This window comes from Rickettsia finnyi (genome assembly GCF_049668125.1).
GTDB lineage: Bacteria > Pseudomonadota > Alphaproteobacteria > Rickettsiales > Rickettsiaceae > Rickettsia > Rickettsia kotlanii.
The window spans coordinates 807,401-922,743 of the sequence record NZ_CP187160.1; the positions used below are offsets into that span (position 1 = coordinate 807,401).

Here is a 115,343-nt window from a genome sequence, read left to right on the forward strand (position 1 = left end):
TAATACAAACTTTGTCAGAATCAACTATATTATTCTTAATAGCCCAGTTAACACCATCAATTAAATCGGTGTGCATTTTACCGGCATATTCTAAATTACCGGCGTTTAAGAAATCTTTCCCAAAACCAGTAGAACCACGGTAATTTATACTTAAAACTGCGTAACCACGATTTGCAAGCCACTGATGCTCAGGATGATATCCCCAGCTATCACGTACCCACGGACCGCCGTGGACATTTAAAATTAGAGGTACTTTTCTATCGGGTATATTATTTTTATTGAGCTTTACATCATTTGGAAAAGTAATATAGCTAACTAAATCAAGCCCGTCACGTGACTTGATAATTATCGGTATCATCTTAGCAAGATTATATTGTTCAAGTTCTTTGCGATTAGTAAATAAAAACTCAGCTTTTTTATTTGCCCTATCATATTTATAATATTTCACTGGTGCATTATCAGCCATATAAGCAACGATCCAAGTTTTATCGTCTAGTGTCCTACTATTAATAATTAAATCACCGCGATCAATAGATTGCAAATATTTAATATCATCTTCAATATCTTTATCTAATATTTTATATGAGACTCTATCATAATCTATAGATACTGCTTGCGGAGTTTGCTTTGTGGGATGCACTGTAAATAAGCCAATATCGGCTTTTGCATCTTCGGCTAATATTTCTTCACTACCTGTAGCTAGTGTTATAGCTTTAAGTGCGGAGGTATTACGATTACGTCCCTCTAGCATATATAAAGTTTCACCGCTAGCATCAAAACCAAGTATGGAAGTGTTAAAAGAATCTTCCATTGATATCTTAGTAAATAACTTTGGTTCTCCGTCTTTTAATTCATAATATTCAACAGCTCCGTCTTTATCTAGTAAGCTACCGAATCTTAAATTTAAATTTTCATCGGTTACATAATCAGTAAATCTATCATTTTTATAAATCAGTTCTTTTTCTAGAGTATCTAGATTTAATTTGTAAATATCAAAATATTCAGGATTACGCTCATTTAAATATATTAATATCTCATTTGGCTTCTTATGACTTGCTCCGGCTATTTCGGCTTTAACTCCTTTTGCAGGAGTAAGTAATTTTGTCTCTTTTGTCTCTATGTTATAGCTATAAATTCGGTCATTTTCATCACCGTTAAAATCTTGGGTATATAAAATATTTTTATTATTATAAGCTTTAGTATAAGACCAAATACCGCGTCCTTTGTCATGAGTTATAGCTTCTGCTTTACTAATATCATCTGAGGGTGCTAGCCAAATGTTTAATACACCGTCTTTCGGTGCAACATATAGAATATATTTGCCGTCATGGGTTAGAGAAACCCTTGCTTTATCAGGGTTGCCGAATAAAACTTTTCTGGGGATTATTTGATTGTTATCCGTTATCGTTTGCGTTTGAAACATAAAAATACCGACACTTATTATTAATATAGTGCCTATAATATAGAAAATTTTACTCATTACTAATAGTTTGTTATTTAGTTTTGTAGTCTTTTGATGTCATCCCAGCTTCTGCGGAAATGACATTCAGGTCATAAAATATAATTGCTACACTCTCTCAATATTGCTTAAAAACCAATCAACTTCTTTGGTATTAGCATTACGTGTAAATGTCCATTCTTCTTTTAAATCTTCGATTTTGTCAACTACATTTTTACCTTGAAATAGTAATTTAATAAATATGTTATTACCGAACATGTAAATTTCTGAATATTTTGCACTTAAAGCCGATGAGTCAAAAAAATCACCATAGGACGGTGTTATTTTTTCAAATTCTGCCAAGTATCTTTTATCTATCAGCTCAGATAATTCTTTAGCATCTTTTTTATAAGCAGCTTCTATAATCATTTGAAAAGCAGTTTTAGCATTATTTATGAATTTAACCGGATCAAAGTAGTAAAGGCGTTTATGGACTTGTTCCATTCCATCTACGACCGCAGTTATATTATGTTCTACTATTATATCTTTAAAAGCTTTAATATCTTGGGTTGTTGGAATATTTGTTTCTTCTTTATTAGATTTAACTGTACTGTAAGTTACGTCCTTAATAACCGGTTCGCCAAAATAAGATTTTTGCTTTGTCTGTTCCTCTTCTGAAGTAGAACCGAGAGTCGTAATTAATTTGTTAATAATGTAAAAGGCAATAATGGCAAAAATTAATAACTCTATTATTTGAGGAGACATTTTCTATTTATTTTTATTAAAAGATTATTCTTATATTTTAATATAAAAAAATAATCTTTTAAAGTTTTTTAATAAAAATAAGGGCTTATTTTTATTTGAGTTATACTTAAAGTTTAAAAAATAACTAAAATATCTTGATTATTTTAATTATTATGATATTATTGTTTTATGATGTTTAAACTCCATCATTGCAAAACATTTATAGCCTTTAGTCCATTTATGCTAGGGGGCTGTTGTACTAAAGCTTAATTTTTAAGCGTTTGTAATATAACGGATAATTATTGTTTTCAATGATTGAGTTTATCCCCTCGCACCTATCTATCTATTCACTTTTAATTGACGAATGAATTGGCGAGCTGGTAATTCAATTATATAATGCAAAATAGTAGCTATTGTAACCGAAGTAGCAAATTTAAGCCATAAAGGAGTTGGATAAATCCAGTAATATGCTACAAAAAATTCTGTAGTTAAAGCAGAAAGGTATAAAGCATATGAAATTTGACCTAGAAAATATGTTATTGGATTACCGAAAATAAGTTTACTTATCCTGAATCATTAGATGTTCCAATAATTATTAAGGATGAGCCAACTGCAGGCCACCAAAGTGTTTCTGCATTAATTATAATAAAAATATAAGCAAAAACAGCAATTCCTAGAAATGTAATAATATTATAAATAATATAATTAAGTTTCAAAGATTTTATATATTTTGTAATAAAAAATGTTATACAACCAAAAATAAATACACCTAAAAACATTATTATGCTTTTACCGTAAGCAAATTGTACTCTTTCGTTACTAATATGGGGCTGCAGTCATTGCAAAGCATAAGGAGCAGAAATTATCCAATAAGATATAAATAACAAGATTATCAATAACTTAATTATTGATAATCTGTGCATCAATGATATTAAAAAAGGAAATAATTAATATTAAAATAAAACCGGATAACACAAAAAATATTATACGATCCCAAGACCCGCCAAGTCTTGCTATATTCATTCCAATTGAGTTACCTGGCCAAATTATATGTGGTGTGTAAGAAGAATACCCATAATGCAGCATACCCGCGTAAACCTGTTAATCCTTTTATTTCTTTTAAGTTATCTATTTTGTTATGCCATATTTAAGTTATAATATTACTGATTAAAATATGGCATGATACAATAACCTAAATATTAAAACAATTTATTAATAATAATTTTTTTAATAAATTATTAGATTTTTATATTCAGAGATCTTTTAATAAGTGTGTCACTTTTATAGCATTATCAAATCCGTGATCGTAATGAAATCTTATATCAGGCGAGAATTTCATATTTATTTTATTAGTAATGAAATTTCTGATAGCATTTTTAGAATTATTTAATGCATCCATAATTTCATCTATTGTTAGTTTAGTATTAAAAGGCCAGAAATAACAATTAGCTATTTTGAGATCAGCAGTCACTATAACTTTCGTAATAGTGAGAGGACAATTAAAAAGTCTGCTATCCAGCATTTTGCCACGCCTTAGAATTTCTATTAATACTTCATTTATAATGCTTGCTAATTTTTGTTGTCTATGAGAATTAGTTTTGGTTAATTTTTTCATGAGTTAAAATATATACAATTCTAAGGCATAATAGCATGCTTTTGCCAAACAACCAATACCTAAAAATTTTAGAAATTTTGTTTTAAAAAAACCGGAGAATAAAGAAATAAAGCTTCCCCAAAAAGAAAATGCCATTAAGAAAATTATAAATATCTCATATTTATAATATAGTTTTGTTAAATTTTTATGTCTTAAAATATTTTGTGCATTTTTGGAAGCATAAAAGATATTTAAAACTATTTTTCCAAAAATATAATTGACTGCATTACCGCTAAGAGAAGCACAAATAGCTACTAACAGCATTATTAAACTATTATAGCCTCCGAACATTTTCATAGAATGAAATATTAATTCATTCTGAAAACCTATAACAAGATTTGAGACAAAACTATCAACAAATAATAAACTATATGCTTCAAATTGATTCATGAATGTAATATATTGAATTTTGATTAGGGGCATTAATCGTCATTGCAAGAAAAAACTGTAAGTTTTGACGAAGCAATCTCATGCCAAAATCCTGAGATTGCCGCAACCCTGACTATCTAACACCAAAATAAAGTAACTGGCAATGAAAAAACAAATTATTTATCCTGATTTTATAGCACGAATTTTTTCTACGGCACTTGATTTATCATTATTTGCCTTTATAGCAATCCCAATATCACAATTTTGTTCTTTTAATTTATTATGGTTGTTCTTTAATGATTATTTCCTTAGCAATAACATTAATCTTCATAATCCCAATGAAATGTTTAACTCGGTTATGAGTCAGGAATTTTATGAATATCTTAAAGCAGGAAATTTTAATAAATATATTTTGTTTAATATTTCAATTTTTGTTACTAATATATTAGTAATAGGCTCATATTTCATAACGCTTTGGTATTATAAAGGTGCAACGCTTAGTAAAATGTTTTTACGTATGAAAATCGTAGATGCCGTAACATTAAATCGTCCGACTTTAAAGCAGTTAGTTAAAAGATTTTTAGGGTATATGACTTTTCCTATCGGTATTTTTTTCATACTTTTTTCTTCTAAAAAACAAGCATTACATGATAAAATAGCCGGAACCGTCGTTATTAAGTCTTAAATGTACTCCTAAGTAATAGACGAAGTTTAATTTGGAAAAGAGCAAGGAGTCTATAAGGCGAGGAGCAGAACGTATACTTAATAGGTGAGTACCGCAGTTCTTATAATATGACGTAGCTCATTTTTCAAATTAAACGAGTATATTTATGAATGAGACAAATGATAATGATATAGATCAGCTAATTTATCTTTTTTCAAAATTACCCGGTCTTGGTAGTAGATCGGCAAGGCGTATAGCGCTTTACCTATTGCAAGATAAAGACGTAAGATTAAAAAGCCTGATTAATAATCTTGTAGAGATAGATAGGAAAATAGTAAAATGTGAGATTTGCGGTAATATGGATACGGAAAATATTTGCCGTATTTGTTCTTCTAAATATAGAGATAAATCAATTATTGCTATTGTCGAAACTGTGGCTGAATTATGGGCAATGGAGCGTAGCGGTAATTTTAAAGGTTTATATCATGTACTCGGTCATAATTTATCGGCAGCTAGTAGACAAAACCCTAGCATACTTCGGTTACCTGAACTACTTAAAAGATGTTTTGCAGAAAATATTAAAGAAGTTATTATTGCTACTAATTCTACTTTAGAAGGTCAGACTACTGCTTATTTTATTACAGAATATTTAAAAGAGCATCCTGCTAAAATTTCTCGCCTTGCTAGCGGTATACCTATCGGAGGTGAACTTGATTATTTAGACGAGGGTACCGTATCTGCTGCTATTAACCTACGCCAACCTTTTGAGTAAAAATTGATAATTTTATTAAAGTTATAGTGAATTTTGATGAAATTCTAGACGATGTTCGCCGGCGAATTTTATTACATCATTATGATTTCCTGAATGATCAAAATGTATCAGTAATTCACCTTGTTCGTTTGAATGTAATATATTTGTGAATAAACGCTAGTCACCATCAATTTTAATTTCAGCTACTTTTTTACCAATAAATTTAACGCCGTTATCTCCTGTTGTCTATATATTATATCTTTCTTTAAGGCATTTATAAATTTATCACATTGATTCTTATCTAATTTTTCTTGTAATTTTTGCTAATTCTTCCATAACATTCAAGTCCTTGATATTTGCCTAAAGCAGTAGTGTTATTACTTGTAATTTCTCCTTCTTGATTAACTTTCCAACTGCTGTAACTAGGAATAACCTGCCCGATAGTATGAAGTAAATGTGCATTTTTTTATTGATTGATAATATTCATGAATTTCTATAGGATTTTGATTTTCATATTGCTCTAGCTCTTCTTTAAGTGATAATAAACCAATATATTCCTGTATCTTTTCGTGATCATTAGCTAGTCTTGCAGCTGTGAGTCCATTCTCAATGGCTCCCTGATTTTTATTATCATATTTGTACAATTCCCTAAACTTTCTTTAACGCTAAGTCGTATTTCTTAATTGCGATTAAACAAGTGATAATCTTATTAATTTTTTCTATAGCTTGTGCTTGTGCAAAATTAAGGTTGCTAACAAGAGCTTCGATATGCATTGGGTTAATATATTCTTCAGGATTTAATAAAATTCTATTGTCTGGAAGATATTACAGAGATATGGAGTTATTTTATTTTTAGGTATTTTTTGTATAAATTGTTTAGCTAATTTATATTGTTTGGTATATAAGGCTGTTGTAGATAGTAATATAACACCACCAATAGAGTTGCTAATTTCGATTCACTCATCCTTTAGGTTTTCTTCATTCACAATTTTCTCAGCAGCAGAATATTGATTGTATTTGGCAATATATTGAAAACATCGAAACTGTTTTTTACTATCTTTAGATAAATTGTCTTGGTTAATTAGATTTAATTTAGCTTTAGCCATTTTAACTAAATTAAAACTCATTGCTGTCAAAATTTTGATATCTGTAGGAGCATTTTTGATTAAATTTTTTGTTTCTATTGCCCTTTCGTTAAGTAAATAAATATTAAATAAGCTATAGATTGAATCGCTATTGTTTGGTCGATCCTTTAAAAGGCGTAATAATTGCTCTTTATCTAATGATAATTTTCCTGTATTATTGCTACTGATAGATTATAACGGCAAAAATAGATGAATTTACTTTCCTGTTTTTGCTCATTGTTTACTAGATTCGCTAGTCGTGGTGCAAGTAATGTTATTATTTCATCATATTTTTTGGTAGCAAGCAATATTTCAGAAAAAGAGCTGAGAATAGCAACATCTTCTATATTTGCTAATTATTTAATAATTTTAGGTTGAAATTTAGGTTTTACAAATAATAAAATTTCTGCAATAACATTTAGATATTTTTGATACCATTCTCCTTGAGTTTTAAGTAAATTTAAAACTATAGGTGCTGATTTAAGTATATCTTTAGCTACTTCTGCCATTAATAAAATATTCTTCTCTACTACGGCTAAACGAAAAATATTTTTCTTAGCGATAAATTTATTGATGATCTTAGTGATAGGGTTAGAAGAATTGGAACTAGGTTTGTATTCAAAAAATATTTCTACTTTAGAATTTTTATTAATTAAAGCATTATATCCACTAATCTCATAATCTTTAAATAACTCATGATTTTTAAGTTCTTCGTAACTGTTTTTTTAATACACATTCCAATAACTTTTTTGGGTTTTGACCTCTTTTATCTTCTTAATTGCTAAATTAGCAAATTCTGAAGCTAATTTTGAATTTCTTATTTCTTTAATAGTTCTTAAATAATTATTTTTTATATCGAAATCCTTAACTATTGCTGAGTACAATTCTATAGCTGTATTTAAGGGTAATATTATGAGTTTCAAGTGGTAACCATAAAATATATTTTTAGAAAAGTTAATAGAAGACTTTTTTGATTTCATATATGATGCCTAGTTATTTTTAACAAGGCATCATACATTAGTGTAATTCTTAGTCAAAAAATTATTAATATTTTTTAATAATTACCCACCGAATTGCTCTTTAATAATTCTATCTTCCAGTGTATGGTTTTTATTAAAGAGTAGTTTGATAGGCTTATCCTTAGTAGATTTAACGGTAACATTTGTGATATTATTAAACTCCTGAAAGTCGGCAGTAGCATTTACCGGTCGTTTATTTGTATTAAGTATTTCAAATTTAATCGTAGCAGATGAAAGCAGTAAAGCACCGTGCCATCTACGTGGTCTAAACGAGCAGATAGGGGTTAGGCATAACATGTTTGACTCAAGCGGTAAAATAGGACCGCTGGCAGATAAATTATAAGCACTACTTCCGGCAGGTGTTGCAACTAAAGCTCCGTCTGCTACTAATTCGCTCATTCTCTCTATCCCGTTTACGTCTATTCTAAATTTAGCAACTTGATTAGTTTTGCGAAATATCGATACTTCGTTAATAGCAAGTGCTGTATATATTTGACCGTTCGTATCTTCGGCTTGCATAAGAAGAGGATTTAGGATAGAAACCGTACTTTCGTGTATATTTTGTAATAAATTTTTGGTATCTAAAGGATTCATTAAAAAGCCGAGGCTTCCTAAATTAACTCCGTAAAAAGGTACATTAAGATGCATATAGCGGTGAATATTATGTAGTAATTCTCCATCCCCGCCTATTACGATAATGACCTCCGCTTCCTCTATTTTACAATAATTATAGAGTTTTTTTATTTCCTCTATAATAGCTAAATGTTTGGAATTGTGGTTATAAATCAATGCTATTTTATTTATATTCATTATATGAATTTCCTTTTTAATATATAGACGCTTAACTAATAATAAGTTATAAGAATAAAGTAATAAAATAAATATTAAGTTAAATTATGTCATCATTCAACATCAAAAATCATAAAAATGATCTGCTATTTGTACCGCTAGGGGGAGCTAATGAAATAGGTATGAATCTTAATCTTTACCATTATCAAGGTAAATGGTTAATGATTGATTGTGGTAGCGGTTTTGCCGATGATTATTTACCCGGTGTTGATATGATAATTGCTGATAGCAGCTTTATCGAGAAATATAAAAAAGATATAGTAGGTCTGATTTTAACTCATGCTCACGAGGATCATTTAGGTGGAGTCCAATATTTATGGAATAGCCTTAAATGTCCTATTTATACTACTACTTTTACAGCAAATTTTTTAAAAATTCGTTTAAATGAATATGATTTTACTAAAAATATAAAAATTCATGAAGTAAAACCTGGTAGTAAAATAAATCTAGATCCTTTTTCCTTAGAGATGGTGCCACTGACTCACTCGGCTCCTGAAATGCAAGCAATTATGATCCGTACGGATGCAGGTAATATTTTACATACGGGAGATTGGAAATTTGATAACGATCCAATACTTGGGAAAAAAGCCGATGAGGAGCTTTTAAAATCTTACGGAGATGAAGGGGTTCTTGCACTTGTTTGTGATTCAACTAACGTATTTAATAAAGGAAGTTCAGGTTCTGAGGGGAATATTAGAAAAAGTTTAGTAGATATTATAGCCGGTTGTCCTCAAATGGTAGTAGTTTCAACCTTTGCCTCTAATTTAGCACGGCTTGATACAATAATTCATGCTGCAGGACTTGCAGGTAGAAAAGTAGTCTTAACCGGTAGAAGTTTGCACCGTATGATGCTTGCTGCGCAGGAAAGCGGCTATTTGAAAGATATTGCTCCTCTAATTAGTGAACGTGATGTTAGCAGATTTAGAAGAGAAGAATTATTAGTAATTGCTACCGGTTGTCAAGGTGAGACTATGGCTGCCACCGCAAAACTGGCTAGTAATTCTCACCCGTCTATAAAACTTGTTCCTAAGGATACAATGATTTTTTCTTCAAAAATTATTCCGGGTAATGAAAAGAAAATATTCAGGCTATTTAATATATTTGTTAAAGCCGGTGTAGAAGTTATTACCGAGCGAGACCATTTTGTACATGTTTCAGGACATCCATCGATTGACGAGTTACAAAAAATGTATTCTCTAATTAGACCGAATATTTGTATACCTGTTCATGGCGAGCCTGTACATATTCATGAACATGTTAAGCTTGCTAAGAAAAACGGCATAAAACAGGCAGTAGAGGTTGAAAACGGTAGTGTAGTACTGCTTGCACCTAATAATGCAAAAGTAATTTCAAAGGTTGAAAACGGTTATTTAGCTGTTGACGGTAATTATTTGCTGCCCGTTGAATCTCCGATTTTCAAAGCTAGAAGACATATGCGTGAGTCGGGTATCGTGGTAGCATCAGTAGTCATTAATAAAAAAGGACTGCTTGCTGCAAATCCAATACTGTCTATGCCCGGGCTGCTTGATCCAAAAGAGGATATGGCATTAGTTAACCTCATTAAAAACGACATTAAAGAACTTGTTACCATTCAAAATAAACAGGCTAAAAAAGCATTGTCAGATGAACAAGTAATCGAGGTAATAAAAGGAACAATCCGTAAAACCTTAAAACAAGAAATTAATAAGTCACCCGTTATAATAGTAAATCTTGAGAAAGCTGTGGAGTAATGAAATTGTTATTGTGAGTATGTATTGTTTTATGGTTCGAGAAATTCGCTCGATGTCATTCCCGTCTTAGTGAGAATGACATAAACAAGCCAAGTAATGATACCTACAAACCTGCAAGTGACAAAGAAAAAATAAGCACATGAACAAATTTAAAAATATTGCGGTTTATGGGGGAGGGAGTTTCGGTACTAGCCTTGCTTCTTTAGCAGCACAAAACTGTAATAACGTTACTTTATTTTTACGTGATGAGGCAATAGCAAAGGAAATTTTACATAACAAAACTAATGTAAAATATTTAGGGGATATTAAATTACCTGCTCATTTACAGGCTACTACAAACTTAGATATAATTAAGGATTTTGAACTAATTATTATTGCAGTGCCGTCTTACGCTTTTGATGACTCAATAAAATTATTAAAAACTCACAGCATTTCTAAAGACAATACTCTTCTAATTGCAACAAAAGGCTTTGCCCGTAATCCTACCACATTATTTTCAGATAGGTTAAAAACTCTATTACCGCATAGCCCTACAGCGTTTTTTGCAGGTCCGAATCTAGCAAAAGAACTTGCTAAAAATTTACCTGCTTCGGCAAGTATTGCAAGTTTAGATATAGATATAGCAAATAAAATAGCTTATAACCTAAGTTCAAAAATTTTTACTACTAATGTGTCAAGCGATATTGTAATATTACAGGTAGCAGGAGCTTTAAAAAATATTTTTGCTATTAAAAGCGGGATTGATTTAGCAAGAAAGCAGGGCGAAAATGCAAGAGCAACGCTTATAGTAGCTGCATTAAAAGAAATTGTTATTTTATCAAAAGCTTTAGGTGGTATGCAAAAAAATTCTGATATTTTACTAGAGGGCGTAGTAGGCGATTTAGTACTTACTTGTTATTCGTTAGACTCACGTAATACAAAATTTGGTTATGAACTTGGAATTAGTAGCGATAAAAAGAAATTTTTACAGGAATATAAAGAGTTAGTAGAGGGAAGAGAAGCATTAAAATTAGTTTTGGATTTGATAAAAAAATATAATTTACATATGCCTATAATTTCCGAAGTAGCTTCGTGTGTTATTCCTTATGTCATTCCTGCTTTTGCAGGAATGACATAGGTATCCACGCAACAATGCCTCCACGGGAATGACATATGACTCCACGCAAACAATACCAATCAAGTATTACAGCAATCTCTTCATCTGTTCTTGCTCTAATTTTTCTTCTTTAGCTAGTTTGTTTAAAAATGCTTTATAAAAACCGTTTGTTATATATACAAGTTCCATTTTGGTATTTAATTCAGAAGATTCAAGTATGATTACACATTTACCATCCTTGAAAGTGACCACTTTATCATTTTCTTCTTCTAAACTAATATTTATCTTTTAAAATGTTATAAAACTCTTCAAATTTATTTTGATCTATAGTTAAAATAACGGCTTCTATTACATTAAAATCATTACATATCACTAAAGCTTTAGATATAGTTTTTGTATTTGGTTCTATATAATAATTATATCCTTGCTAATAATTAGGTTCTTTATTGATGATTTTGTATTTGTTTGTTAGATCTATATTGATAGTTTTATTTAATTCAAGCCCAAGTGGCATAGGATTAGAATAGATATTTAAACAAAAAAATATAATGAATAAGGATAATAGATTTGGCATAAATAATATGAAAATTTCATATTAAATTAGATGCCTTAAATAACATAAACTTTTAAAAGTTTCAATTAGAAATTTATTTTGGTCTGATGTAAGTAAAAATCTTTACAAAATTTAGTGAAAAAAAATAAAACCTCATATATTATAAGTAATTATATCTTTAGCTCATTACATGATAATCTTTAGTATAGTTTTTTTTAAAACCGTTTCGGTATTATTAAGTGTAATAATAGGATTTTTAGCAGGTAAATATTCAAATGTTGAAAGAGATAGTATCTCTTCGTTATTATTCTATTTTATATCGCCTATAGTATTTTTTACGATACCCGCTAGTACAACCTTAACACTTGCGGCACTAAGCTTTACAGTCGTAACATTTGTAATTGCAACACTCTTATCACTCTTTTCTTATTATTTTTTTGGTAAATTTTGGCAGGATCATACACGTAATATTATAGCTTTGTCTGCAGGTACGGCAAATGGCGGGTATTTTATGTTGCCCATAGCTGCAGCACTTTTTGATGATTATACATTAAGTATTTATATGATGGCTGTTATAGGAGTGAATATTTATGAATGTTCCGTCGGCTTTTATATTTGTATGAGGAGCTTTGCTAATACCACTGATAGTATATTAAAAGTAGTAAAATTACCGATTTTAAACGCTTTTTTCTTGGGATGTTTATTTAGTTTTTGCGGTTTTACTTTACCGGATTTTTTAGATGATTTTATATATAATATGAAAGGCTCTTTTTCGATACTCGGTATGGTGATGGTGGGTCTTGCTCTTTCGTCTCTACAAAAATTTGAAGTCGATATCAAATTTACTCTTGCTACTTTTGCTGCTAAATTTCTATTCTATCCTTTGGGAGTAGGGTTATTTATCATGTTTGATCATTTTGTAACAAAGTGGTATAACAATGATTACTATAATGCCCTAAAACTACTTTCTACGGCACCACTCGCAGCAAATACTATAGTTATAGCGAATTTACAGAAATGTTACCCTAAAAAAGTTGCAGCTACTGTGTTCTTATCTTTGCTTTTTGTAGTTATATATATGCCGACCATGGTCAGTATATTTTTAAGTGACTTAAATTAATAACATGATGACAATGATTTTTTTTAAATTTATTCTAAATTGGTATTAATAGATTCATATGAAAATTAATTCAATAAAAATTGGTCCCTATATTAATTTGTTACCTCTTCAATATATACCGAAACATAAAATTTCTTATGTGGAATTTGGTGATCCTAAAAATAAAAATATAATAGTGTGTGCTCACGGTTTAACTAGCAATGCTCATGATTTTGATAAAATAGCTAAAGAGTTGAGTACAAATTATAGAGTAATTGCAATAAATTATCCCGGTCGCAGTGATAGCGAAAATTTTAAAAAAGCTAATCATTATAACTATACGACTTATATTAAAGATACGTTATTTTTTTTAAAAAGGCTAAATATCAAAAATCCTATTTGGCTTGGTACTTCAATGGGCGGTATTATAGGTATGGTACTTGCCAGTAAATATAAAAATATTTTTAAAGCCTTAATATTAAATGATATAGGAGCGTTTATTGATGCTACTCCTTTAATTAAAATTGGAGGTTATGCTAAAAAAACGATACTCTTAGATGATTTGGCTAGTGCAAAAGAACATTTAAAACTTATTTATGCACAAAGTGGTATTAAAGATGAAGAAGATTGGGATTATTTAACAAAATATAGTGTAATTTCTACATTCGGCGGAAAATATAAAATGAATTATGATCCTGCTATAACAAAAGGAATGAAAAATGCTAGTAACCAGGAAGATATTAAACTATGGTCTGTATGGAATAAAATAAAATGTAGAATATTAGTAATTCATGGGATGAAATCTCAAATTTTAACAAAATCTACTATTAAAAAGATGAAAGAAACAAAAATTTTTGATCTTTATGAAATAAAATATGCCGGTCACGCTCCTTCTCTAATGAACCCTGAAGAAATTAACTATGTCAAATCTTGGTTAGAAAAGAAGTCTTAGATTGTATGACCTTGTGTTGTACGAACGTTCAGGATGTAATTCCCGTGGAAGCGGGAATCCAGAAAAAATAACCTGAACATATTTAATAAAATAAACATATAAAAACTGTTTTTTCTGCTTTTGCATGAATGACATAGGTATCATTAAATTAATAAATAATAATTATGAAAATTACTACTAAAGTACTAATAATAGGTTCAGGACCTGCGGGCTTAAGTGCTGCTATTTATACAGCTAGAGCTGCTTTAAAACCAATATTAATAAATGGTATGCAGCCAGGCGGGCAGCTTACAATTACCACCGATGTTGAGAACTATCCAGGATTTGCGGAAACGGTGCAAGGACCTTGGCTTATGGAGCAGATGTCTCTGCAGGCTAAAAATGTCGGTACGGAAATTGTTAGTGATTACGTAGAAAAAGTGGATTTATCAAAAAGACCTTTTAAAGTATTTACAGGAGCAGGAAATGAATATGACGCGGAGAGCGTAATAATTTGTACCGGTGCGGAAGCAAAATGGCTTGGTATAGCTTCAGAGCAGAAATTTCGTGGTTTTGGTGTTTCGGCATGCGCTACTTGCGATGGTTTCTTTTTTAAGAATCAAGAAATAGTTGTAGTAGGGGGAGGAAATAGTGCAGTAGAAGAAGCTTTATACTTAACCAATCATGCTAGCAAAGTCACTATAGTGCATAGAAGAGATAGTTTCAGAGCTGAGAAAATATTACAGGATCGATTATTTAAAAATCCTAAAATATCAGTAATTTGGGATCATGTAGTAGATGAGATTGTAGGTAGCAATAAACCAAAATCCGTTACCGGAATTAAAATTCAAAATGTTCACACCAAAGAGATTAGTTTATTGAATTGTAGCGGTGTATTTATAGCGATTGGGCATGCACCGAATACGGGGCTATTTACCGGACAAATTGTAATGGATGACGATAATTATATCATCACGAAGTCAGGCACTACTAGAACTAGTGTAGAAGGTGTTTTTGCTGCTGGTGACGTTCAGGATAAAATTTATAGACAAGCAGTAACTGCTGCAGGAACAGGCTGTATGGCGGCTCTTGAGGCTGAAAAATTTCTAAATAAATAACTTAGATTTTTTAGTTGTAAATTAATATATAAGTTAATAAAAAATTGTTATATTCAGTAAGACACTTATTATAGTCATTGTGTATTAATTTAATTAGGTACAAATATAATGACTTGGAACATAATAAATATACCACCACAAAAACAAAATATTGATACATATCCATTACTTATGAAGTTTTTAGTTGGATGAGGTAGTTTTAACATACAAAATTTAGAAGCATTGAAAAATGCTAATTTAGAAATAGAGCTAGAAGAAGCTGCATTTTCACAAAAATTTTTAATATATTCTGCAATAAAATTTTACTTTTGACTCAATGTTACATCAGAATTGGATTTTTAATGGAGATGACTCAAATGGTTGGCTGTTAGCAAATATAAATCTTAATAAGGGCGGTTATTTAATAACTTAGAAAAAGTATTGCTCTCAGCTGTGATCTCTTGAGAGTCACAATTAATAAATCCTAAGAAAAAATATTACTCTGATATTTCATCTGAGGTTATTGAGTATGCATTGGGAAATATTAAAGGAGTTAAAGGTAATTATTTAGAGCTATTCAAGAATTTAATAGCTTTTGGCAAAGACGCAATAAGTTTCTCTGAGTTATGGGTTAAAATAGCTAAGGCTATAAAAAAGGTAGGTAAAGTATCAAATTTATTGTGAGAAAATATTCTAGAAGACTTAAAACAAGGCAGGTGTATTACTTTATTATAATATAACTGAAAACTCTGCTATATTATCTGACATTGGATATAAATTTCCTCAAGAAATATTGAATCTTATATTAAACGCAATAGCCCCTGAAGATATCATTAATATTATAAAACATGCTAATTTGGAAAATATTTCTTATGATGTATTAGCAAGTCAAATGGGTGGTGAAGATTCGGGTATAAATAATTCATTATAAATATTTCTCTTGCTAGTATTGCCGTATAATTTTAAGATAAGATTGTAACACTTTTCTCGAGCAATGCAACAACGCCAATATTCGCTCGCAATGACGATTTTAGTATCCACGCAGGTAATGAGAAATATATGAACTTACTTAAAAACATTACGGGAAATATATAAACGGTGAATTTATAGAGTTCGGAAAGCAAATATCCGTTATTAATCCTGCGACCTTAAAAGAAATTGCTACAGTTCCGAATTTGGGATTATCTGAGATTAATGCAGCGATTAATAATACGGTGACTAGTTTTTCTTTATGGTCACAAAGCTCATTTGAAGCGAGAATAGCGATTCTTAGAAGATGGTATAATTTAGTAATCGAAAATATTGAGGAGTGAAGTCATATATTAACCCTAGAGCAGGGTAAAGTACTTGCTGAATCACAAAAAGAAATTTTATATGCAGCCTCTTTATATTGATTGATATACATATGCTATACATAATATTTAGTCGACTATCAAACCCGGAAACTCATAAAATTGTTACGCAATATGAGCCTGTAGGACCGTCTGCTGCTATAACGCCTTGGAATTTTCCAAATGCAATGATTACTCGCAAGGTAGTACCTGCAATAGCTGCGGGTTGCAGCGTTATATTAAAACCGTCAAGTCTTACGCCTCTATCAGCTTTAGTACTTACGAAATTTGCAAGCGATGCCGGTGTGCCTGCCGGAGTATTTAATGTAATTACAGGTAGTTCAGATATTATAGGTAAGGCTTTTTGTGAAGATTTGAGGTTTCAGAAATTATCATTTACCGGCTCTACAAATGTCGGTAAAATTCTATATCAAAATGCCGCAAATACTCTAAAACATTTATCTTTGGCACTTGGCGGTAATGCTCCTTTCATTATAACGGCAGATAATAATTTAGAGAAAGTAGTAAGTAATTTAGTAATCGCTAAAACTAGAAATAGTGGACAATCTTGTACTTCACCTAACAGAATATTTATAGAAGAATCTATATATGAAAAATTTATAGAAATTCTAAAGGCTAAAATTCTAAAGGCTAAATTTACTAAGCTTAAAGCCGGTGACGGATTTGATAAGGAATCGGATGTAGGTAGGTCCGTTAATTAATTCTGCTGCCATAGAAAAAATACAAAAGTTACTCGCTGATGCGCAAAGTAAAGGCGCTAAATTAATTTGCGGCGGTAAAGCTGTTGATAATTTTATTGAGCCTACTATTATTATTGACTGTTTGGATAATATGGATATCTTTAGAATAGAAATATTCGGTCCGGTAGTTGCTTGTTATAAATTTAAAGATTTAGATGAAGTAATAGAACGTACAAATAATACCGAATACAGCTTGCAAGGATATGTATATTCAAATAATATATCTGTGGCATAAATGATAGTGTCTAAGCTTGATTTTGGTATGGTATCGATTAACGACCCGTTACCTGCAAATGCAAAAGCACCTTTTGCAGGACGTAAAGCTTCAGGTTTTGGAATTGAAGACTCATTTGAAGAGATATTTGCATATCTAATATTAAACATATTAATTTACAGAATTAAGAATGCCTGCATGGTTCCTTTTATGTTATTCCTGCGAAAGCAGGAATCTAGTAAAGAATATAAAAAATTATTTTATATGCTTATTTTATAAAAAATATAATTCTTTGTAGCAGTATTAAGATTATTTTTTCTGGATTCCCGCTTTCGGGGGAGGATGACATAGAAAATATAATAATCTAAGTAATAAATAATAAAAATTATGCTAGTGTTTGTAGATAATATTGAAGTACAAATTGAGAAAATTTATGAAGTATTTGATTTAATAGATTAATGAAGGAGCTAATCTTTTGTTATGGTCAGTATCTGATTGTCTTGCCGAGCTATTAGATCAATATAAAGAATCGTTAATAATTGAATATGTTGATCCTTTGATGCAACTAATTAAAAAAAGGTTTGAAGAGCACAATACTATAATGCCCAAAATGCTTAATAATGCTTTAAGCAATATATTATTAATCTTTGAAGGATGTAAATCTAAAGAATCAGAACTAATAGAAAATATAATTAATAGTTTAAATACTCTTGATATGTTAGGAGGACATGCATAGTAATCTTCCAAAAATCTCAATAGTTTTACCAGTTTATAATAGAAAGAAGCTATTACCTTTTGCTATTGAGAGCTGCCTTAATCAAAGCTTTAAAGACTTTGAGCTTATTATTATTGATGATTGCTCAAAAGATAATAGCATTATAGTAGCTAGGACATATGCAGAGCAGGATTCACGGATTAAGGTAATAGTAAATGAGACCAATAAAAGATTACCGGCAAGTCTTAATATTGCTTTTAAAGAGGCCAAGGGGGAGTATTTTACTTGGACTTCAGATGATAATCTTTTCCATGAAAATGCTTTAGAAAAAATGGTTAAGATACTTGATAATTCACCTGAGATAGGGCTTGTATATACTGATTATACTTTGATCGATGCCCACGGTAAAGTAGGAATAAGACTTTATCAAGAACCTCCTGAGTTTTTACCGATTAGAGATTGCGTCGGTGCATGTTTCTTATATAGAGCCGATTTAGCAAGGCAAGTAGGTGGATATAATGAAAATATGCAGTTAGTGGATGATTATGAATATTGGCTAAGGTTTGGGCTTGTTACGAAATTTGCTCATATACCGGAATCTTTATATTTCTACCGAGTACATGATCAAAGCTTAACAATAGAGCGTAAAGCAGAAGCAAAACAGGCAAAAAGAGTTTTAAAAGAATTATTTAAAGATCAATATATTATTCCTGCTGAGATTAAACCTATAAATGATTTATATAATTGGTTTATTGAAGATAGAAATTTAAGCTCTTATTTTAGGTTATTTAAAATAATTATTTGTAGTCCGATAATTACTATTTCGTATATTATTAAAAATCTAAGAAGAATAAGGTGATATTTTAATGCTTTAATGTCATTCCCGCTTTTGCGGGAATGACATAGTAGAGCCATAGCACAACATCCTTAAAACAAATGCAAAATCAAGATTTCATACATACATTAAATCCAGAGCAGCAAAAAGCAGTTCTTCACACTGAAGGACCGCTTTTATTGCTTGCAGGTGCGGGGACAGGTAAAACAAAGGTACTTACCTCAAGAATAGCTAATATTATTCACCAAAATTTAGCCTCACCTCAAAATATTCTAGCCGTTACTTTTACTAATAAAGCTGCTAAAGAAATGACTGAAAGAGTTAATAGTCTAATTAATTGCTATGGTCTTAATATAGGTACTTTCCACTCAATGGCAGCTAGGATATTGCGTGACCAGATTGAGCATTTAAATCTTGGTTTAAATAATAGATTTACTATTATTAGTCATGATGATCAATTAAAACTAGTGAAAGATATAGTAAAGCTAAAAGATATTGATACTAAAAAATATGCTCCTAAATTAATACATATCATAATTTCTAGATGGAAAGATCAAGGATTATTACCAACTAAACTATCAGTATCAGATACTAATTTACCGCTGCAGAGGGTTGCAAAACTTGTATACGAAGAATATCAGAAAAATTTACTTATTTCTAATGTTTTAGATTTTGGAGATTTGCTACTTTATAATAATGAGCTTTTTATTAAAAATCCTGAAATACTAAGATATTACCAAGAAAAATATCGATATATTTTAATCGATGAATATCAAGACACTAACGTTGTCCAGTATTTATGGGCAAGAATGCTCGCAAGTTTATATAAAAATATTTGCTGTGTAGGAGATGATGATCAATCTATTTATGGTTGGCGAGGAGCAGAAGTCGGGAATATATTACGTTTTGAAAAAGATTTTGCAGGTGCAACAATTATTAAATTAGAGCAGAATTATAGATCAACTTTACCAATACTTGCTGCTGCTTCCAATGTTATCAATAATAATAAAAACCGTCACGGTAAAACGTTATGGACGGATAGGGCAAGCGGTGAAAAGATAAAAATTATCTCTTGTTGGAGCGATAAAGAAGAAGCAAGATATATAGCCGGTGAAATAAATAAGTTAGTGCGAGAAAACCGTTATAATGCCGGCAATATTGCAATATTAGTACGAGCCGGATTTCAAACAAGAAGTTTTGAGGAAGCGTTTATAAATAGTGCTATGCCTTATAAAATTATAGGCGGTTTGCGGTTCTATGAACGTATGGAAATAAGAGACGTACTTGCTTATATCCGTATATCTTTGAATCAAAATGACAATCTAGCACTTGAGCGTATTATAAATGTGCCGAAAAGGGCAATAGGTGCAGCTAGCTTAAATAAAATTAGAGTCTATGCACTTGAGCGAAATATTTCTAATTTCGCAGCCATTAAAGAAATGTTAGAAATAGGTGAGATTAAAGCAAAATCATATGAAACTCTAAAAGATTTGGTTACTAAAATCGATAATTGGTACGAAAGATTTAGTATAGATGCTCCAATAAACGTAGTGAAAGCAATACTTGATGATTCCGGTTATCTTGAAATGCTTCAAGAAGAAAAAACCGAAGAAGCATTCGGTAGAATCGAAAATATTAACGAAATGCTTAGAGCTATTGCTGAATTTAACGATGTTCATGATTTTATCGAACATTCAAGCTTAGTTATGGAAAATGAAGTGCTTGAAACCAATTACGGTGGCTCTGTTACTATAATGACCCTGCACGCAGCTAAAGGGCTTGAGTTTGACGTGGTATTTTTACCGGGCTGGGAAGAGGGTGTATTCCCGTCTCAAAGATCTCTAGACGAAGACGGCGAAAAAGGCTTAGAAGAAGAACGCCGCATTGCTTATGTCGGCATTACGAGAGCCAAAAAAGACCTCTACATTACTCATGCTGAAAGCAGAAAAATATTTTATGAAATAGTCCGTTCTTACCCTTCAAGGTTTATAACCGAAATCCCTGATGAAATTACGATCAGGACCTCTTCTATGAAAAAATACAATTCTTTTTATAAGTTTTAATTAATTTTCATTCATAAATTTTAAATTGGTTTGCATTCTTTAACTAATTATTATCTAATTTAATTAATAGAGGAAGTGCTATGGCTAAAGATGCTAATAAACCTGAAGGAAATCGTCAGGCTCCATTAAGCACAGAAAAATTATATAATAAATTTTTAGACAATATAATTAGTATTTAAATTTAATACTCAAATTAAATTTTTTAAAGATACTTCTGCTCCTCTTAACTATGTTGCCGCTACTAGACAAAATATTTTTACTGCAATAGAATCGCAGTTTGCTCCTTTTAGTACTAATTATTTACCAAATGGATGTAGTCCAATCTTTAACTGACACTATATATAACACTCATGATGAAGTAACTAAATTAATTTCGTCGGAAGAACTACAAAGAAAAAAATAAGCACCAAATATTGTAAAGCAAAATAAAACAATACCCCAAAGGCCATAAATCTTCTATATCAATCCCTATATCTCATGTTGAAAACCTTAGTAAAAGTAGAGAGAGTGGGCAGCAGTCAGGGCATAGTAAGTAGTGATTTATATGATAATATAGTTGCGAATTTTTAAAAAGTTTGATAATTTAGTTCATTATATCAAATAACTTAATAATGAGTATTATATGGCAGGGATTATAACTAATATAGATGATGCTATTAAAAAAAACGATGAAGTGACTGAGATATTGGCTGCAGTCAAAGATAAAATAGTTGATATAAAAAACGTAGATAGTAGATTAGATACTTTGAATAAAAATATTGTTAATCCCGATCCTATTCAACAATATTTACAATCTGAAGAATATATCACTAGTACGCTTGAAGTACTTGCCAGTAAAATTATTAGTGAAGTTGTAGAAAATAAAGATATACAAAAATTAGTAGATAACTTGCATATCAATTTAGGACAAGATATAAAACTAATACCTAGTTTAGCAGATAAGCTAAAGTTTGATGTCGCAAGGGCCGAAGCAGCACTTAAGGGTTTTGTACTTCCTCTAAATAAAGGAGGACCTTTTGATGAATTATCATTGATGGGTATAGAAGATGAAGAAGAAATCTTTGCCAATCCTATAAGAGCAACTAAAGAAGCATTAATAGCCGTAAGCGGAAAGTCTATACCTAAAGAGCAATATGCACAGGCTGTAAAAGATCAAGCTATAGCAATCTTAAAACAAGATCCTAAAAACACTCCAGACAAACTTGAGAAATATGAAAAATTTATTATTCAAGGAGATAAAAACCAGAAATTTAATAAAGATAGTAAGCAGTTTATCCCAAGAGTAAATCAATTATCTCAAGTGGAATTTAAGGAATTACAAAAGGCCGCCACTTATACGGTGCAGCAGATTAGTAATAGATTAGAAAAAAATAATAAAATTAGTAAGCAATTAGAACAAATTATTATCATTACTAACTCCTCAGGCATAAAGAATCCTAAAATAATAAGGGAATTAAATAAGTTAGATGCTACTTATCTAACTGAGAATAGTACTAAAATAGCCGCTGAATTAAAAGATATTAATGATAGAGGTATTTCTTTATGGAAGAAATTTAAGCAGATATTTACAGGTAGAAACTATTTGGAAGAAAGATTAGGAAAAGTTGTAGATAAATATATTACTCTGAGTGATGGATATATAGCGAAGACAATTAATAATAAAATCTTTTCAAACGCTTTAACAAATCCTGAAATTACTGCAGGTCTAACAAAATTTTTAAATGAAAATAAAGATAAAGTAGCAACTAATCCTGAATTTAAAAATTTAATTCCTGTTACGGGTGAGCCTATTATAGTTCAACCGCAACAAGTTAATAATTTTAATTTAGCAGAACTCAGAAAAATCAATCCAATAGCATTTGATAAAACCATATTTGAAGATTCAATAAAACTAAGAAGTTCTAATATAAAACTGCCGCAAATCACTCCTAATACTTCTACTAAAAATCAGGAAGCAGTAAGAAGCAAGGGGTAAATTTTAATATAACTTCATCATTGTAAGGAGACTTTGTTACATTGCTTCTATGTCATTCCCGCGAAAGCAGGAATCTAGATTTTTTATTGTCACCCCGTGGCGTGACCACGGGGGCTTGTATCACCAGCTGAGTCCTAAGATACCGCGATCAAGTCGCGGGAGGACATTAAAGGTTACTAGATTGCTGCTTTCGCAGAAATCACATCAGAACATAAAGATTTAGGTGAGATGCTTAAATACTCCTCTTTCCATAATGTATTATAAAGAATAGGATCGATATTACCGCCTGAGATTAGTACTAGTAATTTTTGAGGTTTGGATTGTGTTTTTAAAAAATTTACCACTGAAACCATGTTTATACTACTTGACGGTTCGCATATTACTTTAAGTAAATGAGTAAGCCACGCCGTCCAGTAATATATTTCATATTCTTCTGCTAAATAAAAATCATCAAGTTTTTTCAGATATTCAAATGTACGAGCTGATATACTCAAGGTTTTAAGACCGTCCGCAATAGTATTCGGAGCATAGTTAAATCTATATGTTTTATTATCTTTAACAGATAAATAAGCATCATTGGCATTTAAAGGTTCTGAACCTATTAACAAGCTTGTCGGTGATATTAATTCCTTGGCAAGATATGCGCCGGAAATTAAACCGCCGCCGCCGCAAGAGGCAAAAATAGCATCAGGACTAAAACCTAGCTGCTGTAATGCTTCATAGCATAACGTGCCTGCTCCTGCTATTGTAGAATCACTATCGGAAGGATGCATATAGTAAAATCCTTGCTTTTCATCTTCTTTTGCTTTTTCTTCTGCTTCTTGTCGAGAATATGTATATATAACTTCACCGCCGTAATAAAGAGCTGTTTGCTGTTTGACTTTTGAAGTATTTAACGGTAAATAAATCCTTGTTTTAATACCGAATAATTTACTCGCATAGGCAAGACCGATTCCATGGTTACCCGTACTATAACCAACTATTTTATCAGGTAATTTTCCTTGCTCTTTTAATTCTAATAAATGATTTAACACGCCTCTAACTTTAAATGCACCGGTTTTTTGTAATGATTCAACCTTAAAAAAAATCTCATGACCGAGCATCTCATTTAAGCTTTCAGAATGAACGATCGGAGTTAAATGTAGATATTGTTTTATTCTATTATGTGCGGCTGCTACATTTTGAGAAGGTTGTAGTAATAAATTCATAAATATAATTAATAATGGTAGCTTGAAATCAGGTTAATACTATATTATATAGTTAATAATTAGAAATTTTAAAAGGTTTTAATTGATGAATAAAAAATCCCTCCCGTTAATGGCACTGAGAGATATGGTAGTATTCCCGGGAGTAATTGCTCCTATTTTTGTGGGTAGGCAAAAATCGCTGCAAGCACTCTCTCATACTACCATTTCCGAGGAAGATAATAGTAAATATATTTTAGTAACTTTACAGAAAAAATTTGATCAAGAAAACCCTAGTACACACGAACTTTATAACACAGCTATACTTGCCAAGATTATCCAAATAGTGAAGCTGCCTAATAATACGGCAAAAATCTTAATAGAAGCAGTAGCAAGAGTAAAGCTAAGCAATATCAAAGGCGAGGAAGCTTTTGAAGCAAATTACGAAATTATTCCGGATGAAGAAATATTTGACGTTAATAACATGCGTTCACTTGTTGATAATGCAGTACAACTATTTAGTAAATATGCGATTAATAATAAGAAAGTTAATGCAGAAATTATTGAAACTATCAATAAAGAAATAAGTAATAGCACTAATTTCATAGATATTATAAATATATTAGCCTCAAATTTGATAACTTCACTTGAGGCAAAGCAGCATTTATTAGAAGAAACTAGTCCTTTTAAGCGTATCACTACGGTTATTAATACGCTTACTTCCAATATAGTAAATTCAGAAACCGAGCAGGCATTGCAGCAAAGAGTAAGAAAGCAAATCGAAAAAACGCAGCGTGATTATTATCTGCACGAACAAATGAAAGCTATTCAAAAAGAGCTTGATGAAGATAAATCAGAACTTGCCGATATTGAGAAAAAAATTAAAAGTTTAAAATTATCAAAAGAAGCAAAAGAAAAAGCTGAGACTGAACTTAAGAAACTTCGTACCATGAACCAAATGTCAGCGGAGTCGGGAGTAACGCGTAACTATCTTGAGACATTGCTTAGTCTGCCTTGGGGTAAGTATGATAATAGCAAAATAGATATTAACCAAGCAGAGGAAATTTTAAATCGTGACCATTTTGGACTCGAAAAAGTTAAAGAACGAATTATAGAATATTTAGCGGTATTACAGCGTTCAAGTAAAATTAGAGGACCTATATTATGTTTAATAGGTCCACCAGGGGTCGGTAAAACTTCACTTGTAAAATCTATTGCCGAAGGAATGGGCAGAAAATATACTAAAATTGCGCTCGGCGGTGTTAGAGACGAAGCAGAAATCAGAGGGCATAGAAAAACTTACCTTGGATCAATGCCCGGTAAAATTTTAGGTCAACTTAAGAAAGTTAAGACTAGTAATCCTGTAATGCTGCTTGATGAAATCGATAAAATGAGTTCTGATTTTAGAGGCGATCCGGCATCCGCTTTGCTTGAGGTATTAGACCCTGAGCAGAATAGTCACTTTGTTGATCATTATCTAGAAGTAGAATATGATCTATCAAATGTAATATTTATTGCTACTGCTAACTCTCATGATTTACCTAGAGCTTTAAGTGATAGAATGGAAAAAATATATATTTCCGGTTATGTAGAGGAAGCAAAGCTCCAAATTGCCAGAAATTATTTAGTTCCAAAACAATTTAAAATGCATAAAATCAAAAAAGATGAAATTACTATATCCGAGACGGCAATTTTGGATTTAATTAGATATTATACCAAGGAATCAGGTGTAAGAGCTTTAGAGCGTGAAATAGGGTCATTAACTAGAAAAGCATTAAAGCAGATTTTAGCAGATAAAAGTGTTAAGCATATTGCCATAGATAGTAATAATCTTGAAGAATTTTTAGGAGCTAAGAAATATAATTTCGGGCTTGCCGAGAAAGAAGATCAAATAGGAAGTACTACGGGACTTGCTTACACTGAAGTAGGTGGAGAGCTTTTAACTATAGAGGCTTTAGCATTTCCAGGGAAAGGTGAAATAAAGACCACCGGAAAACTTGGTGATGTTATGAAAGAATCGGCGATGGCTGCCTATAGTTGTTTTAGAAGCAGAGCAACAAATTTTGGATTAAAGTACGACAATTATAAAGATTTTGATATTCACATTCACGTACCGGCCGGAGCTATTCCAAAAGATGGACCGTCTGCCGGCTGTGCTTTATTTACGACTATTGTTTCGTTGATGACTAAAAGACCCGTACATCGTACTGTAGCAATGACCGGTGAAATTACTTTAAGAGGCAATGTTTTACCTATAGGTGGTCTTAAAGAGAAGTTACTTGCTGCAAGTAGGGGAGGTATTAAAACCGTATTGATTCCTGAAGAGAATGTCAAAGATTTGAAAGATATACCGCCGAGTATAAAAGAAAGCCTAGAAATTATATCTGTATCAAATATTGATCAAGTACTTAAGCATGCTTTGGTAGGAATACCGATAAATAAATAGAGATTTGTTAATAGTCAAAATATCATATATTAAATTAATGCAAGCTATAGTAAAGTAATTCTTTTTGACTTTTTAATCAAAATGCGATTTTTCTTGCTTAATTCCTGACTATCTTGAACTTGCCTATTATTATAGGCTTTCTTCCTTACGTCTGTCACTAAATTGGGCTGAATCGACTATATTGTTGCGTGGATCAATTTCACCTCTGTCATCCCGTGGTTTGACCACGGGATCCAGTTAAAAATACTAATAATTTTAGTATTTTTTATTGTTTTTTAGACCCCGTGGGGGTGATACAGTAATGCTGCTACTACTGCGGCAGCTACTCAAAGCGACTTATCCGAGGTAGTAAAATCCATGCCTATAATAAAAGATAAAACATCTTAGTTTATCTTTCTGCTTTCCAACTTTCATTGAGAATTTCCTTTAACTTAATTCTAAATACATAATTAAATTTCTACACTACCAAGTAACAATATTTTTTTGGTACAGCGTTGTTCAGAAAGCTTGATACAAATGAATTTTCTGACATTCGCCTTTGCTCACGTGCTTTTTTTATACGTTCCGCAGGCTCAGTGTCGTCAATTCATCTTGTCTAAAGCTTTCTGAATCTAGCTCTGTCTGCTTCTATTTTATTGTTGTAAAAAAGTTGTTACAAATTATTAATTAAATGTATTGGAGTTAATATTAATGAAAGAATCAAAAATATTTAGAAAATTTTTAGCAACGGCATCATTATGCGGAACATTATTCACTAGCTCTAATACTGCAGGAGCAACAATTCCTAATCTCGGTAGCGTAAGCTTGAGTATCGGTGTCGGTCTTGTAGGAGGAGCATTTAATAACAGCAATATTATTCAAATAGCGGTTGGAGGGCTTAGAATTAAAATATCGGCAGATAAAGTAAATGCTGTTATTGACGGAATAAATACATTAATAGTACTACCTGCTTTTGGTGGGGTTGAAGTAAGTCAAAATGTATCAATAGGTGCTCTTAGTGCAACAGTAGGTCTTACTCCTAATTTCGGTCCTCTTAAATTTATTAATAATAATGTTACGTCAATTATTACCGGAGTCAGTAATTAAACATTTAGTAATATAGATTTCGCCGGTAAGAATTCTACTTTGCAAATTAATAACGGTTTAAATATTACAACTTAGATAGATAATACGGTAGCTGGCAATAACGGTACAATAACATTTGCAGGTACAGGTACTATATCAAATCACATAGGTCTAACTAATTCTCTTTCCAGAATAAATGTAGGAAACGGGGAAGCACAGATTTATATGCCCGGAGCAGGTAATATTACAATTAATGCTGCAAATATAAATCTTACTAACAATAACTCTATACTTACTCTTTTTGACGGTAATATAAACAATACTACCGGCGTTGACGGTCAAGGGATACTAAATCTAGCTCATGATCTTGGTAGTAGTAACATAATACAGGTGATATAGGCTCATTAGCCGCAGTAAATGTTTTACTTGGGGCGGCAACACTTAATTCTACAATATTAAAAGCTACTAATATTAATTTACAAATTAATACGTCTGCACTTAATTTAGATGACGACATAACGGTTACGGGTAATATAGACGGTAAACAGTACATTAAATTTTATAGGGAATGCTACACTTAACAAAAATATAAATAATTGCAATATACTTCAGTGTAATGGAGGTAATGGTAAGATTCTTGATTTACAAGGTAATACTACGGTAAATAGTATTGTTTTTGCAGATAGTGTTTTAGCTGCGGGAACTATAAGTGTTAACGGTCTATTAGATGTAGGAGGTATTACTTTTAATAATAGTAATGCTAGCGGCAGTACTTTAATAATAAATACCGAAAATACAATCAATGTTGCATTATTAAACGCTATAAAAGCAAAAATACAAATAAATAATCAATGATCCAAGTGCCGGAGATATAGGTGATATTAGAATAGCGGATAATACGACATATACAATAGATGCAGCAAATGGGAATGTAAATTTGCTAAATAACGGTGCTAAGATAATATTTGAAGGCCCAAATTCAGAATTAGATTTAGTGAATACTAGTAACATAAATGATAGGCAATTTACCTTATATAATAATTAAAACAAATCTGGCAATGATGAATATGGAATAGTGAGAATAGGAGCAATCACAAAATACCTAAGACGGAGTAGGTGATGTCGTAGTTGATAATACGGTATTTACGAAGTTACTTCTTAGCTTTAGCAGATGGGGGGCGCTAACCGGAGCAGTGACAACTACTGCCGGAGACAGAAGTGGTAAGTTAATATTTGCAGGTGATGGAACGGTAACAGGTGGTGTAGGAGCAAATGAAGCAGTACTTAACCGGTGGTGTAGGCGGTACATTGAATTTTATAGGTGACGGTAATGTAACTCAAAATATAGGTACGAATGCTGCAAATAGCCCTGCTAATATAAATAGCTCTAACTTTACTTAATTCAGTAATATCCATTGCGGCAATTAATGTTTGTGCTTCTGCGGTATTTTCTTTCTGTATAGTTCTTATTAATTCTTAATTTGAGGGCTGAAACCATCTAAACGTAATTATATTCTTTAATTTTTTGTTAAAAATGAGCTTATAGATAGAATCATAATAAAAAGTTTTAAGAATTCAATAGAAATTCAACTAAAGTTAGTTTTTTATAATATTTAAAATTCGGAATTTAAAAGAGTTTAATATAACAATTAAAACAAAAGGTGAATAAAAGGAGCATATGAATTTTTTAGAAAACGATGGGAAATCCCGAAACCCTGAAAGGGCTTGGCGAGAGTGACGGGACTCGAACCCGCGACCTTCTGCGTGACAGGCAGATGCTCTAACCAACTGAGCTACACCCCCTTATATACCCTTCTGCTTTTAAGAATTGCTCTTTCATTTGATCAAGGATTGCATCCTCATCTATTAAGTATAGGCTGCGGGTGCTCACCTCTCAAAATAAAATTCAATTCTTGAAATCATTTGAGTATACATAAAAGATAACAATGTATATAACAATTCTTCTATTTCTGCAAGAGTAAAAATCGTATTTTATCAAAAAATATACAGAACCTAACGTTTAGATTTTATAGCTTATTCCTAATATTATAATTACTAGATATCTCTATTAATCCAAATCTGTCACTACTAGTTGAAGCCTTGAAAATTATTATACTTTTTAAGGACTTTGTTAAAAAAGAAAAAATCTATTGGTTACATTTATTTTAACAAAATCTTACTTTATTAATAACAATTAGTTATATGACTAAACCATATGTCATTAAATTAACTACTCCTTTTGAGCGTATTAAACTTTATAATCCTATACCCGATATTGCTCTTAGAAGTGCTATTATTATGCAAGCAATAATAGATGCAACTTAATACTGCTAACAAGAAAGAGGCAACAAAAGCAGAATATAACGCTAAAACATGGCTTTTTGAAAATAATGAAAATTTTAATGCTACCTGCTTAGAAATCGGCATTGAGCCTAATTATGTAAGAAAGACTGCTAAAAAACTAATTAAATCGCAACAAAATAAGGATAAGCGTCCTAAACTCTATGGCTAAAGTTTCAATAAATTAATTTTTAATTTGTAATAAAACTTGAAATTACTCTAAATATAAATTAATTGTATAGGTGTTACTTAGTAACGCCTATATATTAATTATTTCAGATTATAAAGGTTATTTATGATTATTTCAGTTTCAGGTCAACATATTTCTATCGGTAATAATTTACAAGAATATTCAAAAGAGAGGGCTACGCAAGTCGTTAAAAAATATTTTACCGATATAATAAATATAGATATACATTTTTCAAAAGAGGGAATTAACTTTAAATGTGATATTATAGTAAAATATGGCTCAGGTAAACATAATATAGTCAAAAGTAATGATAGTTGCAGCGATATGTATGTAGCTTTTGATAAAGCTATGTCAAAACTAGAAAAACAGCTTAGAAAATATAAATCAAAATTCAAAAATCATCATACGGGTAAAGTAAAAATATCAGAAATTGCTTACGAAGGTACTAAATATATTATTAATCCGCAATCTGATAGTGAAACCTCTAACTCCGAAGATAATGATAATCCGGCAATTATCGCTGAAAAGCCTGTAGAAATATTAAAATTATCAGTAAAAGAAGCGGTAATGAAAATGGATTTAGAAGATTTACCCGCAGTAGTATTTAAAAATATAAATAATGATCGTATCAATATAGTTTATTATCGTAAAGACGGTAATATTTCTTGGGTAGATTATAATTAATGCTCATTATCCCTTACAAAGGAGTAACGCCAAGAATCGATAAAAATAGGAAATAATACTAACTAACGTACAAAACGGTAGTGTAATTCATACTTCAAGATTTAACGGATCGGTAGAAATAGGTGATAATATAACTATCGGTCATTTCTCTCTTATTCATGCCTGTACAATACATAATAATGCCGGTATGAGTGCTACGATAATGGATTATGCAGTAATAGAAAAATATGCTTTTATTGCGGCAGGAAGTCTTATCCCGCCAAAGAAGATAATTAAATCTAAGAATTATGGATGGGATCCCCTGCAAAATTTGTTAGATATTTAACCGATCAAGATTTAGAATATATGCAAGATAATGTAAGAAATTATGTAGAACGTGCGTTTATAAATGAATCCTTAAATGCCTTAACCGTATTTTTAAGTAAAAACGCAATAGTCATCGGTCCGATGCCGCCTGGAACGGGAGTAATATATTTTACTTTAGACTGAACATTTTCAAAATCAACATCACCGATAATTTTATTGCCGCTAATTCTATTAATGCCTACATCAATTACTATAGATCCAGGATTAAAATATTCTGCAGTTAATTTTAAAGGTGAGCCTATTGCAGCAACGACAATATCGGCTTTAGAAGTAATAGAGCTTAAATTTTGTGTCTTAGAATGACAAATAGTAACGCTGCAATTTTCTTTTAACAGTAAAGCACTTAAAGGTTTTCCTACTATATTTGAGCGTCCAATAATTACAACGTTTTTACCAGTTAAATTAGGTTCGTATTTTTTTATAGCTGCAAGACAACCAAGAGCAGTGCAGGGAATAAAGCCTTGACTCATCCTGCTATGTAAGTAACCGACATTTAAAGGGTGAAAACCATCAATATCTTTAGAAGGCGATACTGCCGATAAAATTTTATTTTTATCTATGGAGCTTGGCAAAGGAAGCTGAACTATAATTCCTGAAATCTCGTTATCAAGGTTTAACTCATTGATTTTTGATATTAAATCATTAGTATGAATAGTAGTAGATAGATTTACTAATAAAGTATAAATTCCTATTTTATGTGCATTTTTTATTTTGTTTCTTACATAAATAATGCTTGCCAGATTATCGCCTACTAGAACTATAGCAAGCTTCGGTGAAGCGTTGGTTTGGCTTGTAAGTTCTTGAATTTCTAGCTTTAAGTCTGCTAGTATCTCATTGGCTAATGCTTTACCGTCAATTATATTATTCACTCTTATTTTTGTCTCCATTCAGTTTTAACGTCATTGCGAGGAAATTACGTAAGTAATTGATGAAGCAATCTCAGGAGTTTGTTATTGTTGCATGAGATTATCACGCCCTCTATGGTTGCTCGCAATGACGATCTCTTTACTTAGTAATGCTCTTACTTCTTTTCCCCATATTTGGTAGTAGAATACTCAAAATGTAGAGCTTTGCCGTCAAATACTCTACTATAAGCATGATGAAGACTGCTTGCCGCTTCAGCAAAACCCGTAAGGATCAGCTTAAGCTTACCGACATAATGAGCAATATCGCCAATGGCATAAATACCTTCTATATTAGTTTGATAATAGGAAGGGTCTACTTCAATATGGTGAAGCTTAACATTTAAACCCCAATTTGCTAAGCTACCTAAATCTTGTTTTAAACCAAAAAAAGGTAGTAATATATTGGCATCCAATTTGCGAGTATTATTTTGAAAATCTTTAACTATAACCGATTGAAGTTCACTATTATTGCCATCTAAAGCATTTAATTGATAACCGGTTACTAACTCGATTTTATCGGTTTCTGCAATATGCCTTAATTGCCTTACGCTTTCAGGAGCTGCCGTAAATTTATCCCGCCTATGTACTAAATATATTTTATTTGCGATATCTGAAAGAGAAATAGCCCAATCAACAGCCGAATCCCCGCCGCCTGCTATAACTATATTTTTACCCGCAAATTTGCTTTTATCATTGATGAAATAAAAAACCGACTTACTTTCAAAATCTTCAATATTCGCAAGGGGCGGTTTGTTTGGACCAAATGAACCTGCTCCTGCTGCAATAATAATAACTTTGCTTTTAATAAGAGTGTTTTTTGAGGTTTTAATTTCAAAAAAATCATCTTGTTTATTTAGCTCTATAGCTTGCTGATTTAAATGATATATAGGGTTAAAAGGAGCTGCTTGAAGTTCTAACTGTTTTATTAGCTCTTCTGCTACAATTTTAGGATATGCCGGTATATCGCAAATAGGCTTTTCAGGATATAGGGTAATACACTGACCGCCGACAACTTCTTGTGCATCAATAACATGACATTTCATGCCAAGCATTCCTGCTTGGAAAACTGCAAATAATCCAACCGGACCGGCACCTATTATTACAACATCAGTATTATACATACTTTTTATATTTAAATTTTAAAAAGGATTTTATTGGATATTGAGGAAATAATCAATGGTTATGTGAGTATATTTATAGAAATCCAACACTTTCGCAGGGGGATTTTTAAAAACTGTCGGATATTATACTAGACGAGATATATTTAAAGGTTGTGCTACTTCCTTATCTCTTTTGGTAATTATAATCGATTCTTTATCTGTTTGTAATTTTTCTATTATTGCAAGGTAATGAGATTTAAATTGACTGATTGCTATTTTAATAGTCATTTAATAACCTGCAAAAAATAAAAGTATTATTATACTATAATAGTCAAATAAAGTGGTCAATTATATTTCTATTTATAGCTAATTTGGGTTATATTCATAATATTTTAATGTAAAAAATAAAATTTAAAACCAAAATAAATTCTGTGGGGCAAATATCATCAATTCATATTTAAATATAACCATTTCTTAAACTAGCCTTGTAAAAGCGTTAAACTTTGTAAAAGCTTAATAATTAATTATTTTTATAATAAATTATGCAAATTAAGATTCTACGAAATATTATCGGTTTTATTATCTTAACTATAAGTACGGGCAATAGTTTTGCCTCCTCCACTAATGCTTTTTTCCTTGTTAGTGCGACGATTTTGCCGTCTTGTATAGTTACGGCTACTCCTTTAGCTTTCGGTACATATGTTCCAACTGTCGATGCTCTGCAAACAAATACAATTATAATAAAGTGTACTTTAGGTACTAATTATACTGTTTCATTAAATGCCGGTACTGCACCTGCTGCTACAACTAGTATCCGTAAAATGACTGGTCTTGTTAACACTACTAGTTATTTACCTTATAATCTTTACTCCAATGCAGGGAGAATGCAGAATTGGGGGAATCAATCAAGTGACTGGGTAATGGGCACAGGACTAGATCAAACACTCACAATATACGGCAAAATACCTCAAGGAGCTTCCGATACTTATAATGATACAATTACAGTAACCGTGGCATATTGATATTATGAAAAAATATTTTTTAAGATTTCTACCTATCCTATCTATATTATTGACTTTTAATTCTTTTGCCAGTGTCACGATCGCACCTGTCAATATAAGAGATAAACAAAGCTAATAGAATAGCAACTATGACGGAATAATGATTATGCGCCTAAAAAGTTGCAATTAATTCTTTTAAAGCGTACATATAAAAATGGTATAGAAGAATATAAAGAAACTAAAGATTTAGTGGCCACTCCGGTAACATTTATCTTACATGATGGTAAAATACAATTGATACGGGTAGCTTTAAAAAACACACAGAATTATTCTACTAAAGCAAAAGACTATAGAATTTTTATAAAAGAATTACATCGTAGAGTGAAATTAGAGAATAGTGTTGCCCCCACCATAGATCTTGTTGTCCAGCATAGTATACCTATATATAATGCTAAAGCTCATATGGGGGATTTGATATAACCAATATTCCGGTTATCACCGGTAGAGGTAATTTAATAGTTAAAACGCAAGATATAACCGGTAAAGTCCTTATTACGTATCACCGAGTTTATTACGTCCCGGGCTTTCACATTTCTCTTACGAAGCAGGTTTTCAAAGACAAGATTTTACTATATATAGCAATGCTTATAAATATTTAGTTCTAAATACTGATTATATGTTTGGTATGAATGATTATTTAACAAGCGGCGGACATTTTGAATTTTTAAAAAATAATGGAGCAGTAGGGGGGTAACTAATAATTTAAAAATCGGGAATTTTGGCATTATAGATATTTCAACTGCAAATAATATCAAAAATTTCGGTCGCTCTCAAAGCATTAATCGCGGATATACTTATGAATCGGAATATTTTGATATTAATAGTATAGTAATTATCAGGACGTATATCACTATCCCGATAAAATTTTCTCAAGTTTAAATTATCAGATTTCATAGCTGCGGTAATACCGATTTTGGTAATATAAGTGTTAATTTTTTGTCTTTTGTCGTAAATAACACAATACAAAAAGGTAAACGCTCAAATATATATTATCATCAACTTATCAAAGAAATATTACTAAAAAAGGTTTCTTAAGTTTTACTATAGGTACCGATTGAAACAGTCAACATAAAAATAATTTTGCCTATATACCATTTAACTTAAATTTAGATTCCAATAAAAGCATTTCATTGACCGATTTACAGCAGAATAAATATCATACGAAGTAACTTGGTGTTTCCTTACCAATTACTTCAAATATGGGATGGGGATATAATGCTAACCTGATCAAGGCTAAAGCTACAAATTACAATGTACAAGTTAACCGTAACGGTAAAAATAATGATATTGGAATTTATCTGCAGAAAAATGATACCGAAATAATGAAACAGTTTAATATCAAAGGAGGAATTTTCTCTATTGATAAAAGCTATTATGCGACAAGACCGATTAACGGAGGTCTTGCTTTGATTAAAGTAAATAGTTTAAAGAATATCGGAGTTTATAATAATCTATTAGCGGGTGATACCGATGATAAAGATAAAATGCTTGTACCTAACTTAACACCATATGTTCCTTCCAAAATAAGACTATACGATGAAAATCTACCTCTTAATACAGAGTTTGCAGAAATTGCTTTGAAATTTGCTCCAAAAACAAAATCAGCGATATTATTAGACTTTAATATTAAAATAATCAAAAGCATTGAAATGACAGTATTTGATAGTAATAAACATTTGATTCCATTTGATAGATAGTACGTGAGTATTGAAGGTTTAGATGAAGAAATATTTGTAGGCTATGACGGTAAGATATATATTAATGATATTAAAGATCTTGAAGTATTAAATGGTTCTATTTGTGATGAGAATGAGGAGAATAATAAATGCTGTCATTTTAGTGTACCGGTTAATAGAGATATAAATGACCCTGTAATTGATTTAGGCGAAGCAATATGCAAATGAAGACCTTATTGTTACTCCTGTGTGGAATAAAAAACGCTCCGTTATCATGCCGTGGTCATAGCCACGGTATGACAAATTCTTTTTAAGCAATGTCAAGAAATCAATAATAATATTATTAATCAACATGATTATATCAGGAAATGCTATGGCGTTACTTGCAACATGTAATCCGTCAGTTCTAACCGTAAATTTCGGTAGTTTTAATATAGTGCTTTATTACCCTACTTGTTAGCTATACCGTAACTTTTAGTACGAGAGCTGCTAATATTTATAACCCAAGAAATATGATTAATGTGGTACGTAAGCTGAATTATAATTTGTATAAAGATGCCGGTTTTACTCAAATCCTCGGTAACGATACTAGTAGTACTGTAACATTTACCGATAGCTATACACTAGGTCTTGAACCGGTCACAAAAAACTATACCGTATATGCACACCTGCCGTCACAGCCTCTTGCTACTGCCGGCACGTTTCAAGACACTATTACCGTAATCCAGCCATAGCTATATAATAAAAAATCTTTAAAATCAAAATCTAGTATTAGTAATCACAAGTGATTTGTGTCAAGTCAAAAATCTCAAAAAAAAATAAATATTTATATTGAATAAATTATTATTCTCGTGTCTACTTAGGTGAAGATTCTATACACTGAATATGGTGTCATTTTTTCAAAATAAGCATTATAAATAATGCCTACAACCCCATTAGTACCTATAATGAACACGCTTAAAAAAAATAAATTTCAAATAACTATAAACAACAACCATAACAATTTACTTACTCCTTTCGGTAAAGCTATTCTGCACGATCGATATCTTATGAAAGGTGAGGATTTTCAAGATTTATTCGCAAGAGTTTCTAGTTATTATGCCGAAAATAAACAGCATGCTCAGAAGTTATATGAATATATGAGTAAAATGTGGTTTATGCCAGCAACACCAATCTTAAGTAACGGCGGAACGGATAGAGGGCTTCCTATTTCATGCTTCTTGAATGAAACTGATGATAGCTTAGATGATATAGTAAATTTATGGACAGAAAATGTTTGGCTTGCTGCACGCGGTGGCGGGATTGGCAGTTATTGGGGTAATGTTCGTGCTATTAATGAAGGGATTCGTGATAAAGGTCATTCATCCGGTATTATACCGTTTATTAAAGTAATGGATTCTATGACTCTTGCTATTTCGCAAGGTTCTATTAGACGAGGTTCATCGGCTGTATATTTGCCTATTAATCACCCTGAGATTGAAGAATTTATCGATATAAGACGTCCGACAGGTGGGGATGTTAACCGTAAAGCTCTTAATATTCATCACGGTATAGCTATAACTGATGAATTTATGAAAGCAGTTGAAAACGATACGGATTTTGACCTTGTTAGTCCTGCTACCAAAAAAGTCGTAAATAAAGTTAGAGCAAGAGATTTATGGGTTAAGTTATTAACTACTAGAATAGAAACAGGTGAGCCTTACTTGTTATTTATCGATAGTGTTAATAAATCTATCCCTGAACATCATAAAAAATTAGGGCTTCAAGTTAAAATGTCTAATCTTTGTAGCGAAATTACATTGCCGACGGGAATTGACCATCTAGGAAAGCCAAGAACTGCTGTTTGCTGCCTTTCCTCTTTAAATTTAGAATATTACGAAGAATGGAAAGATGATAAAGAATTTATCCATTCTATTATGTTGTTCCTTGATAATGTTTTAGAAGACTTTATTAATAAAGCACCGGATACTATGGCAAGAGCTAAATATTCGGCTTTACGTGAGCGAAGCGTTGGACTTGGTGTAATGGGTTTCCACTCATTTTTGCAAATGAAAAAAGTACCGATAGAATCGGTTATGGCAAAAGTTTGGAATAAAAAAATATTTGAATATATATCTGCTGAAACTGATAAAGCCTCAATAGAAATCGGTAAAGAAAAAGGAGCATGTCCTGATGCTCTAGATGCAGGAAGTAATGAACGATTTAGCAATAAAACCGCAATAGCACCTACCGCCTCAATTTCGGTAATAGCAGGTAATGCCTCACCCGGAATAGAGCCATTTGCCGCTAATAGCTTCGTACAAAAGACTTTAACCGGTTCTTTTAACGTGCGTAATAAACATTTAGAAAAGTTATTAGAGGAGAAAGGATTTAATAATGATCAAGTTTGGTCTTCGATTGCAACACATGAAGGATCAGTACAACATTTAACATTTTTATCCGAAGAAGAAAAACAGGTTTTCAAAACCGCTTACGAAATTGATCAGAATTGGCTAATTGAACTGGCAAGCGATCGTACTCCTTACATTACGCAAGCACAATCTTTAAACATCTTTTTACGGGGGAATGTTAGTAAGAAATATTTAAATAATATTCATTTTAAAGCCTGGACACAAGGAGTAAAAAGTTTATATTACTGTAGATCGACATCAATACAGCGAGCCGATAAGGTCTCGCATGACGTATTAAAGGCCGATTTTAAAGATTTAGAAGAACAAAACGATAAGTTAGCAGAAGTCGGTAACTACGAAGAATGCTTAGCTTGTCAGTAAGTATAATATAACTATGCAAAGATATTTAGACCCAACAAATGATGTAGCATTTAAAAAATTGACGGATAAAACAAGGTGACTAAGCTTTCTCAATAATATTATGAGGTTACCTAAAGAGTTAAGGATTATCAACCTTGAATATATTCCAAACGCACAAGCGCCGGATTTAGGGCAGAATAAAAGGAGTATAGTAGACGTAAAAGTTAGAGATAACTCCGGCAATATTTATATTGTTGAGATGCAAAACGGCTATGCCGATGCTTTTTGAGCAAGAGTACAATTTTACAGTTGTATAGCATTTTCTTCGCAATTAAAAAGAGGGAAAGAATATGTTGATCTAGCTCCTATAGTAATGGTAGTGATTATTTCTGGATTTCAGGCATTGCCCGAGGAAAAAGAATATATTAGCTATCATCACACTATTAATGTCGGCAACGGTAAGCATCAACTTAAATGCTTGTCTTACGTATTTGTTGAATTAGACAAATTTACCAAAGAAGCAGATGAGTTAGAAAGCTTAGAAGATCATTGGTTATATATGATGGCTAAATTCGATAGAACAAAAGAACCCCCGCAACATATAAAAGATGGAAACAGTATTATCAGTTTATAAAACTATTGAATAATTTAACTGAAGCGAAGCAGAATATGATCATTATATTAAAGCGATGCTTGCTACTCAAACGGAAGAGTTAAATCAAAAAAGTAAATATAATGAGGGGGAAGCTGAGGGTATTGAAATAGTAAAAGAAATGTTAGCGGATAATGAGCCGATAGAGAAAATAATTAAATATACTAAGCTTTCAAAAGAAGAAATAGAAAAATTAAAAGAAGAAAAATTATGTCACTACTTGATGCAAGTCCAATTTATAAACCGTTTTCATATCCATGGGCATATGAAGCTTGGCACACTCAACAAAAAATTCATTGGCTACCGGAAGAAGTACCGCTTGCCGATGATGTTAAAGATTGGAAATATAACTTAACTCCAGGGGAAAAACATCTATTAACGCAAATATTTCGTTTTTTTACACAGGCAGATATTGAAGTGAATAATTGCTATATGAAGCATTATTCACGAGTATTTAAACCGACTGAAATATTAATGATGTTATCGGCATTTTCTAATATGGAAACGATACATATCGCGGCATATTCACATTTACTTGATACTGTAGGTATGCCGGAAGTAGAATATTCAGCATTTCTTAAATATAAGGAAATGAAAGACAAGTATGATTATATGCAGCAATTCGGAGTGGCTGCCAAAGAAGATATAGCAACTACACTCGCAGTATTTGGAGCTTTTACTGAAGGATTACAGCTATTTGCTTCTTTTGCGATCATGCTTAATTTCCCTCGTTTTAATAAAATGAAAGGTATGGGACAGATTATTGCTTGGTCAGTGCGTGATGAAACACTTCATACTAACTCAATTATTACTCTGTTTAAGACTTTTGTAAGAGAAAACCCTGAAGTTTGGACAGAAACTTTACGTAAACGTATTTATGAAGCTTGTACGACTATTGTGCATTTTGAAGATGCCTTTATTGAACTTGCTTTTGAAGTTGGCGGTATTGAGGGATTAACGGCATATGAAGTAAGACAATATATTCGTTATATTGCCGACCGTCGTTTAATGCAGCTAGGACTCAAAGATGTATATTTGGTAAATCATAACCCTCTTCCTTGGCTTGATGAAATGCTAAACGGAGTCGAACATACGAACTTTTTTGAAAATAGAGCAACTGAATATTCAAAAGCCGCGACTACCGGTTCATGGGAAGAAGTATTCACTGAGATGGACGCCAAAAGCAGAGGCTAAATAATATACTCAGATAGCATTTGAAAAATTGGCATCCATGTCTTTGTAAGCCCTCGGATGCTGAACATGAATAACAAAAAATGAAAAATACCTGATCTTTATTTTTAAAAATTTTTTAAATAGATTTAGAATATTTAAAAATTTCGAGTAATTTTATGGCTATAATAAATAATAAAAACTATCAAAAAGTTGTAGAAAAAGTTTTATCTTCTTCTAAAGCTAATAAACTACTAAAGAGTGCAATTAAGGACTTATCATCTTCAAAGAGTATAAGCTTAAGAACGATGTTACTCGGAGCAAGATTTATTTTAACTAATCCTGTAAATACTTATAATCTTATTAAGCTTGCTAAGTCTTCTAAGATATATCTTAATCCGGAATTTCAAAAATCACTTCTTAAAAAATCTCCAATATGGGAATTTTTAAAAAAACATTCGGATGATTTGCCTAAAATAGGTCAAATCTTAGCAAATGCGGGCTTTAGAGAATTTCAAGATAAGAGTGTTTTAGATAAAAAGGGACTCAAAATACTAAAAGAATGTTTTAAAAATGAACAAGTACTTAAAAGACTTCAAGAAATTGCAGTTGAAGTAAAGCAAGAGCAACCGGACTGGAATAAAGTGACTTCTAGAACTTTAGATATGCTGGTTACCGATAAAAACTTCCAAAAATTCTTTAACGAAAAGAGTGAAGATATTACGAAATACATACGTACAGGAGCAACTCAAATACTTCCAAACGATTATATAAAAACTTTTGATGATATATTACAAAAACCCGAAAAGAAAAATTTATTAAAAATATTTAATGAATATCCTGATTTTAAGCAAGAACTGGCTAAAAATATAAACAATCCTAATACTCTAAAAAGATTTAATAAGTTATCTCCTGAAAAACAAATAATTATTGAAAATTTCTTAGAAGAAGCAAAAGAACAAGCTAAACCTTTCTTAAAAGAATATTTTGAAACCTACAAAATTGATCTTAATATTTTAGATATTATTCCTACTTTATTAAATAAAATGCCTGAGATAAAAGAGATTTTTGATACTCTTAACGATCCAAATCAAGGTGTAATGATATCTCTTGAGAAATCCTTAGAAATGGTAGCTGGTGATGATAAATTAAAAAGTTTTTTTGCTAATAATAAAACAATCATACCAAATATTGCTTTAGGTATTATTGAAAATACTCCTAGCGTACAAAGCATAACAAAAGAATATAATTTTGATAAACAAATACTTAGTATTGTAGGCGAAGTTATGTCAAAACCGGACATTGCGCATGAGATTATTGCAGACTTAAATAAAAGCGATTATATGAGTTTAACCAGTAATATAATCTCCGCCCTTAATGATCCTGCATTTAAATTAAAAGATATATTAGTAGAGCAAAGTAAAGAAGGTCTATTTGATAATTTAATTACAGGCGTTTTGGAACAAGATGCAAAAAATAGCCAAACTATAAAACAACAACTTATAAAGTATGGTCTGGATGCGAGTGATATTACAAAGCTAACGAGCATAATGCCTATATTACTTGATAAATCTGAATCATTAAAAAAGGTTTTTCGAGATTTTATTAAAGGTGATTATATGGGGATGGCAAAAGAGTTAATAGCTTTAACTAAAGACAAGCCTGAAATTAAAAAATATTTAAACAATAATAGAGAAATATTTGCAAGTATTTTAGATAAAACTTTAGTGGAAATACCAGGTATAAATAACCTTGATAAAAAAGCATTATATAATGTACTGCCATCAATGTTAAACCATCCTAATGAATTAGTTAAAGTTATAGAAGAGGTTGAAAAAAGTAATTATCGTGGGGCTGCTAGTGCTATATATAATCTAGCTCAAAAAACAAATTATTTGGAAGGGCAATTGCCGAATATTATAAAAGCAGGTTTTAGCTATGCTACTGAAAAAGTAAAAGATGTATTTAGTCCACCACAAGATTTTAAAAATAAAACTATAGATGAAATTACTCTTAGAAATAATTTACATAAAATACAAAATGGAAAATTCAGCTTAGAGGGAGCTATATTAGTAGGTAATTTATCTAATATCGACTTCTCAGGTGTATCATTTAAAAATGCAGATTTAACTAAAGTAACTTCTTTAAAAGATTGTAATTTTAAAAATATTAATTTAGCAGAGGCTAAATTACCTGATAATTTAATGCTACTTACTGATACTTACAATCTTGATAAGGCTATCCCTCCTTTAGGACCTCAATTAATTAAAGAACAACAAACAAAATTAATTGATAAGGCAATTGATAAAGTATTTTTACAAATACAAGCTGAAGGGAAAAGAAATGTACTTAGTAAAAAAAATTTTGTTCAACAAGTAGAAAGATTATATGAAGAAAATCAAACGATTAAAGACTATATTATAGAAAAACTAAATTCACTACCTATGAATATGGTTACTAACCTAGCTACTCCTAAAACAAATCAATATAAACATATTACAAATCATGTAAATTCTCCATTACAAATATTGAACCCTTTATATGAAAATATTGCAAATAAACAAAATATTAAGAGTAATTTATTGGCAAATATTTTAAGCGAGAAAATATCACAAAAACTTTTTGATAAAGGTGATAATAGAGGTGAAGATTTTTACATGATGAATCAGATGCTAAAACTTATCGTTTCTGAATATTCTAAAGAAAATCCTGATAATATAAATAATTTTTTAGAGCCAAAAAATCTAGAAAAGTTAGCAAGTAATATTGCCTCTACTTTAAAGTCTAAATCTAAATATACTGGGATAGGCGCTATTACCGGTGGAATTTATTTACCAAAAGAAATCTTCAATGAACAGTTAAAAGATAACTTTAAAAATGAGTTTGAAAATATTAATAAATTAAATGTTTTAAAAGAAGCAAAAAATATAGTTGCAAATTTAGATAGTAAAGTGCATCTAATAGTAGATAATCACGATCAATCACATACTTACGCATCATTACCTACAAAAAGTAAACAAATACACAGACAACTCCATAAATCTTAGATCAAATTGATTTAATTACCATATTATGTAATATAAATTTGATACTCTGAATGCCAACCAAGGAGTAATGGTGACTTCTTGAGAAATCTTTAGAAATGGTAGCGGGTGACAATAAATTAAAAAGTTTTTTGCTGATAATAAAACAGTCTTACCAGATATTGCCTCAGCTATTATTGAAAATACTCCGAATATACAAAGCATGCCGAAAGAATATAATTTCGATAAACAAATGCTTAGTATAAGTAGGTGAAGTTATGTCAAAACCGAAAATTGCACATGCTATTATTACAGATATAAATAAAGGCGATGATATGATCGTAACAAGCCGTGTAATTCCTGCTTTTACGAACCTTCATTTAAGTTACAATATATTAGTAGAGCAAAGTAAAGAGAGTTTATTCGATAATTTAATTAAAGACATTAAAACAGCAGCTTGAAAATTATAGACTAGAAACAAAAGATACTACAAAACTTACGAATGTAATGTCTATATTACTTGATAATCTTGAATCATTAAAAAAGGTTTTTGATGGATTTGTTAAAGGTGATTATACGGGAATAGCTAAAGAATTGGTAATGTTAACTAAAGATAATCCCGAGATCAAAAAATATTTAAACGATAATAAGGAAATATTTACAGATATTTTAGATAAAACTTTAAAAGATGTACCCGGTATAAATAAGCTTGATACGCAAGATAGTATACCAACACCTATGCTCAACCAACCGGATAAACTGATTTACATCTTAGAAAATATTGAAAATAAAAAATATATTAATGTTGCTACTAGTATAGGTAGTTTAGTTTGGAAAGAAGGGCAAGCACTGAATATTATTAAACAAATACTAAATGTTGTTAAAGCGGGGGGGTTGGTTATTTTAATCAAAAATCTGATAAGAAACCAGAATTTAAAGTTCCGGCTGATATATTAAAAGAAGCACAAAGTATTGTCTCAAATTTAAATAGTAAGATTAATATTGTAGAACCTAAGACAAATACACTTTCCATTACTCCTATTTCCAATAATAAAAAGAAAGAAGAAATACGTAGATAAGCTATATAGTTTTAAAAGGGTTTTTTAAAGTTTGAGTAAATTCTTCTTGGTTAGCATATTCCAATGTGATTTTATCTTGTATCTGATTTTTAAACCAAGTAACTTGTCTTTTAGCATACTGACGGGTTCGTATTTGAGCTGCATTTAAAGCCTCATCTAAAGTGAGATTGCCGTTTAAATAAGCTAAAATTTCTTTTATCCCTACAGCTTTCAAATTCGTATAATCTTTAGGAGCAAATTGCTTTTTTATTAAAGCTATTTCGTCAATTGCCCCTTCTTTAAATATCTTATCTAAACGCTCATCACATGTTTTATATAAAAATTTTCGCTCAGGATTTAAGAAAATAATTTTGAAATTAAAATCAGATAAGATTTGTTCTTTTGGCAAAGTTTGAAAAGAAAAAAGAGATTTACCGGTTTGCATGAATACTTCATAAGCTCTAATTAAACGCTGAGTATCATTTTGGTTTATTTTAGAAGCAGCAAGCGGGTCAAGCTTCTCTAATTTATCCCATAATTCTATATTGCCTATTTTAACATGCAAGTTTCTTACCTGTTCTCGTAAATCTTCTGATATATCAGGAATATTATTATAGCCAAAAACTAAAGAATTGATATATAAACCCGTTCCACCTATTAATATAGGTAGCTTACCCCTGTCGGTTATTTCTTTTATTTTTTCTGTCGCAAGTTTTAGATATTTTATTACCGAGAAATCTTCTGTCATTGATAAGAAGTTATATAAGTGATACAAGATTTCAGTTTTGTAGCTTTTCGGAGGGGAGGCGGTAATAATAGGAATTTCCTTATAAACCTGCATTGAGTCGATATTAATGATTTCGCCGTTATAAACTTTAGCCAGTTCATGCCCTAAATAAGACTTCCCACTAGCAGTCGGCCCGCATAATATAATTATACTCTTCTGCTTTGAAGAATTGTTTCTGCAAAACTTCGGATCATCTATTAAATATAGGCTGTGCGTACTCGCTCCTCGTTTTACATTCCCATTCTCCAAATCATTTGAGTATATTTCTTTCTTTGTCACTGGTTTAACTAATAATCAATACGAACTTGTATCGTTATTGCGAGCCAGCATTTATGCTGGCGTGGCAATCTCAGGAGTTTTTTTTATATTATCTTATGAGATTGCCGCGTCGTTGCTAACGCAACTCCTCGCAATGACAGAAAAACTTATCCATGTAACAACAACGCCTCGCAGGAATGACCTCATACCCTTAAACGGTTTCATCAGTATTAATAGTATTTCCTAAAGTCTCAGTATTAGCATTACCATCTGCTGGTCCACTAAATAAGCCTGCATCACTGTAGTCAATGGCTAGACTATTTAAACCGTTAGACGCAGCTACGTCACTGTTAAGTTTAAAAATGAGAGAATTATCAGTAGGCTCAAGGTCTTTATGTTTTATTACTAATGGTGCCTCAATGTTAATATTTAATGTATTTGTACCTATTGGCATTATTGTAATTAATGTAGTATCAATATAATGAGTGATTGAATTTTTAACATATTATTTTTCTTTATATTAATTTAATGTAAGAAAAATATATAAAATAATATTTTAGAAAGCAATAATGTTTTAATAATTAATTAATAACCCGTATTTTGCAAGATATTTATTAATTATAGTGATTATTTCCTCTAAACCATTCTTACTATCTGATTCAGCCCTTACAACTATAATAGATTCGGTATTAGAGCTACGCAAGAGCCACCAACCATGCGCAGTATTTACCCGTACACCGTCTATATCATTAAACTCTATTTTCTCTTCTAATGATTTTTCTTTAATCTCTTTAATAATTTGTAATTTTAACTCTGAAGGAACAAAAATTTTAATTTCTGGTGTACTATAGCTTTTCGGTACATCCTCTATTATCTCATCTAGAGTTTTACTTGATCTACTAAGTAAATCTAAAAATCTAAGAGCTGCATAAATTGCATCGTCAAAACCAAAATATTTATCGGCAAAGAATATATGCCCGCTCATTTCGCCAGCGAGTAAAGCCTTTGTCTCAAGCATTTTGCTTTTAATAAAAGGATGACCTGTTCGCCATATTATAGGATGTCCTCCATATGATTTTATTTTAGCGACTATAAATTGGCTGACTTTTACATCAACTATTATAGTTGCGTTTGGATTTTCCTTTAAAATATCCTCAGCAAAAATACATAAAATTTGATCACCGAATAATATTTTACCGCTTGAGCTTATAATGCCGATTCTATCACCGTCACCGTCAAAAGCTATACCAAGGTCACAATTTTGTTCTCTAACCACTTTTATTAGCTCCTGCAAATTAGCAGGATTTGTAGGATCAGGATGATGGTTTGGAAAATTCCCGTCAATCTTACTATGTATGATTATATTCTTGTTTAAGAGATGCTTTTTAAGTTCTTCAACAATATCGCCGGTTGCTCCATTGCCGCAATCCCAAGCTATTTTTAATTTTGGATGAATGTTTATTCCATCTAAAATACGTTTTAGGTATTTAGATTGTATATTATGGATTCCTACTTTCGCAGGAATGACATAAGGGTATGCCGGTGTGGTATTGGAGTAGTTATCCAAAATCTTAGTCAATAACTCCTGTATCTGATCACCGAAAAAAGGTTTACCGTTTTGTAGTATTTTAAAGCCGTTATCGTCACGAGGATTGTGTGACCCTGTAACCATAATACTACCGGCGGGTGTAAAGTGTTTATCGGCAAAATATAAAACCGGTGTTGGAACTACGCCAATATTTATGATGTCAGCCCCTGCATTAGTTAATCCTAGTTCTAAAGCTTTACAAAGGGTAGGGGAGCTAAGCCGACCGTCTAAACCGACACAGATTTTATTGTTATCTTTCGTTATAGTCATCTTGGCAAAACCAAAGCCGATTTTATAAGCTACTTCTTCCGTTAAATCTTTAAGGCTATTGCCTCTTATATCATAAGCCCTAAAAATTTCTTTGTTAATTTGCATAGAAAACTGTTTTGAATATTATTACATGGCTCTTATGTCATTCCTACAAACCTACAAAAGAGCCTTATTGCATGGCTTGGAAAACCTGCTCGATGTCATTCCCGCGTAGGCGGGGATCCAAAAAAATAACTTCAATATTTATATAGAAGCTACATAGTGTGATAAAATAAACCTATAAAAAACAAGTTTTTATAGGTTTTACTGGATTCCCGCCTACGCGGGAATGACATAAAACAATCCATACAACAACACCTGCAAATTGCTCGCAATGACGAATTTGCATAGTCTAGAAACTAAAGCTCTCACCTAAATACACTTCCTTAACTTTCTTGCTATTTGCTATTTCCTTAGCACTTCCTTCTAATAATACTTTACCGTCAAAAATAACATAAGCACGGTCGACTATATCTAGAGTATCACGTACGTTATGGTCGGTAATTAATATACCTATATTAAATTCACGTAAATAAGTAATTAGATTTTTGATATCAGAAATAGCAAGCGGGTCAATACCGGCAAGCGGTTCATCAAGCATGATAAATTTAGGCTCTATTGCAAGTGCACGTGCAATCTCAAGCCTACGCCTTTCACCGCCTGATAAGCTAGCAGCGGATAAATCTTTTAAATGAACTATCGAAAACTTCTCTAACAAATTATGGGTTTTTTGTTCAATTACTTCTTTATCATTGTCAGATATCTCAACTACAGCCTTAATATTATCTTCAACCGACAATCCACGAAATATCGAAGGTTCTTGCAGAAGATAGCCGAGTCCAAGCCTTGCTCGTAAATAAATAGGCAAGTTGGTAATATTTATATCATTTAAAAGTAATTGCCCTGAGTCCAGTTTCATTAAACCAATAATAATGTTAAAGCAAGTTGTTTTACCGGCTCCATTCGGACCGAATAAACCAACTATTTCTCCTTGTTTTATATTCAGAGATATATCAATTAGTATATTCCTTTTTTTGTAGGATTTTGATATATTTTTAACGTGTAAGCTGTCCATCTTTTTTATTTGTTAAGATTTTGTTGCGTGGATTAATTTTCAATGTCATTGCGAGAAAATTACGTAAGTAATTGACGAAACAATCCAGTTAAAAATACTAATCTTTAGCATTTTTTTAATTATTTTCTGGATTGTCATACTTCTTGCAATTGCTTGCAATGACGTACCAACGGTAAATAGCTCTATTTCTTAATAATATCTACATAGTATATTAGTTTATTAGTTTTTAAAACATTATCGTCACGCTGTAATATTACATTACCAAGTAGAATAAGTTGTTTATTATCGCAAAAATATTTAGCACTATCTGCAAGTAATAATTCATTATTTATTTTTCTTTCTACAGTCAATTTAGTAGGGACAACTATATGATCAATAGTTTGCTTTTCATTTATTGTTTTATAAAAAATATATAATTCTTTCGTTTTAAGTATCGCATTATCGAAGTAAACAATAACATTTCCAAGATATGCTGCTTTTTGTTTGGTTCTATCAATAATTAAACTATCAGATGTGATATGTAAATTTGAAATATTTTTATCATTAGCATATATTATGGTACTAATTATAAGAAGTAAAACAAGTTTAATAATAGACATCTTGCCAAACTTCGCTTCTAGAGGTAATTTAGACGTCGAATCGGTACTCGTATCCTCACGTACTTCTTTGTACGCTGCGGTGCTGCGTTCCATGTCTCCTTTAAATTCCTCTCTATAAGCTGGTTTGGAAAGATATCTAATCCGATAAATTGATGATTGTAGAGACATTGCCTTTAAAAATTATAATATTATTTTCATCTTTTGTATTAAAACTATCCGCAGTAATTGAAGAGTTTTTGTAAAGCAACTTAGCAGGGGAATGACTGATTATATTCTTATTTACTAAATCAATCCTTGCATCGTTAGTGTTAAATATGATCTCATCAAAAAAAAGTTTTACATCGTTTTTTAAATCTAATATGTTTGATTCTTCATCTAAAAAGCCTTCTTTCGCATTGATAATAAGAGTTTGATCTTGATTTACGTTATAAATAGCATTTATTATATCTAGTTTATATTTGTTATTCGACTCTTTTATAGCTCGTTCAGTTTTAATCTTATACGCATTTAAATTTTTATTTACTCCTGCAAACATTGAATCTTTCAATATAATATTATACTTTAAATCAAAATTTTTATTATCTTTTAAACTTTTTTTTGTAACGTTAATATCGTTTTCTTCATTAATATAACCGCTTTTAATTAATATATATCCTATATACAAAATTCCAACTGTTATTAAAAGATATACAGATTTCCAAATTTTTTTTCGCCGTTTATAAGCAGAGGGCATAGATTTTAGCTAACCCCTATGTGTAGTAAATCATGAATATGAATAATGCCTATAATAATATTATCATCAACAATCGGTATATTAGTGATATTCTTGGCTTTCATTAAATTTAAAGCCTCTTTTGCAAATATTTCCGATGAGATATGAATAGGGTTTTTGGTCATAATGCTTGATGCCGTTTTTAAGTGGATTTGATCGTTAATATGACGACGTAAATCCCCGTCGGTTATAATTCCCACCAAATTTTGGCTTTTATCTGTTACAAGCGTACAACCTAAACGTTTTTTATTCATAATAATTATAGTTTCGGCAAAGGAAGTATCTTCATATACTAAAGGTATTTCATCACCGCTACGCATGAGGTTTTTAATTTTTGTTAAATTAGCACCGATTGTACCTCCCGGATGATAAATTTTAAAATCATCTTTAGTAAAGCCTCGTTTTTCATGTATAACAGTCATTAAAGCATCACCGAGTGATAGCATGATTAAAGATGATATAGTAGGAACTCCAATTACAGAAGCTTCCGGGTATTCAGGTACTATTAATAAAAAATCGCTTCTTTTAGCTAAAGTAGAATTTTTATTCATTGTCATTGCAGCAATTTTTATGAAAGAGTTCTTGCAATATTCAATTATATTAAATAGTTCTTTAGTTTCGCCGGAATTAGATAACATAATTACTAGATCATTTCTCATCACCATACCTAAATCGCCGTGACTTGCTTCTGCCGGATGTAAATAAAAAGCAGGCATACCGGTTGAAGAAAAGCTAGCAGCTATTTTTCTTGCAATATAACCGCTTTTGCCTATGCCGGTTAGGATTATCCGTCCTTTAAAAGATAGTAAAAATTCTATAATTCTGTTAAAGTCTTCAGGGATATTTTCGGATAATTTTTCTAAAGCACTTGCTTCACTAGAAATAACCCTCTTTGCGATGATTCGGTAATTATTTGTGTTGGTCATTTATTTACTCATTGTCATACCGTGGCTTGTCCACGGTATCCAGCAAATTATTAGTATTATGAGCTATTTTGTGGATACCCGAACTGTCATTACGAGCAGCCGTAGGCTGCGTGGCAATCTCATGAAATAATAACAAGCTCCTGAGATTGCTTCGTCAATTACTTCGTAATTTCCTCGCAATGACGATTAAGCTCCATATCAATTAAAATACTTACGTTCTGTAATTACTTCAGCAGTTTCAGCATTATTATCTTCATTCCAAGCTCGTTTTTTACTAGAATCACGTCGCTGCTCAGGTTCTTCTGAATGGTCCTTAGCATTATTAACATTAGTTTTTGGCTTTGTATTATTTGAAGATTTATCTTTATCGACATTTTTAATAGTTAATTTTGCTTTGCCTTTATTATCAAAGCCTATTAGCTTAACTTTTACTATATCGCCTTGTTTTAAAACACTGCTAACCGTTTCTATTCTTTCTTCTGAAACTTCACTAATATGAACAAAGCCATCTTTATTACCTAAATAATTGATAAAAGCACCGGAATCTAAGACTTTCATTACCGTACCGTTAAATATTTCACCAATTTCAGGTTCAACGGCAATAGCTTTAATTTTATCTAAGGCAACTTTTAGCTTATCTCTATCTGAAGCATAAACAGACACCGTACCGTCATCACTTATATCTATTTTAGCACCGCTAGTTTCGCAAATTTCCTTTATTACTTTACCACCCGGTCCTATAATATCTCTAATTTTATCCTTATCTATTTTTATAGTAGTAGTAGAAGGAGCATTTTTACTTAGTTCATTATTTGGTTTACTGATAACTTTATTCATTTGCTCCAGTATATGCAAACGACCGAGTCGTGCTTGCTCTAAAGCTACTTTCATTATTTTAAAATCTACTCCGGATATTTTGATATCCATTTGTAATGCAGTAATCCCTTCGCTAGTTCCTGCAACCTTAAAGTCCATATCACCGAAATAATCTTCATCGCCGAGAATATCGGATAATACAGCAAATTTTTTGCCTTTCTTAACAAGTCCCATAGCAATACCCGCAACCGGTGCTTTTATCGGTACGCCGGCATACATTAAAGCAAGAGAACTACCACAAACAGTTGCCATTGAAGAAGAACCGTTAGACTCCGTAGTTTCGGCAACTACTCTAATAGAATAAGGAAATCGTACTTTATTAGGTAATATTGGATTAATAGCACGCCATGCGAGTTTACCGTGCCCGACTTCACGACGACTAGGTGCTTTCATCGGCATTGCTTCATTTACAGAGTAGGGCGGGAAGATATAATTGAGCATAAAACGCTCTTTATACTCACCCTCTAAACTGTCAACTATCTGCTCATCTAAACTAGTACCGAATGTAGTACTAACTAAGCTTTGCGTTTCACCTCTAGTAAATAAAGCTGAACCATGTGCGGAAGGTAGTAAACCTATTTCACAAGCAATTTGTCTTATATCCGTGGTACTTCTTCCATCGATACGTCTATTTTTTTCTAAAATCTCGTTACGTAATATATCTGATTCAATAGCTTTTAAAGCTGATTCTATTTGATAATTACTATATTTTTTATTTTCTATGTCGCTTACAAAATGTGTAAGAACTTTTTCAGTTATTAAATCTAAATTAGTGTTACGTTCTTGTTTAGATTTAATTGCAAAAGCTTGTTCAATTTCTTTTACAAATAACTTCTCAATTTCTTTCTTTAATGAAGCAGGATATAAATCTTGTATTTCAAGTTTTGGTTTTTTAGCTTCTTCTGCTAGTTCTTTGATTATCTTTATTACCGGCTGAAAGCTTTTAAATCCAAATTTTACGGCTTCTAACATTTGTTCTTCAGAGAGTAAATGAGCTTCCGATTCAACCATCATTACTGAATCTGATGTTCCTGCAACTACTAAATCAAGCTGACTTGTTTTTAATAATTCAAGTGTTGGATTTAAAACAAATTCACCATTGATTAAACCTACTTTACTTGCCGCAACTATTTCTAGATAAGGAGCAGGGGATAGGCTAAGTGCAGCCGATGCACCAATAATTGCAAGTATATCTACCGAAGTTTCAGGATCATATGAAAGAACACTGCAAGTTACATGCGTTTCATTCACAAAAGCCGGATGAAATAATGGTCTAATCGGTCTATCTATTAAACGAGACACTAAAACTTCTCTATCTGATGGTTTTCCCTCATGTTTAAAAAATCCCCCTGGTATCTTACCGGCAGCATATGCCATTTCTCTATAATTAATTGTTAAAGGAAAAAAACCTATGCCCTCTTTTGCTTTGTTAGCTACTACTGCCGTACATAATAAAACGGAATTACCCATTTTGACCGTAACTGCCCCGTCAGCTTGCCTTGCTATTTTACCTGTACTAAGCTCAAGAACTTTCCCGTTCCATGTAACACTCTTAGTTATTTCGTTAAACATCTATTTATCTCATTTCATAATTTATATTTTATTGTATTCTACCACGTCATTGCGAGGAAAATTACGAAGTAATTCGACGAAGCAATCTCAGAATATTTGATGAGATTGCCATGCAGCCTACGGCTGCTCGCAATGACGATTATCCAACTACTTAATCTTTCTAATTCCTAGCTTACTTATTAAATCTAAATATTTGCTAACATTATTCTTTTTAATATAGTTAAGTAATCTACGGCGACGCCCGACTAAAATTAATAATCCGCGTCTTGAAGTATGATCTTTATGGTTAGATTTAAAATGCTCGGTTAAATTATTGATTCTTTCAGTTAAGATAGCACATTGCACTGCACTTGAACCGGTATCATTTTCCGTTATAGCATATTCTTTAATTAATTGTTGTTTACGTTCCGTAGTAATCGACATCGATAATTTCTCCTTAAATATATAGACTTCCAGTTTTAAAAGAAGTCTTGTGTTAAATTAAATACTCGTAAAGAATTAAAGCAACTCTTGTTTAAGCTACCTATTGCAAGCAAAGTGCCTTTATAGCGAACCCATAAAAGATCAACAGACATCTTGCCAGACTCTACTTCTAGAGGTAATTTGGCAAGATGTCTAAAATCTTTTTCATAATTAAATAAACATTTCTGTCCATATTTAATTTGCTGTGCTTGGCTGTCAGTTACATCAAGAACCAGGATGTCGTCCAGTATTGCTTCTATCTTTATACTTTTTTCCTCTAGGGAATTTTGGGTAATTTCATCAGGCGATTTAATTCGGATAGCATTTTCTTCTTTAAATATTCCAACCTGAGTACGGCGTAATTCTATCACAAATCCTAAACTTTGCAAGGACAATGCCAAATCTTCTGCTAAAGTCCTTATATAAGTACCTTTTGAGCATTCCGTATAGTATGTAGCGGTAGCATTTTTCTCATCAAAATTTAAACATTTTAGATCATAAATAGTTATATTTCGTGGCTTTAATTCTACTTTTGCCCCATCTCTAGCCAATTTATAAGCTCTTACACCGTTAACTTTAAGAGCTGAAAAAGCCGGCGGTATTTGTATTACGTTACCGATAAATTTAGAACATACGGCATAAGCTTCTTCTTGAGACGGGATACAATCTTTCGTTGCTATTACTTTACCGGCATAATCGCCGCTATTGGTTTGCGTTCCGAATTTTACGGTAAAAATATAGGTTTTTCTAGCATCAATTAGCAGATGTATCAGCTTTGTAGCTTCACCTACGGCAAGCGGTAATATTCCTTCCGCTTCTACGTCTAAAGTACCGGCATGTCCTATCTTGGTTTTACCAAGTATTTTTTTTACTATGCTAACAAGTTGAGCAGAACTTATACCTCTTGGTTTATAAAAATTTAACCAATAATTACTCATTTTAATTTGATTTTAACTTGACTTAAATTTAGAAAATCTTTAATATATAACTCTAGCCAATAGCAAAATAGGTTAGACTAAATAATGACGATTAACCCCAGTAATATAGAAAATTCTTCCTCTAAAATCAATAGCTGTTTTTCCAAACTTACCGATTATATCTGGCCTATAAAACGCCATGAAGTTTCTAAATTTTTATTCATCACTTTATTAATGTTCTGTATTTTATTTATCCAAAATCTAATCAGAGCTTTAAAAGATAGTATTGTTACTACTATGATCGGCGCCGAGATTATCTCGTTTTTGAAGTTTTGGGGAGTGATGCCGTCAGCTTTTTTAATAACTGCTATATATGTAAAGCTTGTTAATAAGATGAAAGCAGAAAATATATTTTATCTTATGATATCAATATTTTTAACATTCTTTGCTCTTTTTGCTTACGTTATTTTTCCAAATCATGAAATGCTGCATTTAAGCCCTGTAACCGTTCAAAATTTAACGGCAAGTTTACCTAATTTAAAATGGTTTATATTGCTTTTATCAAAATGGAGTTTTTCGTTATTTTATATAATAGCCGAATTATGGCCAAACGTAGTTTTCGCATTACTTTTTTGGCAGTTTGTTAATAATATTACTACAGTAGAAGAATCTAAAAGATTTTATCCGTTATTCGGTTTACTTAGTCAAACAGGTATTTATTTAGCAGGGCAGTTTTTAGAAAATCTAAGTAATATTAATGATTACGTAACTAATAAATTTGCATTGCAATCGTCTTTTCATACACTTTCTATACAAATTATACTAACTATAGTATTAATTTTAGGAATAATAGCTATTAAAACTTTTTGGTTGCTTAATCATAAAGTACTAGACAAAGAGCATATGGCGTTACTCAGGTTTAAAGCAAAGAAAAAATCTATGACTATTGCCGAAAGTTTTCAGATGCTTCTATCGTCAAGACATATTAGATTAATTGCAATTTTGCTTATCTGCTATGGCATTGCCATTAATTTAGTTGAAGGTCCTTGGAAAGCAGCAGCTACTAAAATTTATAAAACTCCAACCGAATATGCAGCTTTTATAGGAAGTTATTTGAGCTATACCGGAGTATTTACTATTTTATTTGTCGTACTTGGTTCAAATATAGTGAGAAGACTTGGCTGGTTTACGGCGGCTGTTATCACCCCTTTAATAGTTTTTATTACCGGTATATTATTTTTTGCCGTTAATAATTTTGAAAGATTTGCCGGCTTAATAATAGCAAATTTTATTCTAACCGATCCTGCTTTAATTGCTATAACAATAGGTGCTATTCAAAATGTGCTTAGTAAAGCAAGCAAATATACCTTATTTGATTCAACAAAAGAAATGGCCTATGTTCCTTTAGATCCGGAAATAAAAATAAAAGGCAAAGCTGCTGCCGACGTGATAGGTATAAAACTCGGTAAATCTGGTAGTGCATTTTTACAATCATTGGTATTTATAATATTACCTTCCGCTAGTTATCAATCTATTTCCATCTGTTTAATGATTATATTTATAATTACTTGCTTAACCTGGCTTTGGGCAACTAAAGCACTCAATAAAGAATATAAAAATTCTATTAAATTTGCTCAACAATAATATTAGTTTTTTCTTAATATTAAAATCTCTATATACTAATCTTTGACAGTATAACACAAACTGTGCAAAAGGATATGTTATGTCATTCCTGCGTAGGTTGGAATCCAGAAAAAAGCGAAATAAATCGAGCTTTTAATTTAAAAATCTAGTGTGCTTAGACTTGCAGGAATGACATAGAGGGTAAAGATCAATGTAACAATATCGGCTTGACTACGCATCACTTACAGTTTATACTAATTAATTTTTGGTTAAATGAGAGGTTTTATGAGTCAAGACGGCAACCTAGATACAAGTGAATTTGATCCTTTAGCAAATAAGGAATATACAGAAGAACAAGAGCAAAAAGAATTTTTATCTCAAACTACAACCCCAGCACTAGAAGCTGACGATGGTTTTATCGTTACTTCTGCATCTTCTGCTCAATCTACCTCTTCAATTAGTGCTTTATCGGGCAATATTTCTCCTGACAGTCAGATATCAGACCTAATAACTCAGGCTGTAAGAGCAACAATTATACAACCGCAAAAAGATAATTTAATAGAACAAATATTAAAAGACCTGGCAGCCCTTACAGACCGTGATTTAGCTGAACAAAAAAGAAAAGAAATAGAAGAAGAAAAAGAAAAAGATAAAACATTAAGTACTTTTTTCAGTAATCTGGCCAATAGAGAATTTATTGATAAAGCTTTAGAAAATCCTGAGCTTAAAAAGAAATTAGAATCAATAGAAATAGCCGGCTATAAAAATGTTCATAATACATTTAGTGCCGCTAGTGGATACCCTGGTGGATTTAAACCGGTACAGTGGGAAAATCAAGTAAGTGCAAGCGATCTTAGAGCAACAGTAGTTAAAAATGATGCAGGTGATGAACTCTGTACCTTAAATGAAACAACTGTTAAAACTAAGCCTTGTACTGTAGCTAAACAAGACGGTACCCAAGTTCAGATCAGCTCATATAGGGAAATAGATTTTCCTATAAAACTTGATAAAGCCGATGGGTCAATGCATTTATCGATGGTAGCATTAAAAGCTGATGGCACAAAACCCTCCAAAGATAAAGCCGTATATTTCACTGCCCACTACGAAGAAGGACCGAACGGTAAACCTCAACTTAAAGAAATAAGCTCACCAAAACCTTTAAAATTTGCTGGAACCGGAGATGACGCAATAGCTTATATAGAGCATGGTGGAGAAATTTATACACTTGCGGTAACACGCGGTAAATATAAAGAAATGATGAAAGAGGTAGCACTAAACCAAGGGCAGAGCGTTGATTTATCGCAAGCTGAAGATATTATAATAGGACAAGGACAAAGTAAGGAACAACCGCTAATAACTCCACAGCAAACAATAAGTTCATCGGTTGAACCACCTCAATATAAACAACAAGTACCGCCAATTACTCCTACTAACCAACCACTGCAACCTGAGACTTCACAAATGCCACAGTCGCAACAAGTGAATCCAACCCTTCTTAAGGCCGCTACGGCTTTATCAGGCAGCATGCAAGATTTATTAAATTATGTAAATGCAGGTTTAACAAAAGAAATTGATAGTAATAAACAAATTGATTTAATTAAAGAAGCAGCCACGGCAATTCTTCATAATGAGAAAAGTGATATTGCTGCAAAGCAGGCTAATATCATTGCTTTAACTGAAAATATGGTCAATAATCAAAACCTCACACCGGATGCAAAAGTAGCTGGAGTCAATGCAGTATTAGAAAACATAAAAAATGATCAGAATACCCCAGACCTAGAAAAATCACAAATGCTTGAAGCTACAGTAGCTATCGCTTTAAATTCAGAGAATCTTGAGTCGAAGCAAAAACAGCAGATGTTAGAAAAGGCAGTAGATGTCGGTTTAATTCTTAAAGATGATGCAAGTAGAGCTGCAGCAATTGACGGTATTACGGATGTTGTAATAAAAAGTAATCTTTCTACTAAAGATAAAGGGACAATACTTATAGCAGTAGGTGATAAGGTTAATGTCTCTAAATTAAGCAATGCGGGAAAACAAAAATTATTAGGTTCTGTATTAAAGAAAGGTGTAGAAGCCCAAGTTTTCAGTCCGGCACAACAACAATTGATGCAGCAGAATTTAGATAAGATTATGGCAGAACAAATTAAAAAAATAAATGATATTTTGTTTGATCCTCTAAGTAATACTGAATTAAAAACAACAAACATACAAGCCATTACATCTAATGTTTTAAATGGTCCGGCTACAGCAAAAGTTAAAGGCGAAATAATTCAAGAAATTACTAACACAGTTGCAGGGAGCTCGCTTGAAGCTCAAGACAAAGCAGCGATTATTAAAGGGGTAGGCGAAACTATAGCTACTCATAATGATACCTCTTTATCCTTACCTAATAAAGCACTTATTATGGCATCAGCGGAAAAAGGTATTGCAGAAAGTAAGACCAATTTACCTGATAGAGAGCTAATGACTAAAGAGTTAGTAGACGGTATTTATGCAGGCAAAGGAGGTCCTGAAATAACTAAGGCAGTTTCTAGCGGGATCGATAATAGTAATATTAATGACGCTGAGAAAGAGGCACTTAAAAAAGCTAAAGATGCAGCGAGTGAGGTAGCTTTAGATAGAGAAACTCAAAATTTAACTGAAGGGTTAAAAGGGCAGAATATAGAAGAACACCAGCCTCGCGATGATATATATAACAAAGCTCAGGAAGTGATTAACGCTGTTAATCCTGTTATAGAAGCATTAGAAAAATCTAAAGAACCGGTAGTGTCGGCAGCAGAAAGAATTGTACAAGAAACTTCTAGTACATTAAATAATATCTCTAAGCTTGCAGTTGAGAAAGTCCATAATTTTCGTGCTATGCTTTCGCCAAATGGTCACCTTAAAACTCTTGAAGCAAAAAAAGAAGAATCAATAAAAAAAGTAGATGAGCTGGTAAAAGCATTTGGTACTAAATCTTCTACTGAAGAACAACAAAGTTTCATTAAAGCTAATTTAATTGATGATAAAACTTTATCTAAAGAGGTACGTTTACAAACTATAGATAAGTTATTACAAGAACAAAAACGAGCAGAAGCAATTCAAAACCCTAGTGTTAAAACAGAAGATGTAAGGGTAGTATCAGGAAAGTCTAAATTAAAACCTATAAGTAAAGATCAGCCGGATATTGAAAAAGCTAAAATGGTAGTAGAAAGAGATAGAGTGAATATCAAAGAGAATATAAAAATTATGAGCGCATTAATGAATGCAAGAGATAGCATTCAGTCAGAAAATTTAAATAAATCAATACCTATTAAAAGAGAGTCTTCCTCTCCACAACGCTGATCAAGATTTGTATTCTGTATATTATCAAGGCAAGCAATGTTATTCCCGCTTCTGCGGAGATGACATAAATGATATCACAACATAATCAGGATGGCAGCTTGCCTTTATGCATTAGTTTTGAGTTTTTTTCCAGCTAAACATTTTACTAAATTATTAACGGCTTGTTGTTCTTCCATGCTATTAATTTTCATAAAATTTCTTGAAACTTCAATGCACATACGTTGATGTTGAGTATGTACGGGCTGCGGTTTATTAGCTTCTTCTAAACCTTCAAAGAAATAATCAATATTCCTATCTAAAGCTTCTGCGATGAGTACTAGCCTTCCTACAGAAATTCTATTAATTGCTTTTTCGTATTTTTGTAATTGTTGATGCGTAACATCAATTACTTCAGCCAGTTGTTGACGAGACAATCCTTTAGCGAGTCTTAAAGAATAAATTTTCTTGCCAATAAAACTATCAATTTTTTGTATAATATCGTTTTTTCTACCCATTATCCTCTCCTTAGTTACTAATTATATCTATATTTAAAAATTTCTTTGAACAAAATATGGCTATTAATAATTAAGTGTAAGTAGAAATAATACCATAAATTAATATTATAAGCAATTATAAAATAACATTTTTTAAGTTTTTGTAATCATTTGGTAAATAATTATTAAAAAATAAAATTATTTCTTATCAAATAAAAATATCATAAGAACTTTAAAATTATTTCTAAAATATGAATACCTTATGTTTTAAAAACTTATTTACTGAAGCATAAATTACAATTTATAAAAAAATAAAATTTTGGTGTATTATAGAAAAATATAAAATTAATGCAAGAAAAAATTTCATTTCTATATTAATATTTCAAATCAAGGATAAAGTATAATTTCATTTTAATTATAAATTAATTATTTACAGCGAACTTATTTAAGATTAAATATAAAATTAATAATAACAACTTAGCTTTTATATTTTATAATGAGAAAAATTTTTAATTGTCTTTACGTAGCCTTATTTAGAACAATAGAAGATGATGGCATTGAACATTCGGGATATATGTCATTCATGATACTTTTATCCATTTTCCCTTTCCTAGTATTCTTATTAGCTTTAACAAGCTTTTTAGGAGCTTCAGAACTTGGTCAAAATTTTATACAAATTTTTCTAGAGAGTCTTCCGGAACAAGCAACGGAATCAATAGAAAAAAGAATACGAGAATTACTAAGTGCTCCTCCTCAAAGTTTAATGAATCTTGCCATAGTAGGCAGTATTTGGACTGCTTCTTCTTTTGTAGAATGTTTAAGGACTATTTTAAATCGTGTATATCAAATAAAATCTCCACCCCCTTATATAAGAAGAAGATTACTTAGTATTATACAGTTTCTTATAATTAGTGCCTTGATTACCTTTACTATGTTTCTTTTAGTGGTGATTCCAATATTATTTACAAAAATTCCGATAATATTAGAGACCATTGAAAAATATAAGATCATTTTAAATTTTATAAGATATTCTTTAATTTTAATTTTATTATTTTTAGGTGCCTCGTCTTTGTATTATATATTACCTAATGTAAAACTAAATTTTATTGATGTATTTCCAGGGGCTTTATTAACTGTGATATTATGGATAATAAGCGGCTATTTGCTTTCAACTTATATAGTCTACTATAATCAATTAAATCTAATGTATGGTTCCCTTGGTAGTATAATAGTTACATTAATATTCTTCTATATTATAAATATGATATTTATCTATGGCGCGGAATTTAATTATCTAATGAAAAATTATGAAAATATAGAGTGAAGTGCAGCTTAAAACACTTCATCAGTATTTAGTTTTACAAAAACAAAATAATTAATTGAAATAATGTCGGCAGTTTTATATTTAATATTTTATATCAATCTTTATTTTAGTTGTAAAAAACAATTATTGTTTAGTTTTTAAGTTTTGTGAACAAAATACAAATTATTTAAAAAAATCCGGTTTAAATAACATAAAGCTCTCCTGAGATGATGTCGGTAGTGGAGTTAAATTATATTGTGGATCGAAAGCATTCCCGTAAATTTTTTCTATTGTTTGGAGCGAACTTGGAGATTTTAAAGCCAACAATATTGACTTTAAAATCGTAAAAATTGCTATATATGGATCGGTTTCGGGGGAAGATAAGCGATGTTCTAAGCGTTTGGGAAAAGCATTTGGAGTTCGTACGGCTACGCTTCTATTATTTCCACCGTACGATATATGCGTAGGAGCCATAAATTTTTTATTTATCCGTGAATAATCTAGAGTAGTAGGCATAAAAGCGAGTAGGGTGTCTAACATATAGTGACATAGCCCTTGTGCTGCTAAAATTATATAATAATCATTGAACTCGGAATTAAAATTAATATGAAAATGCATACTATTACCATAATCATCCAAAAACGGCTTAGGCGAAAAATCTATATAACCGTTTAACTGCTGTGCCATTTTTTTTAAAATAGTTTTAACTTCTAATATATTTTTTATATATTGTATTAAGTTTACAGAAGGGGGAAGATCTATTTCAAATTGGTTATTGCCTTTTTCTTTTTTTATTTTAGCAATTTTAAATCTAGCTAAGTATTTTCTTGAAAGTATTTCAAATTTAGCTATATCAATATTGTGACTTAAATAAAACTCTATTTCTATGCCGATAATAGGGATTAAATTATAGTCTTGATGAAATTGTGCTATTATTTTTTCTAGCTGTTTATTTTTTTGTAAACGACCGGATAAAGTATTAATAAAACTATTATAATTAATATTAGGTATTTTCATGGAAGAATTAATAAACGGATCAGTTTATTATAAAATTTTTGATAAAACATTCAATAATTCTAGTCATAGATATATAAAAAAAAATAACTCTATAAATGAAACAGAAATAGTTGAAAACAAAAAATCTATTACTACTTATTTCAAAGCACAAGATATTTTAATTTTAAACCAAGTACATGGCAATCAAATTGTGAATGCTGATGAGTCCATAATTGCCGTACCTGAAGCAGATGGCAGCATTACAACTAAGAAAAATTTAGTATTAGCGGTACAATCGGCAGATTGTGTACCGGTATTACTTACAAGCGGCGACGGTAAAATAATCGGAGCAGCACATGCAGGTTGGAAAGGAAGTATAAATAATATTATTAGTAATATAGTTACTAAAATAACAGAAAAAGGAGCAAAAAATTTAATAGCAGTGATAGGTCCTGCTATAACTCAAAGTTCATATGAAGTTGATGATGAATATTATAAAGCTTTCTTAAGTAAGGATATTAACAATAAACAATTTTTTATAAACTCTATAAAAGAAAATTATTATATGTTTGATTTACCGGCTTTTGTAGAGTTAAAACTTAAAGAAGCAGGCGTTAAAGATATAAAAAATATTGCTGAAGATACTTACACAAATCCGTTAAAATATCCAAGTAAAAGACGCTCATATCATTTGCAAGAACCTTATAATCAGAATATATTATCAGCTATCGTAATGAAATAATGGCACTGCTAAATAAATATTGATGGTTTGAAAAAGCTACACCATTGCAAGAAGGCGTTGTTGCATGGACACGGAGTCATCATTGTGAGCAGCCATAGGCTGCGTGGTAATCTAGAAAATAATTAAAAAATTCTGTAAATTAGAATTTTTTACTGGATTGCTTTGTCAATTACTTTGTAAGTTCCTTGCAATGACGGGAAAACCGATCTACGCAACAATGCTCGCTCGCAATAACGATATCTATCTTTATTTAGCAATGCAAAAATAACTCTTCATTTATCAGAGTATATTAATGCATCAAGATAAACCTTACTATCCAATAGTTTATGCACCAAACGATATTTTTAAAAAACAAGCAGAATATATAGACATTGTTGATGATAATATTCGTACTATTGTCGATAAAATGCTTCAGAATTTACATATAGAAATGGTAGTGGGCTTAGGTGCTAATATGGTAGGAATATTAAAGCGTATAGCGGTAGTTGACCTACATGAAAATAATAAATCATCACCTATAGTTTTTATTAATCCGGACATAACTTATTTTTCGGAAGAAAAACAAACTTTTATTGAGGGTTCTTTATCGTTTCCAGGCATTGAAGCATCTATTACACGATCAAAAGCAATCAAGGTAAAATATCTTGATTATAACGGTAATAAGCAAGAACTAGCAGCAGAAGGCTTTTTAGCAACTGTAATTCAGCATGAAATAGATTATTTAAACGGCAAAACTTTCTTAGATTATTTATCAAAACTTAAGCGTGATACACTACTTAAAAAGATGCTCAAGCATATAAAACTCCATCCTCCACATATTCACGGTAGCGGTTGTAGGCATTAGACATTTTCTCAAACTTTGCTTCTAGAGATCATTTATACATCAAGCCTAGACTCGTATCCTCACGTACTAGTCTCCTTTAAATTCCTCTCTATAAGCGTTTGGAAAGATGTCTATTAAAGTTTTTGACATTTAAATTTAAAATATGTTATAACTGACTAGTTAATTAACTAGTTAATTATATGAAAAACACAATTACAGCCTTTGATGCTAAAACCCATTTTTCTAAATTATTAGACCGAGCTAGTAAAGGTGAAGAAATTTTAATTACTAAAAGAGGGAAAGCTGCTGCAAAAATTGTTCCTATTGATTCTCATAATAATATTGAAATAGCAAAGATTGCAGCTCTTAGACTTCGAAAACTTGCAAAAGAAATTAATTTACAACCATCGGATTTAGAAGTATGGCTAAATTACAAAAATGAGGGTAAGAAATAAAAAATGGGCTCTTTTGTTTTAGATTCTTCAATTGCTTTATCATGGCTTATGCCTGATGAAGTAGCAAGCTTGGATATACTAGATAAAACCATAACAGCAGGGGCAATTGTCCCTGCTATTTGGGGGCTTGAGATTGGAAATGTATTATTATGTGCAGAGCGTGCAAAACATCTTACTACAAATCAACGTCACCAAGCAATTTATATTTTAAAGGATCTTTACATCAAAATTGATCAAATAACATTGGAACATATATGGTTTGAGACAATGGATTTAGCTGTACAATATGGATTAACACTTTATGATGCTAGCTATTTAGAGCTAGCATTACGCTGTGGGTTACCAATAGCAACACTTGATAAATCCTTAAAACAAGCAAGTAAAGTCGCTGGGGTCGTAGTATTGTGATCACATCTTCACAAGTCGTAGCCAAGCTGCCCAGTCACGTTTGCCTAAATCTTCTTCAAACGATAATAAGTCTTTTACCGTCTGCTTACATATTGCTACGGAAGGGATTATAAGCTCTTGTTCTTTTGTAGAATTTAGTAGGCATTGTGTTTTACAAGATTACGAAGTAACATCACATAATTCTGTTTAAGATCAGTAACAAGTCTACTACTCTGTTTGTCAACATCTAGTACTAGAGAATTATAATTATGATATGATATTCTGTCGTAAAAATGTAATGCCCCTTGACTGATCGGTAAAAGCCTGCATTTTAAAGCAGAAACGGCAATAGCTGCAGGAGTATGATAATGAAAAATGGCAGAAATATCAGGGCGTGTTTTATAAACACTACCATGAATAAAGTAACCGGTTTTATTATATTGATATTCTTCCCCTTCTAAAATTTGTCCGTCTAAACTAACTTTTAAAAGATTCTCTGTAGTTACTTCTTCAAATCTTAGTCCAAAAGGATAAATATAGTAAAAAGCAAAAAGCGGCATTTTTAGGTCTTGCGGATAGATGCGTATAAGTATGATCATCCAGCGATAAATACGCCATTATGCGGTAAGCGACAACTAAATTATATTTTATATCCATAATTGTTAAAATCTATATTGGTTTTATGTTATTCTCGCGTGATGTTGTTGCGTGAATCAACTTTCCCGTCTGAGCTACGGAAATTGCATAGCAATTGACGAAGCAATCTCAGAAGTCTGTTATTATTTTATGAGATTGCCACGCAAGTACTACAACTGCTCGCAATGATTGGATAATATCTACACAACAAGGCCACACAAGAATGACATAGGAGCTGTGCAATAAATCCTCAACGCTATTTAAAAGGAGCGTATACCACTTCTTCCTTTGTTTCTATAATCGCTTCTTTAGGAGCTTTTATGCATTCTTGTAAGGATTTCTTACCTAAATACGGTACTAGATTATAATTTAATATATAACATTGTAAATTATCTTTCTTACCACTAAAGTTAAATTCAACTTTATTGCCTTGCTCCAATAGCTTTTTAACTTCTGTTGTTTGCTGGATAAAATTCTTTTGTTCTAAGTTTAAGTGTTTGATTCTTAGTATATTTTTTACTACGGAAAACGTAGAAACAGCAAGAAGCAGAAGGAATATAAATAACTCTTTATTACTTTGCTTGTGTAAGAAAATACTATTTTTAACATATGAAGCTGCAATCATTCCGATAGCTATAACATAACATCCAAGATATCTAAGTAACGATGCCCCTCTAATTGCCTCTTCATAACTAAAGTTAAAGAAATATAAATATAACCGCCACAAAGCAAAAATTAGAAAACACACAAACGTACTTATCAGGAAAAATTTATACTCTTTCAACAAATCCAGTTTATATTTACGAATTCCGTACCATGCAGCTATACAAATAGTATATACAACTAAACTGCCTTCTTTTAATAAGAATAACAAGAGAAATTTACCGTAATTTAGTAATAATGATCTATGCTGTTCATTAAAATTTTCAGCAATATATACTAAATTGCTAAAACTATGTTTGCATCTGTCAAAAAAATCATGGGTATTTTTAAAATAACTCATCCAAATAAAATTACACAAAATAGGTAAAATAAGTAAAATCAGATACGTAATATAATCACTTGATTTTTTAGGCTTTTTATAAAAAATTGTATAATGAGCTATAAGAATTATCGAAGCAAAACTAGCAAGCCATGTTCCAATTTCTCGGAAAAAGGCAAGTAATATCGTAATAGGTAAAATAAGCAATAATGCTTTTTCCTTGTCTTTCGCCGCAAGGATATAAATTGCAAAAATAGCTCCGAACATTAAGCCAATAGTACTATCGTTATATATTGAACGAATTCCGGTCGTATATAATACTACGCCGCAAAGTAAAAGTGAAAACAACATTCCGGTTTGCCACAATTTCTTATTTGCAGCTAAAGGAGCTAGAAATGCTAAATGCAATAAGAAATGAGCAAATAATACGTTACCGTCCGAATAACCTGAAAGTAGCAGCATAAAATAATGATAAACGGCAGCTCCTCTTGGATAATGGGCATGAGTAGTAATAATGGAAGTTAACGAAGACTGATTTTCAAAAACACCGAAATATAACAATTCTTTAGTAAATATTCCCCAATGTGAGAAATCATCATAAGCATGTAGCGATGCATCTCTGGTATAAAGAAAAAACAAAAGAATCAATAAAGTAAATACAGTGATTTCAATTATATTGTTTCTAGATTCCTGCTTCCACAGAAATGACATGAAGGAGGTATTATTGCGTAGATCAAGAAATGCGTGCGGTGTCATACCGTGGCTTGACCACGGTATCCAAAAATATAACTTAAAAATACTAAACATTTTTAACTGGATCCCACGATCAAATCGCGGGATGACAGGAGCGGAGCCACCCCCTACAACAACGCCTATGAAATGCAGGAATGACATGAAAGCTAAAAATATACCGATGAAATAACATATATATGTTGCAGCTGGTAATAGCTTTAACATAGCAAAACAATATAAAATCGGTACTAATATGCTGATTGTTACGGGAATAGCGAAAGTCAATTTTGTTTTGAAATATTTGGCAAAAAAAGACGAAAACCCAAAAACGCTTAATATCGGTATTATGATCATATTAATTTGTAAATAATTTTTTGGTCATTGCGTGGACCGGTAAAACCCACGATATCACCCCGTGGCTTGACCACGGGGACCAAAAAACAATAAAAAATACTAATAATTTTAGTATTTTAAACTGGATCCCGTGGTCAAGCCACGGGATGACAGAGGTGAAATTGATTCACACAACAAGGCCACGCGGAAATGACATAGAACGAAAATGTCCGGTACTATAGGTCTCAATACCCACTCGCAACAATGCCTTTATCACCCATGTTTAATTTTAGCTTGTGCTGCGGCGATTCTTGCTATAGGGATACGGTATGGAGAACAAGAAACATAGTTTAAATTCATTCTATGAAAAAATTCTATAGAGGCAGGGTTCCCTGCATGTTCTCCGCAAACTCCGAGTTTCAAATTAGCATTACTGCTTTTCCCGCGTTTTATAGCAATTTCAATTAATTCTCCTACTCCTTCTTCATCGAGAGTAGTAAATGGATCGGATTCAAAAATCTTTTCTTCTAAATAATATGGAAGAAAAGAGGCAATATCATCTCTAGAAATTCCATATGTAGTCTGAGTTAAATCATTAGTACCAAAACTAAAATAGTCAACTTCCTTAGCTATTTTCTGACTGCCGAGTGCTGCCCTGGGTAGTTCTATCATAGTACCGATCGTAAAGGAAAACTTATATCTATAACGTTGCTCTAATTCCGCTATTACTGCATAAATATCCATTTTAAGCTTTTTTATTTCACCTACATTGCTAATTAAAGGAATCATTAATTCTAAGTTACATTCTATATGTTCTTTTTTATGTAGCTCAAAAATAGCTGTAAAAATTGCTTCAATTTGCATTTGGTAAATTTCCGGCGAACATATACCAAGTCTACATCCACGGTGACCGAGCATAGGATTTACTTCATGCATAGCATGAAGACGTTGATTAATCATGGATAAAGGTAGATTTAAGCTATTGGCCAAATTCTTTTTATCTTCTTCGGTGGTAGGTAAAAACTCATGTAACGGCGGATCAAGTAATCTAATATTTACCGGTTTATCTTTCATTACTCTGAATAAAGCTTTAAAATCCTCAGTTTGCAGAGGTAATAATTTCTGCACGGCAAGCTTTCTCCGTTCTATATCAGGAGCAATAATCATGTCTCTTACTAAAGGAATTTTATTTTTATCAAAAAACATATGTTCGCTACGACACAAACCTATACCTTGAGCTCCAAACTTTATAGATACTAAAGCATCGTTAACTGTTTCAGCATTTGCACGAACTTTTAAGCTACTAATCTCGTCTGCCCAATCTAAAATTAATTTTGATTCCTCACTGAAAGTAGGTTGAATTAACGGCATTGCACCTAAGAAGATTTTACCGCTACCTCCATCAATCGTTATAATATCACCTTGTTTAATAACTATGTTGCCTGCTGTTAATATTTGCTTTTTCTCATCTATAGATAAATTACTTGTACCGCAAACACAAGGCTTCCCCATACCTCTGGCCACAACTGCGGCATGTGAAGTCATTCCCCCTCTAATAGTTAAAATACCTGAAGAAACATGCATTCCGTTAATATCCTCAGGACTAGTATCATGGCGTACTAAAATTACTTTATGATGATGAGATAATTTTTCGGCATCATAAGGTGAGAATACTGCAATACCTGTTGCAGCCCCAGGAGAAGCAGGTAGCCCCTCAGCAATAGAAGTAAGCCCCTTACTGTAATCAATTCTTGTATGTAATAATTGATTGAATGATTCCGGATCGATTCGCATTAAGGCTTGTTCTTTAGAAATAAGCTTTTCTTCTACCATTTGTACGGCAATATTAATAGCAGCGATGGCTGTTCTTTTTGCAGTACGTGTTTGCAAAATATATAGCTTATTATTTTCTATAGTGAATTCTATATCCTGCATATCTAAGTAATGTTCTTCAAGCTTTTGCGCAATTTGTGATAACTCCTTAAACACTTCCGGCATCATTGCTTGCATAGAATTTGAATCATTTGCAATAATAGGCATAGGTGTTCTAGTTCCCGATACTATGTCTTCACCTTGAGCATTTATTAAAAACTCTCCAAAGAGCTTTTTTTCTCCTGTAGAAGGTGATCTAGTAAAAGCAACTCCCGTAGCTGAAGTTTTACCTAAATTACCGAAAACCATTGCTTGGATATTAATAGCCGTACCGAAATCCTCCGAAATATTATTGATTTTTCTATATATAACCGCTCTATTACTCATCCAAGAATGTAGCACCGCTTTAATTGCCGATTCTAACTGTTCATAAGGATCATTAATTAGTTGCTTAGTATACTTAATATGCAACCGTTTGAAATCATTAATAATTTTTTCTAACAATTCTACGGTAATATCGCTATCTTTATGAATATCGGCTTGCATCTTGTGCTTTTCGTAAATTTGTTCAAATAGATCACTAGGTATAGATAATACCGTTGAACCGTACATTTCTAAAAATCTTTTGTAACTATCAAGAGCAAATCGTTTATCACCGCAGGAATCCGCAAGAGCATTACACACTTCGTTATTCATTCCAAGATTAAGGATAGTATCCATCATTCCAGGCATTGAAATCGTAGAGCCCGAACGCACCGATAATAACAAAGGATTGCTTGTACTGCCGAAAATTTTACCAGTAGTTATTTCAAGCTCAGTGATAGCTTTTTTTAAGTCGCTTTGAAAGTTTTTAGGAAAATTATTATTGTGGGTATAAAAGTAATTACATAGCTCTGTAGTTATTGTAAAACCATCAGGAATAGGTAGTTTTAGGTTGGACATTTCGGCAAGACCAGCACCTTTATTACCAAGTATATTTTTCATGCTAGCGTTTCCATCACTACCATTACTGCCAAAATAATAAATTAATTTTTTCATATCATATATCAAAATTTGCTAACAATTTATGTGTTTAGGAGCATTAAATACATATTTATACATTATGAAAAAAATAGTAGCAACGTTAAATTTAAATTTGTTATTATACTTATTAATTTAATTATATTCTGTGTACAAAAGTCAAATTTTCAAAAAAAATCTTATTAATTTTCGCTAAAAAATATCTCAAAATAGCAAATCAATTAGAAACCTTCATAGAACCTAATAAGTTAATTGAACTTATTCTAAATGTTATTGACTAATTTAAGAAAATTGACCATAATTCTAAATGGTCGTGCAGTTGTGTGATGATATAGCAAAGCTATAGATCACGAGGAAAGTCCGGACTCTATAGAGGTATGGTGCCGGTTAACCTCCGGCAGAGTATTATTACTTTAGGGACAGTACCACAGAAAATACACCGCCAAGTATGAATACGAAGATCAACTTCAAAAAGAGCTAGGAGTTCACAAGACAAGGAATGGAACGTATACTTAATACGTGAGTACCGTAGTACTTGTGGAATGACACAGCCAATTTTTGAAGTTGATCGAGTATTTTTGGTAAGGGTGAAAAGGTACGGTAAGAGCGTACCGGTAAGTTGGTAACAAATTACGCATGGTAAACCCCACCAAGAGCAAGATCAAATAGGCGTTACAGAACTTATCAAGTTCCCGGGTTATCTCTAACCGGTTTGTAATGCGGGTAGATCGCTTGAGGTAAACGGTAACGTTTATCCTAGATAAATAACTGCAATGAATTTATATTCATACAGAATCCGGCTTATAGACCTTATTGTCATCCCGCGACTTGATCGCGGGAGCTTAGAAAACAGCTTAATAAATATTGACAGATCCTGCGATCAAGTCGCGGGATGACTAGGACTGTAACACAATTTAATGAAAAAGTTATATCATAATCCTATTTGTCCTCTTTCAAGACAAGCACGTGTCTTCTTAAAAGAATTAGATATAGAATTTACTACGATTAAAGAAGATTATTGGCAATTCAATAAAGATTTCTTAAAAATAAATCCTGCCGGAACTTTACCTATTTTAGCAGAATCATACGGCTTATTTGTGGTAGGTATTTATCCTTTTGTTGAATATCTTAATAGCAAATATCCAAATTTTAATTTTTTAGATGAAGATATTGATATTTGTTGCGAAATTAGACGATTATTCTTTTGGTTTAATGATAAATTTTATCGTGAAGTTACTAAGATTATTATCGATGAAAAAGTTATAAGATCAATTGCTAAAATGAGCAGCCCACGAACCGCGTTTTTACGTGCCGCAAAAAATAATTTAAATTATCACTTAGAATATATAACTTCTTTACTAGAAAAAAGAAGTTATCTTGTATTGGATTCACTAACTATTGCCGATATTGCCGTAAGTTGTCACTTATCGGTACTCGATTATTTCGGTGAGATTTATTGGGATAAATGGACACTTATCAAACATTGGTATTCACTAATTAAATCAAGACCGGCTTTTAGGTTATTACTACAAGATAGAATCCCTGGCTTTACCCCTCCAAACTATTATACAGATTTAGATTTTTGAATATCCTTCTTCGGGAACTCTACTTTTAGAGGTAATTTGTGTGTCAATTCGCTGCTTGCATCCTCTCACATACTTCTATATACGCTGCGGTACTGTGCTGCGTGTTTCCTATAAATTCCTCTCTATAAGCGTGTTTCCGAAGAAGTCTAATATATAATTTAATAATTTGATTCTTTCCGTATCATGAGCTTTTAGTATTTTATGAAAATATTATTAAGAGATTGATTTTTATTTTATTATCGCAGCCTGAGAATCCTCATAACTTGCTATTATTTCAGTATCTTTAGTATTTTCTGCATCAATAAAATATCCACCGCCATTATAAAAAGCATAACAATCCTTAATATTTAAATTAAGTGTTGGATTTATTTTTAGATAAGCGGCTCTTGCTCCTTTATGTGAGTCGTGATAATAAGGAGCAAGCAATGGTCCTCTAACCGGTCCATTGAAAATCTTTAATTCTCTTTTACTTATAACCTCTATGATTTGTTCCTTTAGCGAATTCTACATAGTTACCGCTGTAGTAACTGCCTGCACATATCCCAAGAAAATTACCACCGTTTTTAATATAATTCTTTATATTAGCATTTCCTTTGCCTTGCAATTTTTGTACATAGTATAAATCTCTTCCACCGAGTAAAATAAGTAATAAGGTGTTTTGAACCCACTTTTCGTTTATAATTTCTTGTACAGTAATATAATCTACGTTATACTTTGGAGCATAAAGTCTTAAGGTATGCACGCAATGCTTAATACTTTCTTTTAAAACTCCTAGATCATTATAAATTTTTATTTTCATTTTTATATTCTTGACAAGGACATTATATAATTCTATTTAGTGTAATTACTTAAAAATAAATCATACGGTAATTTTATGCAACTTAATTCAATCTCACTACCGTTAACCACAAGGCAAGCAATAGAAATAGTTTTAGGAATAGCATTACTTACTATTTGTTCACAAATAGTAATACCTATAAAGCCTATATTTATTTCATTGCAAACCGTTGCAGTGATATTCATCGGACTTACATATAATAAGACTACCGCACCTTTAATAATATTATCTTTCATAACTCTTGGAGTAATGGGAATCCCTGTGTTCGGAAGATTTTCAAGCGGTTTACGAATATTATTTGGTCCTACCGGAGGATATCTAGCAGGTTTTGTAATTGCCGTATATGTTATGGCTAGCTTAAAAGATAAAATTTTTACTTCTAATAAATGGTTAAATCAGATATCTTTATGTTTGATCGGTAATATAATTATTATGAGTTTAGGCTGGATGTGGCTCTCTACACTCTTAGGAGCAAGCGGTGCATTTTACGGCGGCGTATTACCTTTTATAATACCGGGAATAATTAAATCAGTATTATTAATTGGACTTATCCATGCAGTAAAACCAAAAACTTGATGAACTTCAGTATTACCTAGAAACAGTTGATCTAAAGTTTCGATGTCATTCCCGTGCAAGCAGGGATCCGCTACTTTTAAGCGTTTTAAAAGCTCGATTTATCTCGCTTTACCCTGGATTCCTGCTTACGCAGGAATGACATCGAGTAGATTTTTCAAGCCATACAAAAACACTACCCAGGAATGGCATTGATTTTTAAGTTGACAACAAATATGGTATAACTCTATCATTCATGAAAAAATCAATAACAATGCTAATACCGCATTTTCCGGTGCCGACCTGGAAAAATAACATTAAATATGATCTTGAAAATATAGCAAAACTTTTAAGAGCCTTAGGTAACCCTCATTTAAGGCTTCCTCCCGTCATACATATAGCAGGTACAAACGGTAAAGGTTCAAGCAGTGCTATGCTTAAAAGCATCTTTACGCTTGCCGGTTATAAGGTACATTGCTATACATCTCCTCATTTATTAGAATTTAATGAACGAATCGTAGTCGCAGGTGAGAAAATCTCGGATAATGAATTATGGCAGGTTTGTGAACAGGTGAGGGTAGTAAGCGAAAAATTTAATATTGAACCTAGCTTCTTTGAAGGTACTACAGCAGCAGCGTTTCTAGCATTTGAGAAAACAAAAGCCGATATATTAATTTTAGAGACGGGACTAGGCGGTCGGTTAGACGCAACAAATATAGTAGAACGACCGTTAATTACTTTAATTACACCTATTTCATATGATCATATGCATATGCTGGGTAATACATTACCCCTAATAGCAGTTGAGAAAGCTGGTATTATGAAGTCTTGCGTTCCTTGCGTTATAAGTATGCAAGCTTTGGAAGTTTATGAAACATTATTTGCAAAGGCTGAAGAGTTAGAAGTACCGAGTTTCTGTTATGAATATGATTTCGGTATTAAAAAGACGGATAACGGATTTATTTATTCATCACGAAATTTTACCTATGAGTTTCCAACTCCTTCGCTACTTGGTGATCATCAATTAATAAATGCTGCAAGCGTTATTGCCTTAATAAGCCTTATTAACAAACAATTTAATATTAATAATGAGGTTATTGCTAAAGGATTACAAAATACTATTTGGCCTGCTAGAATCGAAAAAATAGAACCGAAAAAATATTCTAAATTAATAGGTAATAATGTTCAAATTTGGATAGACGCAGCTCACAATAATAGTGGAGCTCAAGTTTTGGCAAATTGGATACGTGATAATTTAAAATCATCGATATATTTAATACTCGGTATGACTAAAAATAGGAATATCGAGGAATTTTGCTCTTACTTTAAGGGTTTGACAATTAAAGGTTACGGCGTTAAAGTTTTATCCGAACCGCTAAGCCATAGTGCAGAAACAATAAATTTGGAAGGCAGAAAGAGTGGTATTGATTTTAGCGAAAGTGACTCACTCGAAGCAGCAATTAGTGATATAAAGAAGATAAACGGCGATAATAACGCAAATATTATAATAACCGGATCGCTTTATTTAGCTTCCGATTTTTATAAGTTACTATGATGTCATTCCTGCGTGGATACTAAATCGTCATTGCGAGCAAATGCAAGGAGCGTGGCAATCTCATAAAGTAGGACTCCTGAGATTGATTCGTCAAAATTTTCAATTTTCCCTCGCAATGACGTATTGATTCTCGCTATAAATATATAAAAACCAACATAGGAGAAAATAACATGACCTATTGCAACAAATCTAATCAAACCTCATATCCTTTTATCTTACCTGATTTACCTTATGAGAAAGAAAGTTTTAAACCACATTTTACTCTCGAGACTTTTGATTATCATCATGGTAAGCATCATAATACTTATGTACAAAATCTAAACAATTTACTCAAAGATAAAGAAGAATTACAACAAAAAGATTTAGAAGAAATAATAGAATGGTCATCACAAAACTCAAATGTGGCTATTTTTAATAACGCAGCCCAAATATGGAATCATACCTTTTTTTGGCATTCAATAAAGCCGCAGGGTGGAGGTAAGCCAAGCGGTAAAATATTAGAACAAATTAATAAAGATTTCAGTAGTTTTGAAGAGTTTTGCAAACAGTTTAAGCAAGAGGCAGTAGGGCAGTTCGGTAGTGGCTGGGCATGGCTTGTATATCACGATAATAGGTTACAAATTATAAAAACCGCTAATGCCGGTACACCTATAGCAAATGGTATGAAGCCGCTTCTTGCATGTGATGTATGGGAACATGCTTATTATATTGATTATCGTAACAAACGACCTGATTATATTGACATATTTATTAAGCATATGATTAACTGGAAGTTTGTAGAAGATAACTTAATAAAATAAAACTATGGCTGATATAAAGGTAAGAAAACATTCTATTATTAATAATCTGAAGCAAGAGTCAAAAACTCCTGTAGTTAATGAGCAATCTGATATATTAGAGGAATTAAAAGACCTAAAAAAATTCAACAATCTTCTAGCAATCACACAAAAACACTGCAGGAGTTAGAGCAAGTACAAAAAGTTCCTATCGAATATATAGCTTTTAGTGGAGGAGGAGCTAAGGGAGCAATATATTCCGGAGCTTATGAGGCAGCAAAAACAGCTGGTATTTTAATAATGTCAAGGCAGTAGCAGGTTCTTCCGCTGGTGCTATAAATGCCACAGTGGTAGCTCTTGGGACACCGCCTGAGCGATTTGAAGAAATTTCTAAAAATACAAATCTGCAAACTTTACTTGGAAAAAAAGGATTTTCTGCTGATATAGTACAGTTAAATAAAGACGGTAAACCTTTATATGCTCTATTAGAACTTGTTATTAAAGAAAATATAGGAAATTTTTTACAGAGATCAGATATAGTAAATGTTAAAGATGATAAAACTCTTGATGAATTAAGAGAAAGATACAACCAAAAAGACGGTAAAATATATTTTAAGGATATAGCGTTACTGCGAAAATACGATCCAGTGCAGTATTAAGGATTTAGTAATTACGGCAACTCAGCAAGAGACAAGTGAACTAACTATTTTCAATAGCTTTGATACGCCAAATGTTAAAATTGCTGTAGCTTGCCGTACTTCTGCTTTTATACCGCTTATTTTTAAGCCGGTAGAAATTGACAATAAAAAATATATCGACGATGGATATAGAGATAATATACCGACAAAATATTTTAAAGGCAATGAACCGGAATTTGATACAAAAGCAGTAACTGATAATATGGAGGAGATTACGTTAGCTAAAAAGCAAGGTAGAACTCTAGCTATGGCTTTTGGCACGGGTATGGGAGCTGATGCAAATATTACTATATATAGAGTGCAAAAAAATTTGAAAGCCCAAGTGATATCATAAAGTTTTTAGCTGATATATTATTTAAGACGCTTGCAAAAGTAGGAGGGAAATTAAAATATACTAAAACTCTAAGAGCAACTAATGAGCAGTTACGTGAAAATGCTTTAAACACTGTTGTTTTAGATACTGCCGGAATAGATACTTTAGATTTCAAAGATGCACAAAAATGTTCTGATTATTTGCATATTAAAGGATATTGTCAAACTAGAGAACATTTGAATAATCATGACCTTGGCAAAGAAGCAGATAAAATATTTGACCATCAAAAATTTCTACTAAATGTTTATGAAATTTATGATAATAAAAATCTACATAAAACATTTGGCACTAAATTGTTAGAAATGTTTATTCCATCAAAAGAAAATAATACTTCTAAATGGCAAGAAGGAGTTATTGAAAATCATGATGATAAAGCAAAGATATTATTATCATTTTATAAAACCAGAGCATTAAACGAAAAAGAATTAAATGGAAAGCTTAAAGAATATGTAATTATTGCTGCAACTAGTCGTAATAATACACTAAAAACCGATACAAACTCATTGAACGCTTTATTGTATACCTTAAACGATACTGCTGCTTCAAGTAAAATAAAAGATAGTTTCATTGAGGTATTTGGAATAGATAAAAATAAAGATGTAAGATTTGATAAAACTAAAACCTTTGATGAAAATATTGCTAAGTTTAAATTTACTAAACAAGCTTTATAACTAAGAGTAAAAGCGAAGCACCAAAAATTCAACACAAACATAGCGTAGCTACAAGTCATGTCAGTAGGGGGTGAGTTAGGTGTTTTTATGTCATTCCCGCGAAAGCAGGAATGACATCGAGCGGGTTTTTCGAGTCATGCAACAAAACTCGCCTTTCCTTGCAATGACGGCTACTAAAAAAAATGAATATCAGTAAATTTAAACTAATTGTTTTTGACAAGCTAGACAGTACAAACTCTGAGGCTATGAAAATAGCTCAGAATGCTAAAGTTGATTCAAACTATGCAGTACTTGCCAAATCTCAAACTAATGGACGTGGTAGAAGCGGCAAAAACTGGCAGTCTAGGTCAGGTAACTTACATGTAAGTTTACTAATAAAGCCTGATAAAGAGCTAGCATTATTGCCGCAATTATCTTTTGTTACGGCACTTAGCGTTTATGATAGTATAACCTCTTTATGTCACTCCCATAGTTCCTTATGTCATTCCCGCTTTCGCGGGAATGACATAAGGAACGAAAATAACATTATACAACTAAAATGGCCCAATGATGTATTAATGAACGGTCAGAAAATTGCCGGTATACTTCTTGAATCTGTTAAAGTAGAAAATAATTATTACCTTATTATCGGTATCGGCATTAATATTACCTATCACCCTGATAATATCGACCAACCTACTACTAGCTTAATAAGCGAAAATCTACCACCTATAGAACCGCAAGCTTTACTTGAGATATTAATAGAAAATTTTGAAGAATATTATCAAATTTGGCATAATAACGGTTTTCCTTTTATTAGAAAAAAATGGTTAGCACATGCTTATAAGTTATATGAAAATATTAGCGTTAAATATCAAAATGATATAGTAACCGGTCTTTTTAAAGATATCGATAATACCGGCAGAATAATATTGCAACTACCTTCCAAACAAATAATCTCTTTTTCTACTGCCGAACTTTTATTTAGCAAAAATATCACTAAATTTTAGATTTAATTTTGTTAACTTCTACTTAAGCTCCAATTTAACAAGGTAATAAATATATGCCCCAAGAAAATAACAACTCAAGTTATCTGTCTCAAGCGTTTTTAACAAATGCATATGAGCAATGAAACGAATTTAAAAAACTTTCTTCTAATAACATTAGTACATTAATGCAAGATTTTTATAAAATTGAAAAAGCTTTTAAATGTACATTATTTACGGGTAATAATAACGCATGTGAAGGTTTAGTAGAAGTATATGACGAAGTAATAAAAAAAATGCCTAATTATGAACTTCAAAATATAAATATAACACAATTTAGAGATATTATGGTCTTAGTCGGAAGAGAACTTAAGCATGGAAAATGTATAAATACCTCCTTATTGTCAGTAAATATTAATGAAAAATTTCTCAAACCAAGTGTTGTTACTCACGTAAAAACTATTGAAATATGTCAACAGCAAAATAGTGAAGATCCTTTCGCAATTAACGAGTCAGAAATATTTAATCAAAAATGCAAGATTAAGCAGTACGGAATTTGAGCAATTTAATAGCTTTTTTAAAGCAAGACGTGGAAGTAATTTTGCTTTGAAATTTAGGAATTATGCAGATTATAGAGGAATTAACGAAGTTATTGCTAAAGGGGACGGTAATTTAAATAAATTTCAGCTAAGGAAGATATATAGCGATCCTATTGCTCCTTACGAACGAGTTATCACTAAACCGTTTAATAATAGTGTAATTCTATATATTAATAATGTAAGAACTATGGGTATTGTAGATTACAACGATGACGTCCCTTAGGTCAAGATGTAATTTTAACTGCTGATTTTACTTTTGATGTAACAGTTAGATTTAGTATAGATAGTTTTGAATATGTAATGATGGTTCTATAGCGTTATCCAACATAGAGTTAGTGGAGGTGATTATATGAGTATTGCGATTGAAGAGGTAATTACAAAACTTACGAATTTTGTTTATTGTTTTCAAATTAAGCGAGCTAACGGTGAGGGATTAAACTTAACACATAGCGATCATGCTATAAAAAGTGAAGAGAGAGTTTTTTACCGAATTCCGGTTTAGATTTAAAAGAAGCGGAATTTAACGATTCCGCACAAAACCATATAATCATTGAAGGTATTTTTGAGGGAAACGGCATTACGACAACAATGGATTTAAATAATGCTATTGTTAAAATAATAATATATACTGACAAGGTTTTTGAGCATTTCGTTACATATTATTGCACTTTACATCAAAATACGATTTAAACTTTAAAATACATTTAAAATTAAAACCCGAAACGGTAAAATATAATCAGACTATAATTAATCGATATAGCAAAACATGTAGAGCAGTTTTCGGAGATAGTCAATATAAAATAGATAAAACTTTATATAGTGGCATATATAAGGTTAAAGAAATGCTCAAGGCAAGTTTAAGAATACTAGATTTAGATAAAGAAAACGGCTATTATAACGGCAGTCAAATTATATTCAGCAAAAATCGTTTTATTGATTATATTAGAGGATATTATACCGGATTATGTTAAAGATGCAGAGGAAGTAAAAATTACTGCCGGATGTGATAAAAATTTTATAACCTGTTGCAATAAATTTAATAATGCTATAAATTTTAGGGGCGAACCGCTAATACCAAAAACAGATTTTATAAATTTAGTATAATCAATGAAACAAAGTTTTATAAAACTAGTATATGCAGAGCTAAAGAATATAATAAATATGGAAAGCTCCAAACAACAGCAAAAAAAAGAAACGCAATTAATTGATTATTTTAAAATAGTTGAAAGTAATATATTATATACATTTCAAAAAATAAAAAAGGAATATGAAAGAGACTAAACGTTTTTTTAACAAAAATAATAGATTAAATAAAGGTTATGCTAAGACTTTTAGTGTAAACGAACCTGATAATAATTTTTACCATAAAAAATTTGAACATATATTACCGCCAATTGATTTAATCAGTGAGTATGAGAGTATTTATCCCGGTACTTTACAGAAATTAATGCATATGGCACAACAAGAACAAGCTCATAAGCATGCTATAGACCTAAAAAACTTGAAAATACAGGCAATAGTCGCTAAATTAACACGAATCTGTTTATTAATATTTGGAATTTGCCTTGTAGTGTCAATTTTTTTAAAACTTTCTAAATAAAATAAAGATAAAATATTTTATTTACTTGTAATTTTAAATAAAATAAGTTAAATGCAATATATATTTATTTATAAACATAATATGGAGAAATTTTATTTCTAAAAATAATTTTCCTAAGGCTAATAGAGAAATCAGAGCTAGAGAAGTTCGTTTAGTAGGCAGAAACGGCACAATGCACGGCGTCGTAAATATTAGAGAAGCATTAGATATGGCGGAAAGAGCCGGTCTTGACTTAGTCGAGATATCACCGAATGCTGTACCCCCTGTCTGTAAAATTCTAGATTTTGGTAAGTTTAAGTACGAAAGCAAGAAACGTTTGCATGAAGCACGCAAAAAGCAAAAAATCGTCGTACTTAAAGAAATGAAATTTAAACCTAATATTAGTATAGGTGATTTTGAAACTAAGTTAAGAAAAATAAAAGAATTTTTAAAAAACGGAGATAAAGTAAAAATTTCTTTATGGTTTAAGGGACGAGAGATTCTTCATAAAGAGGTCGGTCAAGAACTATTTAAACGTATAGAAGTAAGGCTCGAAGGACTTGTTAAAATCGATCAGCATGCTAAAATGGAAGGTAAGCAGATGATAATGATCGTTAGCCCTGATATTAAGGTGCAATAGCTACTCAAATCGTCATTGCGCACGAACGTAGAGAGTGTGGCAATCTCAGGAATTTTACTGTTTCATGAGGTTGCCGCGTCGAGGCGTTGCCTCTTCCTCGCAATGACGTGTAATAACAATAATAAAAAATCAAATCTAAATTAAGTTATGCCGATTAAAATTTTAATGCCTGCTTTATCTCCAACTATGACGGAAGGAAATCTAGCTAGGTGGTTAAAAAAAGAAGGGGACAAAGTTAATCCTGGAGAAGTAATTGCTGAAATTGAAACCGATAAAGCAACGATGGAAATAGAAGCAGTAGACGAAGGTATACTTGCCAAAATAGTTATCCCACAAAATAGTCAAAATGTACCTGTTAACTCTTTAATTGCCGTGTTAAGTGAAGAGGGAGAAGAAAAAACGGACATTGATGCGTTTATTGCAAAAAATAATAGTTTATCACCGTCACCGAAAACAGATGCTAATCTTCCGAAACTCCATGAGAATATAGCTAATGTAGAAGAACAGGTAACAGTTATAAAACATGATACTAGTAAAATATTCGCCTCACCGCTTGCAAAAAGACTTGCCAAAATGGGAAATATTAGATTTGAGAGCGTGAAAGGTAGCGGTCCGCACGGTAGAATAGTCAAACAAGATATCTTATCATATACTCCTAGCACTGCTCATAATAAAATAGTTAGCAGAAATCCTGAAGAATATCGTTTAGTACCAAATAATAATATCCGCAAGATTATAGCCAAGCGTCTGCTTGAATCTAAACAAACAGTTCCACATTTTTATTTATCTATAGAATGTAATGTCGATAAATTGTTAGATATAAGAGAAGACATTAATAAATCTTTTTCTGAAGATAAATCAACGAGGATATCGGTTAATGATTTTATTATTTTAGCAGTAGCCAAAACTTTACAAGAAGTGCCAAATGTCAATGCTAGCTGGGGAGAAGATGCAATTAGATATTACAATAATGTTGATATTTCAGTAGCGGTAGCGATTGAGAATGGGCTTGTGACGCCGATAGTTAAAAATGCCAATCAAAAAAACATTCTAGAACTATCTCGTGAAATGAAAGAATTAATAAAGAAAGCAAAAGATAATAAATTAACCCCTGAAGAATTTCAGGGCGGAGGGTTTACCATTTCTAACCTCGGTATGTACGGTATTAAAAATTTCAATGCTATAATTAACCCACCGCAAAGTTGTATAATGGGCGTCGGAGCTAGTGCAAAACGTGCTATAGTCAAGAATGATCAAATAACTATAGCAACAATTATGGACGTAACTCTTTCTGCCGATCACCGAGTAGTAGACGGAGCAATCGGTGCTGAGTTCTTGGCAGCATTTAAAAAGTTTATAGAGAGTCCCGCTTTGATGTTGATATAAGTCGTCATTGCGAGCAGCCATAGGCTACGTGGCAATCTCGTCAAATATCCTGAGATTCCTTCGTTGAAACTTTCAGTTTCTTCTCGCAATAACGTTGAAATCTCACCCATAAACAAATCACAATAAAATAACATGCGTTTTTCAGATAATTTAGCAAAAATTTTAGATAAATACGAAAATTTAGGCAACAAACTATCTTCTGGCATTATGGGAGACGAGTTTGTTAAGGCCTCTAAAGAATATGCAGAACTTGAAGATGTTGTAGCAAAAATTAAAGAATATAATAAGGCTAAATCTGAGCTTGAAGAAGCGAATAATTTTAAGCTAGAAGTAGGGCTTGATAATGCCACTTTAGAAATGATTGAAGACGAAATACACACTCTTGAAAATTCGTTACCAAAACTTGAAAGAGCCGTAAAAATTGCTTTATTACCGAAAGATGATGCGGATAGTAAAAGTGCTATTATTGAAGTGAGAGCAGGAAGCGGCGGAGAAGAAGCTGCACTTTTTGCTGCCGTACTTTTTAATATGTATCAAAGATATGCTGAGTTAAAAGGATGGCGTTTTGAGATATTAGCAATTTCCGATACGGGAATAGGCGGTTATAAAGAAGCATCGGCGTCAATAAAAGGCAAAGATGTATTCTCGAAGCTCAAATTTGAGTCAGGTGTTCATAGAGTACAGAGAGTACCGGAAACGGAATCACAAGGACGTATTCATACTTCGGCAGCAACGGTTGCAGTACTTCCTGAGGCCGAAGAGGTTGATATTAAAATTGAAGATAAAGACTTAAGAATCGATACTTATAGAGCTTCAGGGGCTGGTGGACAGCACGTTAATACTACCGATTCTGCCGTACGTATAACTCATATCCCTACCGGTATCACCGTAGCCTTGCAAGATGAGAAGTCACAGCATAAAAATAAAGCAAAGGCGTTAAAAATTCTACGTGCTAGAATTTATGAAGAAGCACGACGTAAAAAGGAACAAGAAAGAGCCGATAGCAGAAGAGGGCAGGTAGGTTCGGGAGATCGTTCGGAGCGGATACGTACTTATAATTTCCCACAGGGAAGAGTATCCGACCATAGAATAAACTTAACACTTTATAAGATAGACGAAGTAGTTAAAAACGGACAATTAGATGAGTTTGTTGAAGCTTTAATTGCAGATGATGAAGCTAAAAAACTTTTGGAGATATAAGTGTATATTGTTATTGTGAGTAGGCATTGTCGCGTAGATCAATTTCACCAAATACTAATAATTTTAGCATTTTTAACTGGATCCCCCCGTGGTCAAGCCACGGGGTGACATAGGTGAAATTGATCTACGCGACAATGCCTACTCACAATAACAATATACAGCAACAATACAGCCTAATAAACAAATGAAACCACAAGCATCTATAAACGGTAAAATCTGGCAGCAGAAACTGATTAACGAAGATATAGTCACCGAGCTATGTTGTAGTTTCAAAATTAGTGATTTACTTGCTAGGATAGTATCATTAAGAGTAAATAATCTAGAGGAAGTAAAAAATTTCTTGATACCGAAAATCAAAAATTTATTACCTGATCCTTTTCATCTACTTGATATGGAAAAGGCTGTAGATAGAACCGTTACAGCTATTTTAAATAACCAAAAAATATGTATCTTTGCCGATTATGATGTAGACGGTGCTACTTCAGCCGCTTTACTTAAAAATATTTTTAGAGATTTAAATATACTATGTGATATTTATGTTCCTGATCGTATAGCTGAAGGATACGGTCCAACTCCTTTTGCTATGCAAAAAATTAAAGATAACGGCACAGAATTATTAATTACGGTTGATTGCGGTACTATGGCACATGAAGCCCTAAAATACGCAAAAGACGTTAACCTTGATGTTATAGTAATCGATCATCATATAGCTACGGAAATATTACCGGGTGCAGTAGCTATAGTAAATCCAAATCGTATTGATGAACAAAGTGAATATAAACATTTGGCAGCCGTAGGAGTTGCTTTCTTATTTGCAACTGCAATATTATCGAATTTAAAGAAGCAAAATTATTTCACGCAAACAATGCTTCAGCCTAATCTAATGAAGTATCTAGATTTAGTGGCTCTTGGTACTGTTTGCGATATGATGAAATTAACAGGCTTAAATCGTGCATTTGTTGCAAGCGGATTGAAAGTAATGCAACAAAGGCAAAATATAGGGATTAAAACATTATATGATATAGCCGGGCTTAATGAAATACCAAAATGTTATCATTTAGGGTTTATTCTAGGTCCGCGTATCAATGCTGGTGGTAGAGTAGGAAAGTCAAGTTTAGGGGCTAATCTCCTATCTACTAGTTGTTCTAATGAAGCAAAGAAATTAGCTGAAGAACTTGAAAAACATAATAATGAGCGTAAAGTAATTGAGTTATTAATGATAGAAGAAGCAATGGAAATTGCTTTGACACAACAAGATAGTAGTTTATTATTTATCGTAAAAGAAGGATGGCATCCAGGCGTTATAGGAATCGTTGCCGGCAAATTAAAAGAAAAATTTGATAAGCCAGTGGCAGTTATAGCTTTAAATGACGGAGTTGGTAAAGCTTCATGCCGTTCTATTTTAGGTATTGATTTTGGTGCTGAAATTATCAATGCTAAAAGCAAAGATTTGCTAATAGCAGGCGGAGGTCATGCTATGGCGGCAGGTTTTACCGTAACTGCTGAAAAATTACAAGAATTGCAGAATTTTTTTAATAATGCTTTTAGAATTAGTATAAATAAACTAGAAAATTATAAGCATGCGGAATATGATATGGATTTAACGGTTAATAGTGTGAATTTCACTTTAATGGAGGAATTAAACACTTTAGAGCCTTTCGGTCAAGGAAATCATGAGCCTATATTTAAATTCGATGATTTATTTGTATTAAAAGCAGATATCGTTGGAAGTAAGCATATTAAATGTATGCTTGTTCCAAATAAGCGAGGATTTGGTAATAAAGCCTTATCTGCTATTGCTTTTAATTCGGTAGGAACTGCATTTGCAGATGTTTTATTAAGCCCTAAAGCAAAAAATATTGCCGCAATAGGAACGTTAAAAACTAATAATTGGCAAGGTAATTATACTATTCAATTAATTATAAAAGATATACTTCTAAAAGAGTAGATAGACTAAGTATATATAATAATAACTTAAAAAATAATAATTTATGAGCAATGTAAAGAAAACAAAAAATACTACCATTTCTAAAGACTTAGCAGAAGTACAAGAGCATTATCAAGATTATCCTTATCCTTTCAGAGACCCAAATCAAGAAAAAGAACGTTTACTTGCAATATGCGGTGAGTTCTTAGGAGAATTAAACCATTTTCTATATCAAGGAAAAGAAAATTTTAATAATCATTTTAGATGCTTAATAGCAGGCGGCGGCACCGGTGATTCGACTATTTATCTTGCCGAACAGTTAAAAGATAAAAATGCCGAAATAATATATCTAGATTTCAGCAAGCCTAGCATGGAAGTAGCACAAAAACGTGCAGAAATACGAGGTCTTAAAAATATTAAATGGATTAATGATTCAATATTAAATATACCTAATCTAAAACTTGGACAATTCGATTATATAAATTGTACCGGCGTGCTGCATCATTTAGCAAATCCTGATGAAGGTTTAAAAAATCTAAAAGATTCTTTAAAGCCGACCGGCGGTATGGGTTTAATGGTATATGCTAAATACGGACGTACCGGTGTTTATCAAATTCAGGATTTAATGAAAATGATAAATAAAGATACTAGAAGCCGTGTCGAAGAAGTAATGAACGGGAAGCTAATTCTAGATAATTTGCCTGCTACTAACTGGTATAAAAGAGGTTGGGAGTTATTTTCAGATTACCAAAATTTCGGTGATGTCGGCGTTTATGATATGTTCCTGCACAAACAGGATAGAGCCTATTCCGTTCCTGAGTTATATGCATTCGTAGAAAAAGCAAACTTAAATTTTGTTGATTATCTTGATCCTTTAGAGAAAATTTTATTAAGACCGGAAAATTATATAAAAGATTTTTCACTTCTACACAAAGTTAAAAAGATGGATAAAGTAACTAGAGAAGCAATTTCCGAAATACTTACCGGTAATATTATTAAACATTCATTTTACGTATCAAATCAAAAAGATAGTGTAGCCTCTCTTGATGACCTTGATAATATACCGTACTTCCATAATATTACCAATTTTGCTAAACAAATTTATGAGCATTTGGAATCTAATCCTTCAGCAGTAAATAATGCTATTAATTTTACTATTAATAATGGGATATTAAATAATGTTAATATCTCAATGTCGATATTTAGAAGCACTAAATATATTTTTAAATATATGGTAGAAGAGAAAAGTTTAAGAGAAATATTTGATGCGGTACGCAACGAATTAAACCAAGAAATAAGCAATGAGACCTTATTAAATGAAGTTAAAAACGTATGCATGCCATTACTTAATACAAATGTGTTATTGTTAAAATCAAAGGATTGCTAGAGTTATGTGGATTGATTTATCCGTCATTACGAAAAGAGGTTACCAGGGTTGTCATGAGCTACGCAGCCGTAAGATGTGCGACAATCTCATGAAATAATAATAAACTCCCAAGATTGCTTCGTAATTTTCTCGCAATGACCATTTATTTACCGATTACCTGCTTGCAATGACGATTTGGGTTGACAATGTGCTATTAACGTTGTTAGTATGCTTTACATACATAACCAGCTCTTATAAGCTAACAAGATAAATAATTCTTCAAACCGCAAGAATAAATAAAACTTTCTAAAAATCTAATTTGATTCCTAACTTAAATAAGTATATTACTTACCTTTAAATTTAATTGCTAACTCAACTTTTCAATTATAATCTATTAATAATAAAATAATGAACACAACTAATAAAGAATCCACAGCAGAACTTAACAATACCGAATCCAATAACAATTATAATAATTTTGCAGAGAACGGTAATATTATTAATTTAAAACAATTAAAACGTAAATTACCGGAGGAACTACAAGCTCAAGCAGAAGAATTAAAAATTGAAAATATTAATTCATTACTTAAACAAGAATTAGTTTTTGCAATTTTGAAAAAATCCGTAGAGCAGGGAGGTTTAATAGTGGGAGAGGGGGTACTTGAAGTACTACCTGACGGATTTGGTTTTTTACGTTCGCCGGAAGTAAACTACTTAGCAGGCCCTGATGATATTTATATTTCTCCTAGTCAGATTCGTCGCTTTGGTCTGCGTACCGGCGATACTGTAGAAGGTCAGATCAGAGCTCCAAAAGCCGGAGAACGTTATTTTGCTTTACTGAAAGTCAATAGAGTAAATTTTGAAGACCCTTCTAAAGCTTATCATCGTGTTCATTTTGATAATTTAACCCCCTTATATCCTGATGAAAAATTAGGATTAGAACTTGAAAATAATAGTAAAGATAGTAAGGATTTTAGTACACGGGTTATTGAACTTGTGGCTCCTATGGGTAAAGGACAACGTGCATTAATAGTCGCACCGCCTCGTACAGGTAAAACCGTATTATTACAAAATATAGCACATGCAATTACAACCAATAATCCGGAAGTATTTTTAATAGTACTGTTAATAGACGAAAGACCTGAAGAAGTAACCGATATGCAACGTTCTGTGCGTGGGGAGGTTGTTAGCTCTACTTTCGATGAACCGGCAAGCAGGCACGTGCAGCTTGCAGAAATGGTTATCAAAAAAGCAAAGCGTTTAGTAGAACATAAAAAAGACGTGGTAATTTTAGTAGATGCGATAACACGTTTAGCTCGTGCTTATAATACTGTAGTGCCGTCATCAGGTAAAGTATTAACGGGCGGTGTTGATGCTAATGCTCTTCAGAGACCTAAAAGATTTTTCGGAGCAGCAAGAAATATTGAAAACGGCGGTTCGCTTACTATAATCGGTACGGCTTTAATTGAAACTGGTTCTCGTATGGATGAGGTAATTTTTGAGGAGTTTAAAGGTACAGGTAATTCCGAGATAGTTCTCGATCGTAAGATTGCCGATAAGCGTATTTATCCGGCTATTGATATAACTAGATCAGGAACTAGAAAAGAAGATTTATTAGTAGATAAAATAATATTAAATAAAATGTGGGTTCTTCGTCGTATTATCGATCCGATGGGTAGCAGTGAAGCAATAGAATTTTTACTCAAAAAACTTGAAAATACTAAAACTAACGGTGAGTTTTTTGAGATGATGAAGAGTCCTGAACGTCCTAAGAACGGTCTATAGTCAATTGATACCTATATTGTGCTTCGTTGTTCGTCGGCTCACCTGTCACAGTATAGTTCTGAATTGACTATAGTATTCTAAAAAAGTATATAAGATCATGAGTATAACACCTGATTATTTAATTGAAAGAAGACAAATAAAATCTCGTTTGTTAATTTGGAAGCTAGCAGCTATTATTTTAATTGCGATCGTATTCTTACTAGTCGGTAAAGATTTTGCTCCAAAAGAGGTTTTACCTATTAATAGTAATGAAGACTATATAGCTTCCGTATTAATAGACGAAATAATTCTTGAAGACGAAAAGCGTGACAAAAAGCTCAAAAAAATAATCGATGATTCTCATATTAAAGCGTTAATAGTTAACGTAAATTCTCCCGGCGGGACGGTAGTCGGCTCTGAAAAAATTTATAATATTCTGCGTAAAATATCCGCAAAAAAACCGGTAGTGATAGTTATGGGAACAATGGCTACAAGCGGCGGTTATTTAATCTCTCTTGGAGGTGATTATATTATCAGCCATAACGGAACTATTACGGGTTCAATCGGTGTAATACTACAAACAGCCGAGGTAACGGAGCTTGCTCAAAAATTGGGGATTAAGTTTAATAATTTCAAATCGGGTGAATTAAAAGCTGTCCCAAATCCTACCGAAAAACTAACGGAAGCAGTGCGGGTAGCCATTATGGAAAATATAGAAGATACTTATAATTTCTTCCTTGAACTTGTTTCAGAGAGGCGTAATCTTCCTATAGCAGAAGTAAAAAAGCTCGCAGATGGACGAGTATATTCAGGTCGTCAGGCTTTAAAGTTAAAGCTTGTGGATGCTATAGGCTCGGAAGATACTGCATTAAAATGGTTACAGGAAGTTCAGAAAATTAATGTTAATTTACGAGTGAAAGATTATCAATTAAAACCAAAACCAAAATTAATGGACATAATACTTGAAGATTTTGATAGTATAGCACCTAGTTTTTTTAGAAATAGTTTTAACGGAATCAAAGCGATTTTTTAATAATGATTACTAAGAATTATCTAATAGATAAAATACATGATAAGCTGAATTATCTTTCTAAAGAAGATGTTAAAGATTCAGTAGATTTAATTTTAGATTATTTAAACGCATCTCTTAAAGAACAACAACGTATCGAAATCAGAAATTTCGGTAATTTCTCTATCCGCAAACGCAAATTTCCTGAAAGCGAAAAATTCTATAATACGGTTTATTACAAAATGCCTAAAAATTTATTTAAGGAGTAAATAAGTTATGGAATGGGCTAAATATAGTACTATAGAGAAGTGGCAAATAATAAAAAGCATTGTACTACATAATAATATTTTTTCCATGGCTCTTCATATTGACGATTTAGAACTCTTCAAAAAAATATTATCGCTAGATGGGAAGCTGATTATTCATTCAAGCACTTAATATAGACTCTTTTATATATCACGATATTATAGGTAATGGGAAATATGATTTTTTTGGAAGCATTATATAATTACTTAAATGATAGTAAACCAACAATCATGCCTTTAGTAATTGTTGAAGCATTATGTAATGAATCTTTACAGGAAAAAACATCATCAATAATGATATATTTAGACAAAGAATCGGATAATCACCCTCTACCTAGATGGGAATATGAAGAAACTTTAGAATATTATTTAAAAACTAAAAAAAATTATGATAAGCTTAAACCTGAACCCGAAATAGAAAGAAGCGAAGATGAACCCAATTTAAATTATGCAGAATTAGATTTAAAATATTATGAAGAATCTTTAGACTATTACTGAAAGGTTATATAGGGTAGGGTAATAAAATTTTCCTCTCACTTGACATTATAATAATAGGCAGCTATCTTAAGTGTAAAATTAAAACAGAGTATTTATGGTAAGATATTTAATAATTTTATTTGCTTCTATAGCTTTAATTGGCTGTGCCGGTCAAAAAACTACGAACCCCAAAGAAGTAGTAAAGCTTGACGGTGATCCAAGCTATGCAATTATGCAAACAATCGATAGTACTAATAGAAATATCGCTAGCACTACTTCATCTCTTCCGAGTACTCCAGCTAGATAGAAATGCTTGCTATTATTTCTTCTGCTAAAACTTTAAATTTCGAGAAGTTAGCTCCCAAGATGGAGCTGACGACTCCAATGTCCCTTACGTTAACTAATCAACTACTTTCTATACTCCAAAGCTATTCTGAGAATCAATTATCGAAAATAATGAATATAAGTGCAAAACTTGCACATATAAATAAAGAAAGATTTAAGAATTTTGATAATCAAGAGAGTAAAGCGGCTATTTTTGCTTATGCAGGAGATGTTTTTAATAATATACATATAGAAAAATTAACTAATCATGAATTAAATTTCCTGCAATCACATTTGCTTATTATATCAGGACTTTACGGAGTCTTAAAACCGCTAGATACTATTAAGCCGTATAGATTAGAAATGGCAATAAAATTAAATGAAATAAATTTAACAAACTTTTGGCAAGATGAAGTCACTAATTATATTAATAAAATTCTTGCTAAACAGGAAAATAAATATTTACTCAACCTAGCATCACAAGAATATTCATCTGTAATAAATCTAAATAAACTTAAATATCAATTAGTTAACGTTCATTTTAAAGAAAATAGGAACAGTAAATTATCAACAATCGGTATAAATGCTAAAAAAGCTCGAGGGGCGATGATCAAGGTTATTGCTAACAACCTAATTGACTCACCTGAGCTACTTAAGAATTTCTCATATTTAGGTCATGCATTTAGTACTAAACACTCATCCAATAACGAATTGGTGTTTATTAAGAGTTAAAATAGCAGAGGTGAAATACCAATAGAAATGCTTCAAGTTATTAACTTTTTTAGATAGCAAAACAACAAAAAATTGGGTATTCCACAAGTAACAAGCCTAAAACTTAGTACACTTCAAGGGATGATCACTGCTATACATTGCAGTATAATGCATAACCATGTGGAAGTAGCAGAAAATTATTTATAGATATATTGTCAAAAGCAAATATAGATTTAAATTTAATATATTCCCAATACAAATTTCAAATTCATAAAGCTTATACCAATACTTTATGTGAGTTAGTCAATCAGTTGGAGATAAAATTATTAAAGATTTAACACCTCATATAAAGCATTATTACAATATTACATATACGCTCTCTACCATGTTAATTAATCATAATCACTTAGATGAAGCTAAAGAATTGCTTACGGCAGCACTTAGCAATATCACTATAGATGATCAAGTCAATGCCAAAGATATGATATAGGTTGGCGTCAGTATAACTTAGGGGTTGTTTATTATAAAACTGGTCAGTTAGAACTTGCTATAAAATATTATAATAGTGCAATAGATAGGTTACCTAAAGAGGAAGAAATCATATATAATTTATGGACAATGCAACAACAAAGGTTTCATAATAATCGTACTGATTCAAAAATTAAATCATCACTAGCTATTACATTATTAGTAATTTTGCCGGTACTATGCAGAAATATTAAAATTTTCTCAAGATAAAAAAAAGCAAGAGCCAGAACTTGAGCCTTATAGTCAAAGGATAGAAGCTTTAAAGAAGGAATTTAATAGAGCACAGCACAAAGCCTTAGATGATCTACTCTTGAAAATGTCATTGTTATCCAAGATAAGATTAGGGGAGCAGATTTTGTGGAAGCTAAAACTTTAGCAAAAATGCTTTATAAAAACAAACAAGCTGCTAACATTAATTGGTCTGGCATAGCTCCATTTTTTAGCTTTCCAGAAGACATTAGAAAAGCGATTTACACTACTAATGCTATTGAATCCACTAACCGTCAAAAAGGAGTGTTTCCAGATGACAAATCGATTCAGAAAATAATATTTTGGCATTGATAAATGCCTCTAAAAAACGGACAATGCCTATTAAAAATTGGGCAGTGGCTTTAAACCAATTTGCTATACTTTGTGATACAAATTTACAAAATTGGGCAAATAGCGAAATCGTACTTACACAATGAATCTGATAGACCCGGAGGAAAGCACCAACATGGTGCCTACCTACCCGCTGTCCAATAAAAAACATGAACCAACCTCTTTACTTATTGCTTTTCAACTTATTTTACTTGATGATATTAATTTCATTGGTTCGGTTTGGTATGGGAATCTTTTTTTCTGATGATTGTTTTGAAATTCATGTATTCCATTCCTATAACCCGAATAATGGATTAAAAAAAGGTTAAGAATCTAGAGTAAGGCAGGTAAAATAATCAAAAAAAGAGCCTGCCAAAGATACCACAAAATTATTCTGTTTTCTTGATGATTATGTAAAAGAGTTTAAAGAAGAATTAAAGAAGCGTAGCTTTGGCCTTGATGAACCTGTTATTCATTCTCTTTCTAAATTCAAATAGCCTGTTTTGATGTAGACATTTTTCTTACCCTATGGTACGTTTCAACAAGCCAATATCAGTGGCTCTGGCTCTCCGCTGCTACCCATAACTAATTGATCTGGTAGAATATGACTCATATAAGCTAGGACACGATAGTCCATATCACCACCTGCACTAATATTTATATCAACATTACTTATATTTAATTCTACTCTTTCTCCTACTGCATCTTGTTGTTTGTTTATGCCATATTTATTGACTAATAATAGTTGTTGTAGTTGTTGTCGCAAAACACTGTTATTAGTCAAGTCCATGATACCTATTGTTAGATCAGTGGTATAATTTACTAGTATTGTTATCTCATCTATTTGATTTTGAGTTACTGTTTTTTGTTGTTGCAACTTAACAGTTAATTGATACAATTCATCTTTTGTATCTTGTATACTATCTTGGTAACTCTTTAAAACTTTATACTTTTTTTGCCATCTAGTACCTAATTTTCCTAATTTAGTCTCGATGTTGTTTAATAATCTGCTGTCAATTTCACCTTGTAGTGCACTTTCAACATAATTTAGTAATTTATGCTTTGGTTTAATATTCTCTTTTTCACTAACACATTGGACAAAAACAGAACTCATCTGAGATTTTATCAATTGTGTCCTCATTTCTATTAATATGCTTTCAAGCTTGTTTAGCCAGTTTGTACATGAACAGATTTGCTTTGAGAATTGCTCTTCATCAGGATCAGGCCCTGTATCTTGATGATAATACCAATTGCTTAGCCGGTTCTCACATTGTCTAATAAAGTATTTTATTGTTCCTATCACTCCATATTTTTTCACGGTAGGTACCAGTTGTGAATGGTGCAAAACATATTGTATAAGTGGTAGTTGCTGTTGTACATAATCATATTGAACAGCAATACTATGAATATTTGGGTTTTCATTAATAGGTTCAGCATTAGCTACTGGTAGAATATTGAAGTTGCCTATCATATTCCAGAATGGATATACCTTCTCTTTAAACCAATTGGTAGTACTGATTATCAAATTCTCATGGTCATTGAAGCTACGACGATGACGTTGATGATCAGCTTCATCACTATTGTTGCCTAAAATATTTTGGATTTTATCAATACTTTCTATTATTCTACTATAATTAAATATCTGACTTATATTATTATATATTTGGGATGCTTCTATGTAGTTATATCCGCGCAATATCAACCTATGCCATGCTTCACATGCTAATACATTGTTACCCATATTTGGTGGTGGTAATACTGCACGATTACAACCAACACAATGTTCATACTCAGCAGTTGTATTTAGAGCTCTTTTTAATTGTAATAATACATCTTTTGTAAATGCACAATGATCAATAAAAGTGACTTGTTCTTCTGGTACATTAAATCCTAATGCCTCATAGGATTTGATTATATTATTTTTACTATTAATCGCTATTATACATTTCAAATGGTGGTATAATATATCACAATTAGGTGATAACAGAGCCTGAATACAAACACTTGGATTATTAGTCATCCATTCAGCCAAACTAATCTTATTTTGCATTATATCTAGCGTAGTATCACCTTTGATCGTATTTGTATTCTTATCCCATTTATTAATTCTTATAGAGTCTAATCCCAAATCAAACTCTATTGTAGAAATTGCATAATCATGATTAATAAACCAATTTTTTATTCTAATAATAGGTTGTTCATCACTATGAACATAAAAGAAATCACTAATAACTAAATCATCAGCAAATCTTGTAACTTTTATCTGCACCAGCTTAATATCTTTAAATATAATAACACCTATCCTTTGTTCATCTACTGGTATGGGAACTAATTTACCATTTTCCATTCTGTGGTTATGTGTTATATTAAATGATCTGCTAAAATCTATTTCATATTCTTGGATAACAACGTTATATGATTCCTGGACTAACTGTTTATAATCTTTAGCCCTGTTGGCACCTCCAATAACATCTAAGGGCTGTGCATTATGATTGTATTGATATATTTTAGTATCATTATACTTAACTTGATTATCAAACAATTGTTTAGCAATAATTACAGGACTGTTACTACTCCTGCTATGCAATATCAGATCCTCTTGTATTCTATAGTATTCTATGTCATCTAATTCGCAGTCAATCACAGCTGTCGTACTTGCTGTAATTACACTAATAAAACTACTTGTACAGCTAGAAAAAGACACAAGCCTCAAATTATTATCAACTCCTTGGAATGGTATATAAGTGTCTCCTTTTTCATCAACGAATATAAGATGTTTATAACTAATATCTTTAAAATAATTATATATAATAACACTATCTACCTTCTCCATATCATCTTTCTTTTTGTGAATTAGTATGTTTAGATCATTACCTGCAGTTTCTAACCAAACATCATCTGTTGATGATAGCACCAATATATCAAATTTCATATCATGTGAACTATTATCAATGATTATTGTACCTACATCTATATTATTAGTAACAATATATACATCACTTTCTTCACCACCTTTAGCAAAGGCAATTTGCTTATCAAAAATAATAATGTCTGCACCCTTAGAACCAAAATGGTAATAGCTTTCTTTGTCTTGTACAACACCATATAGTTCATAATCTTTCTTCTTCTCTGAAACCTTTTCATAATATTTTTTAACTTCTTCAACTGAAAAACCATTCTGACCACTACTACGCTCTTTTGTTATATGTAATTCCAATCTACTAATAATAGTTGTACTTTCTGCTATTTTAGGAATAACAGTACCAGAATTTTTATCTATTAAATTAAAGTTATGAGTTAGATCATCACTGCCTAAATAATTTTTTATACTTAATGTATAAAAAGTATTTGCACCCAATTTAATTTGCAATGATAGAGTATTATTTTCTTTAGAATAAGTTATTTTCTCACAATCTGTTAATAAATTAGTGTCTAGGAAGACAATGGTCCCTGTTCCCTTGATGTCAATTAATGAATTTAAATTTTCTTTCTTAACATCTCTTGTTCTTATATAAAAATGATAAATACCTTCAGTACCTTTTACTTCTGTATATGGCCAAATTACTACTTTCTTACAACCTGTCATGATATCTGGTCTATCATTGCTATATCCCCCATCACCATCTATCAAATCAAATTCCACGGAGGGATAATTATCATCTAACTTACAATCAACATGATCTGCCTTATTTTTTCTCCCATGATATGCAATTTTTATTACATCATGGTAATATGAGCAAAGCGTTATTTTTTTATCATTAATAAATATATTAATTAAATTTATATGCTGCAAAAACAAATGAAGATGTGTTATGCTTTTAATACTAAATTTTACAATATTATAGTCTAACATTGCTGTATTGAATACAGCATTAAATGATTTATTAAGAGAATGAGGTAATGGCCATGTACGAGAAAAAGGGGCGATAAAAGTGATAGAACCTGAAAATTCATTGTCAAGAAAGATAAATTGACTGTGATGACTTAAAACATATATGCTAATAGCACTTTTGCCCAGAAAAAAAATACTAGATAGGGTATTGTGCGTTATTATTTCTCCAGAACTCATCAATTGAGTATTAAAAATTATATACTTGTGATCATGAACTTGATTCCGTCTCGCATTGTGTTCAACAACAAAACCATTGTTACATAGATATATTACATTCGGATCTGACCTTCCAGTACCACGTGCCTCATAGATTTTATGAGACCGCTGAGGCAAACAAGTCATTGTCGCACCTGCAATATGATTAGGTAAAATACGTGATAAATCATGAGAATTATTATGTAACATATTAATAATAGCATAACTTGGTTCAACAGTACTGCTACTATAAGTACATAGTACTGAAGTGATTGGATGTGTGAAGCGCTGCGTGAGGATCTGCAACATTTTGGACCCGTCGAATTTTCTACACAAGTCTTGCCAGTTTTGTATTACTATCTGACCAAATCCACCAGCATAAGCTACTACATTATCAGGCATAGATTGTAAATGATGCCATGATGTGTTCAATATATTATTTACCAATGCTGTTCTTGCTTCTAAATATTGTATATCCATTGGTAAGGGCTGGCCAACAACAGTATGCCAGAATATTCGCCAATTCTCATCATCGGTGGTATCATATTTTGCTTCATACTCTACAATAGCACTAATACCACCATATAGTGCATAAGCAACCATCAATGCTACCCCCACTACTACATTAATTCCAATAGTAGCATTAGCAACTATCAAAGCAATACCAGATACAAATGAAACTCCAGAAAAAATTATAGATGCTGTATAATCTCTTATGTCCTTATTACTACATGCATTATCAGTACCTGCATTATCCTGACATTTCTTAAGTGCTTGGGCTGCCAATCCTATATCAACAATATCAAATACCCCAGTTACAACTCCCGCCGTACCTTTAAAAAACTTAAGCCCATATTTTTCTGATAGAATCTTGAACATAAATTTTGTATTATGACCTAGTATTTTTGGTTTTACTTGACTAAAACTGTTTAATAATCTGACCCCCCACTTAGATTGTTGCTTTACTATAATATTTTCAATTGGTGCTGATGCAAGAGAGTAAGTTAACCCTCCAACACTTAATAAACAATCTTGAACCTCTGTATCACTATCTTTACTTTCCTGACATTGTACAATAGCTCCATGTATACCCATTATTAGCTGAATCTTACCTGCCGCACTAATTAGTGTACTTTTTAATTGATTATTTATTTTTATAGAATGATCCCGAGCAATATTATACATAATACTTTCAAGACGTGCATTTTGACGGTAATTATTATAACCTCCAGCCTCTGTCACCCGATCTAATAAATATTTATAATTACCTATGATGTTATCACTATCCTCAATTTGTCTGATTTTTGCTAATTCCAACAATTGACTGTTTTTTGCTTGATCATTACTATGTTGTAAATATTCTAAGAACTTTTTACTATCGATTTGTAATTCATCTATATTCCTCGTTTTCTTTATACTAAACTCATCTAAGTCCTGTGCACTAAACTTACAAAAACTAATTTCTCTTTTCTTTTTACTATCTGGACAAGAAGACAAACTTCCTTTTAATTTTTTTTGGCTAGGATTAAGCTTAGAATCACTATCTGAATTATACCCACGCTTCTTTTGTTGTACTCCTGATGGACCCGGTTGTGGATTATCTAAATCTTGCAGATTAGGACTAGATTGTAATGAAGGTTGCCTAATAGGACTGTCATCTGAACTGATATGATCAACCATATCACTAAAATCTTTTGCTACTATTATCGAATCTGCACTAGTTGCATCTTTATTAAAACCTAATACAACTCCATGAGCTTGTCTTGCATCAGTAATAGCTTTAAGATATTTTATATAGCCCTTTAATTGTAACTGCTTTTTTATAATTGCTGTCTCTAAAGTACCAAGTCCTAATTCCAAAGCAAGTGGTATATTATCTTTGAATATTAAAGCTAAATCTGCTCTTCCATGACCTAAACTTGTTTCTGTGAGTATTGTTATATCTTGTTCATTAAATTTTTTATTTAAAAATAAACCATGCAAGATAGATTTAAGATCTCTTTCTAAGGCAACAAACTCCTTTAAATTGAACAATTCTTTTTTCAGTTTTTGAAATTCTTCACGTTGAGCTTGCTTATCACCATCATCATGTGGTGGGCTCGACATATGCTCTAAATCTAAACCCTGTAATGCTGGTATTAGATTATTTAGATCAATACTTGATGCAATATCATATTTTGTAATAAATGGCAATATATATGGTGCTGGTGAACTCAATGCTAAAGCTAAATCCTTTACTTTAATATCTAAACAGTAAAAATCTGCACTTCTTATACTTTCAAACACCTTTCCCTTTGGATTAATTGTTATATCAATTCTTTTACCAGAATTAATATTTAACTCTCTTTGAATGTATAAAATTCCATCATTTACTTCCTGTTCTATGGTAATTTGTTTGTATTTTTTTATATTAGCTCTTATTGCTGGTTTCGATGGATCCTTAAGAATAGCTCTCACATATTTAGGTGAAGCTAAATTTTCTTGTTCGATACAAGTTAATATTACTGCTTTTTGATATTGATTCTTGAATACAAACATGCTCACACGCTGACCGTTAGGAAAATCCTTAATAATAAATACATTTTTCTCTACTACATTACTTGATAACAAGTCCCCTAATATTACCTTATCTAGCGGTTCATCACTACGTGTTGAGTCGTATATTGTTTTTAGTTCTTGCTTTATTGTAGTATGGTCTAATGTTGCTTGTCTTGCATCAATCAGCTTTGATATAAAGCTTTGTTCTGGTAAGTCAATTTTTGACTCTTTTGCTTGTACTGTTTCGCCTGTAGCACCAAAATCAGCTCCTACTATTATTACATTTTGAGATTCAGTTCTTCCTACGAACTGGAATGCATAAGCGTTCTCTTCTATTTGCTTTACTGCATCTGTAACAGACATAATACTGTTGCTACCCTTTCTCTGTGCTCCCTTAAACTCAACAATTATTTTAACAGCATTCGGTACATCATTACCATTATTTTTACGTAGCAGAAAATACAAATCTAAAAATCCCCTACCAGCACTCTGTTCAACATAAGTATCTACGCCATATTTTGTATGATAATTTAATATTACTGCTCCATAAGTAAAACCATGATATGCTGCTTCTACCATTCGCAACACGTTCTCCTTATTATTATTGTGGTATGCCTCTTTCAACTTATAAAAAAAACTTTCTACATTAACCGCTGTAATAGTTTTTGGATCAGACATTTCATCTAATATATCATCTAATGTCTTACCTTTACCTTCTGCATTTTTGCCTAGTTGTAAAGGTACAACTTTAACGATCTTTCCCAATACTTGATGCCCTAATTTTTTATTATCTTCTAGTTTAATATCGCTAGTTTTGATGTTTACATGTAGCACTTTAGAGTCAGTAGTTGATAAATTGATAGTAGTGTCTGCAGTCTTTGGGGGCTTCCCCCCAAATTTGGATGCTATTGTGCTAAGTTCATTTGCTGAATACCTTACTCCTTCAGTAATCAACTCATCTTTACTAATAGATATAGATCGTAGTATAACTTCCTCTTTGTTATCAATCTTAACTTTAAAAGCTAGTTTTACAATTTTAGCACCACTAAATGCACCAATGCTAAAACAAATAGCTTTTATATTATGACCTATATCACTATTTTGAATAGTTACGCTAGAACCAAGAAAAAAATGAGTCCAAAAGCTTCTGTGACTAGGCGCTCGCTCATGAGGAGTTCTATCTAGTACTCTTTGAAATTGTTCTATAAACTTATCAGTATCATATAGAAAATTATACGCTAATTCCTGCTTTATTTTGACCTCCTGTTAGTTATTTATAATATTACACTTGTATCTTCAACAGTTCCTGTATGGTTTACTGTTAAATTATCATAGCTATTAATCATATTACAGCATTGATTCTCTACATTTGATAGCAAATCTTGTAAAACATTATTTATATCATTTTCTATATCCTGGCATAGATTATCTTCCTGCCTTTGAACATAATTATCTAATATGGGAAGAATATCTTTAAACCACCAAGAATTTATAAATTTTTCTTTGAATTGAATAATTATTTCTTTAGGTGGGTTAAACCATTTTATAACTTCTCCCCATATTTTACCATCATGATGGTACCGTCCAAAAAGGTAGTTTATATGATCATAAACCATTAATTCTTTTTTAAAGTTACATACCTGTATCTGTAAAGCATTACAACACCAATGAACAAACTCATCTGCTAATTTAAACATACCTTTACATAATAATTCTATGCATACACCTACTGTATCTTTAGTAGGACGTAATATCCATTCTTTAAATTTATTTATTTCTTTTTCATTAGTAAAAAAACACCAATGAACAAACTCCTCTAATGATTGTAATTGGTTGTCTCCTTTTACTAAATTTACTACTAATTTTACTACTTCATAATTGTCATGATCCTGATAAAAGTGCTGTTTAAACTGATCAATTTGTGGCTGACTATTTAAGAAACACCAATTTAAAATCTGCTCTAACAATTGATATTTACCTTCTTCTATTAACTTACAAATTACTTCTGCAAAAGTAAAATGTAATTTAGGAATTCCAGCTTTAAATTGATCAATTATTATTGAAATATTTGAAGAACACCATTTAAAATGATTTTCTAATTCCTCAAAATCTGCTTTGTTACTGGCAACAATAGTTTCTAATATATCTATACAAATTTTACTATATGCTAAATTTTCCTTAAATTCTTTTATTTCTTCCTCAGATTTAAAAGCCCATTGTATAAATTGCTCTACTTTGCCCCATTCCTGATTTTGTATAAAATGTACAGCTATATCACCTCCACTATCTTCAACCAACATCTGCTTAAACATATCTACATCTTTTTCAGACAAGAGAGTATTATTAATAAACATCTCAACTACATCTAATTGATCATTTATGATAAGCCAGTAACATTTATCAATGCTACGAAATGAAAATATCATTGTCTTTTTTTGTATATCATTGATATCAGGTAACATTAACTGGATTACATCTATACTTTTTTTGCAAAGCAACCCCAAGAATATATCCCTACCTCTAGAACCATCTTGAAATTCAAAAATAAATTCTTTTAAATGTTTAGGAGCAGATCGCCATAATTCTTTTAAAATAGCTTGATATCGATTATATTTTTCAACATCTTCATAATGTTGTACCCTGCTACCTTCAATACCTTCTAATACCCTAAGATAATCCAATCCAGACATTATATCCCATATGTGATGTATTGTAGGTAAAAAATAATCTTTCCATAACCAATTATCTAAAAAGGATGATAATATATGACTAGCATTAGCTTTAAATACTTCTTGTTGTTGTTCTGCATTCATTTGTGATAGAAAAAAACACTGAATATCAGTATTACGTATTTTTTTTACTACTGATACTATCTGTCTTGATTTCTCTTCATCACTTAACTTATTAAACATATATTTTATTGCTACTGGATTTTTGCTATCCACTCTATCACATGCTAATACTCGAAATACACACTCGTTTATGCTATAATTAGTTTTATAATTTGCATTATAATAACTAACCCTTTGGTTTAATTTAGTAAAATCTCCTGTTAGATGAGCAGTCCAAAAATATACCATTGTTTGTCTATCAAAACACCATAAGTCTAGTACAGTATCAACAACCCTTGGTATGATAATTGCTATATCGTCTTCAAAACAATATGTACACGCTAAATGATATTTGTTATTGTCAGATAATTGCTCCTTAGCGAGTAACGTTTTAGCTGTCTCCTTATAATCTATTATTCCTCTTGATGTCCAAACCAAGCTATCTAAGTAATTTACTGCTATATGTTGCGTATCTTGATAACGATAATTATTACAAAAAACACGACTATCTTGGTATTCCATCCAATCAAATATTTCCTGCCCTATAGGATTAATAATATCTGATAAGATTTTCCTGATAACATCGAATTCAGATAACTCTAATACCATATCTAATATCTTATTTTTAACTCCTTGGCATAATTTATTCATATCTCTAGAATAGTTATATCCTTCAGATAATGTAGATAATTTTATTATTGCATCCTGAATATCTACTCGACTCCATAATGTAATTACTATCTTAACAGCTGATATATGTTCAAGAGATGGCATTAAGTAATATCTAATTACATTTTCTTTCAAAGGCTCTTCTACAGCAATCTTTGCTCTCTTTAAAAAGTTACTGCTGCACATTTCATTGTTAGCTAATTTTCTCTTATTCATTTTATTATCCTGATTATTTCCCTACTCTTTAACATTCTCCCATTCTTTATAAGTATTGACAAGGTAAAATTATCATATATCGGTATTCATTAATACGAATTAGGAGTGAGCCCCAAATATTGCATGAGGTCAGTTTTAATATATTCTATCATTACTTGACCGTGTTAAATAACCTATTAGGGTATCAGATGCTATGGAATTACTCCACTTTTTAATGTCCCCCTACGGGGATAGAAAATCCCTCGCCTTCAGGCGAATGGAAGATATAATGAAGTTGCTTTAGCAACGAATTTATAAAAAGATATGAGAAGTTATAAAAAAAATAGTCATAGCCAGTATGATTTAAAAGTACATATTATAGCTTAATGTGATAAGGTAGTGACTTTTAATATTTTTTAAGTTAAGCTGCATAGAAAACGCAATGGCAAGAGCATATTCATACGATTTAAGAATACGAGTAATAAAGAGTTTAACAGAGGGTAAAACAATAAAGGAGGTTGCTAATCTATTTGCTATTAGTAGAAAAACTATAATAGAGTGAAAGAAATTGAAGAAACGCACGGGTGATGTAAAAGCTAGAAGTGGTTATCATACAGGACATCGCAGGATAATAAGAGATATAGAGGGATTCAAGAAATTTATAGAATTAAATTGTGATAAAACGACCATGGAGTTGGCAAATATTTGGGTTCACAAAGTATCTGCAGCAAACATGTTCACTGTTACCACAACTTTACCTTCTTTAGTAAATTTAATAGCGTTATCTATTAACTGCTCTAATATTACTCTTATTCGATAAGTATCACTAATTATGGCATTTGTTAAATCATACTGAAAATTACAAGATAAATTTAATCCCTTACGTTGAGCTATTGGCATCGCTTTATCAATAATCTTATTTACCAACTGTTTTGGATCAAACTTATTTAAAACTATAGGAGGTAATCCAGAATTATTCTGTAGATAACTAAGTATATTGTTATAATAATCCAGTAGTTCTTCAGCACAACTTACCACACTAGCTAAATAACCCTTTTTTTCAGGATTATATTTCATAAAGAGCTGTTACTAATGAAAAAATCCCGTTACATGGAATCTTTAATCCATGTACTATATTTTGCATCACATCTCTTTTAAATAACTCAGATTCTTTCAATTTATTATTTGCTTCTTGTAATTCTAATTTATTTAATTATATCAGTATAATTTGTGATCGTCGAGTTAATGATATTCTCGTCTTGCTGATATGGTATTAATGTGACAGATATAGGAGATAATTGAAGATTCCAATTTGTTTTAGTAAGATTAGTAATATTATGATTATCTTTTGGTTGATTTTGGTTATTAATTGTCATAGCATTTCCTTGCTGTTAAAGTTAAGAAAACAGCTCAGAGGTTAAAGTGCTAAAATTTTGTAGTTTTAATTTAACCTCTGAACCAGAGTTGCACCACGGCTACTCTTAACAAGGACAGATATCACCACAATTTTACGAAGTACAGAAGATTTAAGAGCTTTTGTGACAGATTTTTATACAATTGGGCAAACAGCTGCACAAATGAGACAGACTTAAAATATAATATTTGTTAGCCATATTCTTTATCAATTATACATAGATAAAAATAACACTAAGTGATACTATAATAAATACTAAAATCCCTTTGATTATGCTGTTTTTCTCGCCTTTAAGCCTATTTTCTGATATAATGTTTAGTAGAAAATAAAGATAAATAACAAATTATGTCAGTAAAGAACTTAGATAAACCACAACCATTCTTGCAATGGGTGGGTGGTAAAAGAAAAATCGTTGATCAATTAGTTAAATTTATTCCTAAAAAACTAAACAACTACTATGAACCATTTCTTGGTGGTGGTGCTTTATTCTTTCATGTACGAGATAAATTTAAACAATGCTATTTATCTGATATTAACCTTGAGCTAGTCACGTCCTATAACGCAGTTAAGACAAATCCTGATGCAGTTAGTAAATTACTAGACTCACATAAAGTAAAACACTCTAAAGAGCATTATTATCAAGTGAGAGCTAATAATGATAGTAGTGATCCAATAAAAATTACTGCAAGATTTATTTATCTTAATAGATATTCATTTAAAGGTATTTACCGGATTAATATTGATGGCAAACCAGCTCAAACTTTCTCTGGTAGAAATTATAGTAAATCTGATATTGCATCTAGACTAAAGCAATGTAGCAGCTTACTTACTGGTACATATATTTGTGCTATAGATTTCTCTTTCATTGAACCACAACAAAATGATTTTGTTTATTTTGATCCTCCTTATCATAAATCAGGTGAGAAATTCTATACTAGATTGCCTTTTGATAAAAATGAACAAACTAGACTTAGAGATTTTGCTCTAGAACTCAACAATAAAGGTGTTAAAATCATGCTTTCTAATAGCAATACTCCATTTATTAGAAACTTATACAAGAATTTCAATATTAATATCATTAAAGTTAAATATTCTATGCCTGAACGTAATAAAATGTCTGATGAGGTAATAATAACCAATTATTAAAGAGCGATTAAAGCATTCAATTGACACAGTTCAATCACCTATGCCTTATTCTTTCCTGTATCACAGATTGTAGTTGTTTTAAAATTTCGTTAATTCAAAAGTAAAACCTTGGGTCTTAAAAGCCTTATCGAGATCCTGCATATAATTATTTCTTATATAGTAATCATAAAAAGATGATGTAGATTTAAGAATTATTTTTTTGTTATATGTATCTTCTTCTGCCACTACTAATTTACTTAATACATTTAAATCAATATATGTTATAATGCTGGATAAGAAATTTTCGTGCCCTATACCATACTGTATCAGGATTTAATTGTTTACTGAGCTGCAATAGATAATTTTGTTTTTCATCTTCGGTATTATTCTGCTTCGCTTCAAGCTCAGAAAATGGTATGATTTGTAACTTCCCAATACTATGGCCATATATCACTTGTACTTGTTGTAGTATTTTATCTTGTGCATTTTCTGAAAGCGTAATATTTTTAAGCAGTTTTATTTGATACTGATTATTTACTACCCCAATAAATAAGCAGGAGCTTAGTAATTCATAAGCTGAATCAGGATCAAAACTACCAATGATTTTACGTTTTAACTGAGATTGTTTGCTAGTGTCAAGGCTGCTTTCTATCTTATCTAGATATCGGTCTTTAGCTTTGTTTACATCGCTAGATTTAAACTGAAACTTCTCACAATTAGTTTGAGTAGCTTCTCTCAGTTCATGAGCTAAAGCTTTAGCCATGTAATTTAAAAACACTTTTTTATGACCAAAATGATGTTCTGGGTATTGTTCTGCTAATTTCAATAAGATCTTGTTAATAAAAGTAAGATTAAATTCTCGATTTGATTTTATCTGTAATAAATCAGCCTCTTCTTGGGTTAATGGATGGAAATCTGTTAATTTTTTCCTTTTGAACCAGCCCCTATGATTAATGGTATTAATTGCTGCATTATTACTACTTGATTCCGTAGAATTATATTTTTTAGAGATTTTATCCATAACTGCTTGTAGTGCAGTGTTAATTTGCGTACTACCTGGTATGCTATCAGTGCTAGATACACTGATATTATCGCCTTGTTGTTCATCGTGTACTGGTTTTATGCTATTAAATTGTGAATTTGCTTCAAGTTTTTGTTGTTGTAACTGATTTTTTGCTAATTTCACACAGGGAGTATTACGACATTTGATACCATATTTAATAATGGTTGAGGTAGAAAGATTGATGAACCCGGATTGTTCTAGTTCGAGTAGACATTGTCTTACTCTTCGTTGACAAACCCTTAAGTGTTGTTCAAAGAAATGATAGTTTCCTGAAGTTCGTCGATACTATCGTTATAGTAGATTTGCAAGCGGAAGACTATTAGAGATAGTAGTTGCCTTGCAGTTTTACTTAATGTTTTACCATTATGAGATGAGAGATTACTCCATTCAGGTGGAATAAAATTACCAACAAAATTGTAGAAAATAGTGGGATTTTTATCACCGTCATCATGGATTACACAATCAGGAGTGAAATGTGAGCAGCATATAGTGTGCATAAGACCTCAACTTAAACATCAGTTTAGAAGAGGCAATCAAGGGAATAATAACACCATTTTTAAAAATGCGAGGAGCATATAGTGAGCATACGGAGTATGAAGCTAAAATTAGTAGATTATGAAAACCCTGGAGTTAAGGTGGTGGGCGATAGAGGGCTCGAACCTCTGACCTTTACGATGTCAATGTAACGGTTCGTTTTACCTTACTTTTTGCCTTTTTCTTATAAACCAATTTATACCTCACAACTCTTTATATGTTAAGGGTTTTTTCTTACTACCAATACTATGCTTTAACTTTAGTAGAGTTGCAATAATTTGTCAATCTTTAAAAAATATTAGAAATTTTAAAATAGGATATGGATATAATGAGCATATAGCGAGTCAAATTTTATGATCAATTTTTACCTTGCAATTTACTTGGACCTTTTGAATTTATGAATCAATAATTACAATTATTAGTTGTTTATATTGTAAAAGTAATAATCAAGTTCATTGTAATTATATTTGATATAGAATTTGCTATTACAATTAAAACATACTACAGTTTTAAATATATATTTCGGTTAAGCTATGGTAGGTAATATTATGCCAGTTAAATCATTACTTTTTACTAAAGAAATGCTTCAAGAAATAAAAGCTCCAGAAGCAAAGCGAGATATATATAAAGATACCAAAGAAAAAGGATTATTGCTAATCGTCTCATACGGTGGTAGTAAAATATTTTATTTAGGAGTGGTACTTAGTAAAAAGTATCATAGAATCAAAATAGGAGTATTTCCCTATCTATCTATTATTGATGCAAGACTCAAAGCATCTGAGTTAAAAGGGAAAATTGCTCAAGGATATAATCCTATAGAAGAAAAAGCTAGATTATCTAAAGAGCCTACCTTTAAAGAGTTTTATGATAGATACCTTGATGAATACAGTAAAATTAATAATAAAAGATGGAAAGATTATGCTGCTTCTGTAGATAGATATGCAAAACATTTATATAATAGAAAAATATCAACCATTCAAAAAGCAGATATTCAAGAATTATTTAATAAATTGACGAAAACTGGTAAATATGGAGCTAATAGATTTCTTGAAGTTTTAAGTCCTGTATTTAGTAAAGCAATAGAATGGGAATTATTAACAGTAAATCCAGTTATTGGCATAAAGAAGCACAAGGAACAATCTAGAGATCGATATTTAACTAGGGAAGAAATACCACGATTTTTTACAGCAATATCAGAAGAGCAAAACCAGGTAATGAAGGACTTTTTCTTAATAGCTTTGTATACATCAGTTCGTAAGGATAATGTACTTACTATGCGTTGGGAACAGATTAGTTTTGCTGATAAACAGTTATATCTTCCAGATACTAAGAATGGTGATCCTCACCGTTTACCTTTATTAGATCAGGCAGTAGAAATATTAAAAGCCAGGAAAGAGCAATCTGATAGCATTTGGGTATTTCCAAGTGAGACAAGCAGTAGTGGTCATTTGCAAGAACCAAAGAAAGCATGGAAGAGGATTTGTAAAAAGGCAGGAATAGAAAATTTAAGAATCCATGATTTAAGAAGAACAATACCAAGCTGGATGGCAATGACCGGAGCAAATCAATATGTAATAGGACAGCTTCTAAATCATAGAGATCCAAGATCAACGGCAGTTTATACTAGACTTGCCACTGATACTGCTCGAGAATATATGCAAAGAGCCATTAATGAAATGATCTCTACAGTTCAACAGTAATAAATATAGTAAAACTTATATAGCTAGGAGGGTACATATATGCCATATAAAACAATGATTGATAACTTAAAAGATAATCACAGTTTATCTCTTAGTAATATAGGAGAAGGCGATGTTAAATCTCTAGCTCAAGCTCTAAAAGGTACTCAAATTACTAGACTTGATCTTAGTAATAATAACATAGGATGTAATGGTCTTAAGTATTTAACTCAAATTTTGAGAGACACTCAAATTACCACACTTAATCTTAAAAATAATAATATAATGGATGAAGGTGTAAAATATCTTACTGAATCTCTAAAAGAAATACAAATTACTGAACTTGATTTGAGTGAAAATAAAATTGGAAGCGATGCAGCACAATACTTAAATAAGATGCTGAGTAATACTAAAATGAGGTCTCTTTATCTTGATATCCATTACACAGAAGATGGTGATGTTAATAAGTATATATCTCAAAGATCATATTGTGATATTAAGAATATTCATATTACTATCCATAATAATAAAATAGGCATTAAGGGTGCTCAATATCTAAATAAAACCTTTCAAAATATTGCAATTGCTGAGCTTACACTTGATAGTCAAAACTTAGAAGCCGATGATGCTCAATATCTGGCTCAAGCTTTCAAAGATACTAAAATTAGTGAGCTTAAAATGTCTTACAATCATATTATGCAACTTAATGGTATTCAATATTTAGTTCAAGCATTTAAAGATAGTCAAATTGCCAAGTTAAATGTACATGCAGAAAAAATAAGAACTACAGGTGTTAAGTATTTAGCTGAATTTTTAAAAGAGGTTAAAGTTTTAGATCTTGATCTTCGTCTAAATTACATAGGAGATGAAGGTATGAAATATTTAGCACCAGCACTTAAAAATAGTGACATTATGTATATTGATCTTGCTTGGGATGATATAGAAGCTGAAGGAGCTAGATATTGAGCTGAAATCTTACAAAATTCTAAAATTCTTTTTATAGATTTGTGCAATAATAGTATAGGAGCTGATGGTGCTAGATATCTAGCAGATGGTTTGCCATATAGCCAAGTCACTGGTATTCATCTTCATGGCAATATGATTGAATATGCAGGATATCAATATCTTATTGATGTTGTTGATAATACCAATATATCTTGGGTTAATTTACATTGCAATAATATAGAGACAGGATTAGAAGAAGGAACCAAACTATGGCCTTATAGCATACCAAGAAATACTACTTCTATTGCATATGAAATACGTAATGTATTTAAAGAATTAGTATCACTAGATCCTATGAGTAATGAGTTTGAATTTATTGTACCTAGAAAGAATACATACCCTCATGTTGATATTGATCAATATGCTTTTTTGGTTAGAATTTTAAATGATAATCCAAATTCTAAGGTACATATTTTCGATATGATGTGTAAAAAGGATCATGGTAATGATTATGATTTTAATATAATGAACAAGATTAATGAGTTTATAGCAATAATGCCGAACAAATTTAATACATTTATTGATAGTAAATTACCGGATTTAGTAGAATTATTTGACAATTATAACTATGTAAATCTTGTAAAGCAATTTGAAGATATGAAACTGTATGATATTGTTCAAAATCTATTATTACATAGGGTATTATATTATGTAGATGAAAACCAGGAAATTTTACATCCATATATTTACAAGATGTTAGATAAATATAGTATGCCTTTATATAATGAACAGCTTGAACCGAATAAAAAAGAAGAAATAATTGCTTATTATCAAAGTCATCAAGAAATTGATGGTGTACAGGAAATTATAGATTTGTTAGGATCAGAATCTTTTAAGTAAAATTAATAATAAACCTAATTTAAACTTACTTTATTGATAGAAAATTGAATTGGTACATTTTCATTATTTTCTATAAGGAAACGATAATATTGTTTTGCAATATCCACAGCATCATAACTACAGCAAGACTGGATAGCAAGTTTTAAACATTCTAGTTTTAACTCTACATCATTTCTAAACATACACAACTCACCAATAATTTATTTCGTTAATATTAGCAAAATTACTGCTAGTTATCAACAAATTCATGGATAGAGCTATAGATTCTATCTCCAGATATCCACAGTTTTATATGAATTACAGTTTTTTTTATTATGGCTTAAAACTCCACTGGCAATGTAAAAATTAGGATGTTAATGTCATGACTAGCAAAACTTATCTATTAATGGAAATATCACTTAATTAATATGAATAATAATTGTGCTAATCAAAGATTATATTGGTCACTCTCTACTCCCCTAAAATATATGGCCTTAAGCTTAGATGAGTGGTTAGTTATCTTACTTGGTATAGTACCTGGGATAGTGTTACTGAATAGCGGACATGCTAAGCTTGGGATGATATGCATTATAGCTGGAGTTGTACTTTGTTATGCATTTAAGAAGTTTAAAAAATTATCGGAATATTTTGTACTTAAGAGTTATTTAGTCGCTAAGAAATGGCTATATGCTCCTACTTCTTATCCTAATTTACTTGGTAAAAAGGTAGGTAAGTAATGGATCATTTATTTAAGCAAAGCGGGGTTCAGCAGCTAGTTAAATATAATAAGAGATTATTGCTTATTACATTGCTGCTTGCAGTTACGAGTCTTCTTGGGATGATTAAAACAATTAGCACGGAAGAAAAATGGTTATTAATTCCAGCAATAGAGCCAGATCGTCGGATGATAGTATCATCCAAAAGCTATCATGAGACTTATCTTAAAGAATGGGCAGTGTTTGTAATGAAGGAATTATTTACTACTTCGCCTGAGGAAGTAGAGAGGCAAATAGCAGATATGAAGGTGGTGTCTAGTAATACAGAGCAGCTGGATAAATTTTTTAAGGAACATTTAGATTTTGTTAAGGGCTCTGGAATTTGCTCAGTATTTTTTCCTAAAAAGGTAAAAGTCATTGAGGATGGAGTATTAATTAATGGAACATTTCGTTATTGGTTTTCTGAGAATAAGCATATAGCAACTGATAAAACTTATTTGTTAACCTATAAGCGAGGAGCAAATCATTTATTATTACTTACAGGAATTAAAGAAGAAGAGGTAAATAAGTAATGAAAAGTTTGAAGTCAGAGTTACAAATCTTAGTAGTGTTTATTGGAATAATGCTTGCAAGCTTTAGTAGTAATGCTTATGGGATAAGCTATATGTTACATGCTGATTCTTTGTTAGAGCTGCAAATAGCTAAAGATGCTCCAACTAGAATTAACATAGAAGGAGAAAAGATCAATGATATTTTTATTCATCCTCAAATCGCCGCAGAAGTAGCAGTGCATAATTCAGGTTGTTTATTTATTTTGCCACAGCAAGATAGCAGTAAACTGTATCTCACTCTAATTGGAGAAAATGGTACGGTCCAAGATTTAATGTTGAATTTTACTAAAATCAAACCAACACCAATTAGACTTATTAAGTTTGGTTTAGAACAAGAAGTAATAAAGTTAACTAATAACAAAGAAGAGAAGCATCATGAATGTAAAAAACAAAGATGTAATAGAAAAAGAAAATAAAAAACAGTGTTTAAGAATAATATATCCTTTATTGCCGGTATTATTAATTTTTTGTGTAAATGTGATACTATCTGAAGTAGCTTTAGGAGAAACATTAGAAGGACAGTTAGACCGCATTGGTGGACTCTCTACCGGTAAACTGAAAACTATCGGGATATCAGGAGCAACGATTTTGTCATCAATCTGGGCAGTGGTCAGGGGTAATTTAAGGCTTGCTGGAGCAATCGTTGCTATTGGTATTATTTTAGGGTTTTATTTAGAGTGGGTCTCTAGTGGTATGAAAATCAGTTAGATAATTAGGATATTGATTAAAAGCAATGGATCAAGAGTTCAATAAGCAGGAAGAATTACAAAGTACAGTAGAGGATCATAAATTACCATCTACATTTAGTAAAAGATTATCAGAACTCATAGAGATAATTAAAAACAGACCATTAGTAACTTTAGCTTGCATAGGCGTGATAATGGTTTTGGTATTTTATGAATTTGCCGAAAATGAGGTCAAAACTTCCCGAGGTTTACAAGAAGATAGACAATCAAGGGAAATATCAGGGATAGAGCAGGCAATAGATCCAAGGGCTAAATGGACTGCAGAAATATTAAATGAAGTCAAAAACATGCAGAATCATTTGGAAAAGCTAATAGAGAATAAATATTTAGAAACTAAAACTAAAATTGATGATTTTAGTCAAAAGTTAGAATCATTAGAGAAGCCTCTTAAAGAAACTATATTATATGATGGCAATGATTTTAATAATGATCAAAAGATAGAAGATTTATTAGATAATAACTTTGAGCAAAGCATTGCTGCTGCTCCTACTGCTCCAGTAAAAAGATTACTTGGTTACGTAAAAAGAGCTGATGTGGAACTCAAAAAAGATTTTAAAGATTATATTACTACTGGTAGCTTTGCACGGGGGGTGCTGCTTACTGGTGTGGTGGTTGGAACTGGCACTAATAATGCAGCTTCGCCTGAGCCCATAATGATAAGGCTTGTTGATACAGCTATTTTTTCTAAAGGCTATAAAACGGAGCAAATCAAAGAAGCAATTTTAATTGGTTCTTGCAGCGGGGATATATCATCGGAGCGGGCTAAATGCCGGTTAGAGACGGTATCTTTACTAAATAGTAATGGAGAGATCATTGAAAAACCGGTAGAAGGATGGTTAATAGGAGAAGATGGTAGACCTGGAATTAAAGGGATAGTTGTTGATAGATCATCAGATGTAGCAAGGATGGCGGTGCTTAACGGCGTACTTGGCGGGATAGCACAATTTTTTCAGAACCAGGCAAGCAATGGCATATTTCCGGTGTCACCGATTACCGGTCAGCAAAATGCCTTAAAAGCTGCTGACTCTCTTAAAGCCGGTGTTTATTCCGGTACCGGTAATGCTTTAGAAAAGCTTGCTGATTTTGCAATTAAACGAGCAGAAAGTATGAGTCCGGTAATTGTTGTCACTTCAGGTAGAGTAATAGATGTTGTATTTAGAAAAGGTTTTAATTTAAGAGAGAATAAAGAAGCTGCTAAAGTAGATAGAGTACTACCACCAACTACTACTGATTATTCGCAAAAGGAAGCAAATTATAGTAATTATCAAAATTATGCCGGGAATAAAGTGACAAGTTTTACTAAGGCAAAAACTAAATTGCAAGAACGTTTTACTCGGGATAATGATGATTATGAGATGACGGATATTGATTTGCAGTCAGAACAACAACATCCGGGTAATTTTTAATGAATAATAAAATAATTAATCTGCTTTTGTTATCGATGTTAAGCTTTAGCGTTGCTAATTGTAAGTTGATGCCATATAGAAGCGATTTTGATTGCCCGCTGCCCCAAGGACTAAAATGTAAAGCTTTATATGAAGTAAATAAAATGGCTGATCAGAATATGTTTAATCCAAATAATAATAATGACAAGCCTAATTTTAAATCGATATGCTCTACTAGATGCTTTGGAAGGTATAATAATGATATCAGGAATTGATAAAGATTTTGCTCGGGAAAGACTAGCTAAACATTTTGTTTATGAATCATATGATGAGGAGAGTAGCTTGTTTTTTAATAGAGCTTCAGTAGGATTTGTCCTGCTTGGCTGGCCACTGGTTGGGACAAGCTTGCAAGCTCAAGGAGAGATAGCTGAATTTTTAAAAAGTGATGAGAATTTACCGGCAGGAAGTAGTTTTCAAATATTGATGATTGGCTCTGATCATATAAGAGAATATCTAGATAACTGGCAATTACATAGAAAAGGGACAATTTTTGCTGAGCTTAGTAGTAGAAGAACAAAATTTTTAGAGCAAAAAGCAAAGGCAGAGGGGAATATCAAAGATGTCGTGTTATTAATTTCCGTAACTATTCCGACGCTGACGATTGATATTAATGAGATGATACGAAGAAGAGAAGTATTGCAAGATACATTTAAATCAATTGGGCTTGCTACTTACAATGTTGAGGCAACATTGCTATTAAAATTTGTCCGTTTAATATTTGGTTGGAGGGAAGAAGAACATCCTGAACTTAATCCTTATGAAATATTATCTGAGCAGATTTTACCTGGTAATTTTTCTTTATATGAAAAGGAAGATTATGTAAGTCTTAATGATAATCAAATATTTATAAGCTTAGAGGCAGGAAAAAGACCGGCAGAGTGGCTTTTATCAGCCATGGATTTGTTTTTAGGTAATGAGCTAAGACGAGATG

Annotated in this window: 103 protein-coding genes, 1 tRNA gene, 1 other RNA gene and 13 pseudogenes (2 of these 118 running past the window's edge); 78 read left to right on the forward strand and 40 right to left on the reverse strand. The window is 31.6% G+C overall.

Translation table 11 applies throughout. The annotated features are described in order from the left end of the window. From ACPKKV_RS04465 to ACPKKV_RS04490, 6 genes are all read right to left on the reverse strand, one after another. A protein-coding gene (locus ACPKKV_RS04465; protein ID WP_392506444.1) for a S9 family peptidase crosses the window boundary here: on the reverse strand, positions 1 to 1,480 show its 5' portion. 557 nt of this gene lie to the left of the window's left edge; 1,480 of the gene's 2,037 nt are visible here — the first part of the coding sequence; the start codon lies at positions 1,478 to 1,480; its stop codon lies beyond the left edge, outside the window. Positions 1,481 to 1,567: 87 nt separating this feature from the next. Beyond that, on the reverse strand, positions 1,568 to 2,203 hold the full coding sequence (locus ACPKKV_RS04470; RefSeq protein WP_392506445.1) for a Tim44/TimA family putative adaptor protein: 636 nt from the start codon (positions 2,201 to 2,203) through the stop codon (positions 1,568 to 1,570). 542 nt (positions 2,204 to 2,745) lie between these two features. Next, positions 2,746 to 2,898: a hypothetical protein gene (locus ACPKKV_RS04475; protein ID WP_424492209.1), complete on the reverse strand. Its 153-nt coding sequence runs from the start codon at positions 2,896 to 2,898 to the stop codon at positions 2,746 to 2,748. 184 nt (positions 2,899 to 3,082) lie between these two features. After that, complete coding sequence (locus ACPKKV_RS04480; RefSeq protein WP_392506446.1) at positions 3,083 to 3,268, reverse strand: hypothetical protein; 186 nt, start codon at positions 3,266 to 3,268, stop codon at positions 3,083 to 3,085. Between the two features lie 166 nt (positions 3,269 to 3,434). After that, the gene (gene rbfA / locus ACPKKV_RS04485) at positions 3,435 to 3,797 is read right to left on the reverse strand and encodes a 30S ribosome-binding factor RbfA (RefSeq protein WP_392506447.1); all 363 of its coding nucleotides are present in this window, start codon (positions 3,795 to 3,797) and stop codon (positions 3,435 to 3,437) included. Between the two features lie 3 nt (positions 3,798 to 3,800). Then, positions 3,801 to 4,226: a DedA family protein gene (locus tag ACPKKV_RS04490; protein ID WP_392506448.1), complete on the reverse strand. Its 426-nt coding sequence runs from the start codon at positions 4,224 to 4,226 to the stop codon at positions 3,801 to 3,803. 142 nt (positions 4,227 to 4,368) lie between these two features. Between ACPKKV_RS04490 and ACPKKV_RS04495 the strand changes: the two genes are divergently transcribed. Both ACPKKV_RS04495 and recR read left to right on the forward strand, forming a co-directional pair. Next, positions 4,369 to 4,890 (forward strand): RDD family protein, encoded by a 522-nt coding sequence (locus tag ACPKKV_RS04495; protein ID WP_392506449.1) that lies wholly within the window; start codon positions 4,369 to 4,371, stop codon positions 4,888 to 4,890. Positions 4,891 to 5,035: 145 nt separating this feature from the next. Next, positions 5,036 to 5,641, forward strand: a complete 606-nt coding sequence (gene recR, locus ACPKKV_RS04500) for a recombination mediator RecR (RefSeq protein ID WP_392506450.1) — start codon at positions 5,036 to 5,038, stop codon at positions 5,639 to 5,641. A gap of 401 nt (positions 5,642 to 6,042) precedes the next feature. On the opposite strand, the gene ACPKKV_RS04505 is transcribed toward recR, so the two are convergent. From ACPKKV_RS04505 to ACPKKV_RS04530, 6 genes are all read right to left on the reverse strand, one after another. Continuing rightward, on the reverse strand, positions 6,043 to 6,264 hold the full coding sequence (locus ACPKKV_RS04505) for a hypothetical protein (protein ID WP_392506451.1): 222 nt from the start codon (positions 6,262 to 6,264) through the stop codon (positions 6,043 to 6,045). A gap of 4 nt (positions 6,265 to 6,268) precedes the next feature. Further along, on the reverse strand, positions 6,269 to 6,394 hold the full coding sequence (locus tag ACPKKV_RS04510) for a hypothetical protein (protein ID WP_392506453.1): 126 nt from the start codon (positions 6,392 to 6,394) through the stop codon (positions 6,269 to 6,271). Between the two features lie 182 nt (positions 6,395 to 6,576). After that, entirely contained in the window at positions 6,577 to 6,726 is a 150-nt protein-coding gene (locus ACPKKV_RS04515) for a hypothetical protein (protein WP_424492232.1), read from the reverse strand. A gap of 374 nt (positions 6,727 to 7,100) precedes the next feature. Beyond that, on the reverse strand, positions 7,101 to 7,253 hold the full coding sequence (locus ACPKKV_RS04520) for a hypothetical protein (protein WP_392506455.1): 153 nt from the start codon (positions 7,251 to 7,253) through the stop codon (positions 7,101 to 7,103). A gap of 216 nt (positions 7,254 to 7,469) precedes the next feature. After that, entirely contained in the window at positions 7,470 to 7,724 is a 255-nt protein-coding gene (locus tag ACPKKV_RS04525; protein ID WP_424492210.1) for a hypothetical protein, read from the reverse strand. 81 nt (positions 7,725 to 7,805) lie between these two features. Next, on the reverse strand, positions 7,806 to 8,573 hold the full coding sequence (locus ACPKKV_RS04530) for an NAD kinase (protein WP_392506456.1): 768 nt from the start codon (positions 8,571 to 8,573) through the stop codon (positions 7,806 to 7,808). Between the two features lie 86 nt (positions 8,574 to 8,659). On the opposite strand from ACPKKV_RS04530, the gene ACPKKV_RS04535 reads away from it, so the two are divergent. Continuing rightward, on the forward strand, positions 8,660 to 10,342 hold the full coding sequence (locus ACPKKV_RS04535) for a ribonuclease J (protein ID WP_392506457.1): 1,683 nt from the start codon (positions 8,660 to 8,662) through the stop codon (positions 10,340 to 10,342). A gap of 139 nt (positions 10,343 to 10,481) precedes the next feature. After that, complete coding sequence (locus ACPKKV_RS04540) at positions 10,482 to 11,459, forward strand: NAD(P)H-dependent glycerol-3-phosphate dehydrogenase (RefSeq protein ID WP_392506458.1); 978 nt, start codon at positions 10,482 to 10,484, stop codon at positions 11,457 to 11,459. Positions 11,460 to 11,525: 66 nt separating this feature from the next. Here the strand turns inward: ACPKKV_RS04540 and ACPKKV_RS04545 are convergent, their stop codons facing one another. Continuing rightward, the gene (locus tag ACPKKV_RS04545) at positions 11,526 to 11,690 is read right to left on the reverse strand and encodes a hypothetical protein (RefSeq protein ID WP_392506460.1); all 165 of its coding nucleotides are present in this window, start codon (positions 11,688 to 11,690) and stop codon (positions 11,526 to 11,528) included. Between the two features lie 491 nt (positions 11,691 to 12,181). On the opposite strand from ACPKKV_RS04545, the gene ACPKKV_RS04550 reads away from it, so the two are divergent. From ACPKKV_RS04550 to ACPKKV_RS04595, 10 genes and pseudogenes are all read left to right on the forward strand, one after another. Beyond that, positions 12,182 to 13,111 (forward strand): AEC family transporter, encoded by a 930-nt coding sequence (locus tag ACPKKV_RS04550; protein ID WP_392506462.1) that lies wholly within the window; start codon positions 12,182 to 12,184, stop codon positions 13,109 to 13,111. A 58-nt stretch (positions 13,112 to 13,169) separates the two neighbouring features. Then, complete coding sequence (locus ACPKKV_RS04555) at positions 13,170 to 14,042, forward strand: alpha/beta fold hydrolase (protein WP_392506463.1); 873 nt, start codon at positions 13,170 to 13,172, stop codon at positions 14,040 to 14,042. 164 nt (positions 14,043 to 14,206) lie between these two features. Next, positions 14,207 to 15,139 (forward strand): thioredoxin-disulfide reductase, encoded by a 933-nt coding sequence (gene trxB, locus ACPKKV_RS04560; protein WP_392506464.1) that lies wholly within the window; start codon positions 14,207 to 14,209, stop codon positions 15,137 to 15,139. A gap of 513 nt (positions 15,140 to 15,652) precedes the next feature. Continuing rightward, on the forward strand, positions 15,653 to 15,802 hold the full coding sequence (locus ACPKKV_RS04565; protein ID WP_392506465.1) for a hypothetical protein: 150 nt from the start codon (positions 15,653 to 15,655) through the stop codon (positions 15,800 to 15,802). A 109-nt stretch (positions 15,803 to 15,911) separates the two neighbouring features. After that, positions 15,912 to 16,049 carry a hypothetical protein gene (locus tag ACPKKV_RS04570; RefSeq protein WP_392506466.1) on the forward strand — a complete coding sequence of 46 codons (138 nt, stop codon included), beginning with the start codon at positions 15,912 to 15,914 and terminating at the stop codon, positions 16,047 to 16,049. Positions 16,050 to 16,177: 128 nt separating this feature from the next. Next, positions 16,178 to 17,612, forward strand: a pseudogene (locus ACPKKV_RS04575) (NAD-dependent succinate-semialdehyde dehydrogenase). 287 nt (positions 17,613 to 17,899) lie between these two features. Then, the gene (locus ACPKKV_RS04580) at positions 17,900 to 18,160 is read left to right on the forward strand and encodes a hypothetical protein (RefSeq protein ID WP_392506467.1); all 261 of its coding nucleotides are present in this window, start codon (positions 17,900 to 17,902) and stop codon (positions 18,158 to 18,160) included. Further along, positions 18,153 to 18,998, forward strand: coding sequence for a glycosyltransferase (locus ACPKKV_RS04585; protein WP_392506468.1), 846 nt, complete (start codon positions 18,153 to 18,155; stop codon positions 18,996 to 18,998). The genes ACPKKV_RS04580 and ACPKKV_RS04585 overlap by 8 nt, the downstream gene beginning before the upstream one ends. 77 nt (positions 18,999 to 19,075) lie before the next feature. Beyond that, on the forward strand, positions 19,076 to 21,037 hold the full coding sequence (gene pcrA, locus ACPKKV_RS04590; protein ID WP_392506470.1) for a DNA helicase PcrA: 1,962 nt from the start codon (positions 19,076 to 19,078) through the stop codon (positions 21,035 to 21,037). Between the two features lie 622 nt (positions 21,038 to 21,659). Continuing rightward, positions 21,660 to 23,012, forward strand: coding sequence for a hypothetical protein (locus tag ACPKKV_RS04595; RefSeq protein WP_392506472.1), 1,353 nt, complete (start codon positions 21,660 to 21,662; stop codon positions 23,010 to 23,012). Between the two features lie 176 nt (positions 23,013 to 23,188). Here the strand turns inward: ACPKKV_RS04595 and ACPKKV_RS04600 are convergent, their stop codons facing one another. Further along, positions 23,189 to 24,220 carry a serine/threonine dehydratase gene (locus tag ACPKKV_RS04600; RefSeq protein WP_392506473.1) on the reverse strand — a complete coding sequence of 344 codons (1,032 nt, stop codon included), beginning with the start codon at positions 24,218 to 24,220 and terminating at the stop codon, positions 23,189 to 23,191. Positions 24,221 to 24,305: 85 nt separating this feature from the next. Between ACPKKV_RS04600 and lon the strand changes: the two genes are divergently transcribed. From lon to ACPKKV_RS04620, 4 genes are all read left to right on the forward strand, one after another. Further along, complete coding sequence (gene lon, locus ACPKKV_RS04605; protein ID WP_392506475.1) at positions 24,306 to 26,642, forward strand: endopeptidase La; 2,337 nt, start codon at positions 24,306 to 24,308, stop codon at positions 26,640 to 26,642. Positions 26,643 to 27,332: 690 nt separating this feature from the next. Next, a complete protein-coding gene (locus tag ACPKKV_RS04610; protein ID WP_392506476.1) occupies positions 27,333 to 27,728 on the forward strand; it encodes a hypothetical protein in 396 nt (131 codons plus the stop codon). 204 nt (positions 27,729 to 27,932) lie between these two features. Continuing rightward, complete coding sequence (locus ACPKKV_RS04615) at positions 27,933 to 28,106, forward strand: hypothetical protein (RefSeq protein WP_392506477.1); 174 nt, start codon at positions 27,933 to 27,935, stop codon at positions 28,104 to 28,106. 873 nt (positions 28,107 to 28,979) lie between these two features. Beyond that, entirely contained in the window at positions 28,980 to 29,108 is a 129-nt protein-coding gene (locus tag ACPKKV_RS04620) for a hypothetical protein (RefSeq protein ID WP_392506478.1), read from the forward strand. A gap of 325 nt (positions 29,109 to 29,433) precedes the next feature. On the opposite strand, the gene ACPKKV_RS04625 is transcribed toward ACPKKV_RS04620, so the two are convergent. Next, a tRNA-Asp gene (locus tag ACPKKV_RS04625) sits at positions 29,434 to 29,510 on the reverse strand. A gap of 399 nt (positions 29,511 to 29,909) precedes the next feature. Here ACPKKV_RS04625 and ACPKKV_RS04630 point away from each other — a divergent pair. From ACPKKV_RS04630 to ACPKKV_RS04640, 3 genes and pseudogenes are all read left to right on the forward strand, one after another. After that, a pseudogene (locus ACPKKV_RS04630) lies at positions 29,910 to 30,219 on the forward strand (hypothetical protein). 123 nt (positions 30,220 to 30,342) lie between these two features. After that, positions 30,343 to 30,921 (forward strand): ribosome hibernation-promoting factor, HPF/YfiA family, encoded by a 579-nt coding sequence (gene hpf, locus ACPKKV_RS04635; protein ID WP_392506479.1) that lies wholly within the window; start codon positions 30,343 to 30,345, stop codon positions 30,919 to 30,921. Beyond that, positions 30,921 to 31,323: pseudogene (locus ACPKKV_RS04640) on the forward strand (gamma carbonic anhydrase family protein); the annotation flags it as partial. The gene hpf and the pseudogene ACPKKV_RS04640, both read left to right, overlap by 1 nt. Here ACPKKV_RS04640 and folD read toward each other — a convergent pair. The 3 genes from folD to ACPKKV_RS04655 form a co-directional block, all read right to left on the reverse strand. After that, entirely contained in the window at positions 31,287 to 32,156 is an 870-nt protein-coding gene (gene folD / locus ACPKKV_RS04645) for a bifunctional methylenetetrahydrofolate dehydrogenase/methenyltetrahydrofolate cyclohydrolase FolD (protein WP_392506481.1), read from the reverse strand. The pseudogene ACPKKV_RS04640 and the gene folD overlap by 37 nt on opposite strands. Positions 32,157 to 32,308: 152 nt before the next feature. After that, positions 32,309 to 33,313, reverse strand: a complete 1,005-nt coding sequence (locus ACPKKV_RS04650) for an NAD(P)/FAD-dependent oxidoreductase (protein WP_392506483.1) — start codon at positions 33,311 to 33,313, stop codon at positions 32,309 to 32,311. Positions 33,314 to 33,436: 123 nt separating this feature from the next. Continuing rightward, positions 33,437 to 33,580: a type II toxin-antitoxin system Phd/YefM family antitoxin gene (locus ACPKKV_RS04655; protein ID WP_392506484.1), complete on the reverse strand. Its 144-nt coding sequence runs from the start codon at positions 33,578 to 33,580 to the stop codon at positions 33,437 to 33,439. Positions 33,581 to 33,834: 254 nt separating this feature from the next. On the opposite strand from ACPKKV_RS04655, the gene ACPKKV_RS04660 reads away from it, so the two are divergent. The 10 genes and pseudogenes from ACPKKV_RS04660 to ACPKKV_RS04705 all read left to right on the forward strand — a co-directional run. After that, positions 33,835 to 34,314 carry a Csu type fimbrial protein gene (locus ACPKKV_RS04660; RefSeq protein WP_392506485.1) on the forward strand — a complete coding sequence of 160 codons (480 nt, stop codon included), beginning with the start codon at positions 33,835 to 33,837 and terminating at the stop codon, positions 34,312 to 34,314. A 159-nt stretch (positions 34,315 to 34,473) separates the two neighbouring features. Beyond that, complete coding sequence (locus tag ACPKKV_RS04665) at positions 34,474 to 34,773, forward strand: molecular chaperone (protein ID WP_392506486.1); 300 nt, start codon at positions 34,474 to 34,476, stop codon at positions 34,771 to 34,773. A 779-nt stretch (positions 34,774 to 35,552) separates the two neighbouring features. Beyond that, positions 35,553 to 36,050, forward strand: a complete 498-nt coding sequence (locus ACPKKV_RS04670; protein ID WP_392506487.1) for a fimbria/pilus outer membrane usher protein — start codon at positions 35,553 to 35,555, stop codon at positions 36,048 to 36,050. A 3-nt stretch (positions 36,051 to 36,053) separates the two neighbouring features. Next, positions 36,054 to 36,257 (forward strand): hypothetical protein, encoded by a 204-nt coding sequence (locus ACPKKV_RS04675; protein ID WP_392506488.1) that lies wholly within the window; start codon positions 36,054 to 36,056, stop codon positions 36,255 to 36,257. Positions 36,258 to 36,381: 124 nt separating this feature from the next. Then, a pseudogene (locus tag ACPKKV_RS04680) lies at positions 36,382 to 36,760 on the forward strand (spore coat protein U domain-containing protein); the annotation flags it as partial. 216 nt (positions 36,761 to 36,976) lie between these two features. Then, positions 36,977 to 38,800 (forward strand): ribonucleoside-diphosphate reductase subunit alpha, encoded by a 1,824-nt coding sequence (locus tag ACPKKV_RS04685; RefSeq protein ID WP_392506489.1) that lies wholly within the window; start codon positions 36,977 to 36,979, stop codon positions 38,798 to 38,800. A gap of 100 nt (positions 38,801 to 38,900) precedes the next feature. Continuing rightward, a pseudogene (locus ACPKKV_RS04690) lies at positions 38,901 to 39,413 on the forward strand (Rpn family recombination-promoting nuclease/putative transposase). A 228-nt stretch (positions 39,414 to 39,641) separates the two neighbouring features. After that, positions 39,642 to 40,625: a ribonucleotide-diphosphate reductase subunit beta gene (locus ACPKKV_RS04695; protein WP_392506490.1), complete on the forward strand. Its 984-nt coding sequence runs from the start codon at positions 39,642 to 39,644 to the stop codon at positions 40,623 to 40,625. A 155-nt stretch (positions 40,626 to 40,780) separates the two neighbouring features. After that, on the forward strand, positions 40,781 to 43,648 hold the full coding sequence (locus ACPKKV_RS04700) for a pentapeptide repeat-containing protein (RefSeq protein ID WP_392506491.1): 2,868 nt from the start codon (positions 40,781 to 40,783) through the stop codon (positions 43,646 to 43,648). Positions 43,649 to 43,685: 37 nt separating this feature from the next. Further along, positions 43,686 to 44,488: pseudogene (locus tag ACPKKV_RS04705) on the forward strand (pentapeptide repeat-containing protein); the annotation flags it as partial. 216 nt (positions 44,489 to 44,704) lie between these two features. Here ACPKKV_RS04705 and miaA read toward each other — a convergent pair. The 10 genes from miaA to truB all read right to left on the reverse strand — a co-directional run bounded on the left by miaA (position 44,705) and on the right by truB (position 54,844). Then, the gene (gene miaA / locus ACPKKV_RS04710; RefSeq protein WP_392506493.1) at positions 44,705 to 45,748 is read right to left on the reverse strand and encodes a tRNA (adenosine(37)-N6)-dimethylallyltransferase MiaA; all 1,044 of its coding nucleotides are present in this window, start codon (positions 45,746 to 45,748) and stop codon (positions 44,705 to 44,707) included. Positions 45,749 to 45,938: 190 nt separating this feature from the next. Further along, complete coding sequence (locus tag ACPKKV_RS04715; protein WP_392506494.1) at positions 45,939 to 46,181, reverse strand: hypothetical protein; 243 nt, start codon at positions 46,179 to 46,181, stop codon at positions 45,939 to 45,941. Positions 46,182 to 46,301: 120 nt separating this feature from the next. After that, complete coding sequence (locus ACPKKV_RS04720; RefSeq protein WP_392506495.1) at positions 46,302 to 47,690, reverse strand: phosphomannomutase/phosphoglucomutase; 1,389 nt, start codon at positions 47,688 to 47,690, stop codon at positions 46,302 to 46,304. A gap of 286 nt (positions 47,691 to 47,976) precedes the next feature. Continuing rightward, positions 47,977 to 48,699: an LPS export ABC transporter ATP-binding protein gene (gene lptB / locus ACPKKV_RS04725; RefSeq protein ID WP_392506497.1), complete on the reverse strand. Its 723-nt coding sequence runs from the start codon at positions 48,697 to 48,699 to the stop codon at positions 47,977 to 47,979. Between the two features lie 182 nt (positions 48,700 to 48,881). Further along, on the reverse strand, positions 48,882 to 49,298 hold the full coding sequence (locus tag ACPKKV_RS04730; protein ID WP_410528174.1) for an LptA/OstA family protein: 417 nt from the start codon (positions 49,296 to 49,298) through the stop codon (positions 48,882 to 48,884). A 136-nt stretch (positions 49,299 to 49,434) separates the two neighbouring features. Continuing rightward, entirely contained in the window at positions 49,435 to 50,031 is a 597-nt protein-coding gene (lptC, locus tag ACPKKV_RS04735; protein WP_392506501.1) for an LPS export ABC transporter periplasmic protein LptC, read from the reverse strand. Positions 50,032 to 50,036: 5 nt separating this feature from the next. Continuing rightward, a complete protein-coding gene (locus ACPKKV_RS04740) occupies positions 50,037 to 50,996 on the reverse strand; it encodes a KpsF/GutQ family sugar-phosphate isomerase (RefSeq protein ID WP_392506503.1) in 960 nt (319 codons plus the stop codon). Between the two features lie 198 nt (positions 50,997 to 51,194). Further along, entirely contained in the window at positions 51,195 to 53,444 is a 2,250-nt protein-coding gene (gene pnp / locus ACPKKV_RS04745) for a polyribonucleotide nucleotidyltransferase (RefSeq protein WP_392506505.1), read from the reverse strand. 147 nt (positions 53,445 to 53,591) lie between these two features. Continuing rightward, positions 53,592 to 53,867 carry a 30S ribosomal protein S15 gene (rpsO, locus tag ACPKKV_RS04750; RefSeq protein ID WP_004995678.1) on the reverse strand — a complete coding sequence of 92 codons (276 nt, stop codon included), beginning with the start codon at positions 53,865 to 53,867 and terminating at the stop codon, positions 53,592 to 53,594. 35 nt (positions 53,868 to 53,902) lie between these two features. Then, positions 53,903 to 54,844, reverse strand: coding sequence for a tRNA pseudouridine(55) synthase TruB (gene truB / locus ACPKKV_RS04755; RefSeq protein WP_392506506.1), 942 nt, complete (start codon positions 54,842 to 54,844; stop codon positions 53,903 to 53,905). A gap of 84 nt (positions 54,845 to 54,928) precedes the next feature. Between truB and tlc4 the strand changes: the two genes are divergently transcribed. Beyond that, positions 54,929 to 56,467 carry an NTP/NDP exchange transporter Tlc4 gene (gene tlc4, locus ACPKKV_RS04760; protein WP_392506507.1) on the forward strand — a complete coding sequence of 513 codons (1,539 nt, stop codon included), beginning with the start codon at positions 54,929 to 54,931 and terminating at the stop codon, positions 56,465 to 56,467. Between the two features lie 264 nt (positions 56,468 to 56,731). After that, entirely contained in the window at positions 56,732 to 59,773 is a 3,042-nt protein-coding gene (locus tag ACPKKV_RS04765) for a Sca4 family spreading effector (protein ID WP_392506508.1), read from the forward strand. Between the two features lie 104 nt (positions 59,774 to 59,877). Here the strand turns inward: ACPKKV_RS04765 and ACPKKV_RS04770 are convergent, their stop codons facing one another. Then, positions 59,878 to 60,267 carry a helix-turn-helix domain-containing protein gene (locus tag ACPKKV_RS04770; protein ID WP_392506509.1) on the reverse strand — a complete coding sequence of 130 codons (390 nt, stop codon included), beginning with the start codon at positions 60,265 to 60,267 and terminating at the stop codon, positions 59,878 to 59,880. Positions 60,268 to 60,742: 475 nt separating this feature from the next. Between ACPKKV_RS04770 and ACPKKV_RS04775 the strand changes: the two genes are divergently transcribed. Then, positions 60,743 to 61,570 carry a YihY/virulence factor BrkB family protein gene (locus tag ACPKKV_RS04775; RefSeq protein ID WP_392506511.1) on the forward strand — a complete coding sequence of 276 codons (828 nt, stop codon included), beginning with the start codon at positions 60,743 to 60,745 and terminating at the stop codon, positions 61,568 to 61,570. Positions 61,571 to 61,732: 162 nt separating this feature from the next. On the opposite strand, the gene ACPKKV_RS04780 is transcribed toward ACPKKV_RS04775, so the two are convergent. Beyond that, a complete protein-coding gene (locus tag ACPKKV_RS04780; RefSeq protein WP_392506513.1) occupies positions 61,733 to 62,566 on the reverse strand; it encodes a type I glutamate--ammonia ligase in 834 nt (277 codons plus the stop codon). On the opposite strand from ACPKKV_RS04780, the gene pgeF reads away from it, so the two are divergent. The 4 genes from pgeF (at position 62,565) to ACPKKV_RS04800 (ending at position 64,973) form a co-directional block, all read left to right on the forward strand. Beyond that, positions 62,565 to 63,287 (forward strand): peptidoglycan editing factor PgeF, encoded by a 723-nt coding sequence (pgeF, locus tag ACPKKV_RS04785; protein ID WP_392506515.1) that lies wholly within the window; start codon positions 62,565 to 62,567, stop codon positions 63,285 to 63,287. The two genes, ACPKKV_RS04780 and pgeF, sit on opposite strands and share 2 nt — an antisense overlap. Positions 63,288 to 63,579: 292 nt before the next feature. Continuing rightward, positions 63,580 to 64,131 carry a peptide deformylase gene (gene def / locus ACPKKV_RS04790; protein WP_392506516.1) on the forward strand — a complete coding sequence of 184 codons (552 nt, stop codon included), beginning with the start codon at positions 63,580 to 63,582 and terminating at the stop codon, positions 64,129 to 64,131. A gap of 179 nt (positions 64,132 to 64,310) precedes the next feature. Further along, entirely contained in the window at positions 64,311 to 64,565 is a 255-nt protein-coding gene (locus tag ACPKKV_RS04795; protein WP_014409207.1) for a type II toxin-antitoxin system Phd/YefM family antitoxin, read from the forward strand. A gap of 3 nt (positions 64,566 to 64,568) precedes the next feature. Further along, positions 64,569 to 64,973: a type II toxin-antitoxin system VapC family toxin gene (locus tag ACPKKV_RS04800; RefSeq protein ID WP_392506517.1), complete on the forward strand. Its 405-nt coding sequence runs from the start codon at positions 64,569 to 64,571 to the stop codon at positions 64,971 to 64,973. Here the strand turns inward: ACPKKV_RS04800 and ACPKKV_RS04805 are convergent. Both ACPKKV_RS04805 and ACPKKV_RS04810 read right to left on the reverse strand, forming a co-directional pair. After that, positions 64,974 to 65,609: pseudogene (locus ACPKKV_RS04805) on the reverse strand (class II aldolase/adducin family protein). Positions 65,610 to 65,844: 235 nt separating this feature from the next. Beyond that, positions 65,845 to 67,527 (reverse strand): hypothetical protein, encoded by a 1,683-nt coding sequence (locus ACPKKV_RS04810; protein ID WP_410528170.1) that lies wholly within the window; start codon positions 67,525 to 67,527, stop codon positions 65,845 to 65,847. 28 nt (positions 67,528 to 67,555) lie between these two features. Between ACPKKV_RS04810 and ACPKKV_RS04815 the strand changes: the two genes are divergently transcribed. Continuing rightward, positions 67,556 to 67,672: a pyruvate phosphate dikinase gene (locus ACPKKV_RS04815; protein ID WP_392506518.1), complete on the forward strand. Its 117-nt coding sequence runs from the start codon at positions 67,556 to 67,558 to the stop codon at positions 67,670 to 67,672. A gap of 236 nt (positions 67,673 to 67,908) precedes the next feature. On the opposite strand, the gene ppdK is transcribed toward ACPKKV_RS04815, so the two are convergent. Beyond that, on the reverse strand, positions 67,909 to 70,545 hold the full coding sequence (gene ppdK / locus ACPKKV_RS04820; protein WP_392506519.1) for a pyruvate, phosphate dikinase: 2,637 nt from the start codon (positions 70,543 to 70,545) through the stop codon (positions 67,909 to 67,911). Positions 70,546 to 70,830: 285 nt separating this feature from the next. On the opposite strand from ppdK, the gene rnpB reads away from it, so the two are divergent. Continuing rightward, positions 70,831 to 71,347: RNase P RNA component class A (rnpB, locus tag ACPKKV_RS04825), an RNA gene on the forward strand. A 97-nt stretch (positions 71,348 to 71,444) separates the two neighbouring features. Next, the gene (locus ACPKKV_RS04830; protein WP_392506520.1) at positions 71,445 to 72,113 is read left to right on the forward strand and encodes a glutathione S-transferase family protein; all 669 of its coding nucleotides are present in this window, start codon (positions 71,445 to 71,447) and stop codon (positions 72,111 to 72,113) included. Positions 72,114 to 72,156: 43 nt separating this feature from the next. Here ACPKKV_RS04830 and ACPKKV_RS04835 read toward each other — a convergent pair. Next, positions 72,157 to 72,912 (reverse strand): annotated as a pseudogene (locus ACPKKV_RS04835) (BPL-N domain-containing protein). Between the two features lie 75 nt (positions 72,913 to 72,987). Between ACPKKV_RS04835 and ACPKKV_RS04840 the strand changes: the two are divergent. The 26 genes and pseudogenes from ACPKKV_RS04840 (at position 72,988) to ACPKKV_RS04965 (ending at position 92,917) form a co-directional block, all read left to right on the forward strand. Then, positions 72,988 to 73,527, forward strand: coding sequence for a biotin transporter BioY (locus ACPKKV_RS04840; RefSeq protein ID WP_392506521.1), 540 nt, complete (start codon positions 72,988 to 72,990; stop codon positions 73,525 to 73,527). Positions 73,528 to 73,777: 250 nt separating this feature from the next. After that, the gene (locus tag ACPKKV_RS04845; RefSeq protein ID WP_392506838.1) at positions 73,778 to 75,058 is read left to right on the forward strand and encodes a folylpolyglutamate synthase/dihydrofolate synthase family protein; all 1,281 of its coding nucleotides are present in this window, start codon (positions 73,778 to 73,780) and stop codon (positions 75,056 to 75,058) included. A gap of 170 nt (positions 75,059 to 75,228) precedes the next feature. After that, positions 75,229 to 75,858 carry a superoxide dismutase gene (locus ACPKKV_RS04850; RefSeq protein WP_392506523.1) on the forward strand — a complete coding sequence of 210 codons (630 nt, stop codon included), beginning with the start codon at positions 75,229 to 75,231 and terminating at the stop codon, positions 75,856 to 75,858. A gap of 4 nt (positions 75,859 to 75,862) precedes the next feature. Further along, a pseudogene (locus ACPKKV_RS04855) lies at positions 75,863 to 77,650 on the forward strand (patatin-like phospholipase family protein). Positions 77,651 to 77,758: 108 nt separating this feature from the next. Beyond that, entirely contained in the window at positions 77,759 to 78,565 is an 807-nt protein-coding gene (locus tag ACPKKV_RS04860; protein ID WP_392506524.1) for a biotin--[acetyl-CoA-carboxylase] ligase, read from the forward strand. Positions 78,566 to 78,729: 164 nt separating this feature from the next. Beyond that, positions 78,730 to 79,101, forward strand: a complete 372-nt coding sequence (locus tag ACPKKV_RS04865; RefSeq protein WP_392506525.1) for a hypothetical protein — start codon at positions 78,730 to 78,732, stop codon at positions 79,099 to 79,101. Beyond that, positions 79,028 to 79,493: pseudogene (locus tag ACPKKV_RS04870) on the forward strand (phage distal tail protein, Rcc01695 family). The gene ACPKKV_RS04865 and the pseudogene ACPKKV_RS04870 overlap by 74 nt, the downstream one beginning before the upstream one ends. After that, a pseudogene (locus tag ACPKKV_RS04875) lies at positions 79,490 to 79,716 on the forward strand (hypothetical protein); the annotation flags it as partial. The pseudogenes ACPKKV_RS04870 and ACPKKV_RS04875, both read left to right, overlap by 4 nt. 86 nt (positions 79,717 to 79,802) lie before the next feature. Beyond that, on the forward strand, positions 79,803 to 80,111 hold the full coding sequence (locus tag ACPKKV_RS04880; RefSeq protein ID WP_392506958.1) for a hypothetical protein: 309 nt from the start codon (positions 79,803 to 79,805) through the stop codon (positions 80,109 to 80,111). Then, positions 80,074 to 80,244 carry a phage BR0599 family protein gene (locus tag ACPKKV_RS04885; protein WP_016916830.1) on the forward strand — a complete coding sequence of 57 codons (171 nt, stop codon included), beginning with the start codon at positions 80,074 to 80,076 and terminating at the stop codon, positions 80,242 to 80,244. Before ACPKKV_RS04880 ends, ACPKKV_RS04885 begins: the two co-directional genes overlap by 38 nt. Positions 80,245 to 80,247: 3 nt before the next feature. Beyond that, complete coding sequence (locus ACPKKV_RS04890) at positions 80,248 to 80,421, forward strand: hypothetical protein (protein ID WP_392506526.1); 174 nt, start codon at positions 80,248 to 80,250, stop codon at positions 80,419 to 80,421. Next, entirely contained in the window at positions 80,408 to 80,740 is a 333-nt protein-coding gene (locus tag ACPKKV_RS04895; protein ID WP_392506527.1) for a DUF2335 domain-containing protein, read from the forward strand. Before ACPKKV_RS04890 ends, ACPKKV_RS04895 begins: the two co-directional genes overlap by 14 nt. A 58-nt stretch (positions 80,741 to 80,798) precedes the next feature. Continuing rightward, positions 80,799 to 81,359 carry a translation initiation factor IF-3 gene (gene infC, locus ACPKKV_RS04900; protein WP_392506840.1) on the forward strand — a complete coding sequence of 187 codons (561 nt, stop codon included), beginning with the start codon at positions 80,799 to 80,801 and terminating at the stop codon, positions 81,357 to 81,359. Positions 81,360 to 81,506: 147 nt separating this feature from the next. After that, the gene (locus ACPKKV_RS04905; protein ID WP_392506528.1) at positions 81,507 to 82,745 is read left to right on the forward strand and encodes a pyruvate dehydrogenase complex dihydrolipoamide acetyltransferase; all 1,239 of its coding nucleotides are present in this window, start codon (positions 81,507 to 81,509) and stop codon (positions 82,743 to 82,745) included. 132 nt (positions 82,746 to 82,877) lie between these two features. Continuing rightward, positions 82,878 to 83,945 carry a peptide chain release factor 1 gene (gene prfA, locus ACPKKV_RS04910; RefSeq protein WP_392506529.1) on the forward strand — a complete coding sequence of 356 codons (1,068 nt, stop codon included), beginning with the start codon at positions 82,878 to 82,880 and terminating at the stop codon, positions 83,943 to 83,945. A 184-nt stretch (positions 83,946 to 84,129) separates the two neighbouring features. Then, entirely contained in the window at positions 84,130 to 85,893 is a 1,764-nt protein-coding gene (recJ, locus tag ACPKKV_RS04915) for a single-stranded-DNA-specific exonuclease RecJ (RefSeq protein WP_392506530.1), read from the forward strand. A gap of 43 nt (positions 85,894 to 85,936) precedes the next feature. Beyond that, entirely contained in the window at positions 85,937 to 87,259 is a 1,323-nt protein-coding gene (locus tag ACPKKV_RS04920; protein WP_392506531.1) for a class I SAM-dependent methyltransferase, read from the forward strand. 387 nt (positions 87,260 to 87,646) lie between these two features. Next, a complete protein-coding gene (gene rho / locus ACPKKV_RS04925; RefSeq protein ID WP_017442916.1) occupies positions 87,647 to 89,023 on the forward strand; it encodes a transcription termination factor Rho in 1,377 nt (458 codons plus the stop codon). Between the two features lie 97 nt (positions 89,024 to 89,120). After that, positions 89,121 to 90,035 carry a signal peptide peptidase SppA gene (sppA, locus tag ACPKKV_RS04930; protein WP_392506532.1) on the forward strand — a complete coding sequence of 305 codons (915 nt, stop codon included), beginning with the start codon at positions 89,121 to 89,123 and terminating at the stop codon, positions 90,033 to 90,035. 2 nt (positions 90,036 to 90,037) lie between these two features. Further along, positions 90,038 to 90,280, forward strand: coding sequence for an HU family DNA-binding protein (locus ACPKKV_RS04935; RefSeq protein WP_392506533.1), 243 nt, complete (start codon positions 90,038 to 90,040; stop codon positions 90,278 to 90,280). An 85-nt stretch (positions 90,281 to 90,365) separates the two neighbouring features. Then, positions 90,366 to 90,559 (forward strand): annotated as a pseudogene (locus ACPKKV_RS04940) (hypothetical protein); the annotation flags it as partial. Continuing rightward, positions 90,548 to 90,814 carry a hypothetical protein gene (locus ACPKKV_RS04945; protein WP_392506842.1) on the forward strand — a complete coding sequence of 89 codons (267 nt, stop codon included), beginning with the start codon at positions 90,548 to 90,550 and terminating at the stop codon, positions 90,812 to 90,814. The pseudogene ACPKKV_RS04940 and the gene ACPKKV_RS04945, both read left to right, overlap by 12 nt. 94 nt (positions 90,815 to 90,908) lie before the next feature. Then, positions 90,909 to 91,100: a hypothetical protein gene (locus ACPKKV_RS04950; RefSeq protein ID WP_392506535.1), complete on the forward strand. Its 192-nt coding sequence runs from the start codon at positions 90,909 to 90,911 to the stop codon at positions 91,098 to 91,100. Positions 91,101 to 91,102: 2 nt separating this feature from the next. Further along, complete coding sequence (locus tag ACPKKV_RS04955; RefSeq protein ID WP_392506537.1) at positions 91,103 to 91,849, forward strand: YaaA family protein; 747 nt, start codon at positions 91,103 to 91,105, stop codon at positions 91,847 to 91,849. Positions 91,850 to 92,314: 465 nt separating this feature from the next. Next, positions 92,315 to 92,566 carry a tetratricopeptide repeat protein gene (locus tag ACPKKV_RS04960; protein WP_392506844.1) on the forward strand — a complete coding sequence of 84 codons (252 nt, stop codon included), beginning with the start codon at positions 92,315 to 92,317 and terminating at the stop codon, positions 92,564 to 92,566. Between the two features lie 147 nt (positions 92,567 to 92,713). Continuing rightward, entirely contained in the window at positions 92,714 to 92,917 is a 204-nt protein-coding gene (locus ACPKKV_RS04965) for a transposase (protein ID WP_392506539.1), read from the forward strand. Between the two features lie 556 nt (positions 92,918 to 93,473). Here ACPKKV_RS04965 and ACPKKV_RS04970 read toward each other — a convergent pair. Both ACPKKV_RS04970 and ACPKKV_RS04975 read right to left on the reverse strand, forming a co-directional pair. Further along, positions 93,474 to 100,514, reverse strand: coding sequence for a hypothetical protein (locus ACPKKV_RS04970; protein ID WP_392506541.1), 7,041 nt, complete (start codon positions 100,512 to 100,514; stop codon positions 93,474 to 93,476). 320 nt (positions 100,515 to 100,834) lie between these two features. Beyond that, entirely contained in the window at positions 100,835 to 103,276 is a 2,442-nt protein-coding gene (locus ACPKKV_RS04975) for a hypothetical protein (protein ID WP_392506543.1), read from the reverse strand. Positions 103,277 to 103,697: 421 nt separating this feature from the next. Between ACPKKV_RS04975 and ACPKKV_RS04980 the strand changes: the two genes are divergently transcribed. Then, positions 103,698 to 103,817, forward strand: coding sequence for a helix-turn-helix domain-containing protein (locus ACPKKV_RS04980; RefSeq protein ID WP_392506545.1), 120 nt, complete (start codon positions 103,698 to 103,700; stop codon positions 103,815 to 103,817). A gap of 149 nt (positions 103,818 to 103,966) precedes the next feature. Here the strand turns inward: ACPKKV_RS04980 and ACPKKV_RS04985 are convergent, their stop codons facing one another. Continuing rightward, positions 103,967 to 104,293: a sensor histidine kinase gene (locus ACPKKV_RS04985; protein ID WP_424492211.1), complete on the reverse strand. Its 327-nt coding sequence runs from the start codon at positions 104,291 to 104,293 to the stop codon at positions 103,967 to 103,969. Between the two features lie 167 nt (positions 104,294 to 104,460). After that, positions 104,461 to 104,631, reverse strand: a complete 171-nt coding sequence (locus ACPKKV_RS04990; protein WP_392506549.1) for a hypothetical protein — start codon at positions 104,629 to 104,631, stop codon at positions 104,461 to 104,463. A 383-nt stretch (positions 104,632 to 105,014) separates the two neighbouring features. Here ACPKKV_RS04990 and ACPKKV_RS04995 point away from each other — a divergent pair, with 383 nt between their 5' ends. After that, a complete protein-coding gene (locus tag ACPKKV_RS04995; RefSeq protein ID WP_392506550.1) occupies positions 105,015 to 105,815 on the forward strand; it encodes a DNA adenine methylase in 801 nt (266 codons plus the stop codon). A 78-nt stretch (positions 105,816 to 105,893) separates the two neighbouring features. Here the strand turns inward: ACPKKV_RS04995 and ACPKKV_RS05000 are convergent. After that, positions 105,894 to 107,354 (reverse strand): annotated as a pseudogene (locus tag ACPKKV_RS05000) (hypothetical protein). Between the two features lie 570 nt (positions 107,355 to 107,924). On the opposite strand from ACPKKV_RS05000, the gene ACPKKV_RS05005 reads away from it, so the two are divergent. Genes ACPKKV_RS05005 through ACPKKV_RS05015 form a run of 3 tightly spaced genes read left to right on the forward strand, consistent with a single transcriptional unit; the run spans position 107,925 to position 110,915 of the window. Then, positions 107,925 to 109,091 (forward strand): tyrosine-type recombinase/integrase, encoded by a 1,167-nt coding sequence (locus tag ACPKKV_RS05005; RefSeq protein WP_008579904.1) that lies wholly within the window; start codon positions 107,925 to 107,927, stop codon positions 109,089 to 109,091. Positions 109,092 to 109,130: 39 nt separating this feature from the next. Continuing rightward, positions 109,131 to 110,036: a leucine-rich repeat domain-containing protein gene (locus ACPKKV_RS05010; protein WP_392506552.1), complete on the forward strand. Its 906-nt coding sequence runs from the start codon at positions 109,131 to 109,133 to the stop codon at positions 110,034 to 110,036. A gap of 39 nt (positions 110,037 to 110,075) precedes the next feature. Then, on the forward strand, positions 110,076 to 110,915 hold the full coding sequence (locus ACPKKV_RS05015) for a hypothetical protein (protein WP_392506553.1): 840 nt from the start codon (positions 110,076 to 110,078) through the stop codon (positions 110,913 to 110,915). 14 nt (positions 110,916 to 110,929) lie between these two features. On the opposite strand, the gene ACPKKV_RS05020 is transcribed toward ACPKKV_RS05015, so the two are convergent. Further along, positions 110,930 to 111,097: a hypothetical protein gene (locus ACPKKV_RS05020; protein WP_008579907.1), complete on the reverse strand. Its 168-nt coding sequence runs from the start codon at positions 111,095 to 111,097 to the stop codon at positions 110,930 to 110,932. Positions 111,098 to 111,322: 225 nt separating this feature from the next. On the opposite strand from ACPKKV_RS05020, the gene ACPKKV_RS05025 reads away from it, so the two are divergent. From ACPKKV_RS05025 to ACPKKV_RS05050, 6 genes are all read left to right on the forward strand, one after another. Next, positions 111,323 to 111,631, forward strand: a complete 309-nt coding sequence (locus ACPKKV_RS05025; protein WP_008579908.1) for a hypothetical protein — start codon at positions 111,323 to 111,325, stop codon at positions 111,629 to 111,631. Then, positions 111,631 to 112,182: a TraE/TraK family type IV conjugative transfer system protein gene (locus ACPKKV_RS05030; protein WP_008579909.1), complete on the forward strand. Its 552-nt coding sequence runs from the start codon at positions 111,631 to 111,633 to the stop codon at positions 112,180 to 112,182. The genes ACPKKV_RS05025 and ACPKKV_RS05030 overlap by 1 nt, the downstream gene beginning before the upstream one ends. Continuing rightward, positions 112,182 to 112,637, forward strand: a complete 456-nt coding sequence (locus tag ACPKKV_RS05035; RefSeq protein ID WP_011477114.1) for a hypothetical protein — start codon at positions 112,182 to 112,184, stop codon at positions 112,635 to 112,637. Before ACPKKV_RS05030 ends, ACPKKV_RS05035 begins: the two co-directional genes overlap by 1 nt. After that, a complete protein-coding gene (locus ACPKKV_RS05040; protein WP_008579911.1) occupies positions 112,597 to 112,929 on the forward strand; it encodes a hypothetical protein in 333 nt (110 codons plus the stop codon). Before ACPKKV_RS05035 ends, ACPKKV_RS05040 begins: the two co-directional genes overlap by 41 nt. Before the next feature lie 25 nt (positions 112,930 to 112,954). After that, the gene (locus ACPKKV_RS05045) at positions 112,955 to 114,373 is read left to right on the forward strand and encodes a TraB/VirB10 family protein (protein WP_008579912.1); all 1,419 of its coding nucleotides are present in this window, start codon (positions 112,955 to 112,957) and stop codon (positions 114,371 to 114,373) included. Between the two features lie 237 nt (positions 114,374 to 114,610). Next, positions 114,611 to 115,343, forward strand: partial view of a TraC family protein gene (locus ACPKKV_RS05050; RefSeq protein WP_012152046.1) — the beginning only. Its footprint extends 1,799 nt past the window's final position; 733 of the gene's 2,532 nt are visible here — the first part of the coding sequence; its start codon is at positions 114,611 to 114,613; its stop codon lies off the right edge, out of view.

Bases quoted from the DNA above. Each gene is read 5' to 3' on its own strand.
- ACPKKV_RS04470 (WP_392506445.1), bottom strand. From the start codon at position 2,203: ATGTCTCCTCAAATAATAGAGTTATTAATTTTTGCCATTATTGCCTTT.
- ACPKKV_RS04480 (WP_392506446.1), bottom strand. From the start codon at position 3,268: ATGCTGCATTATGGGTATTCTTCTTACACACCACATATAATTTGGCCA.
- rbfA (WP_392506447.1), bottom strand. From the start codon at position 3,797: ATGAAAAAATTAACCAAAACTAATTCTCATAGACAACAAAAATTAGCA.
- ACPKKV_RS04490 (WP_392506448.1), bottom strand. From the start codon at position 4,226: ATGAATCAATTTGAAGCATATAGTTTATTATTTGTTGATAGTTTTGTC.
- ACPKKV_RS04495 (WP_392506449.1), top strand. From the start codon at position 4,369: ATGAAAAAACAAATTATTTATCCTGATTTTATAGCACGAATTTTTTCT.
- recR (WP_392506450.1), top strand. From the start codon at position 5,036: ATGAATGAGACAAATGATAATGATATAGATCAGCTAATTTATCTTTTT.
- ACPKKV_RS04510 (WP_392506453.1), bottom strand. From the start codon at position 6,394: ATGCATATCGAAGCTCTTGTTAGCAACCTTAATTTTGCACAAGCACAA.
- ACPKKV_RS04515 (WP_424492232.1), bottom strand. From the start codon at position 6,726: ATGGCTAAAGCTAAATTAAATCTAATTAACCAAGACAATTTATCTAAA.
- ACPKKV_RS04520 (WP_392506455.1), bottom strand. From the start codon at position 7,253: ATGGCAGAAGTAGCTAAAGATATACTTAAATCAGCACCTATAGTTTTA.
- ACPKKV_RS04525 (WP_424492210.1), bottom strand. From the start codon at position 7,724: ATGAAATCAAAAAAGTCTTCTATTAACTTTTCTAAAAATATATTTTAT.
- ACPKKV_RS04530 (WP_392506456.1), bottom strand. From the start codon at position 8,573: ATGAATATAAATAAAATAGCATTGATTTATAACCACAATTCCAAACAT.
- ACPKKV_RS04535 (WP_392506457.1), top strand. From the start codon at position 8,660: ATGTCATCATTCAACATCAAAAATCATAAAAATGATCTGCTATTTGTA.
- ACPKKV_RS04540 (WP_392506458.1), top strand. From the start codon at position 10,482: ATGAACAAATTTAAAAATATTGCGGTTTATGGGGGAGGGAGTTTCGGT.
- ACPKKV_RS04550 (WP_392506462.1), top strand. From the start codon at position 12,182: ATGATAATCTTTAGTATAGTTTTTTTTAAAACCGTTTCGGTATTATTA.
- ACPKKV_RS04555 (WP_392506463.1), top strand. From the start codon at position 13,170: ATGAAAATTAATTCAATAAAAATTGGTCCCTATATTAATTTGTTACCT.
- trxB (WP_392506464.1), top strand. From the start codon at position 14,207: ATGAAAATTACTACTAAAGTACTAATAATAGGTTCAGGACCTGCGGGC.
- ACPKKV_RS04585 (WP_392506468.1), top strand. From the start codon at position 18,153: ATGCATAGTAATCTTCCAAAAATCTCAATAGTTTTACCAGTTTATAAT.
- pcrA (WP_392506470.1), top strand. From the start codon at position 19,076: ATGCAAAATCAAGATTTCATACATACATTAAATCCAGAGCAGCAAAAA.
- ACPKKV_RS04595 (WP_392506472.1), top strand. From the start codon at position 21,660: ATGGCAGGGATTATAACTAATATAGATGATGCTATTAAAAAAAACGAT.
- ACPKKV_RS04600 (WP_392506473.1), bottom strand. From the start codon at position 24,220: ATGAATTTATTACTACAACCTTCTCAAAATGTAGCAGCCGCACATAAT.
- lon (WP_392506475.1), top strand. From the start codon at position 24,306: ATGAATAAAAAATCCCTCCCGTTAATGGCACTGAGAGATATGGTAGTA.
- ACPKKV_RS04610 (WP_392506476.1), top strand. From the start codon at position 27,333: ATGAAAGAATCAAAAATATTTAGAAAATTTTTAGCAACGGCATCATTA.
- ACPKKV_RS04615 (WP_392506477.1), top strand. From the start codon at position 27,933: ATGCCCGGAGCAGGTAATATTACAATTAATGCTGCAAATATAAATCTT.
- ACPKKV_RS04620 (WP_392506478.1), top strand. From the start codon at position 28,980: ATGAAGCAGTACTTAACCGGTGGTGTAGGCGGTACATTGAATTTTATA.
- hpf (WP_392506479.1), top strand. From the start codon at position 30,343: ATGATTATTTCAGTTTCAGGTCAACATATTTCTATCGGTAATAATTTA.
- ACPKKV_RS04650 (WP_392506483.1), bottom strand. From the start codon at position 33,313: ATGTATAATACTGATGTTGTAATAATAGGTGCCGGTCCGGTTGGATTA.
- ACPKKV_RS04655 (WP_392506484.1), bottom strand. From the start codon at position 33,580: ATGACTATTAAAATAGCAATCAGTCAATTTAAATCTCATTACCTTGCA.
- ACPKKV_RS04660 (WP_392506485.1), top strand. From the start codon at position 33,835: ATGCAAATTAAGATTCTACGAAATATTATCGGTTTTATTATCTTAACT.
- ACPKKV_RS04670 (WP_392506487.1), top strand. From the start codon at position 35,553: ATGGGATGGGGATATAATGCTAACCTGATCAAGGCTAAAGCTACAAAT.
- ACPKKV_RS04685 (WP_392506489.1), top strand. From the start codon at position 36,977: ATGAACACGCTTAAAAAAAATAAATTTCAAATAACTATAAACAACAAC.
- ACPKKV_RS04695 (WP_392506490.1), top strand. From the start codon at position 39,642: ATGTCACTACTTGATGCAAGTCCAATTTATAAACCGTTTTCATATCCA.
- ACPKKV_RS04700 (WP_392506491.1), top strand. From the start codon at position 40,781: ATGGCTATAATAAATAATAAAAACTATCAAAAAGTTGTAGAAAAAGTT.
- ACPKKV_RS04715 (WP_392506494.1), bottom strand. From the start codon at position 46,181: ATGCCAATAGGTACAAATACATTAAATATTAACATTGAGGCACCATTA.
- ACPKKV_RS04720 (WP_392506495.1), bottom strand. From the start codon at position 47,690: ATGCAAATTAACAAAGAAATTTTTAGGGCTTATGATATAAGAGGCAAT.
- lptB (WP_392506497.1), bottom strand. From the start codon at position 48,699: ATGGACAGCTTACACGTTAAAAATATATCAAAATCCTACAAAAAAAGG.
- ACPKKV_RS04730 (WP_410528174.1), bottom strand. From the start codon at position 49,298: ATGTCTATTATTAAACTTGTTTTACTTCTTATAATTAGTACCATAATA.
- lptC (WP_392506501.1), bottom strand. From the start codon at position 50,031: ATGCCCTCTGCTTATAAACGGCGAAAAAAAATTTGGAAATCTGTATAT.
- ACPKKV_RS04740 (WP_392506503.1), bottom strand. From the start codon at position 50,996: ATGACCAACACAAATAATTACCGAATCATCGCAAAGAGGGTTATTTCT.
- pnp (WP_392506505.1), bottom strand. From the start codon at position 53,444: ATGTTTAACGAAATAACTAAGAGTGTTACATGGAACGGGAAAGTTCTT.
- rpsO (WP_004995678.1), bottom strand. From the start codon at position 53,867: ATGTCGATTACTACGGAACGTAAACAACAATTAATTAAAGAATATGCT.
- truB (WP_392506506.1), bottom strand. From the start codon at position 54,844: ATGAGTAATTATTGGTTAAATTTTTATAAACCAAGAGGTATAAGTTCT.
- tlc4 (WP_392506507.1), top strand. From the start codon at position 54,929: ATGACGATTAACCCCAGTAATATAGAAAATTCTTCCTCTAAAATCAAT.
- ACPKKV_RS04765 (WP_392506508.1), top strand. From the start codon at position 56,732: ATGAGTCAAGACGGCAACCTAGATACAAGTGAATTTGATCCTTTAGCA.
- ACPKKV_RS04770 (WP_392506509.1), bottom strand. From the start codon at position 60,267: ATGGGTAGAAAAAACGATATTATACAAAAAATTGATAGTTTTATTGGC.
- ACPKKV_RS04775 (WP_392506511.1), top strand. From the start codon at position 60,743: ATGAGAAAAATTTTTAATTGTCTTTACGTAGCCTTATTTAGAACAATA.
- pgeF (WP_392506515.1), top strand. From the start codon at position 62,565: ATGGAAGAATTAATAAACGGATCAGTTTATTATAAAATTTTTGATAAA.
- ACPKKV_RS04780 (WP_392506513.1), bottom strand. From the start codon at position 62,566: ATGAAAATACCTAATATTAATTATAATAGTTTTATTAATACTTTATCC.
- def (WP_392506516.1), top strand. From the start codon at position 63,580: ATGCATCAAGATAAACCTTACTATCCAATAGTTTATGCACCAAACGAT.
- ACPKKV_RS04795 (WP_014409207.1), top strand. From the start codon at position 64,311: ATGAAAAACACAATTACAGCCTTTGATGCTAAAACCCATTTTTCTAAA.
- ACPKKV_RS04800 (WP_392506517.1), top strand. From the start codon at position 64,569: ATGGGCTCTTTTGTTTTAGATTCTTCAATTGCTTTATCATGGCTTATG.
- ACPKKV_RS04810 (WP_410528170.1), bottom strand. From the start codon at position 67,527: ATGTTAAAGCTATTACCAGCTGCAACATATATATGTTATTTCATCGGT.
- ACPKKV_RS04815 (WP_392506518.1), top strand. From the start codon at position 67,556: ATGCTGATTGTTACGGGAATAGCGAAAGTCAATTTTGTTTTGAAATAT.
- ppdK (WP_392506519.1), bottom strand. From the start codon at position 70,545: ATGAAAAAATTAATTTATTATTTTGGCAGTAATGGTAGTGATGGAAAC.
- ACPKKV_RS04830 (WP_392506520.1), top strand. From the start codon at position 71,445: ATGAAAAAGTTATATCATAATCCTATTTGTCCTCTTTCAAGACAAGCA.
- ACPKKV_RS04840 (WP_392506521.1), top strand. From the start codon at position 72,988: ATGCAACTTAATTCAATCTCACTACCGTTAACCACAAGGCAAGCAATA.
- ACPKKV_RS04845 (WP_392506838.1), top strand. From the start codon at position 73,778: ATGCTAATACCGCATTTTCCGGTGCCGACCTGGAAAAATAACATTAAA.
- ACPKKV_RS04850 (WP_392506523.1), top strand. From the start codon at position 75,229: ATGACCTATTGCAACAAATCTAATCAAACCTCATATCCTTTTATCTTA.
- ACPKKV_RS04860 (WP_392506524.1), top strand. From the start codon at position 77,759: ATGAATATCAGTAAATTTAAACTAATTGTTTTTGACAAGCTAGACAGT.
- ACPKKV_RS04865 (WP_392506525.1), top strand. From the start codon at position 78,730: ATGCAAGATTTTTATAAAATTGAAAAAGCTTTTAAATGTACATTATTT.
- ACPKKV_RS04890 (WP_392506526.1), top strand. From the start codon at position 80,248: ATGAAACAAAGTTTTATAAAACTAGTATATGCAGAGCTAAAGAATATA.
- ACPKKV_RS04895 (WP_392506527.1), top strand. From the start codon at position 80,408: ATGAAAGAGACTAAACGTTTTTTTAACAAAAATAATAGATTAAATAAA.
- ACPKKV_RS04905 (WP_392506528.1), top strand. From the start codon at position 81,507: ATGCCGATTAAAATTTTAATGCCTGCTTTATCTCCAACTATGACGGAA.
- prfA (WP_392506529.1), top strand. From the start codon at position 82,878: ATGCGTTTTTCAGATAATTTAGCAAAAATTTTAGATAAATACGAAAAT.
- recJ (WP_392506530.1), top strand. From the start codon at position 84,130: ATGAAACCACAAGCATCTATAAACGGTAAAATCTGGCAGCAGAAACTG.
- ACPKKV_RS04920 (WP_392506531.1), top strand. From the start codon at position 85,937: ATGAGCAATGTAAAGAAAACAAAAAATACTACCATTTCTAAAGACTTA.
- rho (WP_017442916.1), top strand. From the start codon at position 87,647: ATGAACACAACTAATAAAGAATCCACAGCAGAACTTAACAATACCGAA.
- sppA (WP_392506532.1), top strand. From the start codon at position 89,121: ATGAGTATAACACCTGATTATTTAATTGAAAGAAGACAAATAAAATCT.
- ACPKKV_RS04935 (WP_392506533.1), top strand. From the start codon at position 90,038: ATGATTACTAAGAATTATCTAATAGATAAAATACATGATAAGCTGAAT.
- ACPKKV_RS04945 (WP_392506842.1), top strand. From the start codon at position 90,548: ATGCCTTTAGTAATTGTTGAAGCATTATGTAATGAATCTTTACAGGAA.
- ACPKKV_RS04950 (WP_392506535.1), top strand. From the start codon at position 90,909: ATGGTAAGATATTTAATAATTTTATTTGCTTCTATAGCTTTAATTGGC.
- ACPKKV_RS04955 (WP_392506537.1), top strand. From the start codon at position 91,103: ATGCTTGCTATTATTTCTTCTGCTAAAACTTTAAATTTCGAGAAGTTA.
- ACPKKV_RS04975 (WP_392506543.1), bottom strand. From the start codon at position 103,276: ATGAATAAGAGAAAATTAGCTAACAATGAAATGTGCAGCAGTAACTTT.
- ACPKKV_RS04980 (WP_392506545.1), top strand. From the start codon at position 103,698: ATGGCAAGAGCATATTCATACGATTTAAGAATACGAGTAATAAAGAGT.
- ACPKKV_RS04990 (WP_392506549.1), bottom strand. From the start codon at position 104,631: ATGACAATTAATAACCAAAATCAACCAAAAGATAATCATAATATTACT.
- ACPKKV_RS04995 (WP_392506550.1), top strand. From the start codon at position 105,015: ATGTCAGTAAAGAACTTAGATAAACCACAACCATTCTTGCAATGGGTG.
- ACPKKV_RS05005 (WP_008579904.1), top strand. From the start codon at position 107,925: ATGGTAGGTAATATTATGCCAGTTAAATCATTACTTTTTACTAAAGAA.
- ACPKKV_RS05010 (WP_392506552.1), top strand. From the start codon at position 109,131: ATGCCATATAAAACAATGATTGATAACTTAAAAGATAATCACAGTTTA.
- ACPKKV_RS05020 (WP_008579907.1), bottom strand. From the start codon at position 111,097: ATGTTTAGAAATGATGTAGAGTTAAAACTAGAATGTTTAAAACTTGCT.
- ACPKKV_RS05025 (WP_008579908.1), top strand. From the start codon at position 111,323: ATGAATAATAATTGTGCTAATCAAAGATTATATTGGTCACTCTCTACT.
- ACPKKV_RS05030 (WP_008579909.1), top strand. From the start codon at position 111,631: ATGGATCATTTATTTAAGCAAAGCGGGGTTCAGCAGCTAGTTAAATAT.
- ACPKKV_RS05035 (WP_011477114.1), top strand. From the start codon at position 112,182: ATGAAAAGTTTGAAGTCAGAGTTACAAATCTTAGTAGTGTTTATTGGA.
- ACPKKV_RS05040 (WP_008579911.1), top strand. From the start codon at position 112,597: ATGAATGTAAAAAACAAAGATGTAATAGAAAAAGAAAATAAAAAACAG.
- ACPKKV_RS05045 (WP_008579912.1), top strand. From the start codon at position 112,955: ATGGATCAAGAGTTCAATAAGCAGGAAGAATTACAAAGTACAGTAGAG.